This is a genomic window from Pseudoalteromonas sp. NZS11, assembly GCF_015864765.1.
GTDB classification, from domain to species: Bacteria; Pseudomonadota; Gammaproteobacteria; order Enterobacterales; family Alteromonadaceae; genus Pseudoalteromonas; species Pseudoalteromonas arctica.
The window spans coordinates 57,672-173,014 of sequence record NZ_JADYWP010000005.1 but is presented as its reverse complement, the minus strand read 5'-3'; the positions used below and the strand labels follow the sequence as shown (position 1 = coordinate 173,014).

Sequence of the window (115,343 nt, the reverse complement as noted above, 5' to 3'; positions counted from 1 at the left end):
CCGATGCAGGGCTAAAGTGGTTAAAAGCCGGATGGCTTATTTTTAAAACCCAGCCAGCAACCTTTATTTTTATGCATTTATTTATTGGTATTGTAGGGCTGCTGTCTTTATTTTTACCGCTGCTGCAAGTAGTAGCAGCACTAGCTACGCCATTTTTAACCGCAGGGTTTTACCAAGCGGTGCTTAGTAAGCAGCAGGGCGGAAAAATTATGCTAGCCGATATTCTCAAGCCATTTACGGCTAAGGGAAATCGTTTAGGGTTATTGCGTTTAGCACTTTATCAGATGGGTGCGGGCATTTTAATGGCGTTACTTGCTAATGGCTTATTTGCCGATGCAGTGGCTGTTATGAGCCAACCAGGACTAGATCCAAATGTAGCACTTGAACAAATGCTTGAGAGTATTTCGGGCGCGAATGTCATTTTGTTTTTTATGGCAATGCTAATTTATTTAACGGCGTTTGCTTACGCTGTACCGCTTGTTTATTTTAGTAAAGAAACACGTATTTTAACGGCGCTTAAAAAATCGTTAATGGTGTTTTATCATAACATTTTGCCACTTGGCGTTTTTGGCCTTATTTGCGCATTATTTATGGCGCTTTCGATGTTCTTATCGTTCTTACCACTGTTGATTTTAATGCCGATTTGCTACATTAGCTTTTTTGTATCTTATCAAGCCATTTTTATGCCTGTTGTACCACCAAGTGACGACATTAATGTTAAGCCACTTAGTAGTGAAACAAGCGGGCGTTTTGACGCTTAATGGATGATAAATTAAAGCAAAAACTAAAAAACTATGTACTTTGGTTACTAGGGCGCCAAGAATATTCGCGTCGTGAGTTAACGCTCAAATTACAGCAAAAAGAAGCCACAGAAGAGTTTATTGAAACGCTGCTTGATTGGTGCGAAAAGCATAATTTTATTAACGAGCAGCGATACTGTGAAGGCTTTGTAAGAAAACACATATTTAAATGCCACGGGCTTAAGCGAATACAAAGCGAAGCTATGGGCAAAGGGATTGATCGTTCGCTACTTGAATTGGTAGTTGAAGAGCTTGAAGTAGATTGGTTTGAGCTTGCGCAGGATGCGTACAATAAAAAATATTCAAATACACCGCCAGATCTCGATTACAAAGATAAAGCTAAGCGCGTGCGCTACTTAATGTATCGGGGTTTTAGCTACGATGAAATTAATTTTGCAATGCAAGCACAGTAAATACAGGTGAGACTTTCAAATGCAGCACATGACTACCGCACAAATTAGGCAACAGTTTTTAGACTTTTTTGCCAGCAAGCAACATCAAATAGTACCTTCTAGCTCGCTTATACCGGGTAACGATGCCACGTTGTTATTTAACAATGCCGGCATGGTGCAATTTAAAGATGTATTTTTAGGCGCAGAAAGCCGCCCTTATACACGTGCGACAAGCTCGCAGCGCTGTGTACGTGCTGGCGGTAAGCATAACGATTTAGAAAACGTAGGCTACACTGCTCGCCACCATACATTTTTTGAAATGTTAGGTAACTTCAGCTTTGGTGATTACTTTAAGCAAGACGCGATTAAGTTTGCATGGGAGTTTTTAACTGAGGTAGTAAGCCTACCTAAAGAAAAACTTTTAGTAACTATTTATCATGATGATGAAGAAGCGTTTGGTTACTGGGCTAACGAAATTGGCTTACCAGAGGATCGTATTATTCGTATTGCGACCTCAGACAACTTTTGGTCTATGGGCGATACTGGCCCGTGTGGTCCGTGTTCTGAAATATTTTATGATCACGGCGAGCATATTTGGGGCGGTCCTCCGGGCTCTCCTGAGGAAGACGGCGACCGTTTCATCGAAATTTGGAACCTTGTATTTATGCAATACAACCGTCAAAGCGACGGTACAATGTTGCCTCTACCTAAGCAATCTGTTGATACGGGAATGGGCCTTGAGCGTATTTCTGCTATTTTGCAGGGCGTGCATTCAAACTACGAAATCGATTTATTCCAAGGCTTAATTGCTGCTGCTGCAAGTGTTACTAATGCACAAGACATGGACGATAAGTCATTACGCGTAGTGGCCGATCACATTCGTTCGTGTGCGTTTTTAATCTCAGACGGTGTTATGCCATCTAACGAAGGCCGTGGTTATGTACTGCGCCGTATTATTCGTCGTGCTGTGCGCCACGGTAACAAATTAGGTGCACAAGGTTCGTTTTTCTATAAATTAGTTGCTGCGCTAATTGAGCAAATGGGTCAAGCGTACCCTGAGCTTGCTAAGCAACAAGAAATTATCGAAAAAGTATTACGCATTGAAGAAGAACAGTTTGGTAAAACACTTGAGCGTGGCTTAGCTATTTTAGAAGAAAGCTTAAGCGACCTTAAAGGCGATATTATACCGGGCGACTTAGTATTTAAACTTTATGATACGTATGGTTTCCCAGCTGATTTAACGGCCGATGTTGCGCGTGAGCGCCAGATGACAATTGATCATCAAGGCTTTGAAGAGTGTATGGCTGTACAACGTAAAACAGCGCAGCAAGCAGGTAAATTTGGTGCAGATTACAATGACCAATTAAAATCAGATAAACACACTGACTTTAAAGGTTACGACAGCACACATTACAGCGCGACCGTTATTGAAATTTTTGCCGGTGGCGAAGCTGTTCAGTTATTAGAAGATGGTCAACAAGGTATTGTAGTACTAGACCGCACACCGTTTTACGCTGAATCAGGCGGTCAAACGGGTGACACGGGTACTATTACAGTTGCTGGTGGCGAATTTAATGTTACTAATACCACTAAGCTTGGTAATGCTTTTGCTCACCACGGTACTGTACAAGGTCGTATTGGTGTTAATGACAAAGTTGACGCCACTATTGATGATACGCGCCGCGACAGCATTAAGAAAAACCACACAGCTACGCATATTTTACACGAAGCACTACGCCAACTATTAGGCGACCATGTAGGCCAAAAAGGCTCACTTGTTCAGCCAGATCGTTTACGTTTTGACTTTTCGCATTTTGAAGCAGTTACTAAAGATGAGCTACGTGAAATTGAGCGTGTAGTTAATGACGAGATTCGTCGTAACTTTGCACTTAATACTGAGCTTATGGCTATTGATGATGCTAAAGCGAAAGGTGCTATGGCATTGTTTGGCGAAAAGTACGATGACGAAGTACGTGTAGTTACTATTGGCGACTACTCTATTGAGCTTTGTGGTGGTACTCACGTTGAGCGCGCTGGCGATATTGGTTTATTCAAAATTGTATCTGAAAGTGGTATTGCCGCAGGTGTTCGCCGAATTGAAGCGGTAACCGGTGCAGATGCTGTAGCGTACGTTAGCGAGCAAGAGCAACAACTTAGCGATGTTGCAGCTTTAGTTAAAGGCGATAGCGCATCGGTACTTGAAAAAGTAACTGCGTTGCTTGAAAAATCTAAAGGCCTTGAAAAGCAAATTGCACAGCTTAGCGATAAGCTAGCAAGTGCAGCGGGCGCGTCTTTACTTGATTCGATTGTTGAAATTAATGGCGTTAAGCTACTTGTAGCAAACGTTGAAGGTACTGAATCTAAAGCGCTTCGCGGTATGGTTGATGACCTTAAAAACAAGATTGGCTCAGGTGTTATTGCACTGGGTGTTGCCAGTGGCGACAAAGTAAGCCTAATTGCCGGTGTAACGAAAGACTTAACAGGCAAGGTAAAAGCCGGTGAGTTAGTTAACCATATGGCAGGTCAAGTAGGTGGTAAAGGTGGCGGTCGTCCAGATATGGCACAAGCCGGTGGTAGTGAACCACAAAACCTTGCTGCTGCACTAGATAGCGTTACAGCTTGGTTAACTGAGCGTACTTAAGCCTAAGTGGCGCTTATTGTTCAAAAATTCGGTGGCACTTCGGTCGGCTCAATAGAGCGAATTGAAGCAGTCGCCGACCTTGTTGTTAAAACCAGGCAACAAGGACATCAAGTGGTTGTGGTGCTCTCGGCTATGTCGGGAGAAACCAACCGCTTAATTAACCTCGCCAAACAAATTGATACTCGCCCGAGTAGCCGTGAACTAGATGTACTTATTAGCACCGGAGAGCAGGTTTCTGTATCACTGCTTGCTATGGCTATTATCAAACGTGGTCATTCAGCTGTAAGCTTATTAGCCGATCAAGTCAATATTCTAACCGACAACATGTTTGGTAAAGCTCGTATTGCTGAGGTTGCTGCTACGCGCTTAAAGCATGAGCTTGAGCATAATCGTATTGCTATTATTGCTGGGTTTCAGGGACGTGATATTGAGGGCAATATTACAACGCTTGGACGCGGCGGCACCGATACATCGGCTGTAGAAATAGCAGCGGCTATAAAAGCCGACGAATGCCAGATCTATACAGACGTTGACGGCGTATATACTACAGATCCTCGTGTTGAACCTAACGCGCGCAGAATGAGCCAAGTTACTTTTGCCGAAATGCTAGAGCTGGCAAGTTTAGGCGCAAAAGTTTTGCATATTCGTTCAGTAGAAGCTGCAGGTAGACACAATGTGCCACTTAGGGTGCTTTCTAGTTTTAATCCTGATGAAGGCACATTAATAAGTTTTGAGGAGAACGATATGCCAAGCAAGGTGGTATCGGGGATTGCGTTTAATCGTGACGAATGTTTAATTAAAGTAGATGGTGTGCCAAGCGGTACGCAATATCTTTCAAAAATATTGAAACTTTTTGCTGATAATGGCATCGAAATAGATATGATTAATCAAGTTAATCATATCTTTGAAAAAATAGACTATGCTTTTACTGTGCACTCGAATGATTATCTGCAAGCACTTGAATTATTGAGCGAAGATCAAGCTCAACTCAGTGCTCAAAATATAAGCGGATTACCAACGGTAGCTAAAGTTTCTGCTGTTGGAATGGGTATGAAATCGCATTCTGGTGTAGCAAGTTTATTTTTTGATGCATTAGCGCAGGAAAATATTAATGTGGTTTTAGTCTCGACTTCTGAGATTAAAATTTCAGTTTTAATAGATGAAAAGTACCTAGAGTTGGCAGTTCGTGCATTACACAAAGCATTTTTAACAGAAAATGGATAGATTGAGAGTTTTTACTTACTTTTCAGTCTAATTTTCATTAGTATGTTTAAGCGGAATCTTATAATTTTTATTGGAACATGGGAGCAAGAGAATGCTAATACTAACTCGTAGAGTAGGTGAAACCCTAATGATTGGTGACGAAGTAACAGTTACTGTTCTAGGTGTTAAAGGAAATCAAGTTCGAATCGGTGTTAATGCACCAAAAGACGTATCAGTGCATCGTGAAGAGATTTACATGCGCATACAAGCTGAAAAGTCGAACCCTAATCCGGGCAATGCTTAATCAACACGTATACGTAGTTGAGTAATTAACTCAACTAGTCAAAAAGCCACTCACTGAGTGGCTTTTTTGTTTATAAAAGCGAGTGTTTCTGGGGTTAGTATTTGTTTTGAAATGTATTGCATGCCGCTTTTATTTTTAATAATAATACCTTGCTGAGTATCTATTACTTCGCTTATGTCTTGCCAAGTTAGCTGAAAGCTTTTGTAATGATTAGCCGATTTAATGCCTTCTTCATCAAAGGTAAGTGTTACCTCAGAGCCTGACGCTCTGCTGAGCATTTGTCTGGTTACCCACCAAGGTCTGCGATAGTAAAAAGCGACGCACTCTAGTACACCTAGCATGATCATAAACGATCCTAAGTAATGATCGTTTAAAACATAAATGCCAAATAAACCAAGCGCAACGAGGAGTACAAGTAAAAAGTACTTAGGTTTGGCGCGCTTACTGTAGGGGAGTGACTCGTCAAAGCACTCGTAAAAGTAAGGTTTATCTAGTGTGTAGGTTGTTGTAAATGCCATATTGCCTTGCTTTAAATATCGTTTTTTTTATTTTAACAAGCTAACCGCTAAATGAGCAGCTTTATAGTCAGTGATTTTATTACAGACACAAAAAAACGGCCCTAAGGCCGTTTTTTAGCGATACAAGAAGAATTAACAGTTAGTTTCTTCAGCGTTTACGCCTTCTTTAACATTTTCACATGCATCTTCTACTTTGTTTTGCACGTCAGTTACTGCTTCGTCAATACGTTCGCCTGCGTCTTCTGCATGATTATCTTCACAACCCATGATGAAGAAACTTGCGAATAGACCGATTAGTGCTGCTTTTACAGTTGTTGAATTCATAATGTAATTCCTTGTAAGTATTAATTAAATTTTAGTGTTTGTTAGTTGAATGCTTTATCTACCTGGGTGATTTACCACGTAGTGCACCTGAAACTAATGAGATCACTAAAAGTACTAAAAATATAAAAAATATAATTTTTGCTATACCAGCTGCGGCACCTGCGATGCCACCAAAACCTAACACTGCAGCGATTAAAGCAATAACTAAAAATGTAATTGTCCAGCGTAACATTGTTTTCTCCTTGGTTATCAAATTTGCTCACAATAACTAATGCCAGTTATATGCCAAAGTTTATTTTTGTTTTATATCAGATAGTTATGGTTTTTAACTGAGTTTTTAGTTATTAGTTAGTTAGTAATTTTTACGCTTTGTTATGTAAGTTATTCACACTGTTACAAGTTACCGGTAAATATTCACTAAAAACAATGCTTTTGGTAAGACCAATTAACAATTGATGTGTGTTTTTGTACTTATTATAAAATTTGGCAGTTATTTTTATTAAGTTGAATAGTTAATTAACAACTTCCATATAACTATTAGCTATAGTCGTTATTTTCTGTATGTATTGTAGGGCGCATGATTGCTGGGTTATGGCATGTAAATTTGTTGAGTGTTATGTTGTTTATAGTTTAATTGGTTTTACCAATTTACAAGATGTAGACAAAGCGACTAGTTTTGTTATTATCCAGTGAATAAATATTTAATTAAATCGATTTTTTATTTTCGATATGGGTTTCAAGGGGGAGAAAAATGGATATAGGTGCTCTACTCACAACGGCTGGTAGCTTAATGCTAACTGGTATGGTTGGGGTGTTTGTATTTCTGTCGATATTAATTGGTGCAGTAACGCTTATGTCTAATTTGGTGACGCGCTATAGCGAACCAGAGGCATCACCAGCTAAATCACCGTCTTTTAAATCTCAAGGTGTGCCTAATGAGCACATCGCTGCTATTAGTGCTGCCATTGCTCAGTACAAATCAAATAATAAATAAGGGGCACACACATGGCTAAATTAAAATTAACAGAATTGGTATTACGCGATGCGCACCAATCATTGCTCGCAACACGTATGCGCCTAGACGATATGCTACCTATTGCTAGCAAGCTAGATGATGCAGGTTATTGGTCTATTGAATCGTGGGGCGGTGCTACATTTGATTCGTGTATTCGTTATTTAGGCGAAGATCCTTGGGAGCGTATTCGTGCGCTTAAAAAAGCGATGCCTAATACTAAACAGCAAATGCTATTACGCGGTCAAAACCTATTAGGCTACCGCCATTACGCTGATGATGTAGTTGAAAAGTTTGTAGAACGCGCACATAAAAATGGCGTTGACGTATTTCGTATATTTGATGCAATGAACGATGTACGTAACCTAGAAACAGCGATTAAAGCGGCTATAAAAGTAGGCGCGCATGCTCAAGGTACTATTTCGTACACGGTAAGTCCTGTTCATACGCTTGATATGTGGCTGACTCTTGCTAAGCAATTAGAAGATTTAGGCTGTCACTCAATTTGTATTAAAGATATGGCGGGTTTATTAAAGCCGTACGATGCTGAAAAACTAATTAAAGCTCTTAAAGAAACCGTATCGGTTCCTATTGCTATGCAGTGCCACGCTACAACAGGTTTAAGTACTGCGACTTATCAAAAAGCGATTGATGCAGGCATTGATATGCTTGATACCGCTATTTCATCTATGAGTATGACTTACGGACACACAGCAACTGAAACTATTGTATCGATAGTTGAAGGAACTGAGCGCGATACTGACCTTGACTTAAACCATCTAGAAGAAATTGCTGCTTACTTTAGAGATGTACGTAAAAAATATGCGGCATTTGAAGGTAGCTTAAAAGGGGTTGATGGTCGTATTTTACTAGCTCAAGTACCTGGTGGCATGCTTACAAACATGGAAAACCAACTTAAAGAGCAAGGCGCGGCAGATAAGCTTAATGAAGTTTTGCTTGAGATCCCACGTGTACGTGAAGATCTTGGCTTTTTACCTTTAGTAACACCTACGTCGCAAATCGTAGGTACTCAAGCAGTACTTAACGTGCTAACCGGTGAGCGTTATAAAACAATTACTAAAGAAACTGCTGGCGTATTAAAAGGTGAATATGGCTTAACACCAGCACCAATGAATAAAGAGCTACAAGAGCGTGTGCTTGATGGAGCAGAGGTTATTACTTGTCGCCCTGCAGATAACATTGCACCAGAGCTTGCAACGCTTGAAGCTGAGTTATTAAAAGAAGCGCAAGAGCAAGGTTTAACACTTGCTGATGAGCAAATTGATGACGTACTAACTTATGCATTGTTTCCGCAGGTTGGTTTGAAATTTATTAAAAATCGTAATAACCCTGATGCATTTGAGCCTATTCCTACCGTTGAAGATAAGAGCAATAAGGCAGCACCAAAATCGGGATCAAATAATAGTAGCGTTAAAGCTGAGCAATACAGCGTAAAAGTAGATGGTAAAGTTTACGACGTAGTAGTGGCGCAAGGTGGTGAGCTAAAAGAAGTAACATTAAAAGACTCTGAGCACATTCCTCAGTCTGCTTCAGTTGCATCAGGTGAAACACTTAATGCCCCTTTAGCCGGTAATATTTTTAAGATTAAGGTAAAAGCTGGGCAAGTTGTTAACGAAGGTGATGTAGTGATTATTATGGAAGCCATGAAAATGGAAACTGAAATACGCGCTACGCATACCGGAACAATTGCTGAAGTGTTAGTTGGTGAAGGCGATGCTGTAACCACCGGCGACGCTATGATTGCATTAGCTTAGGAGTAAATAGAGGATGGAAGGTATTTTAAACCTCTGGAATGCTACTGGCATTGCTAACTTTACAATCCCATCGTTAATTATGATTGCGGTAGGGTGTTTATTACTGTTTTTAGCGATAGCTAAAGGCTTTGAACCACTATTATTACTACCTATTGGTTTTGGTGCAATTTTAACAAATGTACCAGTGGCAGGTTTGTCAGACCCAGGTGGGCTTTTGTATTACGTTTATTACGTGGGTATTGATACGGGGATTTTTCCGTTATTAATATTTATGGGAGTAGGGGCGCTGACCGACTTTAGCGCGCTTATTGCAAACCCACGTATGTTGTTATTAGGTGCGGCTGCACAGTTTGGTATTTTTGCTACACTGTTTGGCGCAATATTACTTAACTATGTGCCAGGCTTTGAGTTTACTCTACAGGACGCATCGGCTATTGCAATTATTGGTGGTGCAGATGGACCGACTGCAATATTTTTAGCGTCAAAACTGGCTCCTGATTTACTTGGTGCAATAGCGGTAGCAGCATACTCATATATGGCATTAGTACCAATTATTCAACCGCCAATTATGCGTGCGTTAACAACCCCAGAAGAACGTAAAATTAAGATGCCAGAGCTTCGCAAAGTATCTAAAAAGGAAAAGATTATTTTCCCTCTTATGGTGCTTAGTTTAACGGCTATGTTTTTACCGGCTGCTATACCGCTTGTAGGTATGTTTTGTTTAGGTAACTTAATGCGAGAGTCGGGTGTTGTTGATAGATTAAGTAACAGTGCTCAAAACGAAATCATCAATGTTACAACTATATTTTTAGGTTTAGCTGTAGGTTCAAAGCTTGCTGCAGATAAGTTTTTAACTGTTGAGACGATTGGTATTTTAGTGCTTGGCGCACTGGCTTTTGCAATTGGTACGGCATCTGGCGTATTTATGGCAAAAGGACTTAACCGCATATCTAAAACACCTATAAACCCATTAATTGGGGCTGCAGGTGTATCGGCTGTGCCAATGGCGGCACGAGTAGTTAATAAAGTTGGCCTTGAAAGCAACCCACATAACTTTTTACTTATGCATGCTATGGGACCCAACGTAGCGGGTGTACTTGGTAGTGCAGTTGCTGCGGGTATTTTATTAGCACTTGTTGGCTAATAATGTAATTTAAAATAGATTAACCATTAAGCGCAGTTTACTGCGCTTTTTTTTGTTCTTAATTTGTTCACCGCTAAATAGTTTCTTGTTCAGCGCTTTTTGTTTACAGTAACAGCTCTTCAAAATTTTAAGGATAGTTATCATGCTTCACACACCTTTAGCAAAGCACTTACCTCATGTTAGTAAACTTGTATTCGGATGCATGGGTCTGGGCGGCGGTTGGAATAAAGACGCAATCACTGATGCACATGTTAAGCAAACTCATGAATGCATAGATAACGCTATTGAAGGTGGCATTAACTTTTTTGACCATGCTGATATTTATACTTTTGGTAAAGCGGAGCAGGTTTTTGGTAAAGCATTAAGCGAGCGACCAGAGCTTAGAGAGCACATGTATATTCAATCTAAGTGTGGGATTCGTTTTGAAGATGACTTAGGGCCAAAGCGCTATGATTTTTCATCAAAGTGGATTGAGCAATCAGTTGAAGCATCATTAAAACGATTAAATACAGACTATTTAGACGTACTTATGCTACATCGTCCTGATCCACTCATGGAAGTTAACGAAATTGCTCGTATATTTAGTTGCTTAAAAGAAAGCGGTAAAGTGCGCAATTTTGCAGTATCTAATATGCAGCAGCACCAAATGAATTTTTTACAGCATGCACTTGATATGCCGATTGTGGCTAATCAAATTGAGGCTAGTTTACAAAAACATCAGTTTGTTGATGAGGGTGTATATGCCGGTAATAGTGACGGTAAGGATCTTAATTTTACGCCCGGTAGTATTGAGTATTGTCGCCATTTTGAAATTCAAATTCAAAGCTGGGGCAGTTTATGCCAAGGATTATACAGCGGCAGTGATTTATCAAACGCATCTCAGGCAGATATCAACACCAGTCTTTTAGTTAATAAGCTGGCTGCACTTTATGATACTTCTGCTGAGGCTATAGTCATTGCATGGTTACTGCGTCATCCCGCATCTATTCAGCCTATTATTGGAACAACTAATGCCAAGCGTATTAAAGCCTCTTGTGATGCTGTAAACGTACAACTAACTCGTGAGCATTGGTATGCACTTTATGTAAGCGCTAAAGGCCATGAGCTACCATAAGAAGGGCATTGATATGAATATATTCGTTATTTTAATTGGTTTGTTTGTCGCGCTAGCGATATTTATTCCATTGCTTGAAAAATATCAAAGTAAAATAGGGCTCAACGGTGCAACCAAATACAGCAAATATATTTGGCCATTAGTGATGGTGTCTTTAGTGATTCAGCTCATTTATGTATTAATGTATTAATGGTTTTTAGCGTATACAAAAAAGCCTTTGCAGGTTTAACCTGCAAAGGCTTTTTTAATGTTTATTAATAAACTTTATTTAAGTGCTAACTGTAGCTCGCGATTGCGCTCAAGTTGGGCAATAAAGTTATCTGCAATCGGTTTAAACTTAGCAAGTTCTGAGCGAGGTAGTGGCTCTGACTTAGGAAGTTTTACTGTTTTAGGATTACGGTGAACGCCATTTACTAAAAATTCATAGTGTAAATGCGCGCCAGTAACACGACCCGTAGAACCTACAGTACCAATTTGTTGGCCCTGTTTAACTTTTTGGCCCGTTTTAACTAGTTTCTTATTTAGGTGTAAGTACTTAGTTACATATTGTGTGCCATGGCTAATAAATACGTAGTTACCGTTGTACTTGCTGTAACCCGCTTTAACTACCTTACCGTTACCTGATGCAACCACCGGTGTGCCAGTGCGTGCCGCAAAGTCGATACCACGGTGTGCTCTAACTTGCCCAGTAACTGGGTGTAAGCGACGAGGATTAAAGCTCGAACTAATATACTTAAAGCTTACAGGTGCACGTAAAAATGCTTTTTTCATGCTACGCCCTTCAGGCGTATAAAAATTGCCGTCGGTATGGCGAATCGCTGCAAAGCGCTGACCTTGGTTTACAAATTCAGCGGCAATAATTTTACCGGTACCAATAAACTCGCCATCAACATAATGAGACTCGTAAATTAAGCCAAACACATCGCCTTTACGAATGTCGTTTGCAAAATCAACATCCCAACCAAATATGTCAGCAAAGTTCATTATTTGACGTTCGCTTAAACCTGCCGCTATTGCTGAAGTCCAAAAGTTGTTAGATATTTCGCCGCCAGCGGTTTTGGTTAGCGTTTCAATTTCTTTACTATCAATAGCTGTATCGTAGTTACCTTCTTCATTTAAGGTAACAAATAAAGTATCGGTTTTTGAAATCACATAGCGCAGTTGAGCCAAAGAGCCATCTTCAGCTGTCGCAAAGCTAAGTATTTCACCAGGGTGAATTTTAGTTAGCTTGCGCGTTTCTGCGTTAGTGTTAATTAGTTTATGGAGCGTTTGAGCTGAAAAACCAGCACGTTTGAAGATAATTGCTAAATTGTCGCCATTTTTAACTTTATGATCGACAAAGTCGTATTCTGGTAACTTTTCTGCTGCTTGCTCTGAATTTAACTCAGTTAATTTTTCGTTGTCATCAACTTTAACTTGTAACTCATAGCGCTTGCCTATCTCTAATGCATCTGCATTATTGTCTTTAGAAGCAGTCGCTTTTTCAGAAGGAAGAAATGCCAAGCCGGCAATAGCAGAAACTAAACCTAAAATAAGCAATTTGTGTTTTTTTGGGAGAGTGTTAACCACGTGAACCATAACGTGCCTTTTTCTGCTGTCAAGATAATAAATACATAATATTGCAGGATATACTTAATAATGTACGAATACTAGTGCTTTGTAGATTTAAACTAACCTTAAACTACGCTAAAATCAGGGTTAGGAAGCCTTTTTTAACGTCCTATCTAACTAAGACTCAATTCATTTTGTTTAGTTGCATTAATAACTTAAAAAGTTATTTTAATTAGGTAGAAATTTGTTATGTTAGCTACATATATATATTCGGTTTAAACCTATATTAAACCGTGATTACAAGTAACTAGTCCGCCCCTTCGTAGGCAGAATTTTGGAGTAACACAAAGTGGATTTACAAACCGCTCTAGCAGAGATAAAACGCGGTGCAGAAGAAATATTAATTGAAGACGAACTAGTTGAGAAACTAAAGTCGGGCAAAAAGCTAAAAATAAAAGCTGGCTTTGATCCTACAGCCCCTGATTTACATTTAGGGCACACTGTACTAATTAATAAAATGAAAACCTTTCAGGATTTAGGTCATGAGGTTATTTTCTTAATTGGTGACTTTACTGGCATGATTGGTGACCCAACAGGTAAAAACGTAACGCGTAAACCACTTACTCGCGAAGACGTACTAGCCAATGCCGAAACATATAAAGAACAAGTATTCAAAATTCTAGATCCTGCTAAAACCACTGTTGCATTTAACTCTACTTGGATGGAAAAGTTAGGCGCTGCAGGTATGATAAAACTTGCTGCTAACCAAACAGTAGCGCGCATGCTTGAACGTGATGACTTTAAAAAGCGTTACGGCAGCGGTCAACCAATTGCAATTCACGAGTTTTTATATCCACTGGTACAAGGTTGGGATTCGGTTGCACTAGAGTCAGATGTTGAACTGGGCGGTACAGATCAGCGCTTTAACTTGCTCATGGGTCGTGAGCTACAAAAAGTTGAAGGCCAAAAGCCGCAAACAGTATTAATGATGCCATTACTTGAAGGTACTGACGGCGTTCAAAAAATGTCTAAGTCGCTTGGTAACTACATTGGTATTACTGATGCGCCAAACGATATGTTTGGTAAAATAATGTCAATTAGTGATGTGCTAATGTGGCGTTATTACGATTTATTAAGCGCGCTTTCTATTGAAGAAATTGCAGATCAAAAAGAACGTGTTGAGCAAGGTACTAACCCGCGCGATATTAAAATAGAACTAGCTAAAGAGTTAATTGCTCGTTTTCATAGTGAAGCTGATGCACAAGGTGCACATGATGATTTTATTCAGCGTTTTCAGAAAAAAGCGTTACCAGATGAAATCCCAGAGCTGACAATCACTATTGCAGAAGATACTATTTTAATTGCTAACTTGCTTAAAGAAGCAAATTTAGTAGTAAGTACATCAGAAGCAATGCGTATGATTAAGCAAGGTGCAGTTAAACTTAACGGTGAAGATAAAATCACTGACACCAAACTTGAAATAGCAAAAGGCACAACAGCTATTTACCAAGTAGGTAAACGTAAGTTTGCAAACATCACTGTAGCTTAAATACCGTTTGAAAACTAAAAAACCAGCCTAGGCTGGTTTTTTTGTGCTCGTATTTTGGCTGAAAAATTAGTTACGAGGTAGTCACTAAATAGTCACTAAATCACTTTTAATATTTCAATACTTACAATTACTAACAACCAAAATACACGCGCCTGATTTAATCTATTAATTATTACAGGTACATCCTCGGGTGTAGGTAGTCTATCAGTACCAATACGCATTTTATTAAAGCGAGTACCTAAATAAACTGCAGGCCCGCCCAGCTGCACACCAAGTGATGCAGAGCATGTGCTTAGTAGCCAACCTGTATTTGTTTGGTAAAAATGTCTGCCATAATGCTTTATGTAGTGCATGCTTTGTTTGCTCGCTCTACTTGCTGCAATAGTTAAAGCGAGTAAGCGCATTGGAATATACTCAATAATAAACAAGAGAGTTTTAAGCGGTTTTAAAAAGTAGCTATTTGGGGATATATCACTACGCCAGGCTTGTTGTATTAAAGTAAGCAATCGATAGGCGAGGGCAGCAATAGGGCCAAAGGCTAAAAATATAAATATAACTACGAAATAGTATCGAGCAGTGCGCAGTATTAAGCTTTCAATTAATGCTTTAATAATACCAGGAGATGAAAGCCTATTAACTTCACGGGCAAGCAGTGGTTTTAGTAATTCGCGTGCTGTCGATTTTTGATTTTGTTTAGTTAGCTTTGCAATGCGAAGTGCTTTTTTATCAATACTCTTACTTTCTAAGCATAAGTATAAAATAAGACCTGCGAGTAATTCAGGGTAAAAAGCAAACTCGAGTAGTAGCACTACAATAATGAGAATGACACTTAAAATGAGCGTGCTTGCGAGTATAGCTGCCAAATATTGATAGCTTTTAGGTTCTTTGCTTTTGTATATGCGCTTGCCAATAGCACTAAAAACAGCATTTAACGCTGTATTAGGATGATACCAGCTAATAAGGGGAATAAAGCGCTCAGCAAGGAGCGCTAGTATGAAGGCAATAAAGTCCAAGTGGTTTTGAACAATATTGCTAAGCATTTACAGAGACACTGCAGTTAGCTTTTCTAAAAGTGCGACAACCATTTTAGATGAGTTGATTGATGCTGTTTCTAGGTATTCTTCAAACGATTGTGGTGACTCTTTACCTGCTATATCAGACATTGAGCGAATTACAACAAATGGTGTGTTAAGCGTAAAACACGTTTGTGCAATTGAAGCGCCTTCCATTTCAACGGCAAGCATTGTAGGAAAATCACTGCGTGCTTTATCGATACGCACAGGGTCACACATAAATGTGTCACCAGTACAAATTAAGCCAACAAGTGTTTTAACATCACTGATTTGTTCGATTGTTTGTTGTGCTGCTTCAACTAATTTAGGGTGAGCTGCAAAGCCTGCTGGCATTTGTGGTACTTGGCCAATTTGGTAGCCAAAAGCAGTAACATCTACATCGTGATGACGTACTTCTGACGAAATTACTACGTCGCCAACACTTAGAGAAGGATCGAATCCACCGGCAGAGCCTGTGTTAATTACGCAATCAGGTTTGAAGTTATCAATCAGTAAGGTAGTTGCAATTGTTGATGCTACTTTACCAATACCAGATTGTACAAGTGTTACTGTGTTACCAGCCAATTCACCAGTATAAAAAGTGAAACCTGCTTTAGTTAAAATTTGTGGGTTTTGCATCGCTTCACGTAAAATTTTAACTTCTGGCTCCATTGCGCCAATAATACCAACATTCATAATGTTTAATTCCTGAGTTTGAATCACTTGATTATACGTGAAGTTAGCAATAAAAAACAAAAAAGCGAGCTTGTTTATGAGCTCGCTTTAAATACTTTTTAGGAGAGTATTTAATTTGGTTTTTAAATTTCAGCTAAAGCAGTTGTTTGTGCTTTGGCTTGAGAAGGTGAAAGTACCGCTGGCTTATGTGAGCGATTACGAACAGGGCGCTGCGTTTGTGTTGCTGCAGGCTTACCAAGTTTAAACATAATTGCATCGCGTACTTCTGATGGACGGTAGCCCGATTTAACTTTCATACGAATATGTGGAATGCCCGCAGACTCTAGTGCACCGTTTACAAACCAGTCACGTTGAGCTTTGTGGCCATCTTTATTGGCATTGTTAACTAGGTCAACGGCCGCAACAATAGTTAGTTTTTCTTTATCGATTAATACAAAGTCGAGTTGCTTATTTTTAGCTTTAGCTAAAGCAGCACGTTTAGATTTAATAGAAAGACCTTGCTTACAGTCAATAACGTCAATTAGCTTAACGCGACTAACAATTTTATATTGATCGCCTACAGCACGCTCGAGAAGATTTAAAAAAGCGCCTTCAACCTGCGTAAAAACAGTTTGCTTGCGGGTAAAAGGATACGGGTTTCCGCCATCGTCATTAAATTTTGACGCAACAACAGAAGCCCCGACAACTAATACTAGAATTAATAATAAAGCGAATTCCATACGGTAACTCCATAACAACAAATTGACACTGCTCAAATAAAGCAATTTACGTGCCTAAAAAGTATGAGTTATAAAATAATTACCAACTGTTTGTAAAAGCTAAAACGATGTAGCTATTAAGCTTTGTATCCACCTTCAATACCTTTAACCGCAATAGCTACAGCATCGTGTGCATGGAGTGATTCATAGTGGTTTATTTGTAGCCAGTAATCGCTGTAATTATCTGTTTCTAATAAAGCTTTAATTTTACGCGCTGCATCTTCACAAAACATAAGATTTTGACCATTTAAACGGGCAAATTCTTGCTCGTCTTCGCGTTTTACTGCCGCTTGTACAGGCGTTTTAAGTTCAGCTTCGAGGGTGTTTATTAGAGTCACTACGTCAAATTGTTGAATATTGCTATCAAGCTTTACTTTTACGTTGGCAATAGAGCGCTGCGAGTGAGGTGTAGCAACTATGCCTTGTGTAGTGCCTAGCCATTCGTGCACATCTTTTTGGCTTAAGGTTTCTTGGTTAAACTTTTCGTTAAACGCGTTTTGTATAAGCTGGCGCGCAAGTGCTGCAGAACAAGGGCATGTTGAAGAATAGGTAACATCTACGGTTAGCTCGTAGCTAATAATGTTATTTTCAATTGTACTGGTAAGTACAACTGGGTAGCTTTTCCAGCCTGCTTTACCACTTAATAGTGATTTACGGCGTAGCGGTAATTCAAATTTAAATTCAATTTGTGCTTTATCGCTCAGCCCTTCGTGGCTAGTTATAAAGGTATCGAGTGCTTGCGCTATTGTTTGCGGATTGACTTGCTGCTCAGTCGAAAGCAGGTCAAGTGCTAAAAATAGACGTGACATATGAATGCCTTTGGCATCTTCTTTATGCAAATTTACAAATGCACGAGCTTTGGCATTTACTGTAACTGGAGATAAGTCTCGTGACTCAAAAATAAATGGCAGTTCGATTTCGCCCATGCCAACCCAGTCTAATTTACCTGTTTGTAAAGCGGGTGCAGTGTCTGCTATATCTGGCATATTGGTTTGCATGTGCGCTACTCGTATTTTGGAGATAATAAAGCGGGGCATTTTACACTAAATAATTTATTGCTGAAATGATGAGTTTAAGAGATGAGCAAAATCAAACATGAAAAATTCTGTTTTTATCGCACAACATGGGTAGTGGTAGGAGAAAAATGCTAAAATCTGGGAAAATGGTATGTTTATACATGCGCATTGCCTTCTTTATATTTAAGCACACAGCTAAGAGATAAAATTACGTATGACCGATTATTCTTTGAGCCCTTGGGCTCGGGTACTTTCCAGCTCAATAACGCGATTTGGTGAATTTAAAACCGCAGCTATTTGTTACACTTTATTTTTAACTGTATCTCTTATTTTATCGAGCATGTTTTATTATGTTGCGATAGGCGAATTACACCTTGTTGATATTTTGGCTGTGGTATTTTTTACGGCTGTAGTTTCTCCTTTAATTATAAGTGTATTACTTAATTCAATTCGTCAATTAGATGCCTCGTATGCTTATTTAGATAGCGCAACCAAGCAGGAGAAGCTCTTAAACCAAACCCTAAAAGACAACATTAGTCGTTTAAATATTGAAATTGATGAGCGTAAAATGGCATTTCATGCCAAGCATCGCGCTATTGAAGAGCTGCGCCGAGAAATTGCTGAGCGTAAAAAAACACAACAAGAACTTGCCCAACAAAGTATGTTGCAACGCTCAATCGTTGATTCATCTCCCGATCTATTTTATTACCGCGATAACAACGGTGTATTTGCCGGCTGTAATAAAATGTTTGAAGAGGTAATGGGAAAATCAAGTAGTGAGTTAATAGGAAAAACGGTTGAGCAGATATTCCCGAGTCATTTTTTAGCTGAAGTTTTGGCAACCGATAAAGAAGTAGAGCAAAGCCATAAAGCACTAACTATAGATGTAGGCTATGAAGTAAATGGTGAAACACGTTGGTTTGAGCTGCGTAAATTACCTTTTATAAATGATGACGGTGACTACATTGGTTTACTGGGCTTTGGTCGTGATATCACTAGCCGTAAAGAAGCAGCACAAGCACTCGAAACTGCCTATAAAGACAAAGGTAAGTTTATTGCTACGCTGAGCCATGAACTACGTACTCCTTTAAATGGCATTGTTGGTTTAACGCGTATGTTATTAGACACAGAGCTTAATAAGCAGCAGCGTAGTTGGGGCAATACTATTTTTTCGAGTGCTGAAACACTCGGTAATATTTTTAACGATATTATAGATTTAGATAAAATAGATAGAGATCAGCTCGATATAGCAACCAATTCTATTAATGTGTCAGACTTTATAAACGATGTAGTTAATTTTGCAGGCTTAATAGCAGAGCAAAAAGAGCTTGAGTTTGATATTAAGCGCAATGGCATACTTGATGTTTACGCGCAGCTCGATCCGACTCGATTACGCCAAGTTGTTTGGAACTTAATTAACAACGCCGTTAAGTTTACTCAGCAAGGCAAAGTAACACTCGAATGCAGCAGAGAAAATCGCGTAGAAGGCCCATGGTTAGTTATTAAGGTACTAGATACCGGTCAAGGTATTCCACCAGAGCAACTTGCCCATATATTTGATATGTATTACAAAGCGCCGGATTTAAAAGGCACTAACGCGATAGGCTCCGGTATTGGTTTAGCTGTAACTAAAGCACTTGTAAGTGCAATGAAAGGGATAATTACGGTAAATAGTACTGAAGGCGAAGGAAGTTGTTTTACAGTGCAAATACCGCTTAGTTTATGTGTTGCACCAACAGAGCAAAGTTATGTTGGCCGTGGTTTGTATATTCTGCTAGTAGAAGATGTGCCTCTGAACGCCGAAATTGCTACAAACCTATTAGAGCAACGCGGGCATGAAGTGTTATGGGCTGAAACCGGTGAAGATGCGCTCTCGTTTGTCGAAACCGAAGATGACTTAGATTTAGTACTACTCGATATGCAATTGCCAGATATAAACGGTGACGTGGTTGCTAAGCAAATACGCTCAGATAGCCACTTCGATAAATTACCTATTGTTGCTTTAACTGCCAATGTACGCAGTGCTGAAAAAGAGCTTGAAGGTATATCAATACAAGGTGCGTTGGCTAAACCAATTAACACAGTTAAGCTTGATAAAATGCTGGCTGACTTATTTGGCATTAAGCAAAGTGAATGCACAGAGCCACAGCTAAAAGTAAGTGAAGAAGCGCTAGAGGGCATTGATGCACACTTATTAGATATTGAAACAATAGAAGACTTTGTAAATTCGATGGGCTTAGTTGTATTTAGACGCAGTAGTCAGTTATTCGAAAAGCTAAGTCCACAATATCAGCAAGAATTACTTACCTCATTAAATACCGGCGATAGAGAAGAGTATGAATCAGTAGCGCATAAACTTAAAGGTGCGGCTGGATCGGTAGGTTTAAATGATGTGCAGCTTCATGCCAAAATAATGGAGCATGGTGCGATTGATGAATCTGATGAAATGTTGAAGCAGTGGTTAGATGTTTTAGCAGATAAAATAAATGAAGGACAAAAAGCCCTTCATTTATTTTTACAGCAATTAGAGTAAAACTAATTAGCTCTAATTAAGCGTCAATTTTACCAATGAAACGGTAACCTTCACCATGGATGGTGCTGATTAACTCTGACGTTGAGTTATCACTTTCAAAATGCTTACGAATGCGACGAATAGTAACATCAACAGTACGGTCATTTGCGCGAAGCTCACGGCCTGTCATGTGCTTGATTAATTGCTCACGACTAAAAATACGACCTGGAGAATCAAGCATTAAACGAAGTGCTCTGTACTCACCTTTTGGTAAACGTTTAGCATCGCCATTTGGAGAAGTAAGACAGCGGCTATTTTCATCAAGTTCCCAACCGTTAAACGTAATAACACCATTTGTTTCTAGTGCTGACTCTTCACCGCCTAAAGCAGTACGAGTAATAAGGTTGCGAGCTCTAATAGTTAATTCACGCGGGTTGAATGGCTTAGTAACGTAGTCATCTGCGCCAATTTCAAGACCTAAAATACGGTCAACATCGTTGTCACGACCCGTTAGGAATATAAGACCTACTTTACGCTTTTGGCGTAATTCACGGGCTAAAATAAGACCGTTTTTACCAGGAAGGTTGATATCCATAACTACAAGATTAACGTCATCGTTATTTGTAAGCTTGTCATGCATATCATCGCCATCAATGGCTTCAATAACTTTGTACCCTTCAGCTTCAAATAAACTAACTAGGTTCAGTCGAGTTACGTCTTCATCTTCTACGATTAGAATGACTGGCGTTTGCATTATTAATTAACCTTTTGGAATATTTTATTTATAAAAAAACCGGTGACGAATTTATAACCGATTACTAGAGATTATAGGATTATACCCATTTGTTAACAAGGAAAAAACAAATTGGATAAAAATAAAACAGTAGGGTGTCCAAAGTCTACTAAAAAGGGCAGTGCAAAAACTACTGTTTAATTGATATATACGTGGATGTAGCTATTTGAATCATAAAGTCGAAGCCATTTTCCTTTAATAATTGATACATCATTCAATCAAACAAGGTACTTAAAATAATCAGACTAATTCAAAGCAAAACTATATCACTTTCTAACCTTTCATCAATGTATGTGATACAGCAAAGATAAAAAAGTTCATAAATCGCTTGGTAATATTTATTTAATGCAATTAAATAATGTTACGCGCTTATCACATGCCTCATTAATGAGGTCATTAAATGCTAATTCAAGGATAAATTTTAAATATATGCACTTTTTAGTGATCTTTATTTAAGGAATAGTAATTATAAAGCGAGCACCGTGTTTTTCTTCAAGATCAAACATAACTCTTCCGCCAAGTGCTTGTGTTACTAGGTTGTAGACCAAGTGCATGCCTAAGCCGCTTGCGCCTTGTCCGCGCTTTGAAGTTACAAACGGGTCAAAAATTCTATTTTTAATGTTTTTATCAACGCCTTGACCATTGTCAGAATAAACTATTGTTAATTTTTTCCCTACCAGTTCTACGTCAAAGCGAATTTCATTATTTTCTTTACCTATAAATCCATGAATCACAGAGTTCATGAGCAACTGCTGAAACACTTGTTGCAGAGGTTCAGACTTACTATGAATAGCCAAGTCGGTCGGACAGTTAATAATAACGACAGGCTTTTTAGGCAGTAGTTCAGATTGAATCGATGTTAAAACATCACTTATTAATTTATGTACATTAATATGGGTATTAACACCGTCATCTTGAATAACGGCCACTTTTTTAAAGTTAGATATCAGGTCTGCGGCACGATTTAGATTACGATAAATTAAGTCTAAGTTTTCAATACCTTCATCTATAAAGCGTTTTAGATGGCTTGAGGTAAGTTTTTTATCGTCAAAGCTTTGCTGTATATCTGCCAGTTTATCTCGAAGTAATGTAGAGCCTGTAATACCTAGCCCTATTGGTGTATTCACTTCATGAGCAACCCCAGCAACCATTTGCCCAAGCGATGCCATTTTTTCGTTTTCAACAATTTGCGTTTGGTACTGATGCATTCTCTCAAGGGTTGATAAAAGCTCTTGATTTGCTTCTCTGAGAGCGATTGTTCGCTGGTTTACTTTTTCTTCAAGGCTCTGGTTTAGTTGTTTTATTTCTTGTTTATCTTTTTCGTGGCGCTCAAGTTGCTTTTTGGTACGTGTAAGCATGATATTTAAACTATTTGAAAGAGCGGTTATTTCTTTTACATCGGTTATTGGCGCGCGTGCATCATAGTTATGATTTTTAGATACATCCTGCAATAGCATGCTTAACTGCTCTATTGGCTTGGCTATACGTCGTTGAACTTTTATAGCAATAAAGTAAACAACGATTAAAATTAATAGAGTTAATAGCACGTCTATTAATATTTTTCTCTCAATATAAGTCTCTAAACTTTCGAGGCTCCCTCGCATATATACATAACCTACCAACTTTTCGTTATCGTAAATAGGGCGGGTTAGTTCAATATTATCGCTCGTAATTCGTGGCGTTTTTAGCTCATCAACACTGTCTATTCTTAACGGCACCGGAGGCGTTTTTTTTGCATTAAAGCTAATAAAAAAAACAGGTTTTTGAGATGCTTTTTCTATTGAATAAATATGTATGTTTTTTACAAGGGGGATATTTTCAAATGACTTGAGGCGTTTTTCTTCTGTTTTTCTATCATCTTCAACTACTGATTTACCAGCATCAAAAGCTACAATTTCAGAAAGTATGACGAGTTTATTAATGATTAATTGCTTTTGCTCTTTTACGCTTAAATAAGTAGATATCGAAATAGATAGCGACAAGCAAATAGCTGTAATAAGCATAATTAAATTTATGAGTGCTTTGCGAATGCTACTTTGATGAACTTTTTTAGGCATTATTTCGTTATCGCCTGAATTAATTTTGATTATTTAGAGTTTTAGTTTAGCAAAGACGGGAGAAAATGAAGGAAAAAAGCTAAATTAATTCTTATATTTATGCGAAGGTTAGCTTGAGCGCGTTTGCACTCAAGCATTTTTAAAAATAATACTAGCTGCTATATACGGCAAACTTGTTATTTTTAAATACCGTTTGGTAGCTTTCAAATTGCGTTTCTAAAATAGGCGGGTATTTTAAAAAGCTGTTAGCAACAATATTCAGCTTTCCTACTTTAGTTAAATGCTGTTTTGCATTTGCTAAAAATGTTTCTGCTACTGTGTAGTCGGTTGCAATACCTGTATGAAAAGGTGGATTGCTAATAATTAAATCAAACTTACCGGTAATGCTTTTAAGGCCGTCACTTAATATCGCTTCGCCTTTGATGCTGTTAAGCTTTAGAGTTTGCTGTGTTGCGTAAGTTGCCAGTGCACTTACATCACTACACACAAACTCAAGTGCTGGATTATGCAGCCCTAAAAAGGTTGCTATTAAACCTGCGCCACAGCCAAAGTCGAGAACCCTACCTTGCTTAATTGTCGGTGCGTTTTCGAGTAGAACTTTCGTTCCCATATCTAAACTACCGTGATTAAACACCCCTGGGACACTAATAGCTGTAAACTCGGTGTCGGCAACATTAACAACAAACTTTTTATGGTAGGTCGTAATATCAAAGTCAGGATGCTGGGTAATCTCAGCAAATGAGTAAAGAACGCAGTGCTTAGCTGAATCAATTTTGTTACTAAACTCAGCTTTACCAGCTAATTGCTTTTCAATTGATTTAACACCACTTTTGTTTTCACCTACCACCAATAGTTCGGCATCGTCAGTAATAGCAGATCTAATATTATCAAGCGCCATTAATAACTCAGGTTTTGATTTAGGATAGTAAAGAATAACTAAATCGTAGCCGTTACCAGGTATTGTGTGATTTACACAAACCTCAACGTCTTTGGTGTTTTTAGCAAACTCACCGTTAGCATGGTTGTAGCTAAATGCAGTTACCTTGCTTTGCGGGTTAAGTTTTTTAAGCTCTGTTAAAAAGCCATCTTGAACAAAGTTGACCACCAAGATAGATTTGCCCGTTAGTGCCTCGCTATTACGAAGTAACAGTAAACTTGGGTTGGTTAGTACGCTCATAAATGGCTTTGCCTTACAGTATGTTTAGTTTTATTAAAAATAAAAGTGAGTGCTTAAAGTTACAAATTACTCAGTACGTTCAAACATTAAATCCCACACGCCATGACCTAGGCGATGTCCGCGCTGCTCAAACTTAGTAAGCGGGCGCAAATCTGGACGTGGAACATAATCGTTTGTTTCTGATTGGTTTTTAAAACCAGGAGCTACATTCATTACTTCGAGCATATGCTCTGCATAGTTTTCCCAATCTGTTGCCATATGAAAAACGCCACCCATTTTCAGTTGGGCTCTTAGTTTTTCAACAAACTCAGTTTGTACAATACGGCGTTTATGATGACGCTTTTTATGCCAAGGATCAGGGAAAAACAACTGTAGTGTTGTTAAGCTTTCATTAGGTATACAGTCTGCAAGTACTTCAACTGCATCGTGTTCAAAAATACGTAAGTTAGTAATGCCTGCTTCATCGGCATCCATTAAACAAGCACCAACGCCTGGGCGGTGTACTTCAATACCAATAAAGTTTAGGTGAGGGGCATTTGTTGCCATTTCGACAAGCGATTTACCCATACCAAAACCAATTTCTACTACTACATCGTTGTTGTTGCCAAAAACTTCGCTTAAATCAAGCATACCGTTTTTATGCTCTAGGCCCATTGTTGGCCAGCATTTTTCGATTGCAGCGGCTTGGCCTTTGGTTAATCGACCTTCGCGTTTTACAAAACTGCGAATGGTGCGGATGTATTTACCTTCTTGCTTAGCTTGCTCAAGGTTAGTGTTGCTTGATTCACTCATATTATTGGCCTGACAAAAACAATGTGTTTAAAAATGGTTGCATATTATCCCTGACCGAGCCCGCAATCACAAGTATTAGCTGGTTTTACACGCCCTATAGCTTGATCTTTTTATTAACTACAATAGACTGAGCCGCCATTGAGCATCAGTAAAAGTACAATATGTTGGATTTAAATAAAGAACAGTCTAATTCGTTTTCTAATCAAGTCGTTGATTGGTATCACCTTCATGGGCGTAAAACACTTCCATGGCAGTTGGGTAAAACACCTTATAAAGTTTGGGTGTCTGAGGTGATGCTCCAGCAAACTCAAGTTATTACTGTTATCCCATATTTTGAAAAATTTATGCAAAGCTTTCCAGATATTATTGCTTTAGCCGATGCTGATGAAGATTTAGTACTGCATCACTGGACCGGCTTAGGGTATTACGCTCGTGCGCGTAACTTACATAAAACAGCTAAAATAGTACGTGACAAGTACCAAGGCGAATTTCCGCAAACGCTTGATGAAGTAATGGATTTACCGGGAATAGGACGCTCTACTGCCGGGGCTGTTTTATCATTGTCGCTTGGGCAGCATCATCCAATTTTAGATGGGAATGTTAAGCGAGTCTTAGCGCGCTACTTTATGATAGAAGGTTGGTACGGTGTTAAAAAAGTCGAAAACCAGCTTTGGCACTTATCAGAGCAATTAACACCTAAAAATAATGTCACCGAATTTAATCAAGCTATGATGGATTTAGGTGCGAGTGTTTGCTCACGCAGTCGTTTTGATTGTGAGGCTTGCCCATTAAATTCAGGTTGTGGTGCTTTTAATGCAGGTAAAGTAAAAGAGTTTCCACATTCTAAACCTAAAAAAGCAGTGCCGAAGAAGAGTTGTCATCAGTTAATTATTCAGTGCGGCGATAAAGTGCTTATGGAAAAACGCCCTAACAGCGGTATTTGGGGAGGACTATTTGGCTTTTTTGAATTTAATGAGTACGAGGAGCTTCAAATGTTTTTAGCTCAGCAAGGATTAGAAGCCGACTTAGTAGAGCTTGAAGCGTTTATTCATGTGTTTTCACATTTTGAGCTGAAGATTAATCCGCATGTGCTCAATGTTAAGAACATTCCTGATGTAGTAAATGACAAACAATTAGTGTGGTATCCGCTTGATCAATCAATAGAGGTTGGCCTAGCAGCGCCAACTAAAAAGTTGGTTAAACAAATTACAGCAATAGTATAGAATAGCCCCATATTTAGCGTTAGAGAGAATCAATCATGGCACGTACAGTATTTTGTCAAAAGTTACAAAAAGAAGCCGAAGGGCTTGGCTTTCAGTTATACCCTGGTGAAGTTGGTGAAAAGATTTTTAATAACATCTCTAAAGAAGCGTGGGGTCAGTGGCAGCATAAGCAAACAATGCTTATTAACGAAAAGCATTTAAATATGATGGACCCAGAGCACCGCACATTTTTAGAAGAGCAAATGGTTGGCTTTTTGTTTGAAAACAAAGATGTGGAAATTGAAGGTTATCGACCGCCTGAAAAATAATATTTTGAACATAAAAAAAGGGCTAAATAGCCCTTTTTTTGTGTGCGATTATTTAATCACTTAACTCATCTTCTTGCTCAGAGATTTTAATTTGTTCTTTTAAAAATTGAGCTGCCTTAGAGTATTCAATTTCTAACTTATCTCTTAAGTCTATTAATTCATCGGTAGTGAGTTCACCTTTTTTACATTTATCTTCAAATGCACTTGAAAGTTCAGCCACCGTTAGGGCACCAATTGTTTTAGAGATCGATTTTAATTGATGACACCCTTCAATAATCTCATCTAAATCGTTAACCATAACGCCTGAATTAATCCCCTTAATTAGCCCTTGGCTTTGTTCTAAATACATTTTGAAAAAGCGTAACTGTTTAGCTTCGTCACCATTTACATATTTAGCAACTGCTTCCATATCAATAGGTAGCGCCATGGTTTGATGGATAACTACATTTGGGTTTTGGCTTTGCTTATCGCTCCAGCGTTTTAAAGTGTCCTCTAACGCGTTTAGCTCTATAGGTTTGGTAATGAAGTCGTTTATACCTACGGCTAAGCAACGCTCTTTTTCGCCTTTAAGTGCGTTTGCTGTTACAGCAATAATATAAGGCTGTGCATCAATTGATTCTAATAGCTCTGCTTCGTTACGGATTTTTTCGACCATATCGTAACCCGACATTTTAGGCATGTGTAAGTCGGTTAAAATAAGTGAGTAATCACCTTTTCTCCACATATCTAAGCCTTCTTCACCGTTGTTTGCTATCTCAACGCCAAAACCTAGTATGTGTAATTGATCGGTGAGCACTTGTTGGTTTAGAAGGTTATCTTCAACAAGTAGAACCAATTTGTTTGATTTACGAGCTTGCTCAACATTTAAATAATTATTAAGTGTTTTGGTTTTTTTAATTTGTTTAGGTGTATGCAAACCTGCAGCGACTAAAATAGACAGCATAAAGTTAGACTTACATAGAGGAGAGGCATTAATATAAAAAATATTATTATGATTTATAGCCGCTTCATCAAGCTTACTTAGTACAACAACTTGTTGTTTATAATCCTCTAATGAATAAAATAAGCGTCTTAGCAGCGCGTTTGTTTTATCCATATTGTCTATGCCATCAGCCACCCAAATAATATCTTGCGAATGTTGATGCTCTTCAATTTCTTCTTCTGTGTGTGCATAAACTATTTTAGCGCCCATAAACGATAAATAACGGTACATTGTTTTTTCACGTTCTAGGTGATTACTAACTACAACAATTTGCTTACCATTTAATGCACCTTTGTGTGCGTACTTAATTCTACCCGATGTGCTAAACGGCAGTTCAACAGTAAACTCACTGCCAATTCCTGTATGGCTAGTTACATGAATAGTACCTAGCATAAGCTCAGTTAAGCTTTTACAAATAGAAAGACCTAAACCTGTCCCTCCATATTCTCGGGTAATCGAATTTTCGGCTTGAATAAACGGATTAAATATTTCGCGTAGTTGCGCCTGCGACATGCCTTTACCGTTATCAGTTACGCAAAAGCGTAAGGTAAAGTGATCAGTCGTATTATGTACCACCTCTACTGATATTTTTACATGGCCTTGGGTTTTTTCATCAGTGCTAGTGAATTTAATGGCGTTGCTACATAGGTTATAAAGAACCTGACGTACACGTACGCTATCACCGGTAAGATTTATAGGAATATCTGGTGCTATTGCTAGCTCTAAATCAAGCTCACGTTTTTTAGCAACAGATGAGAGCACACGAGCAACTTCTTCAATAGTATCGGTTACCGAAAATGGGATCGGGTCAATATTTAGCTTTCCAGCCTCAATTTTAGAAAAATCTAAAATATCATCCAAAATGCTCAATAACGAAAATGCAGATTCACGAATAATCGTACTTAAACGATGCTGAGCGCCATCAAGTTCGGTCTGGCGCAGTAAATCAATAGTACCTATAACACCATTCATCGGTGTTCTTATTTCGTGACTCATCGTTGCTAAGAATGTTGTTTTAGTTTCGCTTGCTCGCTCTGCTTTTAATGTGGCTTGCTCAAGCGCTAAGGTACGATTTTGCACTTCGGCTTCTAGGCCATTTTGTAATTTATAAAGCTCTTTTTGTGCAGAGTCATTCTCGCTCATTGCAGTTTGTACTTTTTGTAGCAATAAGTTGATGTTTTTTGCTACTACACCTAAACCAATATCAAGTTGCTCATCAACATTACTATTGTAATTAGCATCTTCAGTGATTGCCTGTAACTCTTGAGTAAGAGTGTCAGTACTTTTACGTAAGCGCGTATTAATGTACATATTAAACATTAAAGTAAGTATAAATAATGCAGCAACACTCGCTATCGCGATGGTGTAAGCGATAACTTGAGAGTCTTGAGCGCTTAAAGGCGTGGCTGGTATGTTTTGCTTAATAATAAGCTCGCCAATGGGCTGATCGTTTAACAATAGTAGGTGATGCAGGATACCTTCTTCTTTTAAGTGCTTTTCAGTTTTAACAGAAGCGATGGCTGGTTTACTGCTGCTATATACCAACTGAGTATCTGATGTAGCATTGAAGCGATATAGAGTATATTCAAAGTCACCGTCTAATAAGGAGGTTAAATCAAGTAACTGTTTTACTTTACCTTGACCATACATAGTTAATGCATCAACCATAGGTAAGTCTAATCTATCGGCAAGCGTTACAATATTAATAGATGATGCTGGTTGGGCTGTCTTAACTTCAGTTTGTGTATAAAATGAGTGGGCAACAATGGCGAGCGCTGTTACAGCAATATTAATGATTAAAAAAAGTGGCAGTAAGCCTTTAACTGGCGATGAGAATTTACTCTGCATTGATTGTTTCCAATTGATGTGTTTTTACTACGATAAGTCCCTATCGTACGTATCTAAGCTAATCGTAACATTTACAAAAAATAATTCACTACGGTTTTAGTCTGATTTAGTTATATTTATTTATAGTTATAGCCCGATTTGTGGTAAAAATGAACGTTATTAATAAAAAATGTACTGAGTTGTCTGAAAACCGTTCAAACAGTTATAAAGAAGAAAAAAAAAGTTGACTTGTAAGGGCAAAACTCGTTTAATACGCCGCACGCCCAGATAGCTCAGTCGCTAGAGATGAGTGGGAATTGCATTAAAAATCCTTTTAAGATTTTTAATTAGCACTGTTTAAGTGCCTCGATAGCTCAGTTGGTAGAGCAGAGGATTGAAAATCCTCGTGTCCCTGGTTCGATTCCGGGTCGAGGCACCATTTATTAAAGTAGTGGTGTTTAATCAACAGTNCGATTCCGGGTCGAGGCACCATTTATTAAAGTAGTGGTGTTTAATCAACAGTTTAAACATTATTACGCGTGCCTTAGCACACAGTTTTGTGTGCCGACTTAGCTCAGCTGGTAGAGCAACTGACTTGTAATCAGTAGGTCAACCGTTCGACTCGGTTAGTCGGCACCATTTATAAAGCTAAAAGTTAAATAATTATTTTACTTTTAGTTAGCACAGTTTATGTGCCTCGATAGCTCAGTCGGTAGAGCAGAGGATTGAAAATCCTCGTGTCCGTGGTTCGATTCCGCGTCGAGGCACCATTTACTTTAAGTTATCAATCTTTAAAATTGAACGTGCCTTAGCACACAGTTTTGTGTGCCGACTTAGCTCAGCTGGTAGAGCAACTGACTTGTAATCAGTAGGTCAACCGTTCGACTCGGTTAGTCGGCACCATTTATAAAGCTAAAAGTTAAATAATTATTTTACTTTTAGTTAGCACAGTTTATGTGCCTCGATAGCTCAGTCGGTAGAGCAGAGGATTGAAAATCCTCGTGTCCGTGGTTCGATTCCGCGTCGAGGCACCATTTACTTTAAGTTATCAATCTTTAAAATTGAACGTGCCTTAGCACACAGTTTTGTGTGCCGACTTAGCTCAGCTGGTAGAGCAACTGACTTGTAATCAGTAGGTCAACCGTTCGACTCGGTTAGTCGGCACCATTTATTTAAAGTTAATTGTAAAGTATAACAATTAATTAGCACATTTTATGTGCCTCGATAGCTCAGTCGGTAGAGCAGAGGATTGAAAATCCTCGTGTCCGTGGTTCGATTCCGCGTCGAGGCACCATTTATTGAGAAGCCTTGCTTATGCAAGGTTTTTTTATTTTAAGTGCTTTATAAAAGTTCTCAATCTTTAAAATTGAACGTGCCTTAGCACACAGTTTTGTGTGCCGACTTAGCTCAGCTGGTAGAGCAACTGACTTGTAATCAGTAGGTCAACCGTTCGACTCGGTTAGTCGGCACCATTTATTTAAAGTTAATTGTAAAGTATAACAATTAATTAGCACATTTTATGTGCCTCGATAGCTCAGTCGGTAGAGCAGAGGATTGAAAATCCTCGTGTCCGTGGTTCGATTCCGCGTCGAGGCACCATTTATTGAGAAGCCTTGCTTATGCAAGGTTTTTTTATTTTAAGTGCTTTATAAAAGTTCTCAATCTTTAAAATTGAACGTGCCTTAGCACACAGTTTTGTGTGCCGACTTAGCTCAGCTGGTAGAGCAACTGACTTGTAATCAGTAGGTCAACCGTTCGACTCGGTTAGTCGGCACCATTTATTCAAAAGCCTCGCTTATAGCGAGGCTTTTTTGTTTTCAACTTGAGAATTAAAAATACCCATAGTTAAGAGCAAAGCAACTGACTTGTAATCAGTAGTCTGTATAAGTTATCCGTTCGACTTAGTTAGTCGGCACCATTTATTCAAAAGCCTCGCTTATAGCGGGGCTTTTCTGTTTCTATATGTCTAATACCAATCCGCAATAATACTTAATCAATTTTAGGGATTAAACCTGACGCTAACTGCGTTAAAAATTTCTGATATAGAGCAACTAAATAACGAAATTTTTGCCTTGTTATCGACACGATTTTCTTACCTCAAAATAGATCACTTAATTAAGCGAATTGGTATAATCTCTTAGACACACTACAAAAAGTTAATTTTTTATTATTAAAAATTGCTGATCATTTGCTCATTTTTACCGTATAACTGGCTATTATGTTAGTTCATCGCTAGCTATGTAATGTTATGTAAAGTAGGTTGAGCAAAAGTTGCCAAAGTGCTTGAATTACGTTCATAAATAGCAGTAATTTAGGTTTAATTATGATTTGGCAATGCAAGCCAACCCTATTGGCAATTAGTGTGATGCTGCTTAGCGGCTGTGCGAGTGATTTTAACTCGTCGCAGCGCATGCAAGCGCCTAATAATATGCCACAGCAATGGCAGCAAGAAGCATCAAGCTCGGTATTAAAAGTACAAGAGCAATGGCTTACACAACTACAAAACCCTACGCTTAACAAATTTGTACAACAAGCACTTAAAAACAACCAACAGCTTTTACAAACTAGTTACGATGTAGAAATTCAAAAACAACAGCTTATAGTATCGGGCGCTGCGCTTTGGCCTAGCCTCGATTTATCAACGCGTACTAGCCGTAGTAAAGACAACCGCCCAGTGAGCTACGACAACGCAAGTTCAGTTAGTTTAAACTTAACTTACGAGGTTGATTTATGGGGTAAGCTTTCAGATTCAAAGCGCGAAGCTAATCTTAACTATTTAGCGCAACAGGCACGGTTTGAGCAAGCTAAACAGCAACTCGTTGCTGATGTGGTAACAGGCTGGTTTGATGTTGTTACATCACAACAATTACTCGATTTATTTAAACGCAGAGAAGCTAACGCACAGCAAAACCTAGATATTATCGAGTCTGGCTATCGCCAAGGTATAAACGAAGCACTCGATGTATATTTAGCTCGTAATGAGCTCAATACTGAACGCGCTCGCATTGCCACTCAAACGGCGAACCTATCGGCTTCAGCACGTGTACTTGAGCGTTTACTGGGTGAATACCCAAAAGGTGCCATTACTGCTAGTAGCGACTTACCCGTTATTAATACCGATATTCCACTAGGCTTACCTTCTGAACTTATAACACGTAAACCTACGCTGCGAGCAAGTTGGTATGATCTTTTAGCCACCGACGCTTCATTGGCGTATGCGCACAAACAACGCTTTCCAAGTTTAGATTTAACAGCTTCACTAAGTGATAGCACCGACAGAGTAAGCGACTTGTTTTCTCCATCAAGCCTTGCATGGTCGTTATTAGGTAGTATTTCAGCACCACTTTTTGAGGGCGGACGCTTAAAAGCGAATGAAGAAATAGCGCGCCTTAATACTCAAAAGCAAGAGCAACTTTATTTGCAAACGCTTTACGATGCATTTGGTGATGTAGAGAATGCGATTTCACAGCAGCAGTCTCTTAAATCACAATATAGCAGCACCCTTGAGGCGCAAGAAAACGCACTTGCAGCAGAGCAGTTGTCGTTTGAGCAATATCAAAGTGGCTTGGTAACTTACACTACGGTGCTTGACGCACAAGATAGGTCTTTCGATGCACAAAGCTCCTTAATCGACATTAAAAACCAATTAATAGCTAACAGAATTAACTTACACGTTGCCCTTGGTGGTGATTTTGCAAAGCCCTCAAGTGAACTAAAGAGCAATAATGATGAAAACTAAAACAGCAAAAATTATTATTCCAGCGGTGGTTATTATTGCCACTATTTTAATTGTTATGTTTATTAAAGGTAATCCGCCAGAGGCTAAACGCTTTGGCTCACCTCCTAAAGCATCAATAAGCGTGGCTGCGCTTGAGCTTAAACCACAAAATTACCAAGTGATGATTGATAGCTACGGTACGGTAAAACCACGTACACAAAGTTTATTAGTTGCTCAGGCATCTGGGCAAATAATTGAAGTAAGTGATGACTTTAGAGAAGGCGGCTTTTTTGAAAAGGGCGACGTACTTTTAAAGCTAGACGATAGAGATCATCAAGCTGAAGTTAAATCTGCTCAAGCCAATTTATTAACGGCAGAGCAAGGCTTATTAGAAGAAAAAGCGCGTGGACAACAAGCTATTACTGATTGGAAACGCCTTGGCGGCTCAAATCAGGCAAGCAGCTTAGTACTGCGTGAACCACAACTTGCAGCAGCCGAAGCAGAAGTTTTATCGGCGCAAGCAGTACTTGAAAAAGCCATGCTTGATTTAGAGCGCACTAAAGTAACCGCGCCATACGCCGGGCGTATACTCAGCCGTAGTGTTGATTTGGGGCAAGTTGTTACTAACAATACCCAGCTTGCCACTATTTACGCAATCGATAGCGTAGAGATTCGTTTACCGATTAAAAATAAAGATCTTCCGTTCGTAAATTTACCAGAGCAATATCGTGATGGCGCCAAAAATCAAGCAGGTTCAATTGTTAAATTTACCTCTGACTTAGTGGGTGAGCAAACGTGGCAAGGGCAGCTAGCGCGTACCGAAGGTGCTATAGATGAAGGTGCACAACAGCTTTACGTAGTTGCTAAAATTAACGACCCATATAAAGCAACGGCTAATAACCAGTACCCAATAAAAATAGGGCAATACATAAAGGCGCAAATTACCGGTAAAACAGTTCCTAACGCACTTATAATCCCTAACAGTACTATTTATCAAGGGACGTATGTTTATGTTGTTGAAGAGGGTGTACTTAAGCGTAAAGACATTACACTTGCTTGGCAAAATGCGACACAAGCGATGATAAAAACGGGATTAAATCCAAATGATAAACTGGTTATTACTCCACTAGGGCAAGTGAGTTCTGGAACTCAGGTAAGTATTTTAGGCGAACAAAGCACAGAGCAACCTAAAAGCCGAGGAGCTAATGGGCAAGGTAAAGGAAAGCGCCCGACGCCAGAGCAGCTTGAGCAAAAAGCAAAAGAGCAGGGTATTAGTGTTGAAGAGCTAAAAAAACGCCGCGCAGCAAAGCAAGGAGATAAGCCATGATCGCTTGGTTTGCCAAAAACCATGTTGCTGCTAACTTATTGCTAGTAACGCTGTTACTGTCGGGACTTTTTAGCTTATCAAGCAAAATACCGCTTGAGGTATTTCCTTCATTCGAAACTGACATGATAAGCGTAAATGTAAGTTTGCGTGGTTCAACACCAGAGGATGTAGAGCAAGGTGTAACTATACGAATAGAAGAAGCAGTACAAGATTTAGAGGGCATAAAGCAAATATTTAGTCGCTCTTCTGAAGGTTCAGGCTCTGTGACAATAGAAGTGGAAAGCGGTTACGACCCTCGTGAGCTTTTAGCTGATATAAAAAGTCGTGTAGACGCAATTAACACTTTTCCAGCCGATGCTGAAAAGCCGATAGTAGCGCTTGCTGAGCGAATTCGTGAAGTTATCGCGGTTACCGTATCGAGTGACTATGGCGAAAAAGAAACCCGCGAATACGCAGAAACAGTACGCGATCAAATCCTACGTTTACCTAATGTAACGCAGGTAGAGCTAAGTGGCGTTCGTGATTACGAAATAGCCATTGAAGTAAGCCAAGATATTCTTCGTCAGTACGATTTAAGCTTGGCACAAATATCGAGTGCTATTTCAAACTCAAGCTCAGATATTTCTGCTGGTAACTTAAAAACAGAAGGCGGGGACGTACTTATAAGCTCTAAAGGGCAAGCATATCGTAAAGATGAATTTGCCAGCATTGTTGTTAAAAACCAAGCCGATGGCACTATTATTCGCTTAGGTGATATAGCGACTATAAAAGATGATTTTGAAGAAACACCAGTACGTACTCGCTTTAATGGTAAGCAAGCTGCATTTATCGACGTATATCGAATTGGTCCACAAAGTGCGATTACAGTTGCTGACGATGTTAAAAACTACATAAAAGAGCAACAAAGCTCTCTCCCGCAAGGGTTTGAACTAAGTTACTGGGATGATGATTCGGAGCTGGTTAAAAGTCGTATTTCGACCCTTACTACCAATGCTTTACAAGGCGGTATTTTAGTACTGGCTTTACTTACTTTGTTTTTACGCCCTGCAATTGCATTTTGGGTATTTATTGGTATTCCGGTTTCGTTTATGGGCGCGTTTATAGCGATGCCTATTTTTGGCGTAACCCTTAATATTATGAGCTTATTTGGCTTTATATTGGTACTGGGGATTGTTGTTGATGACGCCATAGTTACCGGTGAAAACGTCTACACCCATTTAAAAACAGCTACGTCGGGCGAGCAGGCCGCAATTTTAGGTACTCAAGAAGTAGCAACACCAGTAACATTTGGTGTGTTGACTACCGTTGCTGCCTTTTTACCTTTGGCCTTTATTGAAGGGGCGCGTGGTGCCTTGTTTGCACAAATACCGGTAGTGGTTATTCCGGTATTATTGTTTTCATTGATTGAATCTAAATTTGTACTACCAGCACATTTAAAATATATAAAACTACGCCACGAAAAAGGCGAACCTTCAAAGTTTGATGTTATTCAACAGCGTTTTGCAGATGGATTTGAAAACGCGATTTTAAAATACTATCAACCCACTTTAAATTTAGCACTGCGCCATAAATTGGCTTCGGTAAGCTTGTTTATTGGTGTATTTGTTATAATTTTAACCATGATCACCAGCGGTTGGACTAAGTTTGTATTTTTCCCGCGCATACCAAGCGAAACAGTCCGCGTTAACTTAACACTACCAACAGGTACACCGTTTGAAGTAACTAATAAATACGTAATTGACATGTCGCAAAAGGCGCAGCAATTACAAGAAAAGTACCGCGATCCGGATACTGGCGAAAGCGTTATTTTAAATATATTAGCCACAACAGGCGGGCGTGGTGGTGTATCTAATTCAGGCTCTGTACGCTTTGAAATAACACCGGCTGAAAAGCGTGAATCAGACATAGGATCACGAGAACTTGCCAGCGAATGGCGCGATTTAATTGGTGTGATACCAGGCGCCGAAAGTTTAACGTTTAGAGCCGAAATTGGCCGAAGTTCAGACCCCATTGATGTTCAGCTTAGCGGCACTTCGTTGACTATTTTACAAGACGTGGCTGATCACATTAAAACCCGTTTATCGACCTATCCAACGGTATTTGATATTGCCGATAGTATGTCCGACGGTAAAGAAGAGTTACAAATAGAGCTTACGCAACAAGGTTTAGCGCTGGGCTTAAATAGAGTCAATGTAGCAGGACAAGTACGTAACTCGTTTTTTGGCTCGCAAGCACAACGTATTCAGCGAGGCAGGGATGACGTACGTGTAATGGTACGCTTACCTATAGATGAGCGCCGCTCTGTAGCTGACCTACAAAACATACTTATAAATACGCCTGATGGAGGCTCAGTGCCTTTATCGCACGTGGCAACACTTACTGCTGGGCAAAGTCCATCAACTATTAATCGAATAGACCGTTACCGCACATTAAACGTAACAGCCGATATCGAAAAAAATAATACCAACATGACCATACTGCAGGCTGACCTAACGGAGTATTTAGATGGGTTAATGCAGCAATATCCTGGAGTAGATTACAAACTAGAAGGTGAGGCTAAAGAGCAAAGAGAGTCGTTTGGGTCGTTGGCTTGGGCACTTGTGTTTGTATTTTTTATTATTTATGCGCTATTAGCAATACCGCTTAAATCTTACTTACAACCAATCATAGTAATGAGTGTAATCCCATTTGGCATGATAGGTGCTGTAGTAGGGCATTGGATCATGGGAATGGACTTAACTATTATGAGTTTACTCGGTATGCTTGCGCTAACCGGGGTGGTGGTAAATGATTCGCTTGTACTCGTTGATTTTATTAATAAAAAGCGCAGTGAAGGTGGTAAAGTTCTCGATGCTATAAAAATTGCAGGTGCATCACGTTTTCGCCCTGTAATGCTAACTAGTTTAACGACCTTTATTGGCTTAATGCCATTACTGTTTGAAAAAGCGACTCAGGCACAGTTTTTAATACCAATGGCGGTGAGCTTAGGGTTTGGGATTATTTTTGCTACCTTTATTACTTTATTGTTAGTACCAATAAACTACATGCTAATGGAGCGTTTTCAAGGTTGGTTTAAATAACTTCACTCTTAAATACGTGATTATTAAAGCTGTAGGTAAGCAATTACCTGCGGCTTTTTTATAAGCTAAAAAGTAATATTAGACAATAGAAGATAAGTGAATAAAAAATTTAGATAAATATAAGAATAAACAGGAAGGTTAATTTTTTTTGATAAAGCCTTTTAAAGGCGAGGGTTTGCTAAAAAGGTGTTCCCCAAGATACGGTACTCGGTTTCAGTCCTGAAACCAGAAGGTTTCAGGGCGGGAATCTGCGGTTTACCGTAGGCTTCTCGGTACATGCCGAGCCTGCACAATAGTAGACGAACAGAAACCCTGGTATAAAATTTATCGGCTCAGGGACTTAACTAAGCTCCGGTACCCCAGGGAACAATTTAAGTATATAAGACATAATCCAATCCTTAAACCCCAAACGTAAAAAATTAAACCGTTCGCTTAGTTTTTCCGCACCTTTAACTCATCATTTACTTTATCGCATGGTTTTTGAGCTTGATCATACAATTAATTGGAGTTGCTTTTTATCGAGTGGTAGCATTGCCTTAACTTGCAAAGCGAAGATTCGATTATGAACGATTTACCCGATTACGAAAAAGCTCAACTGCTTTTAGAAAAAAACGAAATATTTGTATCACCTGCTGAAGCGCATGGTGTGATTAGTGGTTTACTTGCGTGTGGTTTAACCATTGACGACAAAGAATACTTAGGCCTTTTGAGTGATGTGTTTAACGATGGTGAATCGTTTAGTAACGATTTAAAGCAGTTTTTTGGCACTATTTATAAGCAAGTAGTCGCGAGCTTTAATGATGATGAATTTCAGTTTGATTTATTTTTACCAAGCGACGACGAAACACTCATCGATCAGGCTAATGGCCTCGTATCATGGGTAGCGGGTTTTATGCTTGGTTTTGGTTTAAAGCAAAAAGACTACGGTAAACTATCGAGTGATGTTAAAGAGGTTATTACTGACTTTAGCGAAATCACTCGCCTAGATACTACTTTTGAAGAAACCGAAGAAGACAGCCAAGCGCTGCACGAAGTGATTGAATATGTGCGTGTATCAGCACTACTTTGTTTTGCAGAGCTTGGTAAAGAGCAAAGCACGCAAAGTACTAAAAAAACACTTCATTAACTTTTAAAAAGTAAAACGGGTTGGTTAATAATGGTTGAAGTACAAAAGTCAGAATTTAAAGCACGTCGCGAGCGCTTACTTGCTCAAATGGATGAAAATAGCGTTGCTATTATTCCCGCTGCGAGCGAAGTGACGCGCAGCCGCGATACCGAATATGCATTTAGACAAGATAGCGACTTTTTTTACTTAACTGGCTTTAACGAACCCGACGCCGTACTTGTACTCTGTAATAACAGCGATGCACCCAGTACTTTATTTTGCCTAGATAAAGACAAGCTTGCAGAAATTTGGCATGGCCGCAGAGTTGGCTTTGATAAAGCTAAAAGTGACTACCTGTTTGATGAAGCTTACCCGCTAAGTGAATTAAACGATAAAACACTCGATATGCTAAATGCAAAAAATGCGCTCTATTTTGCACAAGGTGCTTATCCCTCATTTGATACCAAAGTGTTTTCGTTACTAGGTACGCTTCGAAATGGCTCTCGAAAAGGCCTCAAAGCACCGAGTACTTTAAAAGAGATACGCGGCCTGATTCATGAAATGCGTTTGTTTAAATCGCCAAGCGAGATAGATGTTATGCGAGAAGGCTGTGAAATTAGTGCGCGAGGGCACATGCGCGCTATGCGTTATTCGCATGCGGGTGCCACAGAGTTTCAGCTAGAAGCAGAGCTACATCATCATTATGCAATGAACGGTGCGCCTCATCCTGCGTACGGCACAATTGTTGGTAGTGGCGACAACGCCAATATTTTACATTACACACAAAATAGCGATGTTTTAAAAAGTGGTGACCTAGTACTTATAGACTCCGGTTGTGAGTTACAAGGTTACGCTGCTGATATAACGCGTACATTTCCGGTAAATGGTCAATTTAGCGAAGAGCAAGCCGCGCTTTATAATATTGTACTTAAAGCGCAAGAAGTTGCTTTTGATGAGGTAAAACCCGGTGGTTATATGTCGCATGCTAATAAACTAGCAATGGAAGTAATGACCCAAGGTTTACTCGACTTAGGTATTTTAATTGGCGACTTTGACGAGCTAATGGCAAAAGGTGCGTGTAAAGAATATTACATGCACGGGCTTGGGCATTGGCTTGGTTTAGATGTACATGATGTTGGCGATTACAAAGTAAATAACGCTGAGCGTGCATTTGAGCCGGGTATGGTACTCACCATAGAGCCAGGGCTTTATATAAGCGAAGACTCAAGCGCACCGCAAAAATACAAAGGCATTGGCATTCGTATCGAAGATAACTTGCTAGTTACCGAAACCGGCCATGAAAACTTGACCCTAAGCGTACCTAAAAAAATTAGCGATATAGAAGCACTTATGCAAAGTGCTAAAAACGTATAAAGCTCGGAGAGTAAAGTGGCTAAGCAGTTTGATGTAGTTATTATTGGCGGTGGTTTAGCGGGAGCAAGCTGCGCATTAAGTGTGGCTAAAACTAATCCCGCGTTAAATATTGCCGTTGTAGAAGCTAATCAAGTAACCGGCGACTACCACCCAAGCTTTGACGACAGAAGCATTGCACTTGCTCAGCAATCGGTAGAGTATTTACAAAGCCTCAATTTATTTGAGCAAAATGCCCCTTACACCGCAGCAATCAAAAAAGTGAGCGTGTCTGATAGAGGCCACTTTGGCAAAGCGCACATTAATTGCGACGAATTTGCTAAGCCCTCACTTGGTTACGTAGTAGAAGTTAACCCTTTTGGCCGAGCGCTTCACCTGCGTTTAACGCAGTCAAATATTACGCTTTTGTGCCCCGATAGCGTAATTGCCATTGAGCAAACTTTGCATAGCAATACACTCACCTTACAAAGCGGCGAGCAATTAAACGCCAAGCTATTGGTTATTGCTGATGGCGCACAATCACCAACACGTAGTTTACTTGGGCTTGGTTTTAATACCCAGCCTTATGAACAAGGCGCAATTATTGCTAATGTAGAAGTGGCTGGTGGGCATAATAATCATGCCTTTGAGCGTTTTACACAAAACGGGCCTATGGCGTTATTACCCATGAGCAATAACCGTTATTCGTTAGTGTGGTGTATGCGCCAAGATCAGGTTGAACAGCACATGGCACTCAGTGAACAAGGCTTTTTAAGTGCCCTGCAAAGCGCGTTTGGTTATCGCGGTGGTCAATTTACTAAAGTAGGCATGCGCACGAGTTACCCGCTCGTTTACGGGCAAGTTGAGTCTTTAACTGCGCACCGTACAGTGGTTATTGGTAATGCTGCACATGCGATTCATCCTATCGCAGGGCAGGGTTTTAATTTAGGTCTTCGCGACGTACAAGTACTTAGTAATTTAATAGCAAATAGCCAACACGATTTAGGCAGCTATGCGTTTACACGTGAATATTCAAAAAAGCGCAGTGATGATATAAAAACCGTAATGAGTTTAACCGATGCACTTGTTAGGCTTTTTTCGAACTCATCGCGAGTGCTCGCATTGGGGCGCAGTATTGGGTTGTTTTCGATGGATTTATTTCCCGCATTAAAAGCGCCATTAGCTAAACAGTTAATGGGGCAAGTTAAACAAGGTAGGCGTTTATGAAGCAAGCACAGGTTTGTATTGTAGGTGGCGGCTGTGTAGGGCTAACACTAGCACTTGGATTGGCAAAAGCCGATATAAGCGTCGTTGTACTCGACGGCGCACCAACACAAGCGTTACCAACTGACGAATATGGTTTGCGTGTAAGTGCGTTAAGCATTGCAAGCCAAACCTTGCTTGAACAATTAAATGTATGGCCCGAAATTATCGCACAGCGAGCGTGCGCTTATACACATATGGATGTACGTGATGCCGACAGCTTTGGCAAAATAGCGTTTAATAACGAGCAACTTGAGCTTGAACATTTAGGCCATATTGTTGAAAACGACATTATCCGCTTTGCGCTTATAAAAGAGCTAGAGCAACAAAGCAGTGCAACACTAATGTTTGATACACAGTATCAGCAAATACATCAAAGCGAATCTGATGTATTTATAACACTTAAAAGCGGCGAGCCAATTATTGCAAAACTGCTGGTGGCGGCTGATGGTGCAAATTCAGCTATACGTAAACAATTTAATATGGCGCTTAGTTTTAAAGATTACGATCACCATGCGCTAGTCGCGACAGTTAAAACTAAAGAGCAACATGCAAACACCGCACGCCAAGTCTTTTTACCAACAGGGCCTTTAGCGTTTTTACCATTGAGCGATGAGCATACTCATTCAATAGTGTGGTCTACCAGCCCAAACCACTGCGATGAGCTCCTTGCTATGGATGATAACAGCTTTAATAAAGCCGTTATGGCTGCAATAGATGGTCAATGTGGCCTGTGTGAAGTGCAAAGTAAGCGCACTGCTTTCCCACTTAAAATGCGCTACGCCCAGCAATGGGTTTCAGGCAAAGTGGTACTCATTGGCGATGCTGCACATACAATCCATCCACTTGCAGGGCTTGGTATGAACCTAGGCCTAAAAGATGCGGCTTATTTAATTGAGCTTTTAACAAGCGATAGCAAGGAGTTTGCAAGCACTCGCACACTGCGCGATTACGAGCGCACTCGTAAGCTCGATGCACAAAAGCACATCGCTATGATGCAAGGGTTAAAAGAGTTATTTGAAGGTGCAAACCCAGTTAAAAAACTTATTCGTGGAGTAGGGCTATCATTAGTTGATAATCTTGGGCCAATCAAGCACCTGTTCGCCAAAGAAGCGATAGGAAAGTGATGTAGGTTGAGTGAAACAAAACCCAACGAGAAAAGCGGTTAGTTATTCGCTTTTAATAAAAAACCGATGTTTAATTTAAGCATCGGTTTTTTATTAAAATAAATTAAGTACTTACTTTGTATGTTTTTTCGGTAAACTTTGTTATTTTTACATTAAATATGATAAAAAGTTTTTACTAAATTTTAAGGAAGAAATAAATGTTAAAAATAACACTCTTATTTTTTTTATTAACTGCGTCTGTAGTTCATGCAAAAGATAAACCGTGGGAGTCTTACGCTAAACTTCCAATGGTAGAGCAACCACAAATATCGCCAAATGGAGAAATGATAGCAACACTTTATAATACTGCTGAAGGTCCTACTATCAGTTTAGCTAAATTTCCTAGTATCGAATTCAATATATTAGCAAGTCTCAAAAAAGATAAAGACAGAGTCGACTTTATTCGTTGGTCAGGTAATAAATATATCATTGTTTCTGCTAGTTACCCTGAATATGTCAATGGTCAATACATGAGAGTTTCAAGGTTATATTCGATCAATGTTGAAACCAATGAAAGTAAAATGCTAACTACGCGACGTTTTTCTGAATATAGGTGGTATAGATATCAGAGTTTCAGACTCGTTTCCTCACTTAAAAATGAGCCAGATTTCGCGCTAGTGTCAACGTTTGATGAAAAAGATAAAGCTTATTCTGTTTTTAAAGTTGAATTAGGTGATTCTAGTTTTGATAAAATTCAGAGGAATAAAGAAAATATTGGAAGTTGGTATGCAGACCCTAAGGGAGTTTTACGCTGGGGATCGCAATTGATAAAAAAGATGATAAGTTTATTGCTTCAATATGGTATCGAGCAAAGAAAGATGAAGCATTAAAAATGATTCATACCCATATTTTGGGTGAAGATAGTACTTTCTCCATCCAAGGCCTTAATGAAGATGGTACAAAAGCTTACGTCCTTTCTGATCGTGTATTACACAGACAAGCTTTATGGTCATATGATATCGAGTCAGGGGAGTTTGAAGAGCTTGTTTATAGTAATGATAAATACGATATAAATAATGCAATCGTTAATAGTGAGGGCGATTTTATAGGGGTTGGCTACTATGATGATTTCTACAAGAGCCATTATTTTTCAGAGGTAGACGGTAAGCAAGAGCTTATGGTTGCTAATTTATTTGGTGATAAGCAAGCTAGTATTGTTAGCCGTAGTAAAGATAGAACACGAATTCTTGTAAATGTAATAAGTGATTCAGTCAGCCCTACTTATTATTATTTTGATTTAAACACAAAGAAAGGCGGCGCTTGGTTATCTAAATTTCCTTATTTAGCACGTAATAAATTTGTACCAGTGCAAAACTATAGCTTTAAAGCGAGCGATGGAGCTGAAATCTCAGGCTATTTTACAAAACCAGAAGGGGTTAAAACTCCGCCGCTAATTGTAATGCCTCACGGAGGGCCTCATAGTCGAGACTACAAATACTTTAATCGAGAGCTTCAATATTTAGTTAGTTTAGGTTATGCGGTATTGCAAGTGAACTTCAGGGGCTCAGAAGGTTTTGGTAGTGCTTTTGAAACTGATGGTTATTATCAGTGGGGTAAACGTATGCAACAAGATGTATATGATGCAATGGATTGGGCTACTAGAACCGGATTAACATCAAAAAATAATGCATGTATTTATGGCGCAAGTTATGGTGGTTATGTTGCATTAACAGCTGCATGGCAAGAGCCCGATCGCTTTAAATGTATTATTAGTATTTCTGGAATATCGGATTTAAAAGGGTTAGTTGAAGATGAAGAGCGACAAGATGCCTACCTAGGTAATATTGTTGATATGACTGATAGTAAAGCCGTTGATGCATTATCTGAGGTTTCGGCAATCAATATGATTAACCGAATTAAAGCCCCACTTTTACTTATCCATGGGACAAAAGATACGAGAGTTGACTATCGACAATCAAAATATTTTTATGATAAAGCAAAGCGAAATTTAGATATAAAGTATGTTGAAATTGATGACGGAACACACTTTTTTGATGACCCAGAAAGCTTAAAAGTACAATACAAAGAGGTTACTGAGTTTCTTAAAAAACACTTGTAAATAAATGAGTGAGCGTTTTTTAACTCGAAACCTATTTTAAATTTACTAGTTATTATAAAAAACCGATGTTTAGTTTAAACATCGGTTTTTTGTTTTAAAATAGTTTTGAACATCTTTAAAGCCGCGCTTTTCACGCGAGCAAGTTCGGCGTCTACATGCAAAGTTTAACACTGAGCTTAATTTTACCTGTAGGCGTTTAGCTTGCTGACGCGACGAGCGTAGCTCGTAATTACTATCGTTAGTTAAAAAGCGCTTTGCGTTAAATCAGTTACAAATTCTTTTGTGCTTCATTCACCATATCTTTGAGCGCATCAATTAACAGCGGGTCTTTTTTGTTTTCTTTTGCAAGCTCGAGTGCGTGTTTCATGCTGGTAACGGCTTCTTTAAACTGTTTGTCTGCAGTGTACCCTTGCGATAAACGCATGTGAGAATAAGTTGCATTTGGGTAATGGGTAGTAAAGTGTTTAAGCGTGGTAATAGCTTTAGCTGTATTACCAAACTTTTGCTGGCTATGAGCAAACTCTACGTATACATCTTGTGGAATTTTAAGCTCAAACCCGTACTTATCACTAAGTGCTTGGTAATAACCTGTAATGAGCGATACATCAGCAAACTTTCCGTGCTCGTCAGTAACCTTAAATATTAGGTCGCTAAATAAGTGAATTAGGCTATCGCTAAGCGCTGGTAGTATAGTGCCCATATGAGTAAAAGCGGGATAATGTTTATATTCCCATTTAAGCTGCGAGGGCGTTTGTTGTTCTAAATTTACCAAAGTATTTAATACGCCTGTATAAAAGCGTGCTCCTTCGCTTGCTACACTAATAAATAACGACTGATCACCTTTAGGGTTTTTAGTGTATTTTATAATATTATTTTTTAATTCCTCATCACTCCACCAACTGTTTGGGCTTATAGCTATATAGTTATTAAATAACTCAGGCTGATTAACTAAAGTATAAAGCGCTAAAGTACCTGCATTAGAGTGGCCAATTAAGGTGTTGTAGCCGTTAGTTGAGTAATTACTGTTTATATAAGGCATGAGTTCATCAGACACAAACTTTAAAAACTTGTCGGTTTGTCCTGCGTCAGGCCATTTGTTTTTAACAAAAGTTTGAAACTCTGTTTTAGGCTCGCCTCCTACTTTTGGTAAATAATCGCGAACACGGTTAGTTGTATCAATACCAACGAGCATTGCGTTAGGTATCTGCTCGTAATCAACAAGGGATTTAATAACACCAGACACCGTATGAAAGTGCTCAACACCATCAAGTAAATAAATAACATAAAGCGGCTGATCGTCTTTTACAGTGTCAGGTATGAAAATTTTAATGGGTCTGTCTTCGTTAAGTATTTTTGACTGCAGAATGACTTTTTTACCAACGGTTATGTCAGTTGTATTGGTTTTTGCGTGGCTTAAAAATGGTGTACTAAAAGTAAGTATTAATACAAGCGATAGTAAGAGCTTCATAAATATCCTTATTTAATAATATATTGCTTAATAATTGCACGGCTTTAAGCTTGAGTAAATGTTTATATTTTCGGGGTAAACATACAGCTTAAGCAATTAAAAGCTATCGCTTTTCACGCGAGTAAGCTCGGCTTCTACAAGAGACATTGCACTCTGTGCTTAACTTTTTCGGTAGGCGAGCAGCTTGCTGACGCGACGAGCGAAGCTCGTAATAATTACCTTTTAACTCTTATCTATAAAAGCTTAAAAAACCTGCTTGCTTAATTATCCGTCTAAGCGTAAAATGCGCGCTCATTTCGGCTTTTAAACTATTAATTCCTTGCCTTAAACCGACCGGCCGAAACGGTAGAAGGCTCTATTAACCGTAAGGAATATCCATGCGTCATTACGAAATCGTATTCATGGTTCACCCAGATCAGAGTGAGCAAGTTGCTGGTATGATCGAACGTTATACTGGTTCTATCACTGAAGCTGGTGGTGTTATCCACCGTCTTGAAGATTGGGGCCGTCGTCAATTGGCTTACCCAATTAACAAGCTTCATAAAGCTCACTATGTTCTTATGAACGTTGAAGCACCAACTGAAGTAATCAGCGAGCTAGAAACTACTTTCCGCTACAACGATGCAGTGCTTCGTAACTTAGTTATCCGCACTAAAACTGCTGAAACTGAAGCGTCTCCTCTTGCAAGAGAAGAGAAGAAAGAAGCACCAGCTGCTTAATTGTTTTGAGTCCTAGCATGGCATGTAATCAGCAGTTACTATAATGGTTAGCCCATATATGAATCAGCTGGTTATATCTGGGGTAGTTTGTAAAACTCCCAAGTTTAGCCAAAGCCCTGCTGGCATCCCGCATTGTATTTTTGTTGTAGAACATAAATCGATGCAAACCGAAGCAGACCTTAACCGTAATAGTTACGTGAGGCTTCAGGTAGTTGCCAGTGGAAAGCAAATGCAACAACAGACTCAACATTTGCACGTTGGGCAGGCATTGCAAGTGAGTGGTTTTTTAAATCGCCACGAAGGTCGTAACGGCCTTAGCCAATTGGTTTTGCATGCTCAGCATATAGAAAGAATTATTTGAGGAATTAATCTCATGGCACGTTATTTCAGACGTCGTAAGTTCTGCCGCTTTAAAGCGGAAGGCGTAAAACAAATCGATTACAAAGATCTAGCTACTCTTAGAAACTATGTTACAGAAAGTGGCAAAATCGTACCTAGCCGTATCACAGGTACTAGCGCTAAATTTCAGCGCCAGCTAGCAACTGCTATTAAGCGTGCTCGCTACTTAGCCCTTCTTCCATACACTGACTTACATAAGTAAGCAGCGGATTAACAGTTTTTAAAAGGTGTAGAAACATGCAAGTTATTCTACTAGATAAGATCGCTAACCTAGGTAGCCTAGGTGAACAGGTTGTAGTTAAATCTGGTTTCGCACGTAACTTCCTTTTCCCTCAAGGTAAGGCAGTTCCTGCGACTAAAGCTAACATTGAAACGTTTGACGCTCGTCGTGCAGAACTTGAAGCGAAAATCGCTGAACAGTTAGTTGCTGCACAAGCACGCGCTGAAAAACTAGAAGCATTAGCAGAAGTTACATTAGTATCTAAAGCTGGTGACGAAGGTAAGTTATTCGGTTCAATCGGTACTCGTGACATCGCTGACGCTATCTCAGCTGTTGGTGTTGAAGTTGCTAAGTCAGAAGTTCGTTTGCCTCTAGGTACTATCCGTGAGACAGGTGAATTTGACGTATCAATTTCAGTTCACTCAGACGTAACGGCTACTATTAAAGTAATCGTAATCGCTGAAGCTTAATTTTTAATTAAGCGACAAAAGCCGTGCTATTAGCACGGCTTTTTTGTGTCTGTAATTTGGCTAATTTTAATTAGTTAAGGGCACAGTTAAATAATATCAATCCGCAATAATACTTAATCATTTTGCGGGGCTAAACGTGTCGCTACCTGTGTTAAAAAATTCTCATTTACGACTGCATGGATGCAGAAGGTAGAGCAATGCAGGAGCAATTGCCGAGAACAACTAAATGGCGAATTTTTTGTCTAGCTATCAACACGTTTTTCCATCCTCAAAATAGATCACTTAATTAAGCGAATTGGTATAAAGCCTCGTACAAGCCCCTTTTTTATTCAATTATTTTTTTATTCCCTTTAAACCTTTTCGAACTGTTATTACGTCTAACTTATCAATACACTAACTCAATAATAATAATTAAAAGGCGACATCACGGATGTTACACGTTAAACCCGAACAAACGCCTTTATGCGAAGCTACACTCATTGAGCGTGTTAAATCAGGTGATCAAGGCGCATACACAACGCTTTATGAGTTACATATAAAACGAGTCTACGGTTTATGTTTACGTTTATTAGCCGACCAAGCGCATGCTGAAGATGCAGCCCAAGAAGTGTTTGTACAGGTATGGCGTAAAATAGCATTGTTTGATGGGCGTTCGCAGTTTTCTACTTGGCTTTACAGTGTTGCAAGTAATGTAGCAATTGGTTACTTACGCAAGCAAAAAAATTGGCTGCAAAAAGTAGTGAGCATTGAACACTGCGGGATGGATGAGCAATCAGCTAATGACTGCAAAGGCTTAAATGGTCTCGATAAATTAATAGTAAGGCTTCCTGAGCGCGCACGTATGGTATTTGTGTTGTTTGCAATCGAAGGTTACAGGCACGAGGAAATAGCCGAGCAATTAGGTATGGCTGTTGGATCAAGTAAGTCGCAATATCATCGTGCTAGGCAGCTACTACAAGAGTGGTATGAAAATGAATAAACCAAATTTTGACGACTATTTGAATGAGTCATTAAACACGTTTGATAAAGACATTATGCCACAAAAAGACCTGTGGGCGGGAATTGAGCGAGCAATGGTTAGTAATAAGCAGGACCTAAAAGGCACTGCTATTTGGCCAAAACTAACAGCAATAGCTGCCTGCACATTAGCTGCTTTAATTGCTGTAAATCTATTTGTTATAGCGCCCGAGCCACAACCCGTAGTGGCTATAAGTGATTACTTTTCGGCGCAAAAAAACAGTTTGTTGGTTGAATATGAAAATAAAGAAGCATTGACCACTAACTGGCAAACGCAGCTACAAGAGCTTGAAAACGCAGAGCAAGCAATAAAGCAAGTTCTTAAAAATGAGCCACAAAACCAAGCGCTACTAACAATGTTAGCGCAAATATATCAACAACAACTTGATTTAATTAACAAGGTGCATGCGCCACGTTGGCAGCACATTTAGGAGTACGACATGAAAGCGATTTTATTAGGACTGAGCTTATTTCCGTTGGCGGTATTAGCGGGTGAAAAAATAGATAAGCAAATAGACGTACCAAGTGGCGGCACTATTTTTATTGAAAACCAACGCGGTGATATACATATTACAGGCTGGGATAAAAACGAATTTAAAGTATCTGGCGAGCTTGATGACAAAGCCGATGGTTATGAGCTTAAAACAAATGGCGATAAAACTCAGTTTATTGTAAAAATGCCACGTAAATCAAATTGGGGTAATAATGGCGATGGCTCAAGCTTAACCATATTTATGCCTAAAAGCAGTAGTTTAGAGTTTGCTGGCGTTAATGTATCGGTGACTGCAAAAGAGCTAAAAAATGGCGCTGAAGTTGATGTGGTTAATGGCGAAATTACGGTAGATGATATTGCCGGTAATATTAAGCTAACCACCGTTAATGGCGATGTAAATGCACAAAACTTAAATGGTAACATTCAATTTGAAACCGTAAATGGCGAAATTAACGATAGAGAATCAAGTGGTGAACTACGTTTTAGCGCTGTTAATGGTGATATTAAATCAACCTCAAGCGCCAATGATGTGCGCCTTGAAAATGTAAATGGCGATATAGACTTTACGCTATCGTCAATTAAAAGCCTACGTATTAACACGGTGAATGGCGAAGCCGAAGTGCATATTAAAGAGCTTTTAAAGGGCGCTGATGTACGTTTTGAATCGGTAAGTGGCGATGGTGATTTTTACTTTCCTGACAGCGTATCTGCAAATTTTGAAATTAAAGCGCACGCTAATGGCAAAATCATTAATAAAGTTACTAGCGATAAAGTTAATAAAGCTAAATACGGCCCAGCCAGTGATTTAGAATTTAGCATTAATGGCGGTAATGCTAATGTTGAAATGGATACAATTAGTGGACGCATAGAGCTTCGTATTAAATAACGCTCATTCACCTTCACGATTACAAAAAGCAGGAAAAGATTTCCTGCTTTTCTATTTGCACAGCCCCTTCAAGTCGATAGAATAGAGCCATTCAATTTTACTACTGTGAAGTTATGGCCAAACCAGATAAGCAAGTCGATACACTTAAAGTTCCTCCCCATTCAATAGAAGCTGAACAATCTGTTTTAGGTGGCTTAATGCTTGATAACCAAGCTTTTGACCGCGTAGCTGAACTTGTTGTATCACAGGATTTTTATACCCGCACGCACAAGTTAATTTTTGAGGCGATGACGGCACTTGCTGAGATTGGCGATCCGATAGATTTAATCACTATTTCGGAGAGTTTAGAAAAAAATAATAAACTGGCAGGAATTGGTGGCTTTGCTTATTTAGCAGAAATAGCTAAAAACACGCCAAGTGCTGCTAACATTGACGCTTACGCAAGTATTGTACGCGAACGTGCTGTTGTACGTGAAATGATTGGCGTAGCGAACGAAATTGCAGAAGCGGGTTTTAATACCGAAGGACGTACCAGTCACGACTTACTCGATTTTGCCGAAAGCAAAGTGTTTAAAATAGCTGAGCAACGAACAAAAAATAATGAAGGCCCGCAAAGCATTCATAGCATCCTTGAAAAAACCGTTGATAAAATAGAAGAGCTTTATCAATCACCACAAGATGGTGTTACGGGTGTAAGTACAGGTTATGCCGATCTTGATAAAATGACGACGGGCTTACAGCCTTCTGACTTAATTATTGTTGCAGCGCGTCCATCAATGGGTAAAACCACTTTTGCGATGAACCTTGCAGAACATGCTGCAATGACTCAAGACAAACCAGTATTAATTTACTCTCTAGAGATGCCTTCAGAACAAATTATGATGAGGATGTTAGCGTCTCTTGGCCGTATTAACCAAACTAAGGTACGTACTGGTCAATTAGATGATGACGATTGGGCACGACTTTCATCAACAATGGGCTTGTTGATGGAAAAAGGTAAAATGTACGTTGATGATGCATCGGGCTTAACACCTACCGATGTGCGTTCACGTGCAAGGCGTATAGCCCGCGACCACGGTGGCATTAGTATGATCATGGTCGATTACTTGCAGTTAATGCGTGTACCAAGCCTTGCTGATAACCGAACGCTCGAAATTGCTGAAATTTCACGTTCACTTAAAGCACTAGCAAAAGAGCTAAAATGTCCGGTTGTTGCGCTTTCGCAGCTTAACCGTACGCTAGAGCAACGTGCCGATAAACGTCCTATTAACTCAGATTTACGTGAGTCGGGGTCGATAGAGCAGGATGCCGATTTAATCATGTTTATTTACCGTGATGAAGTTTATAACGAAGACAGTACTGACAAAGGTATTGCCGAAATTATCATAGGTAAACAACGTAACGGCCCAATTGGTAAAGTGCGTTTAACATTCCAAGGTCAATTTTCTCGCTTTGATAATTACGCGGGACCAGCGGTAGATGACGATTACTAATGCGCCTAGCCACTGCTGAAATTAATTTAGCTGCACTTGCGCATAATTTAGCGCAAGTTAAGTGCTTTGCACCTAACAGCAAAGTAATGGCGGTGCTAAAAGCAAATGCTTACGGGCATGGTTTAGTAACGATTGCGCAGCATTTAAATAATGCTGACGCATTTGCTGTGGCGCGAATAGATGAAGGGCTTGCCCTTCGAGCTGGGGGCTTAACAAAGCCAATAGTTTTACTAGAAGGCTTTTTTAACAAAGCCGACTTACCTATTTTACTCGCTAATAACTTTCAAACTATTATTCATGACGAATACCAATTAGCCGCGCTTGAAAAAGCAAAGCTCGATGCGCCAATAACATGCTGGTTAAAAGTAAATACAGGTATGCATCGACTAGGTATTGCGCCAGAGCAGTTTGAAGAGTTTTATAACCGCTTACAAAAAACACCTAACGCCAAAAATACCGTTAATTTAATGACCCACTTTTCGTGTGCTGATGATGTTGATAATGCCAAAACGGTTCAACAAATCACGTTATTTGATAACTTAGTGAATGGCATTGACCAAGCACATTGTTTATCAAATTCTGCTGGTATTATTGCATGGCCGAGCGGCCATGGTGATTGGGTACGCCCTGGGCTTATGTTATATGGCGTATCGCCAATGGCAAATAGCATTGGGCAACAACACAAATTAAAACCAGTTATGCGCTTAACTACGCGCGTAATTGCAGTGCGTAATGTACCAGCCAATGAGGCGGTAGGGTATGGTGGTCGTTGGAAAAGCGATAAACCAACCAAATTAGCCGTTGTGGCTATGGGTTATGGCGATGGTTATCCTCGGCACGCTAAAGAGGGCACACCAGTAATAATTGGTAAGCAGCGTTATGGTATTGTTGGCAGTGTTGCTATGGATATGATTAGCGTAGATATAGGCGCTAATGAGCACAATATTAAAGTGGGCGACAGAGTCACTATGTGGGGCCCTGAGCTACCAGTTGAAGAAATAGCATTATGCGCTGATACTATTCCTTACGAGCTATTATGTAATATTACACCGCGCGTAAGTTATGAGTATCAGCGTTAATACAGCTATAAAGCGGTATTTACTCTTTTATAAAGTAAACGTCGCTAAAGCCCATACGGGCAAATTCTTGGTCGCGAAAGTTACGAACAGAAGCAGACCCTTTTGAGGTCATTTCTATTTGCTGTACCATGCTTAAGTAATTAGTCAGATCAATACCTTCGGCGGCAGCAATTGCTTGATACATGTCGTGGTATTTATCTTTAGCGAAATTAATCTCGCGCGGTTCGTTTTTATATTTGTAGGTTATTCTACGTGCCATATTAAGCTCATTTCAATTGAGTGTTGCAGCGATTTTACACTGTATTTAATAACGGCTCTAGCATTGAATGACTTGTTGTAATCGGTAATTAAAATAAAGAGTCAAAAATGAAATTATCAGTAGAGATCAGTAAATACCCACTTCACCAAGATTATATCCCGTTTATTCAGGGCTTTATTGACAGATTAAACGAATACGATGATTTAAAAGTGATTACTAACACGTTATCAACGCAAATTTTTGGTGATTACGATTTAGTAATGCAGGTGTTAAATACCGAAATTAAACGTTCATATGAAGAATTTGGTAAAGCTATTTTTGTATGTAAGTTTCTCTCTGGCGACTTATCGCCTGAATAACCTATAATACCAACCTGCATAAATCTTTGATCAATTTAACGAATTAAATTGCACTATAACGTCGTTAAAAATTTTTTATTTAGAGCAACTAGATACAAAAATTTTTGCTTAGTTCTAGCGTAATTTTCTTAACGTTAAATAGACCCCGTATATAAGCAGGTTGGTATAACAATCGGCACAACTAAACGGTAACTGCATAATATGGACTTTTTAACACAAACCTTAAGTGGTTTTACAGCAATGTCGCATTGGGAGTACATTGCGGTAGGGTTGTCGATGGCTTATTTATTATTAGCAATAAAAGAAAGCTTATGGTGTTGGCCTGCGGCGTTTTTTAGTACGCTCATTTATACAATAATGTACTGGAATGGTGCATTACTTATGGAGTCATTACTTAATTTTTATTATATGTATATGGCTGTATTTGGATGGGTTGTATGGCGTAAAGGCAAAGCTGCAAATTTAAATATTACATCGTGGTCGATGAACCGCCATGCTGTTTTAATTAGTTTAACAACTATAGCTGCAATAGCTATTGGTTACGTTATGCAAAACTATACACATGCTGATTTTGCTTATCTTGATAGCTTTACAACTTGCTTTGCAGTAGTAACTACTTACTTAGTTGCTAAAAAAGTCCTCGAAAACTGGCTGTACTGGATTGTTATAGATGCAGCTTCTATGTATTTATATTACGAAAAAGGTTATTACCCAACGCTAGCACTCTTTATATTTTATACCATTATGGCAGCGTGGGGCTTTAAAACCTGGTACGAAGAATACGAACAAAGCCAAGCTAAGCCTCTAGCACAGCTTTAATCAATGATTGCCCATACTCAGTTAGTAAAAATATGTAGTGCGTTTATAGAGCCTACAAGCATTGTTTCAAGCGAGCGATTACTTAATGGCTTTAGTAACGATAATTTTTTAATACGTACCGAGCAACAAGGGTATTTGTTAAAGTGTTATAAAAGCCATTGGCCAAGTGACGGCCTTGAAGCGCAGCGCTTTTTAAGTGACTTTAATATATGTCCAGCGCCTATTTGGCTTGATAAAAAAAACGGTCGTGCGGTATTTAATTATATTGAAGGCAAGAGCGCGCAATCGGATATAACGCTTAGCTTTATTAATAAACTTGCTCAAGTGCACAATTACACAGTGTCTACCGTGCCAATGGATATAGCTAAAGAGCTTCATTTTTATCAAAACACCGGCGTATATACGCAATATAAACTTCAAATAGAGCAGGCACTCAAAGCAGTTACAGCTATGTCATTTAATGCAGGTTTTTGTCATAACGACTTAGTAAAAGACAACATTATTGTAAATGCTTCAGGTATGTATTTAATTGATTTTGAATACGGACAAACTAACGATGTGTATTTTGATTTGGCAGCCCTTGCAGTGAGCTTTAATTTTAATGAGAGCAGTGAAAGTGCATTGTTAAATAACTATAAAAATAGCATCGATAAAACAAAAACGTTTGATCTTTCAATAGATAAGCTGAATTACTATAAGCTGTTTTTTTTAGTGTTATGTATTGGCTGGTACGAAGAGCGCGGCATAACTAATAAATCTGTAATGTTACGCGCGCAGCTAACTAAACTCGTTAATAATACTTTTTATAGATGTTAAAGGCCACCAAAGCGCTCGGCTAGCTCTTTGTATTTAGTTACTTCGGCTGTATCAAATTGTGGTTCGCCATTTTCATCTTCTGATTTAGCAATTAATAAACTCTCTCTAGAAAGACGTTTTACACGCTCTACTTTTACACCTAAAAACTCAGCAACTTGCTCAGTAGACATTAAACTCATCATTATTTCCTCGTATTAAATTAATCCGCACAGCGACAATCATAGTTTCAATGTTGCTAAACCGTTACTGTTTCTTATTCAATAAGAATAAATAGCGTGTTTTTAAGCCATTGTGAAGTGTTTTATTTAAAAGAGTTTAATTAATAAGCATATAAGCTGATGTTACTGGTATTTATTTAAAGATCTCTTTATCATTGCTGATGCTAAAGCACTGATATCGCGAGTTGGTGTGGAGGCAACAAATGTGCTCTCGTGGTGAAATGGATATCACGTGGCCCTCCGGAGGCTGAGTTGTAGGTTCGATCCCTACCGAGAGCGCCATTTGCTTTTACATCTACTAATATTCCCTCTATATTATCTAGCTTTTCATTAATTACTTTTGTATTTAAAAATGTATTACTGCATAAATTTTGAAATTTTATTGTAAGAACAGCTTTCTAGTTATTTATACAATGCAAAATTGCATTATTCAAAATGTTATCTAACGTTATGTATGCATATACGACGAAATTATAAATGAGGAAAACCGATTCAATGTTAAATAGTCAGTTAGAAATACTCGCTCAAGGACATGCTTATCTTGAAAGTGTAACTAAAGAGGATTATTCGCAAATCGTTGCTCCTAATTTCATTAGTTCAGCTGGGTCACATATGCGCCACATTATCGATCATTACCAATCTTTAATGACGGGCTTTGGTATAAATAATATTGATTATGATAGTCGCCTACGCGGCAGTAATATTGAAAGTAATCCCTGCGAAGCTATAAAAAAAATTGCCGAGATAGCATCGTGGATTGAACAGCTAAGTACAGATGATTTTAATAAACCGCTGTTACTTTCAAGCGAAGTATCAATTAAAAGTAAAAATGTACAAACTGTAACAACCTCATTAGCACGAGAGCTTATATTTGTAGGAAGCCATGCAGTACATCACTATGCGATGATTTCACAAATTACCTTTGCACAAAAAGCATCATTCGACCAGAACTTTGGGTTAGCACCAAGTACAGCCACTTTTTTGAGAGAAAAAAGCCAACAAAGCCAATTAAAATCACTGCAAAGTTAATATGTGCACTTTAAGTTACTTCTTAACTGATGATGGCTACGAGTTGTTTTTTAATCGTGATGAGCAAAAAACGCGAGAAATGGCAATCGCCCCGAGTAAGCACACAGGTAACGCAATTTACCCTATCGATCCGCAAGGGGGAGGTACTTGGCTTGGTGTATCGCATTGGGGGCAAACATTAGCTTTATTAAACGATTATCAAAGTGTATTTGATATAACTGCCGTAAAGCACAGTAGAGGTCTTTTAATCCCACATTTACTGAGCAACAAAACCCCTGCATTGTCTCAATTACAAAATATGGATTTATCGGGTTATGCGCCTTTTAAATTGTGTATTTTTCCGGATAAATTATCCCTAAATAATAGTCACATCGTTTTTGTTCGGTGGGACACAAAACAATTAATCGATTGCCAAGTTGAATCGCTTGCAACGTCATCTGGCGTTGAGCTAGAAACAGTTACACAAAAGCGTAAACAGCAATTTAAGCAACTTATTGACTTAAGATATCCTGCAAGTGAGCAGTTTTTAGCATTTCATTACAGCAAAGCCGAGCAAGGCCAATATGGTGTAAATATGCAAAGAGAAGATGCAATGACAGTCAGTATTAGCCATATTAAAGTTGGTAACACTATATGCTTTAATTATTTTGATAAGCAGTCTCAGCTCATTAGCAGCATTAGTTGTTTAAAAGTGGCTGCAGCTTAACTAAATATTTTTATAGCTGTTACATAACTAAAAAGTCGACGCAATTAATTGCGTCGACTTTTTTGTTGCTCTATTTTCATCTGCTGTATTAATACAGCAGATGAAAATTATGAGTGATTTATATAATCATCTTTTTTATCACCAAGGTAGAGCTTAAGTAGCTTTTCAGGCGCACTTGGTAGGTGCACACTTAAAAGTAATCCTGGGGTGTGATTAAAGTTACTGTCAATTCCCATACAATGAAATTGAGCGCCTAGCTTATGATATTGCTTTAATAAAATCGGTATGTCTTTTTTATCTTCTTCTATTCCCATAACCAATGTTGATACATGATCTATGTTTAACGTGTGATCACTAATAAAGTCTTCAAACTCTGGATGAATTTTATTATTAAAAGGCGTATTGGCGCTAACACCTTGTTTATTATTAACCATAGCATGGTCAATAATTGCGACAGAACGAGGGTCGTAAAGCTTACTTAATGAAACCGTGCCATATAAAGTCCTATAACGTGGGTTTTGCGCCATAAACGCACCGATCCCTTTAAATAGCAGTAATAAGCCATGGTAACTGCCTTGATGTTTTTGAACTATAAACGAGCGACCCATTTCCAAGCACGGCTGTTGTTGATTAATAAAAGAGGGTTCAAAATTAAACATTTGCGATAAATAAAGGGCGCTCACGTCGCTATTTTTTTGTAATAAATCAGTTTGTCCAATTCGATAAGCTCCAATAATCTCTTCATTTTTATGATCAAAAATAAATAAATGCATGTAGCTTGCGTCAAACTTATCGGTATCACATGGCTCGCCGCTTCCTTCGTTTAATGTACGAAAGGTTATTTCTCTAAGGCGTGTTATTTCAGCAACACAATTAGGTATTTGATCTTGATAACCGTAATAAACGGAGTAACTTTTAAAGTCTAATAAGTGCTGCTCGCTTGGTAAGCTAGCAAGTTCACTCGTCATTTTTGTTTTATCAACATCCTGCATAATCGCTTTTAGTTGCATTGACTGGGCATCGTCTTGCCAAGGTGTTACAAAGCGTTCATCGTTTAAATAGCAAAGCAGGCGCGCAATATCGTTAATGTCGTCAGTTTTCTCAAATTTATTTAATAACTTGGGTGTAAGTAAATTACCAGCACCTAAATTAATGGACCTTTTTTGAATTTTAAGTAATTCACGTATTAGCATTAATAATCTAAATCGGTAGTAAATACGTCCCAAATTGTAAAACATAGGGCTATTTTGACCACTAATAAACACAGGTAATAAAGGGGCTTGTGTTTTTAAGGCTAGTTGAGCCGCTAAGCGATTCCATTGACCGTCGGTTACACGTTGTTTTTTTGATTGAAAAAACGAAACCCTGCCAGCAGGAAAAACCACAAGTAAACCATCGTTATTTACATGTTTAAAACACTGTTTAATTGCACTGGTATTAATGGCTGCTTTTGGTTTTAGCGGATTGGCAAAAATAAAATAATCTTTAATTTCTGTAAATATTTTTAAACCAACGTTAGCCATTACTTTAGTATCGCTACGATAATGGGTGAGTAATTTGGCAATTATTACGCCCTCAATCATGCCATAAGGATGGTTACATACTACTATGCAAGGGCCTTGCTTAGGTATTTTGTTAATAACACTTTGTGCGCCAAGTACATTAATACCCAATACATTTAAAAGCTTTTCACTAAACTCCTGCTTACCTAAACCCGATAAATTATTAGAGAGGTATATATCACGCAGTTTATTTATACCTAATAAGCTATCGAGCAGTGGAGCGGCTACTTTTAATATATGACCCAAAGGCGAGGCTGTGTTTATTGCAGCCACACTTAGGTTTGATACGGGGTGGTTTAGTTTTGTCATATATTAGTACTCTTAAGAATTTAAAGCAGTTGTTATTAAGTGCTGTGTATATTGAGACCGAGGCAAAACAATATTATGTTCAAGAAAGGTTAATAAAGTTCGCTTTTTTATAATGATTAGATAAATTTTATAGCTAAATCACCTGCTTTTTAGTGATAAGCAATTTAGTGTAGTTGAGATGAAAGCGTTTAATTATTAAAAAGTAAAATAATCAGAATTACAATGCAGCTCAAATAAGGCTGTAAATAATGCTTTTAGTTATATATAACTACTTACAACTCAAAAACTAGACTTTTAGGCTTAATTAATGCTATTTAAGGTACATATTCCTTAATAGAAAAATCCCGCCTTTATGCTAATTACTTTGCCCGTATCTGAGCTTACTCCTGGTATGTATGTTGATAGCGTTACTAAGCAACATGAAGGGATCAATAGCATAAAAATTAAGACCAGTGGCTTAGTGCGCGATAGATCTATTATTAAGCGTTTAGTCTCTGAAGGGGTGCTTGAGCTGCTTATAGATTTTGCTAAAGGTGATGCCCCAGTTCCTGCCAAATATAAGCCTCAAAGCAAACCTAAAACATCTAATAGCCAGCAAAAAGCCGAAAAAACACCTATAGCAATCTCAATTGAACAAGAATTTGCTAAAGCGAGTGTCAATTACGATCAGCATGGCCGAAAGCTACAGTCGTTATACGGTGACTTAACATCTGGCCTGAGTGTTAATATAAAAGTGCTTGATGAAATAGCCAGCGAAATAGTCAGCTCAGTTTTTCGTAACGCCAACGCCATGACTATTCTTACTCGTATAAAAGATAAACACAGCTATAATTGGCGGCATATGATCAACTGCGCCATTTTTACCGCTGTATTTGCTAAATACTTAGGGTACAAAATGGCTGTTGTGCAAGAGCTTGCCATGGGCGCGTTACTTCATGATTTAGGCCAAGCTAAATTACCGCAGGGTATATTTTCAAAGCCAACTAAGGTTACTAATAATGAGCTCTTAGCGATTAAAAAGCATGTAGCGCAAGGTTTGGGTTTAGTTAAAGGCGAGAAGGGTATAACACCCCTTATGCTTGATATGATAGTGAATCATCATGAGCGCTTAGATGGCTCTGGTTATCCGCGAGGCCTACAGGCAGAGAAGTTAAGTCGTCCAGCGCGTATAATGGCAATTGTAGATGTGTACGATGCAATGACTGCCGATAGAATGCATCAAGATGGTGATGAACCTATTAATGCATTACGTTATTTATTAGCCAATAAACACTTGTTTGATGGTGAGTTAGTGCAGCGGTTTATAAAGTGTTTAGGGGTTCATCCGGTAGGAACTATTGTAAAATTAACGAATGAACGTTTAGCCTTAGTGCTTGAAGGGAACGTATTAAATCCTATTAAACCTAAAATTAAGCTATTTTATAATGCTAAGCACAATCATCATGTTACACCAAAAGACATTGATTTAAGTGAGCACACCCAAGAGCTTAAAATACTATCAAGTGTTAAGCCCTTAGATTATCAGATTAATTTGTCTCGCCTGCTAAAAGAGCATTTGTTGAATTAGCCTTACTACATTGCCTTTTTTTAGTTTGTTTTGCAGAAATAAACGCACCCAAAAAGCAATTTCCCATCAGTGTTAACCATAACAAAGTACCTAGCTCTACGTGCAATGCAAAACAACACAGCGCTAAAGAGATCAACGCATTTAACATTGCCCCTAGCCAATAATGGTTTACGGGGTTATCACATTGTCCTGCTTGAGTACATGCGCAGTAGTTTGCTTTGTAAAAGCAAAACACACTCGCCCCACAAAATATTAGCCCTGTAATAATAAATAAAATGATCACAGTTTTACTTCCATTGCGATTTTATAATGAGTGTAAGTTGCTACTAATTTCAAGTCAATCTAAATGATAATTAATTACGTTTAGAGTGTTTGCTCTAATAGCACACTTCTCATCCGATGAGTTTTAAATAGTTGTTAAAATGTCGTTAAAAAACATGTTTTTTACTGTCTTTTGACGTATTCATAGAGTTTTTTACAAAAAATTAAGGTAGTGTAATCACGTTTTAAATCCTAATAACAACACACATAGTACCCAGACAGTCAGTTTGGTTAAGGACTCAACAATGAAATTTTCTAAAACTCTTATTGCAGCTTCGCTTGCATTTGTTTCAGCTGATAGCTTTGCAGCTGCGTTTCAATTATCAGAGCAAAATGCATCGGGTTTAGGCCGTGCATACGCTGGTGAAGCTTCTATCGCAGACGACGCGTCTGTAGTTGCACGTAACCCTGCACTAATGACTTTATTTAAAGAAAAGCAACTAAGTGTTGCTGCTATTGGCGTAATCCCAGATGTAAGCTTAGAAGGTGAAGGCGCGCCAACTGGTATTGATCAATCTTCATTAGATGACGATAGTATTGCACCAAGTGCAGTGGTACCAGCAGCTTACTTTACTATGCCTTACAACGATAAAGTATCGCTTGGTTTTGGTGCATTTTCTAACTTTGGTTTATCAACAGACTTTGACGATGACTACTCAGCAGGACAGATTGCTGGTAAAACAGAAATCTTCACCGTTAACTTAAATGCAAGCGTTGCTTATAAAGTTACTGAAAAGTTTAGCTATGGTATTGGCTTAAACGTAATTTACGCTGATGCAACTATTGTGCGTCATGCTGGCTCTGGTTTACCATTTGCTTCAAGCACTGAAGTTGTGAACTTGGAAGGTGATGATACAGGTTACGCTTTAAATGTTGGTTTAATGTATCAGCTAGATGATAACAGCCGTTTTGGTTTTAATTATCGTACAGAAACAGATATTACATTCGAAGGTGATTACTCGAATCAAATACCAACAGCTTATCGTGGATTAAATGGAATTGAATTACCTGGTTCTGTTGAAATAACACTTCCTGCAATAGCTGAATTTTCAGGTTCTCATCAGTTAGATGAAAAACTTGGTCTTCATTACAGTATTTTATGGACAGGTTGGAGTAGCTTTGAGTCATTAGAAGCACAAGTTACATCGCCAACTGTCGGTAAGTTCAGCGCATTTAATAAAGATGAAAGCTTCTCTGATTCATACCGTTTCGCTGTGGGTTCAGATTACCAATATAACGAAGATTTATTACTTCGTGCTGGTGTAGCATTTGATCAGTCTCCAGTATCACAAGATCACCTGTCGATCTCTATCCCAGATACAGATCGTTTTTGGTTCTCATTCGGTGGTAACTACACAATTGATCAAAACTCTAACGTTGACCTTGGTGTAAGTATTATCCGTGGTAAAACTCAGAACTTTGAAGAAGATGGATTTGAGTTTGAATCAGAAGGTAATGCAGTACTTATTGGTGCTCAGTACAACTACAAATTCTAATAATTGTATAAATGCTTAGAGCTTAGGCTCTGAGCACAAAAAAGCCGCTCACTTTAATTAAAGTGAGCGGCTTTTTTAATGCCTATTAAATAGTGTTAATAGGCATTTTACGAAAGCTTATAAACTTTCTATTTTAGTTTTTTGCTCAAGTAGCTTAGTTTTAGCATCGCTAAATTCAGCCAGTTTTGCATTTTCTTTAGCAAGTACAGCTTCAGGTGCGTTGTTTACAAACTTTTCGTTAGCGAGTTTGTTCTGCACTTGTGCTAGGCCTTTTTCGGCTTTTTCGAGTTGCTTATTAATACGCGAAAGCTCGGCTTCTACATCAATTAAGCCTGCCATTGGGATCATGATCTCAAGGTTGCCAACATAAGATGTTGCACATGCTGGTGCGTCATCTTTGTTTTCAAGCATTGTAAACTCTTCAATTTTTGCAAGTGATGCTAAAAATGATTTGTTTTCTTCAATGCGTCGCATGTCGTCGCTCGATGCATTTGCAAGTAATACGTTAAGTGGCTTGCTTGGGCTAATATCCATTTCACCACGAATATTTCGAATAGCTAAAATGAACTGTTTAACCCACTCTAAATCGTCCATCGCTTTAGCATCAACGCTTGCTGCATTATAAACAGGGAACGGCTGAACCATAATACTGGTGTTCTCTGTTTCAAGGCCTGCAAGTGGTGCAACACGTTGCCAAATAGTTTCAGTTATGTATGGCATCATTGGGTGCATTAAGCGCAGTAAACTTTCAAGCACGGTGATTAGTGTATGGCGTGTACCACGTTGCTGTGCTTCATTACCTTTAAACAATACTGGTTTAGTTAGCTCTAAGTACCAATCACAAAATTGATTCCAAGTGAATTCGTAAAGCGTGTTAGCAGCTAAGTCAAAACGGTAGTTATCTAAGTGCTCTGTGTAGGTTTTAACGGTAGCTTCGTATTGACCTAAAATCCAACGGTCAGCTAATGAGAACTCTTTATCAGCATCGTTTGCAAAACCACAATCGAGCTCTTCTGTGTTCATTAGCACGTAACGGCTTGCGTTCCATAATTTATTACAGAAGTTGCGGTAACCTTCAAGGCGGTTCATGTCCCAGTTAATATCACGACCGGTAGATGCCATTGCCGCAAGGGTAAAGCGCAGGGCGTCGGTGCCGTGTGCTTCAATACCGCCTGCAAATACTTTACGCGTATCTTTTTCGATTTTAGCGGCAAGTTTTGGCTGCATCATGTTACCAGTACGTTTTTGTACTAGGTCTTCAAGTTCAATGCCGTCAATCATGTCTAGTGGGTCAAGTACGTTACCTTTTGACTTAGACATTTTATCGCCATTGTCGTCACGTATTAAGCCAGTTACATACACAGTTTTAAACGGGACTTGTGGTTTGCCATTTTCGTCTTTTACAAAGTGCAGCGTCATCATAATCATGCGCGCAACCCAGAAGAAAATAATATCAAAACCAGTTACCAACACGTCAGACGGGTGGAAGGTTTTTAAATCATCGGTATTTTCTGGCCAACCTTGTGTAGAGAAAGTCCAAAGCGCTGATGAGAACCACGTATCAAGTACGTCTTCGTCTTGGCTTAGCGTTACACTATCTGCAATGTTGTTTTCACGGCGTACTTCAGCTTCGTCGCGACCAACAAATACGTTACCTTCATTGTCGTACCAAGCTGGGATACGGTGACCCCACCAAAGCTGGCGTGAAATACACCAATCTTGTACGTCGTTCATCCACGAGAAGTACATGTTTTCGTATTGCTTAGGTACAAATTGAATATCGCCATTTTTAACAGCGTCTTTTGCAGGTTCAGCAAGTGGTGCAACACGTACATACCATTGGTCGGTAAGTAGTGGCTCAATTACCACGCCAGAGCGATCGCCGTAAGGAACCGTTAAACCATGGTCTTCAATTTTTTCAAGTAGGCCTAGTTCTTCAAATTCTGCCACAATTGCTTTACGCGCTGCAAAACGATCAAGCCCGCGCAAGCGCTCAGGAATTGGCGCATCAAACTCAAGCTCTTTACCGTCAAAGGTGTATGTTTCACCTTGGGTTAAAATAGCGGCGTCTTTATCGAAAATGTTGATCATCGGCATTTGATGACGCTTGCCCACTTCGTTATCGTTAAAGTCGTGCGCTGGGGTTATTTTTACACAGCCCGTGCCTTTATCTTTATCGGCATGTTCGTCAGCAACAATTTTAATACGACGATTAACGATAGGTAATAAAATCTCTTTACCGATTAAATCTATGTAGCGTTCGTCATCAGGGTTTACTGCAACACCTGAGTCGCCAAGCATGGTTTCTGGACGAGTTGTTGCTACTACTATGTAGTCTTTTCCGTCTTGCGTTGTAACGCCATCAGCCAGTGGGTAACGTAAGTTCCACATGTGGCCTTTTTTGTCTTTGTTTTCAACTTCAAGATCAGAAATAGCAGTGTGTAATTTAGGATCCCAGTTTACTAGGCGTTTACCACGGTAAATTAGGTTTTCTTTGTGAAGGCGTACAAACACTTCTTTAACGGCTTCAGATAGGCCATCGTCCATGGTAAAGCGTTCACGATCCCAATCAACCGATGCGCCAAGGCGACGAAGTTGTTTGGTAATAGTGCCGCCCGATTCTTTTTTCCATTCCCAGATTTTATTAATAAAATCTTCGCGGCCCAAATCGTGGCGTGTTTTGCCTTCTTCGGCATGCAGTTTGCGCTCAACTAACATTTGCGTTGCAATACCTGCGTGGTCAGTACCTACTTGCCATAATGTGTTGTTACCTTGCATACGTTTAAAACGCGTTAGGGTATCCATTATTGTATCTTGGAAGGCGTGGCCCATGTGTAAGCTACCAGTGACATTTGGCGGCGGGATCATAATTGAATATGGTACGCCTTTGCCAGATGGCTTAAAGTAGCCTTTTTGTTCCCAGTCTTGATATAGAGACTGTTCAATATCTTGCGGATTGTAGGTTTTATCCATTACACAGAACCTTAAATAAGTACTTAAATTAGTTGGTTAGTTTGCCTGATTGGCTAGCTATTAATATCTTGCGTGGTGAGATTGGCACCGAGTTGGCGTAGCTTTTTAAAACGCTCGCGGGCTGCTTGTTTAGCCGCTGCTTCTACGGGTACAAAATCAAAAACTTGGTTAAACCGACGAATGTAATCCGGTAACTGAGTAGCCAAGTTAATTAAAACTTTACGATTGCCAACAGGTGGCGTAATACCAATTTCTACAGGTGCGCCGCCTTTAGGGCCTTCACCTTGTAAATTATGTGGCACAAAACTATCTGGATCGAATGCCCAAATTATTTCATCAATGGCACAGGCTGCTTCGTTATCGTTAACACAAATAAACACACGCTGCCCATTTCGATACTGATCGGCCGCAATTTGAGCAGCCAAAGCAAAATGATCGTCAGCCTTCGCTTTAGACTCATCTTGTTGCTTTAGAACGAAAAATTTAGCGTTCATGTTCATTGTATCGGGGTTTCCCATGACATTGAATGTATACCAAATTGATATACATAAATTAAGAGGCAGATTTTGCCATATAACGGGGTTTGCTTCAATTAATACACAAATAAATAAGGCGCCAAATGGCGCCTTATAAGTAGTTAAACAGTGTGTTTAATCTTGAGCGGCTTCACTTACGCCAGCTCTATTTAATAAATACTGAGTAAGCATTGGAACAGGACGACCCGTTGCGCCTTTTTTAGCGCCGCTGCGCCACGCTGTACCGGCAACATCTAAATGCGCCCAATGATACTTTTTAGTAAATTTAGACAAGAAACATGCCGCAGTAATAGTACCCGCAGAGCGTCCGCCTAAGTTTGTAAAGTCAGCAAATGGGCTCTCTAGCTGATCTTGATAGTCATCCCATAACGGTAACTGCCATGCACGGTCGCCACTTTGCTCAGACGCTTTTAATAAATCGTGTGCAAGTGGGTTATGGTTTGATAGTAAACCAGTCGCATGCGCGCCAAGGGCTACAATACAAGCGCCAGTAAGTGTTGCTACGTCAATAACCGTATCCGGATTAAAGCGTTCAACGTACGTTAGTGCATCGCACAATACTAAACGACCTTCAGCGTCGGTGTTTAACACTTCAACTGTTTGCCCCGACATTGTTGTTAAAATATCACCCGGGCGATACGCGTTTGAGCCAGGCATGTTTTCACAACCAGCTAAAACACCAATAACGTTAATTGGCAATTGCATTTGTGCAAGTGCACGCATTGCGCCAATAACACCGGCAGCGCCACCCATGTCGTATTTCATTTCGTCCATGCCTTCGCCTGGTTTTAATGAAATACCGCCTGAGTCAAACGTTAAGCCTTTACCAACAAGTACAATAGGGGCTTGGTCGTCAGCGGCGCCTTTGTAGTTAATAATCGACATAATTGATTCGTTATCACTACCTCGGCCAACAGCTAGGTAAGAATTCATGCCTAGTTCTGCCATTTGCTTTTCGCCAATAATATCAACAGTGATGTTGTCAAAATTAGTTGCCAACTCTTGTGCTTGCTCGCCTAAGTACACTGGGTTACAAATATTTGGTGGCATATTAGCCACGTCTTTACACAGCTTACTACCTGCAGCAATGGCTAAACCATGCTCAATGGCACTTTCGCCAATCGTTAGTTCGCGTCGTGTTGGTACGTTAAACACCATTTTACGAAGTGGACGACGAGGGTCTACTTTTTTACTTTTTAATTGGTTAAACGTATATAAGCAATCTTGCGTTGTTTCTACTGCTTGACGAACTTTCCAGTAAGTGTCGCGACCTTTAACGTGTTGCTCTGTTAAAAAGCAGACTGCTTCCATAGAGCCTGTTTCGTTTAAAGTATTAATAGTTTTAGAAATAATTTGTTTATATTGCTTATCATCAAGCTCGCGCTCTTTACCACAACCTACAAGCAATATGCGCTCGCTTAATACATTGGGTACATGATGCAATAATAAAACTTGGCCTGGCTTACCTTCTAAGTCGCCACGGCGAAGTAAATTAGAGATATAGCCATCACTAATTTTATCGAGTTGTTCACCAATGGGGGATAACCTACGTGGCTCGTAAACGCCAACCACAATACATGCGCTGCGCTGTTTTTCTGGGCTACCACTTTTTACGTTAAATTCCATTGTCACTCCTGATTTTGAGTCATTTAAGTTAGTAAGTTGGGGCTAAAAAAGTATTTTCTAGTCTTATCTACGTAACTTATGTAAGGATAATTCTTATTTTAGCTGATTTTGTTAGGGCCTGTTGACCTTTCAGGATTAAAATTTGTTCAATCTAGGGGCTATTTAATCGCGGCGCGAGGTGTGTAACTTAGTGGGCTAAGTAAAAACCGAGCAACAAAGAGTAAATTGCCCCTAGGCAGAACCCTTCGGGCAGCGCATGTTTGGCATTTATGCTGCGTTATCGCCTATTTATGGGGAATAACCACACTACATAGGCTCTGCCTTACCTAAATACCAAACGTACTGCTGCAAATTTAACCTCGAAAGATAAACAGGCCCTAGACTCTTACTGTGTAATTGAACTTTATATGCTTAAGGGCTACTAATGCAACATTATATCGTGCACTTAGGTAGGATAATTAAATTTGATGGCTTATAATAATAGCCTATTTGCCGGTATTAATTGGGTAAAATAGCTATTTAACTATTCAATTCTCACTATCGTAGTGAAATTCCATGTTTAACAGGGGCGAGCATTGCTAATTTTCCGTTATTTGACCGCTGAGGTTTTAAAATCGCAGGTCGCCGTATTTTTAACTTTAATGACAATATTTTTGTCACAAAAGTTAGTTGGTATTTTAGGTGATGCCTCTGAGGGCAGCATTCCTGCTAAATTAGTGCTATCGATGATTGCACTAAAGCTTCCACAACTAGCCTCGCTAATACTTCCGCTGAGTATATTTTTAGGCATTATTTTGGCTTACAGCCGTATTTACGCCGATAGCGAAATGACCGTCCTTAAAGCCTGTGGCGTAAGTGAATGGTATGTTGTGCGCGTAACGCTTATATCAAGCGTTGGGCTTGCCATATTAGCCGCTGCATTGACTATGTATATAGCGCCGTGGGCAAGCGAGCAAGAGTATCAATTGAAAGAACAAGCCAAAGCCGATGCAGGGTTATCTGCACTCAGAGCTGGGCGGTTCCAAGAAACCGGTAACGAAAAAGCCGTGGTGTTTATTCATAATATTGAAAAAGGCGGCAAAGAGCTCAATAAGGTATTTGTTGCACAGTTACCTGATAGCGAAAAAGGCAATCTAGCGCGCTTAGTATATGCACAGCAAGGTGTTGTGGTTGAGGCCGTAAATGGTGAGCAACAGCTAGTACTAACAGACGGTAAACGTTACGAAACAGACGGCACAACGCCTGCACTTAATTTAACAGAATTTGACGGTTACAGCGTACAAATACGAGAACAAGAAATAGAGCATCAACGCCGTAAATTAGAGGCTGTGCCAACTAACCAATTATTGGCTATAAACACTCCTGAATCTATTGCTCAATGGCAATGGCGACTCGCTATTCCGTTATCAATCCCGCTACTTACCTTACTGGCAGTACCACTAAGTGTGGTTAATCCTCGCCAAGGTAAATTTGCAAAACTAGTGCCTGCTATTAGCTTGTACTTAGGCTACTTTATTTTACTAAATGCCGCTAAATTTGCAGTTGAAGATGGCAAAATCCCGCCTTCAATCGGCTTGTGGTGGATTCACCTAAGTGCCTTGTTTATAGGTGGGTTATTAATTATAAAAGGGCGACCACTGGGCGCTTGGCTTAAAGCCGTTGTAACTAAGCGGGAGTTAGGCTCATGATGAAAACGCTTGATTGGTATTTAGGCCGCAGTATTTTACAAACTACTGGCTTTGCATTGTTGGTACTTGTTGGTATTAGCACCTTAATTAAATTTATCGACCAGTTGAAGTCGGTAGGGCGCGGCAGTTACGACTTAATGACTGCAATGCTTTACACGCTTTACACAATACCTGGCGATTTAGTGGTGTTTTTTCCGATGGCCGCGCTAATTGGTGGCTTAACGGGTTTGGGGGCACTTGCCTCAAACAGTGAGCTGGTAGTGATGCAAGCCGCTGGTATGTCGCGCTTACAAATAATTGGTTCAGTGATGAAAACGGCCATATTTATGGCTGTATGCATGATGGCACTTGGCGAATGGGGTGCACCTGAAGCGCAATTACACGCTAAAGAAATGCGAAACCAAGCAATACATGGCGGCGATGTGTTTAATACACAAAAAGGTGTATGGGCTAAAGACGGCAATAATTTTATTAATATTGAAGATGTTGATGAAAACGGCAGGCTCAACGGGGTACACATGTACCACTTTGATAAATCGTTAGAGCTTACCCAAATTACTAAAGCAAGAGATGCACTGAGCCGAAAAGAAGGCTGGCTACTTCGTGACGTAAATAAGGTTATTATTACGAGCGAAAAAACCACAACAGAGCAATTACCAGAAGAGTTTTACCCTTCGCAACTCACAGCTGAAAAGTTAGGGGTTGTTTCGGTAAAACCGGAGTCACTTTCATTTACTGGGCTTTGGTCGTATTTAAGTTACTTAGAGCAAAACGAACAAGACACAAGTACCTACGAGCTTGCTCTATGGCGTAAGTTGATGCAGCCAGTATCTGTTGCGGTAATGCTGCTGGTGGCGCTCTCGTTTATATTTGGCCCGCTGCGTACCGTTACTATGGGCGCACGTATTATTATGGGTGTTGTAACGGGGATTGTGTTTCACTTAACTAATGAAATATTTGGCCCTGTAGTTATGGTTTACCAAATACCAGCCATTATAGGTGCGGTATTGCCCAGTATTATATTTATAGGCTTTGCGACGTATTTGATGAATAAACGGGTATAGAGTGCCTATTCAAAGCATTAAAAAGGGTGACCACTGGTCACCCTTTTTGCTTTTTAATTACCGCTTAACTACCGCTTAACTCACGATTTGAAAAGTTGGTATTAATCAAGCTCACTATAAATACGTCTGTTTTCTTCTTTAGTAAGTGCAATAACTTCTGTTTTAGAGATGTAATCTTGCAGTGCTTTTTTGTTTTTAAAATCTACTAACACCACCAAATTACCTAAACCGAGTAAAGCGCTAACGCTGCGGATAATTGATTGCGGCCAGCTAATTAAATTACCCTCAATAGTTTGTACTTTTAAACGCCATGCACGCATGCCAATGGTTTGCCCGCTTTTAGTCCAAAAGTAGCCAAAAAATACTAAGGTAACAATAATTAAAAGAGCGGTACGAATACCCGAAAGAAGATTTGAATTTTGAATAAAGGCAGATACATCCTCTGCGCCATTTAAACTAATTACATCGAGAGAAATAAGCCCTTGTACTGCAAATAAATACAGCACTACAGTTAACATCGCAAACGCAATAATGGCTAACGTATCGTAAACTAACGACGCAAAACGGCGCCAAAAACCAGCACGTGGAAACTCACCCGACATAAATACACTCTCACTATTAATATGCGAGCTAGTTTAGCAAAAAAGCTTACAAATACTAAGACATGTTAATGCTTAGAGAGGGAATTGATTTTATTGCTTTAAGTTATTACCTACAGGGGAAATGAAAAAGACCCTGCTATTGGTAGCAAGGTCTTTTAATTTATAGCGGATTTAACCTAGCTTTATAGCAAGGTATTTTATGTCGTCACCACTTATTTGCGGTAAAAAATAAATATCGCCGTATTTAAAATACTGCTGCGAGTTAATTATTACGGCCTGCGCTGCTTGAGGCAATGAATCGTAAGTTTGGCCCAAGCTATAATCATTCACATTCCCCACTTTTATTGCCTGATTAAGACGGGTTGGTGGCTCATCAACCACTGTATAACCGTCATTATTTGCGACGTAATACACGTTTTGATATGTGTAGTAGGTGGTATTGTGATGCTTAAAATGCCTGTAATTTCTTGGTAGCGTATTTATACGCAGGCCTCTAGGTGGCGTAACTACATGGTAGCCTCTTTTAGCTTTACGGTAGTAAAGGCCGTCGTTAAACGTAAACGAAATACCATTAAATCTAATCGATGCGCTATTGCGTGGTAAATGGTTTATAAATCGATTTTGTCTGTAAGCGACTGAATTATTATGGTTTGTTAAGTAGTTATATTTGCGCTGGTTGTAGCGGTATTGTTCACGCTTTTCCTGCTTGTACTTAGCAAGTTTACGTTTTTCTTGCTTACGGTCTTCTCGTTTTTCTTTTTTATGCTCAATACGCTGCTTTTTTTCATGGCGGCGCTCATCGCGTTTATATTCAACACGTTTGTCATGGTCACGTTTAAAGCTTTTATCACTCTCTCGCTCGTTTTGTGCTCCAAGCGCAGAGCCTGATACTGCGCCAATGGCGAGCAGTGCAGGTAGTAAAAAAGTAAGTTTCATAGTATTGCCTCGTTTATGTTTTTACATAACTGGGTTCAATACTAGCGGTTCAAACTGAATGTTAACTGACATACAACAGCAAACGGAGCTATGCTTACAGCTTTTTACATTTTACTGACGGTTCTTGACATAATATCTAGTTTTTGACGATTTTTAAGGGTAATTCTGTTCTTTTTAAGGGGGGTTATTACGAGAGATATTTTAATAATATTGCTATTAAATTATGTATTTGGACTTTTTTGTTGTGCTTAGAAAACGTTATTTCCGTGAATTTTTAGATGGAAAAATACCAATAATAGAGTTTAAATGGTGTAAAAAGCTAAGTTTGCGGCGCATTGTTTATTGCCGCAAACATGACTTTATATTTTAAAGTGCGCATTTATCTTTTAATAAATTTAAGGCTAGGGTGATACGTTATGACATTAACTTTAACAAATGCTGTGTTATTAACGTTTCTTTTAACAACTTTAACTGGAACATACTTGATTACCTTAGTCTGGTTAGTTTTTTTCAGTTCTCGTTTTAGCTGAACCTTTTTATATTCTTGCTTTGTATATCTATCATGTGGTGCTGCAAATGCAGAACTAGATAAAGTGCCAATAACTAATAGTGCAGGTAGTATAAATGTAAGTTTCATAATATTGCCTCGTTTGTGGTTAACATGGCTAGTATTGACGTTTGAAACTGAATGCCAACTGCATGCAGGGCAACTGTAGGGAGGCTTTACACCCTTTTACTTATCTTTACTATTCTTGACGCTAATACCAATCCGCAGTAATACTTAATCAATTTGAGAGATTCAATCTAACGCTCACTCTATTAAAAAATGACTGATATATGGCTGCATAAATGCAGAAGGTAGGGCAATGAAAGAGCAATTGTCGAGAACAACTAATAACAAATTCAGCAGTGTTATCAACACCGTTTTCTTACCTCAAAACAGGTAGCTTAATTAAGCTACCTGGTATAAAACCGTATCGGTTCTATACCAATACCAATCCTTATCCCATATATCGTTTAGAGTTTAGGTTGGCTACTTTTGATAAAAAGGATAATCGCTATAACCTACTTCAGTACCGCCATACATAGTGGCTGCATCGGCCTCGTTAAACGTCCAATTATTCGCTATACGCTCTGGTAAATCAGGGTTAGCTATAAATGGGCGACCAAATGCAAATAAGTCACCGTAACCTTCACCTAAAATACGCACCGCTTTTTCTACTGTGTATTTACCAGCATAAATAATGCGACCTGAAAATTCAGCTCGTACTGCTTTATAAAATTCTTGTGGTAAATCAGGAGCATTTTCCCAATCAGCTTCCGCTATTGATAAGTAAGCAATACCTGCTTGCTCAAGCACTTTAACGGCTTGTACATAAGTATGATGAGGGTTTGATTCAACAAGTCCTAGATACACTCGTGTTTCATCTGTGCTTTCAAATAAAGGAGCAAAGCGAACACCTAAACGATCAGAGCCTACAACGTCACTTACCGCTTCAACTATCTCTTTTAAAAAGCGCAGGCGATTACTAAGCGTTCCACCGTATTGATCGTCACGGTTATTAGTATGTTCAGAAATAAACTGATTAACTAAATACCCGTTAGCACAATGAAGCTCTACGCCATCAAAGCCTGCTTCTAGAGCATTACGTGCAGCTTGCGCATACATGTTTACCAGCTCGCCAACCTCAGTAGTACTTAGTGCACGGGGGGCACTTGGGTCAGCCAATGCGCCTTCACCAGGTGCGGTTTCAATAAATACTTTTACGTTGTCAGCAATAATATCTGAAGGGCCAACCGGTTTACCTGAATTTGGTTGTAGCGTGGTGTGCGATACGCGCCCTACATGCCAAAGCTGAGCAAAAATAACACCTCCTTTAGCGTGTACCGCGTGTGTTACTTTTTTCCAGCCTTCAATTTGTGCTTGCGAGTGAATACCTGGGGTCCAAGCGTAACCTTGTCCACGAGGTTCTATTTGTGTGCCTTCGGTAACCATAAAACCAGCCGATGCCCGCTGCGCATAATACTCAGCCATTAATTCATTAGGAATATTGCCAGGCTGAGTGCTACGAGAGCGAGTAAGAGGTGGCATCACAATACGGTTTTTAAGTGTAAAAGGGCCAAGCTCAATTGATGAGAATAAAGGGGCGGTATTAACTAATTCTGATTTCATTTTAAATTCTCTTATAAAGCAAACAAAGGCTTAAATAGTGGTTAAGCAACATTGGCAGCATAGAGATTTAAGGATACAATTTGAAACAACACTTTTTTGTGCAGCATACAATTATGAATGGTATTAGTCGGCTCGATATAAAACAGTTAAGAGTACTCAGTAGCTTATTAGAACTGCAAAATCTTTCGCAAGTAGCCAAAAAAATGGGGTTAACGCAACAAGCTATTAGTGAGCAACTACGAAAACTACGAGACTTATTTGACGATCGCTTGTTTATTCGCCAAGGTAATAACATGGTTGCTACTCCTAAAGCGCAAGGACTCAAGGCGCCTGTTAATCATATTTTAAAGCAATTAGAATCGTTACTAGAGCCCGAGCTGTTTAGTCCGCAAACTTATAAAGGTGTGTTTACCATAAGCGCAACCGACTACGCCACGCAGGCTTTATTGCCGCAATTATTTAATATTACCCGCCGCGAAGCGCCAGGTTTAAAGCTGATTGTGCGCGACTTTGCGTCTGACAACGTTAATCAACTTATAACGGCAGGCGAGCTTGATTTATTGATTAGCTTTCCAGAATTTATACCCGACAATCTTTCTTATATCACTTTGTTTGAAGAACAGCATTTGTGTATTACCGGTATAGGTAATACTACTTACACTGAACCTTTGAGTTTGGCGCAATTTGCAAAGCATTCACAGCTAGTGGTGTCGCCATCGCGCGCTAATTTGCGCGGATCGCACGATCGGTGGTTTGAAAGCCAAGGGCTAAAACGTAATATTGTAATGTCGGTACCGAGTTTTTCAGCAGTGCCCGATATTTTACATACTACTGATATGCTAGCGTTTTACCCATCAAGATTATTACCAAACAGCAAAGTTAAACAGCTAAAAATAGAAGCTCTGCCTCCTACATTTAAAGTAATAGCCGCATGGCATCCGCGTACCAGTAACAGCCCAATTCATAAATGGTTGATAGAACAGCTGCAAAACCTATAACAGTAAACTTTAATGCAAGTATTAATGTAAGTATTAAAGCAAATACTGTTACCATAATTAACGATGGTTATTAAAGATTGTCGTCAGCTAATTACAGTGTCCTTCAATTGTGTTTTAAGTGCGGTAAAGGAATTATAAAGCTAAATGTTTAAGTTATTTTTTGGTGTTTTTTGCTCTCTACTTTGTTTTAGTACCTTTGCTAACGCAGTAAAAGAAGATGTTGAAAAAATACTAAGTGGACATTTAACGAGTGGTCAAAGTCGTGAGCTTATGGATAAGTTAGAGCGCAATTTACCTTATTCTTCAGTGCTCGATACTGCTCGAGTTAAAACTGTAAAGTGTTGGTTTTATGACTCCCAAAATGACAAAAATCATATAGCATTAAATGATTTACTGACAGATGCTAATCAAGCAATCAAAAAAGCTGACTCGCCTAAATTAAAACTCGATTTAGAAACATGCCAAGCATTTCATTTATACCAACAAGGCAAAGTAAGTACAGCCACTTCAATGACTAAAAATGTTATTAGTGCATCCTCAAAAAATCCAGAGCTTTATTATCAACATGCGACAGCTAACTTAATTTTAGGAAGGATTTTTCGTTCGCAAGGCTCGTATCAGCAAGCTTTTTTAGCATTTCAACAAGCTTATAATTCCTTTGAACAAGGCGGCTTTTCTTACGACAAAGCGCTCATACTTAAAGAGATAGGGCTTATTCATGCCGACCTTCACAATTTTTTGCTGGCTGAAGAACAATTACAAAGAGCGATTAATGAGCTGACAAATTACAATGAGCAAGAGTGGTACATAGCCACAGATATCCTAGCCCAGGCTTATGAAGCCCAAGGTAATTACCAAAAAGCGATAATGCTGTACAACAGTATACTCCCAGCCGTTACTAAGTATGAAGACGATGAAGGGAGTGCTTACCTACTCTTTAAAATCGCACAAATAAATATTCAATTAAATGAGCTGCAAGAGGCTAAACAATACTTAAATCAAGCTAGGGATTTAACGCTAAATAGTGAGTGGATTAAATTTATTCAATCAATAACAACAGCTGAGTGGTTAATTAAAAAGGGCCGCCTAGATGAAGCGGAACTTCTTTATTTAGATTTTGAACAAAATAGTTCTCAAGTATGGTCAGTTGACTCTTTAACTCGTTTTTTAGAATTTAAGCGTGAATTAGCAGTGCAAAAAAGTAATTATCAGCAAGAAGCCTTAGCTCAAAGAGAGTTATTAAAAATAGCAGATAAAAAAGTGCAAGAAATTGCAGATAATACATTACTTTCTCAACGTTTAGCATTTGACTGGGATCAGCAAAAACGAGAAATAACAAGACTGAAAGAATCGTCAGAGGTAAAAGAGCAGTTATTAAATTTAGCTAATGAAAAAGCATTTTGGCAAATCGCATCGTTGCTATTTTCTATTGGGTTAATATTGATTTTAGCTTACATAACTTATAAACAAACTCAGCATAAACAGCGATTCAAAACACTTGCATTAAAAGACGAATTAACAGATATCGCTAATCGTAGAGCAATATTTGCATTTAAATACAACGCGATTAAAAAAAGTGAGTTTTTAGGGAGCGCGTGTTCATTAATTGTTATTGATATAGACCACTTTAAACAAGTAAACGATACATACGGACATGATATTGGCGATGAAGTTATTATCTCTACAGTTAAATTTATAGAAAAAAACATTCGTCAAACAGATTGCGCAGGTAGGGTTGGCGGAGAAGAGTTTTTAGTTGTTTTACCTAATACAGCACTTAGTTTTGCGCATGAAGTTGCCCAGCGTATACGCGAAAATATTGAGAATGTTACTCATACCTCACTCCATATAAAATCAACAGTAAGTATTGGTGTAGTAGAAGTTAAAGCGGGCGAAGCCCCAAAAGATGCATCTCGACGAGCTGATGAAAAATTATACGCAGCTAAAAATGCAGGTCGTAATAAAGTAATGGTTTAATAATTAAATAATTACTGAGCTGTTAAACGGCTAGTAATTTTTATTTATTATTGAAAAATATAGCAAGCTAATTCACTTAATGTAATGGTACGAATTAGGCATAATTAAATGGTTTATTTTAAAAAGCACTCAACCGGTTTTTTACTTGCACACTTGCTGCATGTAGCAGCCAGCCAAGCTATCAAGATAATGGCATATTGCACAGCGAGATCTCTATAAGTAAATACAGCGCACAAGCTGATATGCAACACGCGACTCATAACACAAACAGGCCTGCCAATATTGGCTGCGGTTTAGGGCTGGAGTTAAGCAAAAAAATAATAAAATGGCACGATGAGTATATCAAGTAAGCGACATGCTAGGGCATCATGAAGTGCTGGTCGATTTTAGTTAACGAGCTTTTTTAATACTTAGATTTGAAATATAAAAACCGCGCTAAGGCACTTTTAAAAAAGCTTTAGCGCGGTTTTTTTACATTCAAAAATATTTAATTTAACGCTGAGAATATAAAAACTTAGTGATTTACTTAGCAAAGTATCTGTTAGCGAGCCCTGCAATGCCAATGATCATCATGTTTAGTGCAGGCTTGTTTTGTGGGCTTGGCTTTTACGATCACAATGCTTGGAGAGTTGTGCTCAGTTACTAAAACAGGCGTAACTACTTTAACTGCTTTTTTATGTGGTTTATGCGCACTGGGACTATGTTGATATACAGTGCAGCCACTCATGGTAAATGCTATTGCTGCTACGCTAATAATTTTTAAAGATAAGTTCATAGGTATTTATCCTCTTTGGCTTTGTATAAGCTTTAAGATAAATCTTTTTTTGTATAGTGCTGTCAATAAACGTAAGTGGAGTGTAAATGTTGCTAATGTTCACTAAGGCAATAGCGCATTTAAAGCTAATGCCTTTGTATTTGAATATTAGATTTGCACAAAAAAGTAAGGCCTAAAAAACCTATAAATCGCTGCGCCAACCCATACCAGACTCTTCCCTTAAACGCTCGTACACGCCTTCTATGTTAAGTGGTAACCATGCACCAAACTGTTTAAAGTCACTAAATTGGTCTAACTTTACATTTTGTTTAATTTCGTCAAGCGTATTGCCTGCTAAAATGCCTGCTGTTACTTGGCTATATAAAAGCTCTATATAACTTAAGTAACGCGCTACATCAGCCTTGCTGCCAATATCGGCATGTCCACCTACAAAAGTATTAAAGTCGTATTTGAGTACCGCTTGGGTTGAGTTAATCATGCCCTGAATATCGTAACTCCAGAGTTTTTGCCACGGCATTCTGCCAATAACAATCCAATCAACTACAAACAACGTTTTTTGCTTTTCGAATAATATACTAACCGAACCCCGCCCATCGTTTGGACCATGGTAATTTAGCTTTACCGATGAACCACCTAAATTAAGAGTCAGCTCATCATCAAAGGTAAGAGTGGGCATGACCGTGTTCATTTGTGTGTTTTTAATATCTTGCGCGGTAAGTTTATGTGCTACAAACGTGGTGTGCGGGCTTTTAAATACCTCGGCGCCGTAAATATGATCGCTGTGATTATGGCTATAAATTACGTATTTTACCGGTACGTTAAAGCGAGTTTTAATTTGATTGTTTAACCAGGTGGCTGCTTTTTTATTAAGCGGGTCGGTAACAACTGCACCCTCAGGAGTGATTAAAAATACTGAGCGATGTCTGTCATCTATAAAGCGGTGGAGGCCATCGCCTAAGTCTTCAATTTCGTAACTTTGAGCCATAAAACCAATAAGTAATAGGCTGGTAGCGATTAGTGTTTGTAATAAGCGAGACATGCACATTCCTGTTTAACGTTTTTATAGGTTAGTTAAGTAAGAAAGTGCCAATAAGTAAAAAATTTCAATTTTTTATAGGAAAGATTGCGGGTTAAGACTAACTTAACCCGTTAATGGTTTTAACGAACTAGCTGATCGAGTAAATGTATTACTTGCTCACTGGCTGATTCCATTAAGTGTATATGTTTAACTGCTTCTACTTTTTTGCCTTGCTTAATTAGTTGTAGCGCTTGTACGCCGTTTTTATGTACTTCGCTATGCGGTTTATCTATTTGTTTGAATGCATTTAACGATTTGTATTCATTAGAGTCATCAGACTTATACCACTTACCTAAGCGGCACATAGTGTGATTGGTGAAATCGTCTACCGATTTATTGCTTTTGCCATTAGCAACCGCATAAACCTCACCTTTCCATACAATATGATCTAACTTAACGGTTTGAATAAATGAGCGAATAGAAGCCTGCGATATAGTGTTCTTCATGTTTGTGCAAAAACTAATAATGGATGCGTAATCGCTATTTAGTGATTCAAAATTACTTGAAAGCTGTGCATTGTTTTTTTGTATATCGTCGGCTGAATTAACGGTTACATCTGTTTTTTCTATTATTTCTTTAACAAGATCTGCAACCTCTTGAGCTGATTTATTGGTGTTAGTTGCCAGTACTCGTACTTCATCAGCTACCACGCTAAAGCCTCTACCAGCTTCGCCTGCTCGAGCTGCCTCAATGGCTGCATTTAATGCTAATAAATTTGTTTGATCAGATATTTTTGAAATGGTCGATACAAAGGTGTTTATACTACCTGCAAGGCTTGAAAGGCCAGATATATTTTCACTCATGCTACCCATTTTATGGGTCATAAGTTCCATCTCGCTGGCTATATGTATTAATGATTCGTTTGAGTTATTTAAAAGGTCATTTATTTTATAGCTAACTTGGCTTTCTTGCTCAATGGTTGAGTAAGACTCAAGCACAGTTTGGCGGACACCTTCAATTTGGCTTATGCAATCTATAGAACTTGAAAGTAAATTTTTGGTAAATTGTTCATCATTTTCGGTTTGAGTAAAGCTTAATTGTTGTTCTAAGTGTTTGTTTTCTTGTGCTAAGAGTTCGTTATGAGCAGTTAATTCTGCAATTTTTTTTGCAAGTTCTTCGTTATCATTTTTAGCCGATAGATACTTTTTACTTAAAACAAACATTCATAGTTCCTAAAATGTTATGGGTATATTTTTATTATAGTTGCTATTAATACTTTACTTTAAATATTTGTAATTATCTTATTTTTATACAAAAAAAAGCCATTTTTTAAAATGGCTTTACGAGAACTTGTTGGATCAACGCAGTGAAATTTGTTGGTTTATTTCTTCAAAAATACCTGCATCGTCTATGGTTGAAGGAATTTGCAGTTTGTCGCCATCAATTAGTTGGCGTAAATTTTTACGCAGTATTTTACCTGAGCGTGTTTTGGGTAATCGCTCTACGCTAATAATGGTTTTAAGGCACGCAATAGCGCCAATCTGATCACGAACACTTAAAACAAGCGCTTGTTCTACGTCGGTACTTGAGCCTATAAAATCATTTTTAAGCACGATCATTCCCATAGGGAGTTGCCCTTTTAGAGGATCGTTTACACCAAAAACAGCGCATTCGGCAACAGCAGGGTGCGCGGCTACTATCTCTTCCATTTCGCCAGTAGAAAGCCTATGCCCTGCTACATTTATAACGTCGTCGGTTCTGCCCATAATAAATAGGTAGCCGTCTTCATCAATATAACCGCCATCGCCAGATAAATAATAACCTTCGTATTCATTTAGGTAGCTTGCTTTAAAGCGCGGGGTATCTTGCCAAATTGTTGGTAGGCAACCCGGTGGAAGTGGTAGTTTAATTACCACGGCGCCTTGCTCGTTAGCTGCGCATTCATTGCCATCCATATCTAATATTCGCACGTCAAAACCTGGAGTAGGCACGGTAGAGCTGCCAGGTTTTGTTGCTAAGTACTCAAGCCCTACAGGGTTACAAGCAATAGCCCAGCCGGTTTCGGTTTGCCACCAATGATCGAGCACTGGCAGTTTGGTTTTTTCTTTAAGCCACTCGTAAGTGGGAGGATCTAACCGCTCGCCTGCTAAAAACAAACGTTTTAAGCTAGAGGTATCGTATTGATTAAAACCATCGGCATTTGGGTCTTCTTTTTTAATCGCTCTAAATGCAGTGGGGGCACTAAATAATGCATTTACTTTATATTCTTCAACCACGCGCCAAAATGCACTGGCATCGGGCGTTTTAACCGGTTTACCTTCATATAATACGGTCGCGCAGCGATACATTAGCGGCGCGTAAACTATATAAGAGTGCCCAACTACCCAGCCAATGTCAGACGCTGCCCAAAATACGTCGCCGGGCTTCATACCATAAACGGTTTCCATGCTGTATTGCATTGCCACTGCGTGACCACCATTTTCGCGCACTACGCCTTTGGGTTTGCCTGTCGTGCCTGAGGTATATAAAATATAAAGCGGATCACTACCATTTACAGGCACCGGATCTGCGCTTGCAGCCGTTTGCATTGCCTGAGTCCAATCTATGTCTCGTTTAGGCTTAAGAGTGGCCCTGACTTGTGGACGCTGATAAATAACGCAGTGTTCTACTTTGTGCGTAGCTAAGTCTATTGCGTTATCAATAAGTGGTTTGTATTCAATAATGCTGTTTACTTCAACACCGCATGAGGCGCTAAGTATAAGTTTGGGCTTGGCATCATCAATGCGTACTGCTAATTCGTGTGCAGCAAACCCACCAAATACCACCGAATGAATAGCACCAAGGCGAGCGCACGCCAACATACCAATAACCGCCTGTGGGATCATTGGCATATAAATAACAACGCGGTCGCCTTTTGTAACACCTAACGATTGTATTACGCCTGCAAATTTAGCAACTTCTTGTTGTAGTTGTGAGTAGCTATAAGTTTGCTTTGTATTAGTGACTGGGGAGTCGTAAATAAGTGCTGTTTGCTCGCCAAATCCGGCAATAACGTGTTGGTCTAGTGCTAAAAAACTGGTGTTTAATTGCCCGTCACTAAACCAATGATAAAGCCCGTCGTCGTCTTGTGTGTATGCTTTTGAGGGGGTTTTATACCACGGAATATTTTTACTTTGTTCGAGCCAAAATTGGGCTGGGTTTTGCTTAAAGGCATTATATTGCTGTTGATATTCGCCTGACATGTAAGGCTCCTAAAACTAAATTTGTGTGTGAGAGACCTTACAAAATGTAGGCTTTTTTTAGCAAGCAAGCTATTCGACCTTGGTCGGTTAAAAGTTAATCAACACACTGGTTTTAAAAATACAAAATTGACAATACAAAGCGTGTGGTTCAGCATGGCGGGCAGTAAAAATAAGAGAAAATACGATATGAGTAACGTAGTAAGAGTTGGTGTGGCGGTTATCATAAAGCATCAAAACACAATTTTACTAGGTGAGCGCATTGGCGCGCATGGTGCTAATACATGGGCAACACCTGGTGGACATTTAGAGTTTGGTGAAAGTGTTGAGCAATGTGCAATACGAGAAGTGTTTGAAGAAACTGGTTTAAAGGTAAGTAAAATTACTAAGCTTGATTTTACCAATGATATTTTTACAGCAGAGAACAAGCACTATATTACGCTGTATGTAAAAGCTGACTTTGAAGGCGGAGAGCCTGAGCTTAAAGAGCCTAATAAATGTTTAAAGTGGCGCTGGTGCGATATTAATAATCTACCAACGCCACTGTTTACATCACTAAAAAATTACTTATCTGAGGCTGTACTAGCCTAGTTATTTTGTTGGCGGTGTCGCTGGGCTTAACTCTAGTTTACTAAAGCTTACTTGAGCGTAATCGCCATTTTGTTTATCTGTAGACCAATCGCCAGTACCTAAACAACCTGGGTACCAAATACCTTTCGCGCTTTTAGTACTACATTGGTTATAAGCGCCTGCTTTAAAGTAATGCCAATCTGCTGCGTAGCCATGTGGATGATCTTTTTCGTCCACTTTGCCATAAGCATCTACGTTATTACCTAAGTTAATAGAGTAGTTAACGTCTTCTTTGCCTTGTGCGCTAAATGTAAGGTGCATAACATTTTTATACACATTTACCGTGTAGCTAAATTCTTCACCTAGTGCAATACCGGCACCGCCTGGCTCGTTAGGGTTTTCCCATGTATTACCCCAAACAGGGTAAGTAATGTCTGTACGGTCAGGATTCGTTTTAGCTAAGTTACGTTCGTAGTTCCAAAAAACTGAGCCTGTTTTATGTCCTGGCCATTTTTTGTAATATATTTTAAGTGGCTCATTGCCCCAGCCATAACCAAGCTTGGTATCAATAAGTGCTTGATCTTTACCTGCGTGAATTTGCCCTACAACAACCGAGTAAGCTGCTTTTTTATCAGGATCAGTCGCACGTAGCGCAACGTGATCTACTTTTAACGTTGCTTCCATTTTTCCACCAACGGAGCCAAATCGGTCAGATAGCGGGTGAACAGCCAAAGCAAAGTTGTTTTTAGAGTGTTTAGTTTTAATTTTAGTATTTGATCCACGGATCATTTGTCTAAGTTCACTACGGGTATTAGTAGAGTTAGCACTTGTAAGCGCTTTATTAGGGGAGGTAAATACCATGTAGCCTTTACCATCAAGATAGAAAAAATCAGGGTGTGCGTAAGTCTGAATTTCTTCTACATCTATTTCATCAATTTTACCGTCGTTGTTTAAATCTACTGGTACATTTATTTTCCAGTGTGATAAATCAAACTTTGTTGCAGGTACCGGCGCATCGCTTTGCTGATTAGTGCTTTGGGTACTTGAACAAGCGGTAAAAAGTAAAGGGGTGATAACGGCTAAAGCCGTAAGTTTAAATGTGGATGTATTTTTTATCATTATTGTCTCTGTGTGATGAAGTAAAAATTGTGCGGTACAGGCATCGCTTAATCTCAATCTAGCATACCAATTTAACAATTAAAACTTACCAATTAGTAAAATTAAATATTTTTTAAATGATTTTTTGTTATACCAATTTGGTTTAGGTGTTTTTTAACGGCTTTTATGGAAGTGTTTGCGGTATGTATTTTTTATGTGCTTGGCTCTTCATTTAGTGATGTTTAACGTAGATTTTGGCGCTAATGTGTAGTCTATTTTTTGGGGGGGAGGAGATTTTTAATTTTGTAGTTTGCTTTGCCGCGTTTAGCAAATAACTAAATAACCACTGCCAATAACTAATGTCGGGCTTTAACTATGGTTAGTGCTGCATGTTAGTCGTGTTTGGTAATAAAAGTTGCCACTTGTTTAAAATGGCATGGTATTCACCATTTTCTTTAATGTTACTTAATGCGTCAGAAAGTGCTTTAGCTGTTTTAGGATTAAGTTGATTACTTGCTGCAAAATTAAGTGAAGAGGGGAGATCGCTTAAATGAATTCGTTTTGTTATTAGGCTAGGATCGAGTCCTAGGCTTTTTAGCTCGTTATTAAGTGTAAGTGTATTAGTTACTACAAAGTCGATCCGGTTTTTATAAAGCATTTGCCAAAGTTGATTATAGTAACTGACCAGTATTAAATTGTTATTTTCGGTAAAGCCTTTTTGCTTTAAGTAGGCTTCGCTCAGGTAGCCACGAATGGTTGCTACTTTATACTCTTTAGCAAAATTTAAGTGAACAACTTCATCTACATGGCTTTTTAAGCTAATTAAATAAGCATCTGCAAAATACACTTCGCCTAACCATGTATATTTATTAATCCGCTCTGGGGTTTTTAACAAAGACAACATTATGGCGTTGGTATTTGTTTTATGCTCCTTAAAAACGCGGGCCATAGGCATTATTTCAAAATTAGCGGTTAAGTTTGTTTGCTTCACAACTGCTTTGGCAATGTCGACTAAAGCGCCGCTTACTTCACCTTGCTGATTTTTAAAGTGATAAGGAGGAAGGTCTTCAGCTATAAAAGTAACCGAATCGGCGTTACACAGGGGGCTATATAAAATAAATACAAAAGCACTTAATAAAACACGCAAAAACATAAAAAATCTTTTAAAGCAATAATACACCTAGTGTAGAGAGTATTAACTAAAACATATATATATTATGTTTATATAACGTAAATAATTTGCATTTACTTGGCTGTACTTGCTGTTTTGTATTTTATAAATTGTAATGGCGAGCATTTATGCCAGCGTAAAAAAGCTCGATTAAAAGAGCTTTGATCTTTAAATCCTAAAATATTAGATAAATCAGCAAGTGGCATGCTGGCTATTAATGTATCTGCACGTTTTTTACGTTCTTTTTCAAGTAGCTGAGCAAAGGTTAAGTCTTGTTGTTTTAAGCGTCGTTGTAGCGTTCGGGGTGTTAAATTAAGCGCATCAGCTATGCCTATTAGGTTGCAGTTTTGCAAGGTAGTTTTAGCTGTAAGTAACTGATTAACTTTATCGTCAATACACTGCTGGCTTTTAAAGTTAGAGAGTTGCTGCTCTGACAATTGCTTAAAAGTAGAATTAATAATGGCGTTATCGGTTTTAAAGGGCAGCGTCAAATAATCGCTCGGAAAGCTAATTTGATTATATTCAGCACTGCTTTTTACAGGGCATTTAAACCATGATTCAAGGGCGCGCCTTTGCGATGGCAACCAATTATAAGTGAAACTAATACTACTTGGCGAAAGCGTTAAATTTATTAACTGGCGAATTACACTTACCCACGCGGTCATGTTTCGTAAAACAACATGCTCATTACAACTTTGGTGAGCAATCCAACGAATAGTTGCTGTATCAGTATTTAGTTCAAACTTGGCTTTACCAATATCAGCCACCAAGCTGTCGTAGCTTAACAATGCTTTAATGGCACTGCTTAAGTTATCGCTTGATTCAATTAAGTAACCTAAAACGCCGTAGTCAGCAGTGCGAATTTGCTGACCTAGGGTAAAACCAAAAAGAGGATCGTTAAGTGTTTTCTTGCCATAAACTAATAAAGCATTGTAACTATTTAAACTAATACGCGGCGCTAATTGATGGGTACGCTGATTACTAAATTCGTCAAAGCTAATAGCGTGCAAAGCCGTTTTAGTATTAATGCCTTGCGCTTGTAAGTAATCAAGAATACTTGAAAAGTAATGATCAGCCAATGTGTGCATTTGTCATCTAAAGCTAAAAAATAGTCGTGTATTAGCAAGTTTGCCACGTTAAATTTTTATATGCTAGTTGAATGCCTAATAACCTCTTGCTGTAAAAATGATACTTATAACAATTAAACAAGCGCTTAATGCACAGCCACAGCAAATAATAAGCACACTATTGGATCATCAACAGTTGCATCGATTTTTTAATGCCAAATTTACGCTGCTACAAGCACAAGACGAAGGGCAAATAGAAGGCGGAAAAGGAGCTGTTAGGCAAGTGAAAATAGGTAAAATAACTTTTTCAGAGCAAATAATCAGTGCCGATCAAAATCAGATCAGTTACCAAATAGTAGGCGATAAACCAGTAGCTAATCATCGAGGCGACATATACCTCAGTGCAAATAAAGACATCAATACTTTAGTTACCGAACTTAACTATTGCATAAGCTGCTCAGCTCCATGGTGGATGCCAAATGCATTACTTAAATATGTTATTACAAAAGATATAACCCAAGCGTTAAACAATTTAAATAATTATTTTTTGGCGGGTAAAGTATGAACTCAGAAATTATTTTGCTCGCTCTTAGCCCGTTATTTTTGATATTTGTTTGCTGTGAGTTTATTAAGTTTAAGTGCTATTACGACATAAAAGATAGCCTAGCAAATACAGTGTTAGCGCTATTACACCAAGGCGCAGATGCTATTGCGTTACTGCTGTTAATGCCTTTATTTAATTGGTTGTATGACTATAGATTGTTTGATGTTGAAGTGAGTGTGTTAAGTATTGCATTTGCATTTTTACTACAAGATTTTTTGTATTATTGGTTTCATAAAGCATCGCATCATATTCATTGGTTGTGGGCTGCACATGTGGTGCACCATAGCTCAACTAAAATGAATTTCACCACCGCATTTAGGCAAAGCTTAATGTACCCCGTAGCCGGTATGTGGGTGTTTTGGCTACCTATGATTTTAATTGGATTTGAACCGCTAACAGTATTTAGCGTGGTTGCATTAAATTTGGCGTATCAATTTTTTGTACATACTCAAATAGTAGGTAAGTTAGGCTGGTTTGAAAAAGTATTTAATACGCCTTCGCATCATCGAGTTCATCACGCAATAAATGCAGGTTACCTTGATAAAAACTTTGCAGGTGTACTTATTATTTGGGATAAGTTATTTGGCACCTTTGTAGAAGAAGATAAATCAAAGCCTTGTAAATACGGCATTATAGGGCAACTTAATAGCAATAACCCAGTCGTTATTACGTTTCATCAGTGGGAGCACTTATTGAAAAGTGTTTATAAGGCATCGGGAATAAAAGCTAAATGTAGAGTGCTATTTGGCTACCCTACAAGTAGCATTAAATATAAATAATATTGAAAAAGTTAAAAGTAAAACTGCATAGCTAAACTCATTGATGAATTATGGCTATGCCATTGAGCATGCTGTACTTTGCTGCGCAGCGATACGTTGCGAGAAACAGCGTAATTCCATGTTATAGCTATTTCGCTGTGCTTACTTGCTGCGTTATCAGTTAGCCATAATATATTGCCAGTCAAAGCGAGTTTATGGTTATTGTTTATTTGCCAAATTACACCGGCTTCGCTGCCTATTCCAGTACTAAGTCGGTCGGTTATATCGCCTGTATTTAGCTCAAATTGACCAAGAATATAGCCGTGCAGATTATTAGGATCGCCATAAGATTTACCATAACCTCCTTTTGTAAAAAAGCGGCCTAAACGTTTATTGTCACTTGGTTGTCGGTCAAAGCCCATTTTAAAGTTCCACGACCAGCTATCAAATACGCGGTTATCGGGTGCAAGCGACATAGCATCTAATAAGTAAAAATGTTCAATATCTGCATTTCCTTCGTCAGTAATAGCTGCTTCCAAATCAAAAAAACTAATTTGTGCACCCGCTATAAAACCTTCAGGCCTATCTAGTAAGTCATGATACGCAAGCCTATAACCAAAATTTGTAAGGTTTGCTTGGTTATTATTTTGTACCCTACCTAGCGATACTTTAGAAGAACCATGACCTTGCTCTGGGGAAGCAATAGGGCGGCTTGGCTTAGTAAATGGCGAAGCTACATTATATTTGCTGCGCATGAGGAGTAGCTTAGTTAGTCGCGGGGCAATTTCTTCACGATTTAACGCTTTATCGTAAAATTCAAAATTTAACCATTCATACGCCATTTCTAATATAGCGACTAATTGCGACTGTGAGTAATTACGAGTATTGAGGGAGCCACCTTGCATTAACTCTCTTGCATCATCAAGTTGTTCGTCAGTCATTTGAGTAGAGTAATGGTAAAGCTTAGTTCCAAAAGCAGGGCGGTAATTAGGTGTTTGTAATAAGTTGTTATTTCTTAGTACTGCAACGGTATCTGATGGAATAGCTTGCATATTAAATGACGATGTTAAATCAAGGTCCTCTTGTGCAAGTTGTAATAATGCAAGTAATTGGTAAGAGCAGTTTTCATCAATAAAAAAGTAATCGAATGTAGCTAATTGTAGCTCCCACAAGTGCAATAAAATAAGCTCTACCTGTAGCTCTGATAAATTAAGTTTGTATTCCCAAATATCACGAGATTCTAAGTCATTATATTCGCGTACTTTTTTATAGTACGGCATAAGCGAAAACTTACCTGGGTAGCTGCCAATCAAGCCTTTTAGTGCATACATAGCTGCGTTATCTGAGCCGTCTGGCTCTGCTGCAAAATTAACGGCGAATGCGAGCAACTCTTTATGGCGAGTCTGATCTTTTGCATCAATACGAAGTAAAGTGTGGCCAAACATTGATGATGGGCTATTCATAAATGCAGTTGGAAAAACTAACGTAACCCCTTTAGGGTTTATTATTTTTTGCCACGCCTGTAGTTCTGGGCAATTAAGTTCGGGCCAGTTATTTTTAATTTTTGTTTTTAGCCATTTATAACGTGCAGGAAACCGACAACGATATTGTGTTGTTTTTGGGTCAGTATTTTTACCACTAAATGCAGCTATAGTGGCTTTAAGTTCGTCATATGGGCTTGTTTTACCTGTAGGAGATAAAAAAAACTCAGCACTGTCTACTTCACTTTTCCAATCACCTAATGTGGCCAAGCGGTAGTGACCTAATTTAAGCCAGTAAGGGTGTGTTGCTAATGTATTTGTTTCAATACTTTGAGCGTTTGAGTAAGTACTAAAAAGAGCGAGCAGTAAACCAAATAATATTTTTTTCATAATCACTAAATTACAAAAGCCGCTAGAGAAATACTCCAGCGGCTTTATTTATACGTATAAAACCGGCTAATTTAGCTGATTAAGAAAGAGTATAAGAAGCAAGTTGTGCGTTACTTGCAAGAACAGTGTTTAGGTTTTCTAAAACTGTTTGTGAAGTTACGTTCTCAGAAGTAAATACTGAAGAAAACTGTGCTTGAGCAAGCTTATTGAACGCTGCTTTATCTTGATCTGCAACACCCCAAGCTTCAGCTAGAGTAGCTAAAGTTTCGCCTTCACCTTTTGACATATCACGAGCAAGTTGCTCCATGTTACCGTCAATGAATAAAGCGATTTTTTCTGAAGAAGTTACTGTACCAGTACCATCACAACCAAGAGTACCAAAAGTGATACCAAAAGTTTGGTTACCAGATGTACCATTTGTTGTAGCGCCTAAAATTTTAACGCCTTTACCTTGCTGACCAGCAAATAACATAGAACCAAGACCACAACCAATATCTTGGTCAGCCATTGCGTTTGAGAAAGGAAGTAAAGATAGAGCTGCTACTGCGATTAGTTTTTTCATTTTCATAAATCCATATATGATTGTCTTTATTTAGGGTAAATAAAGTTCGCGGAAGATTCTAACAGACTTGCAGAAAAAAGGAACAGGCTAAAACATGAATATTTTACACTCTAATTTTTAAATATATTAAAGTTAATGTCAGGATAAAAATCAGCCTAGTTTCCACTTTTTATTGAACTGGTGGCGGTTTTTTACTTCTTGGGGCACCTAATAAAATACAAGTATGGCAAATACATACAGATAAAAATGCACTAATACCCAATGCACCGCCATAGCCGTCAAGTTTTGGTACAAGAAATTCAAATAAGATTGAAAATAAAATAGATGAGCTTGCTACAGTATAAATACCAAATCGATGTGGGGCGCTCATACCTATAAATGTGCCGCCAAAAAATACAATTGCGTATAAATCGGGGTTCAAATTTAAAGCGCTAAAAATTAAATAAGCAATAATAGAAAGTGAAGACGACGCTCTAACCCCGTCAAAGCGACTATGCTTAGCTAAATAAAATGTTAAAAAAGCCCCAAGCAGTACAAGTAATGGATATTCAATACTCATAATACAATTCCTTTGGCTAATACAAAAAGTGCCACGCTTGCAAAAGCTACGCTGCCAAGCTTGCCACCAAAACCTGTAAACATATTCATAGTAAGCACATACAAACTTGAGCCAATAAGCGAAATAATAGCAATTTCCCAGTAACTGGTAATTAAATGAGTTGAACACATACCTGCAAAGCTACCAGCATAAATTGCAGCATACGGATGGTTTTTATAAAGTGCAGGAAAAGGAATAAACGAGCCAATAAGCCCCGTTAGCGCAGCAGAAATCACTAAAGGTAATGCAAAAGTAGTGTGCATAGCAAAGCAAGCTACAAAGCCTAAAAAGAAAGTGATGAATTTTAAAAATAAGAATTTAATCATAGCGGCGCATTTTAAACTAATCCTTTTGCGCTTTCTAATACTCTCTAACAAATAAATGTTATAAGTAATTACAAACTTTAAAAGCGTGTTTTTTAAACGGCTTTTAGGTATTAAATATGCTTAATAGTGCCGCTGTTAATGTTCTATAAATCACAAGTTATGTATAATGGCGATAATTTAATGTATTAAAGTGTTAACCAAGGGTTATTTATGTCTAACTGTTTACATCTGGCTATTCCGGCTGGCGATTTAAAAGTGGCTAAAGCGTTTTATTGTGACGTACTAGGCTGTAAAACGGGTAACAGTGAAGAAGGTCGCTGGGTAGATATAGATTTTTGGGGTAATGAACTTACCTTGCACCAGAGTGTTGAGCGCTTACCAACAGTTCGCCATGATGTAGATATGGGAGCTGTGGCAGTACCTCACTTTGGGATTCACTTATCTGAAGATGAATTTAACGGGTTAAAAACACGTATTGAAGATGCGGGTATTGAATACTTAGATAAACCATACCGCCGATTTATTGGTGATGAGTTTGAGCAAGAAACGTTTTTTATTGAAGATCCAAATGGCAATGTGCTTGAAATGAAAACCATGGTAAACCCAGAGGTTTTATTTAAAAAAGTATAAATGCTGTTGTTTAAGTTAAGCTAAAAAAACCACTTTAATAAGTGGTTTTTTTATAACTATTAATCAGTGTTTTGATAAATTAGTTAATATTTACAGGTGAAAAAAATTACACTACATGCATGATTTTTATTCACTCTACAATGTAGGTATAGACACGTAGACTTAATTTCAATTCTCATACTTTATTGTTATTTATGCTGCTTAAACTCATAATTGCACCTTTGCTTATTTTACTAATAACATTCGCCCAAAAACGCTTTGGTAGTTTTGTTAGCGGCATAATTCCTGGCTTGCCTATTACCTCTGGGCCTATTTCTTATTTTATAGCATTAGAGCAAGGTAAATTATTTGCAGCTAACTCAGCGGTGGCCTCTCTTTATGGTATGAGCGGTATAGGCTTATTTTGTTTTAGTTACTTGGTTGTATCACGAAGATTTGGAATGCTTAAATCGCTTTTTACAGCGTTGAGTATTTGGTGCGTATTTAGCGTTATTACTTTATTTTTACCAGTGAATATTATTGTGGCGAGTGTGGTTTCACTTTGTATTTTACTCGGTTTAACTATTATCTCTACAAAGCTAAATATATCAGTTGATGCAAAACCATTAAATGCTCGCTGGGAGCTTCCGGTAAAAATGATATTAGTGACGAGCTTTATCGTGCTTGTTACGTTTATATCGCAGCATATAGGGTCTGCATGGAGCGGGTTAATATCTACCTTTCCGGTTATTTTAGCGGTAATGGGCAGTGTTGCCCATTTTAGTGACAAACAAGCCTCAACGTTTAAAATTCTTAATGGCGGTATTATTGGTTCATTAGGTGGGTGTGTATTTTTTGCGGTGATTGCGTTTATGTTAAAACATAACTTTATGATTTGGCAGGTGTATGCAACAGCTGCCATTTGCTCAACATTATTTACTATTATTTTTAGCCAACTTATTAATCGCCAATTGACTAAGCAAGCTATGCTAAACACCAAAAAAGCAGTGCTTAAAATTGACTCGCTCGGTTAATTTACATCTCTAAAACCATTACCTAGTTATGTAGTTGAATTAACATTTCACTGGGAGTTTTATTAAAATGGCGCTTAAATTCGCGGCTAAATTGAGATGGGCTGGTATAGCCAACCTTTAATGCGGCTTCGTTGGCTTTGCTTCCACTACTAGTTATTAGCTCTTTAGCCTTAGCTAAGCGTACTTTTTTTAAATACTGCAAAGGTGACTCAAACGTTACTTGCCTAAAAGCACGATGAAACGACGATACGCTCATGTTTACATCTTCAGCTAATCCTTCAACTGTAATTTGATTGGCATAACTACTGTGCATAGTTGAGAGCGTACGGGCGATACGCGCATAATGCCCATCATGCATAGCAAGGCCTATTAAAGTATGTCCTTGTGGGCCACAAAGTACACGATATACCAATTCTTTTACTATATCTTCGCCAAAAACGTCAGCCTCAATGGGGTTATTAAGCACGCTGAGTAAACGGTGGGTTACTTGCTCCATTGCGCCATCTATTTTAGCCGATTGAACGCCACTCATTTGCCCAGTAGTGAATGGCTTATGTGTACCAATTTGGTTTACTAATTTATGTAACATTACCGGGTTTATATCTATAACAATCCCCATAACAGGCAGGTTGTTATCGGTAAAAGCTTCGCATTCAAGTGGCACAGGTACACCTAAAACAAGGTAGTCGCCTTCACCATATTTTATTTGATGATCAGGGAAATGAATTATCTTATGTCCTTGCCCAACAATAATAATACCTGAGTTATATATAAGTGGTTGGCGCGGCGAGCTTTTACTTGCACGATGAAAATACACACCTGGAATAATGGTTTCCATGTTGCCTTCAAAGTTAAGTAAATTATTGTGCTCTGCAAATTTTTGCATCATGTTGGCTATTGAGGACATTAAAACTTCTACTATCGTACGAATTTTGCGTAAAATATCAATCTTGACAGTTTTAGGCAAGCTTTTGCGAGTTATTGGGCTTTTTTTATGTTTGTTTTGCCACTAATATGCACTCATTGAAGTTTAGCTTAGTTAGTAACTAAGCATTATATTTAGTATTTAATCGTCACCTAGGAGCAAAATAATGAAATTTAGCTACGTAAACCCAACACTTATCCAGTTCGGCCAAGAACAAATTGCCTCACTAACTGATTTGATCGCAAAGGATCAAAAGGTACTTGTAGTGTACGGCGGCGGTTCAATTAAAAAGAACGGCGTGTACGACCAAGTTGCAGCAGCACTTGAAGGCTTTGACTGGGTTGAGTTTTCGGGTGTTGGCGCTAACCCAACTATAGAAGTACTAGACCAAGCAGTAAAAATTTGTAAAGAACAAGGCATCGACTTTGTACTAGGTGTAGGCGGCGGTTCAGTAATCGACGGCGTTAAATACATTGCAGCATCTGCAGTTTATGATGGCGAAGGTTGGGATATTCCTACTGGTAAGCACACTATTACTAGCGCATTACCAATTGGTGCAATATTAACATTGCCTGCAACGGGTTCAGAGTCTAACCAAAACTCAGTTGTGAGCAAAGAAGCAACAAAGCAAAAACTACCGTTTGCATCACCAGAAGTACTTCCTAAATTTGCGATTATGGACCCTGATGTAATGAAAACATTACCACAGCGCCAACTTGTGAATGGATTAGTAGATGCATGGGTTCATACATGTGAGCAGTACCTAACATTCCCTGAAACGGCATTGGTTCAAGAAGGTTACGCAGAGGCACTTTTAAGAACGCTTAAAACATTAGGCGACAACTTTGAAAATCAAGACGATGCATGGCGTGCAAACCTTATGTGGGCAGCTAACCAAGCACTTAATGGTTTAATTGGTTCTGGTGTATCGCAAGATTGGGCAACACACATGATTGGCCACGAGCTTACAGCTGCTTACGGCGTTGATCATGCTCGTTCACTTGCTATTGTTCAGCCTTCTTTATTACGTAACCAGTTTGCAGTTAAAAAAGCAAAACTTGAGCAGATGGGTAAAAACGTATTTGGTCTTGAGCAATCTGACGACTTAGCTGAGAAAACAATTTTAGCAATCGAAGCGTTTTACCACAGCCTTGACGTAGCGACCCAGCTTACTGAACATGGCGATGATAAAGCAGCGGCGATTGACAATATTATTAATAAACTTGAAGCGCACGGCATGCTAGCTCTTGGTGAAAACCAAGCTATTACGCTAAAAGAAAGCCGCGAAATTTTAGAGCAAGCAGTTGCTTAATTTTCAAAGCTAAGCGCTTACTTAAATATACTAAGTAATACGTTAATAAAAAACCGTCAACCTTTAGGTTGGCGGTTTTTTTATGGTTTATTATAAATACTGCGTTGCTAATTAACCAATAAAGTCTGTATTAATGTTTTTGAATGATGATAGTAAACTGTGCTCAACGGTTAGGAAAAATCTAACGATTAAATAAATTAAAACAGGACTAAACTCATGAAATTACTAAACACATTACTTAGCTCAAAAGCAGGCGTAGCAGCATTAATTTTACGAGTACCAGTTGGCCTTATTTTAGCGGCGCATGGTGCACAAAAACTATTTGCTTGGTTTGGCGGTTACGGGCTTGAAGGTACAGGTCAATGGATGGCGAGTATTGGTTTAGAGCCTGGCTATTGGTTAGCAATGATGGCAGGTAGCGCTGAGTTTTTTGGTGGCATTGCATTAGCAATTGGTTTGTTAACTCGCCCAGCTCCTGTAGTTGCCGGCTTTACTTTGCTGATTGCTATTTTTAGCGTACATATTAGTAATGGCTTATTTATGGCAAACAATGGCTATGAATACGCATTAACGTTACTTGTAGTAACTGTAGTTTTAGCAATTCAAGGAGCGGGAAGCTTTTCGCTTGATAACGTATTAGTTAAAAAGCTAGCTAAAAAATAGAGTTTATTAATTGAAGAATAGCGGCCAATTTGGCCGCTGTTTTTGTAGGTTAACTACTAAATTATTTAGCTGAAAAAGTTAAAGAATAACTGTACTGCTTTTGCTCAAGTAAATACTCTTTATGAGTACTTGGGCTCCACGAATCATCGCCACCTACACCCATATGTTGATGATCAATGTGTACATGTACGCAATCATCAGCAATGAGTTCGTTAGTGTGTTTTGCTTGCGTTAGCGTACTTTGCGAATACTCGCTGGCTGCAAACAAAAACGCGCCAGTTACAGTTAAGTTATTAATACTCAGCAATTGGCAATCGCTACGCAGGCCATTATCAGTTGGAAATATATACGGTGTATGTAGCTCATTTAAGCTCAAGCTGTAATAACCTAAACGTGCCGCAGCTTTGCGATCTGGGTAGTTTTCAAAAGGACCTAAACCCAGCCAGTTTACTTTTGTATCGCTTTGCTTGTTAAGCGTTGTACTTAGCCCTATACGCGGCATTGGTGGCAGAGTATCGTTTAAGTGCACGTCAATATTTAAGCTAATATTGCCGGTATTATTTAGTGTATATAGCCACTGTGTTTGAGCCTGTAGCACGCCATTAAATTCGTAATTAAATACACAAGTAATACGTACATCAACGCTTGATTGCACTGCGTGAATTGAGCTGCATGTGCGTTGCCATTGCCCTATACCTGCACGCAACCAACGAGCCTCCCATGCATTGGGGTCTAGATTGTCTACTTCGCTTACACCAATGTCGTTATCAAGTGGGGCACGATAAAAGTTATCAACCAGTGGGCTACTAATAACCTGAGTATCGTTTTGTAACCACTGCTCTATAAGCCCTGATTGCTTGCTAAAAACAAGTTTAAATTTATCGTTTTCAATACTTAGGTGGGAGTCGGTTTCGCTAACACTTATAGCGCTTTGCTCAGATGATGATGCAAATGACTTACTGCTTAAATTGTTACTATTTATAAGCTTAAACTGCTCTGAATCCATAACGTGATTAGCGTTTGCAAAGTGTGAGTCGTTAACTAATGCTACATCTAAATTAAGATAATATTGCGCACCTTGCTCAAACGCTGTTTTAGTTTTAATAGTTAACGTGTGTGTACTTTGCGGAGCAATATTAAGTACATGCTCGCCTTGCTCAACACAGATGCCATTTTGCATTAACTGCCAAATAAGCTTTTCGTTATCGGTATGTCTAAATACGTAATCGCTAAATACATCAATGGTGTATTGGTTTTGATTTTGCTCACGCAATGTAAATTGTAAATGTTGCTGGCTGTATTTAGCTTCAAACAGGCTAGGGTGCGGCGTACGGTCTGGGAACAATAACCCGTTTATACAAAATTGACGGTCATTTAGTTCATCACCAAAGTCGCCGCCGTAAGCCCAATAATGCTTGCCGTTTTCGTCTGTTTTAGATAAACCTTGGTCTACCCAATCCCAAATAAAGCCGCCTTGTAGGCGTGGGTATTCTCTAAATGCTTGCCAGTAATCGTCAAAGCTACCTAGGCTGTTACCCATTGCATGGGCGTATTCACATAAAATAAGCGGGCGAGTTTCACCTGGTAGGCTTAGCCACTTTTTAATAGAGTATTTAGGTACCGCATCGTCTTTAATATCGGTATCTACACGGGCGTACATTGGACAAATAATGTCGGTAGCCGTTGTATTTGCGCCGCCGCCCTCGTATTGCACTGGGCGAGAGGGGTCAAAGCTTTTTGACCAGCCGTACATAGCATCATGATTTGCGCCGTGTCCGCATTCATTTCCTAGTGACCAAATAATAATTGAGGTGTGGTTTTTATCGCGCTCAACCATTTGTGTATAACGCGACATAAATGCACCAGCCCACTGCGGATCGCTAGCTAAACGCCCCATAGGAAACATGCCATGGGTTTCTATATTTGCTTCATCAACTACGTATAAACCTAGCTGGTCACATAGTTCGTAAAAACGAGGGTGGTTAGGGTAGTGAGCAGTACGCACGGCATTAAAGTTATTTTGCTTCATCAGCTTAATATCTTCAATCATATCGGCGGTAGTAACTGTATGGCCGTTTTCTGGGTGGTGTTCGTGGCGGTTAACACCGCGAATAAGTAGCGGTTTGCCGTTTAAGCAAAGCTGCCCGTTAAGCATTTCTACTTTTCTAAAGCCAATGTTATAAGCTTCAACGTCGATGGTATTGCCTTGATCATCAAGCAGACTCACAACGCAGCGGTATAAGTAAGGGGTTTCGGCGGTCCATTTTTTAGGGCTTTGTATATCAATTGCTTGAAATACTACATCGCTCCAGCCACCTTTTTCATCAACACGTTTATTGTTAGTACTTTGAATTTGTGGCTCACATAGCGCCTGTTCGCCATCAAAAACTTGCACTGCTATTTGATAGTCATTTGGCGCATTAATCGCCGTTTTTATATGTAGCGTTGCATCGCGATAGCAAGCGTCTAAATCGGGGGTTATAAACACATCACGTATTTGGTTTTGTGGTTTTGTAAGTAAGTTAACATCGCGAAAAATACCGCTTAGCCACCACATGTCCTGATCTTCTAAATAACTGCCATCGCTCCAACGAATAACCATAACGGCAATGCGGTTAGTGCCTGCAACTAACAGTTCGCTTAAATCAAACTCGCTCGGTAAACGGCTATCTTGTGAATAACCCACCCATTGCCCGTTACACCACAGGTGAAACGCCGAGTTAACGCCTTCAAAAATAATATGATTACGCTGAGCTAATTTCTCCGGCGTAATAGTAAACTCAGTGCGGTAACAGCCCGTAGGGTTATCGCTTGGAACAAATGGCGGGTTAACTGCAAACGGGTATTTAACATTACAGTAAATAGGTTTATCAAAGCCGTGTAATTGCCAGTTAGAAGGCACTGTAATACTTTGCCAGTTGCTGTTTAGTGTTTCACTTAGCAACGATTCATCAACCGCTTCGGGTTTATCAAATAATTTAAAGTCCCACTGATCGTTTAAACTTTGTTTTTGCGATTGCGTGTTAGTACGGGCATGGTCAACGCTTTTAAATCCATTGAGTGGGCTGTGCGCTTTTACTTGATTAACTTGTACTGAAATTGGGTTTTCCCAATCTCGGCGATTAATTATGTGCTGTAAAGAGGTCATGTTTATCCTATTGCATAAGCGGGCAATTATAATGCGCTAAATATAGCTAAAAATAATCGCAGGGGTTATGCTTAAAGCTCTCCTTTATTTGTCCAAAACTATCATTGTAATTATGCGCTATAACATTAAAGACATACTCGATATTGGTCCGCGTTGTATAGAACGCTTTATTGATTCACAAACGCTCGCGCAAATGCCAAACCTTGAAATAGCACTTGCGGGTTGCTCAAACCTATCGGGTCGTTATTGCGTAGCACGCTCAGCACCGCTAGAACATACACTTTTTTATACACTTGCAGGGCAGGGTAAATTAACAACACATAATGAGCAGTACACACTTAATGCCAATACACTTATTGTGCTACCAGCAAAGCAAAGCTTTGAAGTGAAAATTGATGCTGAACATTGGGATGTTATTTGGTTAAACCTTGCAAATACTAAACGTTGGCAGCATTTAAACTTAGCGCAAGCATTGGTATTAACCGAGCAAAAACTTGAACCGTTACACCTTGCTATGGAGCTTTTATACAGCGAGCCCAATGCTAATTTACGCGAAAGCGTAACGCCTATTTTAAGTCATTACTTAAATGCTACGCTGCAAAATAACTCTCAGGGTGCGGCGCATAATCGTTTAATTAGTCTGTTTGAAGAGGTAGATAAGCGCTTGCAGTTTGATTGGACAATAGAGGCAATGTGCGAACATGTGCATTACTCATCGCCGCATTTGCATCGTTTATGCCAAGCGCAATTTGGTAAAAGCCCAATACAACAACTTATTTATTTACGCATTGAGCGAGCTAAAAACTTACTGTTAAACACGGCTTGGCCAATTTCGCATGTGGCAAGTTATGTGGGGTACTCTAATATTTTTAATTTTTCCAAACGTTTTAAGAAGTCGGTAGGTGTGTCGCCAAGCGAATTTAGAAAATAACGTTAGGGGCTCTCTACATTTGAATAAATTTAAGGTATTGTGCGATTTCTTAAATTGCATTTTAGAGTTTTAGGTAGGTAATGCGCTCAAACCGTTTTTTAATAGTGATATTATTAGTGCTTGTACACAGCTTTATTAGCTGTGATGGTGCTGCGTATCATTTGCAAGAAGACGTTGATCACGTAACCAGTTCGTTATCGCAAGGCGACTCCACAGCCGATGATAACCAAAGCGATAAGACATCAACTACCGAGATTCATGCCCACCAACATTGCCATTGTGGCTACAACAGCACCTCTAGCCATTCAATAAGTCCAGAGCAAAGTAAAGCAACTTCGCCTGCGTGCTATAACGGGTTAAATTACCCGCCAGATGTACCGCCACCAAATTTTTATAGCTAGCTTTTAATTTTAAATACTTTGTAAAAACTGCCTGCGCTTGTGCGCTATTAGGCTAGTTATTTACATATTTAGGTTGCTTGATCGCGCTTGTTTTTAAAATAGGCGTAGTGATTAAGTTAACTCTGTTTGTTAAAAAACGGACACGCTATATGAATAAAAAACCAATTATGCTGGTGGCGCTAATGTGCGCGCTACCTGCTTTTAGTACTTTGGCGAATGTTAAAACATTAACCCTTAAGCAGGCACTGAGTAATACCGAACAACAAAATCTGGTATTAAAACGCTACCCGTATCATCAAAAAATATTGAGTGCGCTTAAATCACAAGCTGCACTTTCGCCTAATCCTGTATTGAATGTTGAAGCTGAAAACTTACTGGGTACAAACAAGGCGCGTGGCATTCAAGGCGCTGAAATAACACTTGGGCTTAGCCAACTAATAGAGCTGGGCGATAAGCGCCAAAGCCGTATTAATTACGCAACCGCCAATATTAAAGCTCAAGCAATACAGTATCAAAATACCCGTTTAGCCTTATTAGCAACCACTGCTGAGCGATACTACCAAGGGCTTAAATTTCAAACATTATTAAGTTTAAACAACGAGCGTAAACAGGTCGTTATCCAAGCGCTTAAAGCGATTGAACAAAGAGCCAATGCGGGTGCTGCGTCGCAAGCTGATGTAACGCGCATGCGTTATGCACTTAGCCAAGTAGAGCTTAATAAAGCCATGCTTAATAGTGAATTTGAGCGAGCAAGTTTATCGCTTAACGAGCTGTGGAGTGAGGAGCAACCCTACGATACTTTTGCTGGCAATATTAATGTAATTACTGCGCTTAAATCAGCGCAAGCACTTTTAGATGCGGTTAACCAAGCCCCTGAATTTGCATTATTACAACAGCAATATTTACAGCAAACAGCTAATTTAACACTGCAAAAAGCAAACGGACAAAGCGATATTAATGTAGGGGGAGGCGTGCGCTATAACCAACAAAGCGACTCCAGCTCATTAGTGTTTTCGTTTTCTATGCCACTGCAATTAAGTAATTCAAATAGCGGAAATATTGCAGCTGCAAATAGTCAGCTCATGCTTTTAAATGAGCAGCAAGGGCAATTGCGCATCCAGCTACGCCAGCAAGTACGTACTTTGTACGCTTATTATCAAGGTCGAGCTAATCAGGCAAAGCTATTATCTGATCAAATTATTCCTCAGGCACAAACATTGATCGAGCAAAGCTTAAAAAGTTATCAACGCGGACAAATATCGGTGTTGCAATTGCTTGATGCTCAACAAGCACTTTTTGATTCTAAACGCACACTTATTACCACTCACGCAGAGCTGTACCAAGTGCTACTTACTCTTGAGCGTTTAACAGGCCAATCTTTAATTGAGACTCATCAATCATGAATAAAAATATAATCGCATTATTAGTATCACTTTCGTTTGCCAGCAGCTTTGTAAGCACAGGTGTATTTGCCTCTGCTGAGCATGGCGAGTCAGGTCATAAAGAAACAGAGCAACACGAGAAAAAACAAGGTCCACACGGCGGCTTTTTATTAACTGACCCTAAATTAACCCTTGAGCTTAAATTGCAAGAATTTGCAGGTAATGTTGAGCTACGTGTATACGGCTATAAGCAAAATAAATCGATTAATATAAACGACTTAAACATAACAATGAGTTTAAAGCGCTTAGTTGAAGGGTCGCAAAATATACAGTTTGCAGCTGAGGGCGACTACCTTGTTAGCACGCAATCAATTAACGAACCGCATTCGTTTGCACTTACCGTTACTGCTAATTATAAAGGCGAGAGCATTAGCTATGAATACGACCAACACGAAGGCCGTACCACGTTAACAGAGCGAGCTATTGAGCGCGCAGGCATTAAAACCGAGATAGCGCAAAGTGGTGAAGTGGATATTACCGATACGCTTTTTGGCGTTATTGCACCAACACAACATGGCACGGTAGAAGTAATGGCGCCGTATGCCGGATTGATCAGTGATATTTTTGTAAGCATTGGTCAAAACGTTAAAAAAGGCGAAGTACTTGCCAATGTAACCAACCGCGAAACACTGCAAAACTACCCTATTAAAAGCCCAATTAGCGGCGTTGTAACCGAGCAATACTTAAAACGTGGCGAGCTTGCAAGCACCAGCGCACTAATGCAGGTAGTTAACCTTGATAAAGTATGGGTTGAGTTATCGGCTTTTCCTGAAAACATTGAAAAGCTAGCCATTGGTCAAAGCGCTAAAGTGTACGACTTGCATCATCATTTAAATACGCAAGGAAAAGTGTTTTTTATAGCCCCAATGATGACTGGCGGGCACATAGCGCGCGCCCGTATAGAGCTTAATAATCCAGACGGGCATTGGCGCCCAGGCATGCATATAAATAGCGATGTAAGTGTGGCTAAAATAAATGCCAGCGTGCGTGTAAAGCCACAAGCAATTCAAGAGTTTAACGGTCAACCCAGTGTGTTTGTTCGTAACAATAATGTATTTGAAGTGCGCCCCGTTACCTTAGGTGCAAAAAATAGCGAGTGGGTAGAAGTACTTACAGGCTTAAACGCAGGTAGCGAATACGTAACAGACAATAGTTATGTCATTAAAGCTGATATTTTAAAAAGCGGCGCAAGCCACGCTCACTAGGAGGCACCATGATTAATTGGATAGTTTCTTTTGCGGTTAAACGCCGCATGCTGGTGCTTGCGCTTACATTTTTATTTGCTGGATTTGGTGTATACAACATTCAAAATTTAGCAGTAGACGCAGTACCCGATATAACAAACGTACAAGTGCAAATTAATACCAAAGCGCAGGGTTTTACGCCATTAGAGGTAGAGCAACGCATTACCTATTTGGTAGAAACCGCCATGGCGGGCATACCTAAGCTTGATTACACCCGTTCGCTTTCGCGTTATGGGCTTTCGCAAGTAACGGTTATTTTTAATGAAGGCACCGATATTTATTGGGCGCGTCAGCAAATTGGTGAGCGTATTCAAAGTATTCGATCCGACTTACCTAATAACGTAGAGCCAAACTTGGGTCCTATTGCCAGTGGTTTAGGCGAAATATTTACTTATAGTGTGCACGCCGCGCCTAATGCGTTAAAAGAAGATGGCACTGCCTACAACGCCGAAGACTTACGTACTTTGCAAGATTGGGTTATTCGTCCGCAGCTTTTAAAAGTAAAAGGCGTAACCGAAATAAACAGCCAAGGTGGCTTTGAGCGCCAATACCAAGTAGCGCCAGTGCCCGAAAAACTCATTGCCTATAAGCTTACTATTAGCGATGTAATTAGTGCACTTGAGGTTAATAACAGTAACCGAGGCGCAGGCTATATAGAGCGCTTTGACGGGCAATATTTAGTACGCTCGCCTGGGCAGCTTAAAACCATTGATGACATAGCCAATACCGTTATAGCTAAGCGCGACGATGCACCTGTACGCATTAAAGATGTGGCTAACGTGCTTTTAGGCAAAGAGCTTAGAACCGGCGCGGCCACTTATAACGGCGAAGAAACCGTGCTCGGCACCGCCATGATGCTAATTGGCGAAAACAGCCGCGTAGTGGCAAAAGCCATGGCTGATAAGTTAGTTGATGTGCAAAAAAGCTTACCCGCTGGCGTTATTGTTGAGGCAGTTTACGACCGCACAACTCTTGTTGATAAAACCATAGCAACCGTGCAAACCAACTTATTTGAAGGTGCCGTTTTAGTGATAGTGATTTTGCTATTACTGCTGGGTAATGTAACGGGCGCGCTTATTACGGCAATGGTTATTCCGTTGAGTATGTTGTTTGCCGTTACAGGTATGGTAGGTAATCGCGTATCGGGTAACCTAATGAGTTTAGGCGCAATCGATTTTGGTTTAATTGTTGATGGTGCTGTAATTGTAGTTGAAAACTGCCTGCGCCAACTCGGTGTAGCTCAGCATAAACATGGCAGGCTACTTACTTTAAACGAGCGTTTAAATGTAGTGACCGCAGCCACCAAAGAAGTATTTACACCGGCTGTATTTGGCATTGTTATTATTATGCTGGTTTACTTACCTTTATTTGCACTAAGCGGCGTTGAAGGCAAAATGTTTCAGCCAATGGCGTTTACTGTAGTTGCGGCGTTAATTGGCGCGCTTATATTTGGCGTTACATTTGTACCGGCTGCTATTGCAGTGTTTGTTCGCGGTAAGGTTGATGAAACCGAAAACGCAGTCATGCGCGGCGTTAAAAAAGTGTATAAGCCATTACTTGGTATATCGCTTAAATTACCGTGGCTGATGGTGGGTATTGCCACGGCATTAGTATTGGTGCTTGGTTTTAAAGTTAAAAACATGGGCGCAGAATTTTTACCGAAACTTGATGAGGGCGATATTGCTATGCACGCGCTGCGCATTACTGGCACCGGTATTGAGCAATCTGTGCAAATGCAAAAAGAGCTTGAGCAAGCCATATTAGATCAGCCTGAGGTTGCTAACGTATTTTCAAAAATTGGTACTGCCGATGTAGCAAGCGATCCTATGCCGCCTAATGTTGCCGACACCTTTTTAATACTCAAACCGCAAGATGTGTGGCCTAATCCAGCACTTACTAAAGCAGAATTGGTTCAGCAAATTCGTACCCGTGTTAACGATGTCCCTGGTAATAATTACGAATTTACACAACCAATAGAAATGCGCTTTAACGAGTTAATTGCTGGCGTGCGCGCCGATGTGGCACTGCGTATTTATGGTGACGACTTAAGCGTACTTAAAGAGTTTGGCGAAAAAGCCACAGGGCTAATGCGTAATATTGCAGGCGCTACCGATGTACGTTTGGAGCAAATGGAAGGATTGCCAACACTTTCGGTAACACCAATGCGCGACCACATGGCGTTATTGGGTTTAAGCGTAAACGACATTCAACAAACACTTGCCGCCGCTGTTGGTGGTGTGCAAACCGGACTAATTTACGAAGGCGATAAACGCTTTTCGTTATTAGTGCGCCTTGATAAGCGTTGGTCTAGCGATGTATCAGCACTTGCTCGTTTGCCAGTTGCTTTACCTAAAGATAGTAACCCAGAACTTGCATTTGTACCGCTTGGCGAAGTAGCAACAATCAGCATTGAAAAAGGGCCTAATCAAATAAACCGCGAAAGTGGTAAGCGCAATGTAGTAGTAACTGCCAATGTAGAGGGGCGCGATTTAGCAAGCTTTGTAAGTGATGCGCAAGCGAGCATGAATGAATCACTTAATTTACCAAGTGGCTATTGGCTTGAATACGGCGGCACGTTTGAGCAGCTACAATCTGCAAGTAAGCGATTGTCGTTGGTTGTGCCGGTCACTTTACTGCTTATATTTGGCTTACTGTATAGCGCCTTTGGATCGCTTCGTGATTCATTGATTATATTTAGTGGTGTGCCACTGGCATTAACGGGTGGTGTGCTTGCGTTATTGCTGCGCGATATGCCGCTTTCAATCTCAGCAGGTGTCGGCTTTATTGCCCTAAGCGGTGTCGCGGTATTAAACGGCGTGGTTATGCTGTCGTTTATTAAGCAGTTACGAAGCGATGGTTTAAGTTTGTTTGATGCAATTCACAGCGGTGCACTACAGCGCTTGCGCCCGGTACTGATGACGGCGCTGGTGGCAAGTTTAGGCTTTATACCTATGGCGCTTAATTCGGGAACGGGTTCTGAAATGCAAAAACCTCTCGCGACAGTAGTGGTTGGCGGGATTATTTCATCAACTTTACTGACACTATTAATATTGCCTGCGCTTTATAAGTTAGTACATTCTAAATTTACTAAAAAAGCAGAAGCTGAATTAGCTTAAATACTAGCTATTGATAATGTAATAAAAAAAGCAGCTGTACTTACAGCTGCTTTTTTATTTGGGTATTATTTAGCAAAAATACTACATTAATTATATTGAAACAGATTATCCCAACGCTCATCTAATATCGTTTTTGCGTGTTCTAAATTTATTGCGCTATACACATCACTAGTGCACGTTACCAAACGCATACGTACCAGCTTTTCAAGTGCGTCGCTAATTTCAAAATCAAGATCGCACTGGTATTTGCTTTTAAACCAATGCTCTATTTGTTCATCAAGCGTTTGGGCGGTTAAGCCGCTTTCTGATTTTAGTAAAAAGGTATACGCAAGCAGGGCTTCTTTTATGTCTTCTTCTTCGGCAGCGTCAATAAGCGTGTGAAAAACACCCGCGTTATTATCAAGGTTTTTAAAGTAGAGGTTATCGCTAAGCGCTTTCATAAATTTAATTTTACGGTTTTTAAACTTACTCCATTCTTTAAAAATAAAGCTGCCAAATACTCCCATGCCAATAGCAAAGGTAATAAAATGTTGTTGGGTCATTTCTACAGCTTCACTTCTAAAACCACCCCAAAAAGCAAACAGAGCAAGCAATAATACGATTGATGCGCCAAGTTTAGTTATAAGTACCACTGCACCGCCAACTAAAGCCGATGAGCCAATAATTGCTTTATCAATTGGGCGCATGCGTACTTCGCTATTAGGAAATAGCATTTCGAGATCGGCCTTTGGCACATTTTGAAACAGCTTTACTATGGTTGAACTTGGCTCAAATCCCATTGGCGTTTTATTTTTAGCTTCAAAATAAGCGCTATCTTTAAAGCGAATAAACACCGCAACTCGGTCGTAATTAGTAAAGTGCAGCGGCTTTTTACGCAAGCCCCAAAAGCTGGTAATAGTTTCAGTGAGTTGCGACTCGCCACGGCGATAAAAAACCACTTCTTCAAAGTCGTCAAATTCAACTTCAAGGCGCACCTTAAATAATGACTCTTCATTTAATGCATCTTGTAAGTCTTCATTGGTTATCACTTCAAAATTAGCGGCATTAAGCACCTTAGCAAAATCTTTAGCAAACTCATGTTGGCACTGCGCTTTTTGATCCGCCGATACTGGCGCTAACGATCGCGTGTCACTGTTGGGATCAAAAGGGGCGTAGTTGTTTTTAAGTGACTCAAGTGTTGAGTGGTAATCGTAATGAATAAGGCTTGCTAGTAAATCGCAAAATTGTTTAAACGATGTTTTTTGTGTACTGCTTTTAAGCTCTTCGCTACACATATCAACAATATCTTGCTTTCTAAAGGGAATAAAACGCGCACTTTGCATAAATTAATAACTACTGTGATAGGGAATCTAACTGCATGGGCACATAATAAAATATTATTATGGATATTACTAATTTGTTAATGTATTAGGACCTGATAAATTTAGTACACTGTTTTCAGCGTGTATTAACCTAAATGTGTAATTATTGGCTTATTGAATACTCTTGTTCTTATTTATAAGTGAAAAGGATTTACTATGGCCATTCAAAAAAAGCTAAAAGAAAAAACGCGTAATTTTATTGACTCTAAGCATATGCTTAGCGGTATTACAGTGGCGTCGTTTTTAGAGTCAACCATAGTTCCTATTCCACTTGAAGCTGTATTAGTACCGCTAATGCAAGCTCGCCGTGAAAAGCTATGGCTTATAGCATTAATGGCGACCTTGGGCTGCATAGTGGGCGCATTGTTTGGTTATGCGTTGGGTTATTATTTATTTGATGCGGTTGGCGATTGGATTATTAATACGTTTTCGAGCCCTGAGCAATTTGAAAACGTTAAACAGCAAATGCAAGATCAAGGTTTTTGGTTTGTAATAACACTAGGCATAGTGCCTATTCCGTTTCAAATAGCGATGCTTGCAGCTGGCGCGACTAAGTACTCTATTTGGCTGTTTTTGTTGGCCTCGGGTATTGCGCGTTCTATTCGTTACTTTGGTCTGGCTATTATTGTTTATTATGCAGGTAATGAAGCTGAGCGAATCATTAGTAAACACAAAACTAAGGCAATGGTTTTAATAACGTTACTTGTGTTAGGAGTTTGGGGATTAAGCTTGGTGATTTAAGCTCATTATTAAAGGTTATTAACCACCTTATTCTAATAAGCCTTTTTGGTAATGTGCTATAGTTTTTTAATATAGTATCGAAAAGCTTAGGGTTAATATGATTGAAACTGTAAAACTCACTATCAGGCTTTCTAATTTTTTTAAAATGAGCTGGAAAAATAAAACTGTAAGCCTATTTTTATTAGCTTATATTGTTATTTTTTCAGCCTACTCCCTAACTAACTTTCCTCCCCTACAAGTTCAAAATAATGTTTACGGTTTTACAACTGATTTTATTAATTTAATTGTTCTTATTTTTTTATTTTGGATGGTTCAGTGCTCCAAACTTTCAAAGCTTGCATATACATTTTCGACTCTCGGATTAATGCTCTGGTCCATGGGTAATACAGCTGATTTAATCGATGAGATAGTGATACAGCCTTACTGGGTAAGTATTTATTTTGAAGATTTATGCAGAACCAGCGGCATGCTTTTAACTTCCTATGGTTTATTTAAAACGATGCGCTTTATACAAAGTATTAATAATCGATTAGCGCGTGAGCTAATTATTGACGATTTAACCAAGGTACATAATAGACGTTATTTTTATCAGCACGCTAAAGATGCTCAGCACTCACCTTACGTTATTTTAATTGTAGATATAGACCACTTTAAAGCAATTAATGATGAATTTGGTCATGATGTTGGTGATGTGGTGCTTAAAGAACTAGCAACTAAATACGACAATGCTTTTACGCACCAAAACAAATTTGCTCGCCTCGGTGGTGAAGAATTTGGTGGCTACTTGCCTATAAATAATATGACGCAAGCGTGTGATTTTTCGCAGCAATTAATTGATCTTGCACACACCATAAATGTTCAAAATTCTCGCCACTTAACAGTAAGTATAGGTGTTGCAATGCAAACGCCTAATGAGCCTTTAGATAAAGTAATGAAGCGCGCTGATCAAGCTTTATATTTAGCTAAGAAGAGTGGCCGAGATCGTTTTGAAATTGCCCCGTAAGCGTTTTTAACTATATAAAAACACGTCCTTATTGTTTGCACATTTACTACACTTTTTAACGTTTTCGTAAGGAAATGTCAGTGAGGGTAATGCTTTGTAAATCATGAAATTAAAATAGAATGTTTAGGTCATAATGGGGATATTAATAATAAGGAATAACCTTAATGACCAACTCCCTTTTAAAAGCTGCATTACCCTTAAGTCTAATTACTATTTTGTCGGGCTGTGGCTCTGACGATAGCTCAAGCTCTACAGGTTACATCCAATTGTATAACGGCTCTTACAATAGCCCATATACGCGTTTGTTTGTTGAAGAAACAGAACGTTCAGGCGCTGATTTTGCCGATGTAACTACTCGCCATAACTACAGCACAGGCACTTATGATGTAAGTTTTGAATACCTAGATGCTAACGACAGCTATATAACAATTAGCGACCAAGAAATTTCTATTAAAGGCGACAAAACACAGTTAGTAGTAATGAGCGGCAACTTTGATGAGCCTACATTTACAGAGCTTAGCGTACCTATCACAAGCGATACGGGTGAGTTTAACTTAGGATTTTATAATATTGCAGGGGAGGATACTAACTACGATATTTACTTAGCAACTGATGATGGCGTATTTGAAAGCGCGACACTTTTTTCATCGGCTCAATATTTAAGTGAGTTAGATCTACAAAGCGTTGATGAAGGTTATTACACTATTTACATAACCGAAGCGGGCAGCAGTGATGTTGTGTACGAGTCGTCATCTGTTTATTTATACGATGAAGCAAGCTATGTAGCAATGATCCGTCCAAGTTACGCTACAGAAGAAGGCGGTATTACGCTTGATGTAGTAACCGATAATAACTACGTTACTGAGCTTAAACATCAATCTGCACTGGGGCAATTACGTTTTATAAATACGGTTGATGACTACTCGCCAGTAAGCTTTTCTGCTACACGCGGTACAACTGTAAACACAACAAATACAGTTGCTAGTGACTCTTATACCGATTATGTTGAACTTTCGCCTAATAGTTACAGCGTAGCGATGTACGACGAAGAAGGTACAAAACTAGCTGATAACTTTTTAATGACGCTAGAGCGTGAGCAAAGTGCGGTGGGTATTTTTTATAACGACGTTGATAACGGTTTACGTATGATGAGCGTTGAAGAAAACCTAACACCAAGTAGTTACAGCCATACGGTATCGGTTGTAAACCTAATTGAAAGCTACGCAGGGCAGTCGGTTTCAGATGTTGATGTGTACTTTACACTTAACGGCGAAACGGTAGACGACACCAGTAACGTAGTCGATGGCCTAGATAAGTATGACCAAGAAGAGCAGGTTGTAGATAACGAAATTTACACGGTTTATGTTGTATATGAAGATAATGGCCAGCAAATTGTGCTTATTCAGCAAAGCGATATGGACTTTACACAAGAGGGTAACTACATATTGATTTTAGAGCATGATGAAACAACAAGCTCAGGTTATAAAATGACCCTAGAGCGCACTATTACCGATAGTGTTGAATAAATCTAAACATATTAAGTAGCATAAAGCCTAAGCACTTTAAGTACTTAGGCTTTTTTATTGAACAAAATTTACCTACTCATTAATAATTAGGTACACTCTGGGCATAATAATTAATAAGAGTGTGCCATGGATGATTTAGTTGGGTTAGCCGTCATAGTAATACTGGTTGTAGTTGCCGGTGCTATTTGCGGCTTAATAGCGCTAGTGCAGTTAAATGGATTAAAACAAGAAGTTGCTGTTTTAAGAGCCAAAATAACACATCTACAAACACATAAATCGATATCGCAAAGAGAACCTCAAAGTGAAGCATCTACTGCTCAGGCAGCGCTTTCAAGGTCTGAGCCAATTGCTCATAAAACACAGCCAAACTTAACGTCCCAAAGCGTGTCGCCACCTGTAATAAATCAGCCATCAGCGCCTCCTAAAAAAGCCAAACCAGCTGAAGCATCAGCCATAGAATTACTATTTAATAAATTACGCGCAGGGTTTGAGCAAAACTGGATGACCTGGATAGGCGCAATAGCGCTTGCGTTTGGTGGCATATTTTTAGCTAAATACAGCCTAGAAGCTGGATTATTATCGCCTGTAATGAGGCTGAGCTTAGGCGGCTTATTTGGGCTTGGCTTAATTGCAGCTGCGGCTTATTTACACCATAAACGTATTATATTTGAAGGCTTTAATAATTACATACCCGCAGCGCTTGCAAGCGGCGGGTTTATTACCTGTTTTGCTTTAACGCTTTTAGCCTACAGTAGCTACGATATGCTTAGCCCTACCGTGGCATTTTTTACACTGGCAGTTATTGCAATTAGCGCAAGTGCTATGGCGCTTAGGTTAGGCCCATTATTAGCGGTATTAGGTATTATTGGCGCTTATAGTGTACCAATATGGGTTAGCACTGGCAGTGGTAACTTGTTTGCATTATTTATGTATGTTGGCTTTGTAAGTTTGTCAGCCGCGTTAGTTGCACATAAAGTACAGCGAGCTTGGTTGTGGTATTTATTATGGGCAGGGCATATTGGTTGGTATTTAGTTGGTTTTACATTACTTAAAATTAATACCGTTTGGTTAATGGGAACGTTTGCTCTACTGAGTATTATTGGGTTAATTGCTATACCGCGATTGGGTCTAAAACTGAATGTTATTGAACATCGCCCGCACAGTTTAAAACGCTTAATTAAAGTGCTTCCAGATCATGCATTATTACTCGCCTTTATGGCGCCCTTAATATTTACCATGCTAATAAGTCACTTTGATATGCAGTGGCAAACAATCGGCGTGTTGAGTATTGTTTTGGTGTTGTTTTTAGTCCTTAAAAATAGCCGTTGGGATATTTGGCAGGGTGTAGCGTTAGTTATTTCAACGCTATTGGTGATAGGCGCTGAACGCACGCATCTTTCGCCAAACCTATTTGATGACGCACTCTTTATATTCAAAAATGAGTATGGTTTGGGTTTATTTCTCGGATTGTTACTTACCGCTTTTGGGCTTTATTACGGTAAAAAACAGATTAAGCGTTTAGCGTTTCATATTACGGGGGCATTTAGTGTATTTGTAATGATAGCGACTTTATATACGCTTATTCCTAATTTTGCGTTAAGTACTGCATATCCACTTTGGGCCGTTGTATTGTTTGTAGTGGCAGCTATTTTAATAAAGCTCGCGCAACATAATACAACGCTATTTCAGCGTTTTACTTGTTGGGTAGGCGCTAATGCCAATATTACGTTAGCAATTACCATGCTACTAAGTGACAGCGGCCTAACCATTGCTCTTGCTGTACAAGTATTACTTATAAGCGTACTTATTAAACGCTATAGCGTGCCTATGCCACATTGGCCTATAAAAGCCTTGGTTGCTGCGTTATTACTGCGCCTTACGCTTTCACCTTGGACGCCAAGTTACGATGCACTCACGGTATTTGGTTTGCATTGGAGCATTGTGGTTTATCCGTTATGTATTGCGTTATTTTTTGCCGCAGCTAAGTGCTTTGACTCATCAAAACTGAAAATATGGCTCGAAGGTGCAGCGCTTCATTGTTTAGCACTTTTTATTACCACCGAAACAAGTTATCAGTTAGTAGGGCATTATCCGCAATTTGATTCACTTAACTTTTACGAACAAATACTCCTTACCTGTAACTGGCTGGCATTAGGGTGTGTGTATTTACACAGAGCAAAACTTGCCGGTACTTTAGCTAAGTTATACCAAGTGGCGGGCTTTGCACTTGTAGGGTTAGCAGGGCTTTTTGCTATTAAAACACTGCTTGACGACAACCCATTATTTGAATCACTTTACATAGGTGAGCTGCCAATATTTAACTGGTTATTACTATTGTGGTTAGTACCTGCAGGATTAACGCTTTGGCTGGCCAAGCTTGTAAAACCAATAAACGCTAAAGCTACGCCATTTATATTGGCTGTTGCGGGTGGGTTTATATTATTGGCAATAAACAGCTTTATTCGCCAATACTGGCAAGGGCCTTATATTTACTTATCAAAAGGTGCAAGTAATGCAGAGCTTTATAGCTACTCTGTTATTTGGTTAGTAATGGGGGCGGGTACTGTTATTTTTGGTCATTTAAAAAACCAGTTATTAATACAAAAAGTAGGCTTAGGCTTACTAGCTGCAGTTATTGTTAAAGTGTTTTTAATTGATATGGCTAACTTGGAGGGCTTACTTAAAGCGCTTTCGTTTATTGGATTAGGACTTTCGTTGGTGGGATTAAGTTGGTTGTTCCAAAAGCTTAGAAGCCGAGTAAATCCAGTTTAACTTTATAAACACTTTATAAAGCAAAGCCCAGTGAAGATACTGGGCTTTTTGTTTTACGCTATTACTTGATAGCTTTTAACTAGAATACTTTTAACTAGATCACTTTTTACTAGAACACTTTTTGCTCGCTTATTATGTACTGTGATTAAGCAGTGCCTTTAGTTTGCCCGGTTTAATTGGTTTACTTAAATAATGAATATTAGCAGCTTTGGTTTCTTGTTTAAGTTCTGTGTCGCGCACTGCGGTAATTAAAATAGCGGGTACCTGGCTTTGCCAAATTTCGCGCAGGGTTTTAATTAGCGTTATGCCATCGCAGTCATTGCCTAATTGGTAGTCCATTAAAATAACATCGGGTGCACCGTTTTGCTTAGCGTGCGCCAGTACATTATTTACATTATCAAATAGCGTGTAATTAGCTTGCCACTTTTTAAGTAAGCTTGCCATTGCAGCTAGGTTTTCAGGGTCGTCGTCTACGGCAACAATATTAATTGCTGCACGGTTTTCTATTAGGCTGTTTGTCGTACTTTTTTGTTGCACAAACTGCTCGTCGCCATAAGGTACTTCAATGCTAAAACGGCTACCTTTATTAGGCTCAGAATGCACATCAAGCGGCAAACTTAATAAGTCAGCCATACGTTTTACAACACCTAAGCCTAAGCCTACGCCTTTGTTATCGCCCGACTCAACACGGTAAAAGTCGTTAAATATTTTAGCTTGCTCTACTTCGCTAATACCAGGGCCTGTATCCCATACTTCTATTCGTAAATTGTGCTTTCGGTTCCTACAGGCAATTAATACACGGCCATTATCGGTGTATTTAACTGCATTAGAGACCAAGTTTTGAATAATTCGGCGCAAATAGGTTATATCGCTATGCACAATTTGCTGGTGTGAACGCACACTAAGCTTAAGGCCTTTATCACTTGATAAAATAGCGTATTCACTTTGCAATGGCGCTAAAATATCTTCAATATAAAAGTGGCGAGGAGTTGGGGTCATAGCGCCTTGTTCTAGCTTGGCTATTTCAAGTAGTGCCGACATTAAATGCACGGTTGAATCGAGACTGTCGCCTAATTTTTCAAAACTGTTTTGGTTAGTGCTGTCGAGTTGCTTTTCGTCAATCGCAGCAAGGTATAAACGTGCTGCGTTTAACGGCTGTAAAATGTCGTGGCTCGCCAGTGCTAGAAAGCGCGTTTTACTGTCGTTGGCTTGCTCTGCTTCTCGTTTGGCTAAAGTAAGTGCTTGCTCGGTTTGTACACGGCTATCTATTTGAGCTTGTAAGTCTCTATTAATGGTTTGCACTTCTTGAGTTCGCGCTTCTATGCGGTTTTCAAGATCCATGTTTACTTCTTCAAGCGCATTTTGCGTACTTATGTGATTGGTAATATCCGAAAAGCTGGTAACAAATCCGCCATCGGGCAGCGGATTACCAATCATTTCGTATACTTGGCCATTACGACGGTGGCGAATAAAGTGATGCGAGCTACCGTATTTTAAATGCTGCACACGTTTTTCTACTTGGCGTTCTATTTCGCCAGGGCCACATTCACCACGGTTAGCGTTGTATCTAATAATATCTTCTATGGGTTGGCCTACTTCTAAAAATCCTTCAGGGTAGCCGAACATTTCGCTGTAGCGTTTATTCCAAGCTACTAGCTTTAAATCTTTATCGACAACCGAAATACCATGGCTTAAATTTTCGAGTGAGGTAAATAACAGATTTTGATTAAATTGCAGCGCTTGTGTGGTTTCGTCAAAAAAGTTTACAACTTCTTCAAACGCCATACGCTTACCCGACGATACCGTATGTATTAACGCTTGTGCGGAAGATGCGCCCAGCACGCCTGTTAACGCGCGTTCGCAGTAGGCTATAAATTCAGGCTCTGGGTGTGCGTTGTTATCGCTCAAGTGATGGGCGAGCGCGTAATGCGCCAATACTTGTTGGCTGCGCTGAATACCTAAAAAGGTTTGCAGTAGTATTTTAAAGTCGTAAACAGTGGCTTTTACGTCTTTATTTAAGCGCCTTGATAAAATAGCCTGATCTTTAGGGTTAACAAAAGCAGCTGCCTGAATCTTATCAATTAAGCGCTCCTCAGCCCCAAGTGAAAAACTAATATAACACCCAATATTGGCAAACAAAGCTATCAAGGTTCCGCGTGTTATAAGCGTTTGTTGTAGCTCGCTATCAAGCGTTGCTCCGGCATCGAGTATTGGCAGCATTAAAAATAGTACCCAGCAAATAAAGCCCGCTACTAAACCTGCATAAACCCCATAAGCATGGCCTTTTCGCCAGTATAAACCGCCCACAATAGCGGGTAATAATTGAGTAACAAGTGAAAAAGCAACTAAGCCCATACTTGCCAGTGCGCTGCTATGGCCAAACCATTGCTGATAGAAATAGGCCAAAATTAATATGCCTGCAATAGCAAAGCGCCTTACAAGTAAAATTCGAGACTTATAACTGGTAGTAATTAAGTTGCGTTTAAATTTACGACGTAGCATTAGGGGTAATACCACATCGTTTGAAATCATCGTGCTTAATGTAAGCGTTGCTACCACTATCATTGCGGTGGCGGCCGATAAACCACCTAT

At 39.2% G+C, this 115,343-nt stretch carries 99 protein-coding genes, 11 tRNA genes and 1 other RNA gene (2 of these 111 cut by a window edge); 70 read left to right on the top strand and 41 right to left on the bottom strand.

All coding sequences use genetic code 11. From position 1 onward, the window contains the following. The 5 genes from I6E82_RS12835 to csrA form a co-directional block, all read left to right on the top strand. Positions 1-761 carry the 3' portion of a BPSS1780 family membrane protein gene (locus I6E82_RS12835; RefSeq protein ID WP_007378958.1) on the top strand. The gene continues 28 nt to the left of window position 1, outside the view, so 761 of the gene's 789 nt are visible here — the last part of the coding sequence; its start codon lies off the left edge, out of view; it ends in the stop codon at positions 759-761. Continuing rightward, positions 761-1,213 (top strand): regulatory protein RecX, encoded by a 453-nt coding sequence (locus tag I6E82_RS12830; protein WP_121954069.1) that lies wholly within the window; start codon positions 761-763, stop codon positions 1,211-1,213. The genes I6E82_RS12835 and I6E82_RS12830 overlap by 1 nt, the downstream gene beginning before the upstream one ends. A gap of 19 nt (positions 1,214-1,232) precedes the next feature. Beyond that, positions 1,233-3,833 carry an alanine--tRNA ligase gene (alaS, locus tag I6E82_RS12825; protein WP_121954070.1) on the top strand — a complete coding sequence of 867 codons (2,601 nt, stop codon included), beginning with the start codon at positions 1,233-1,235 and terminating at the stop codon, positions 3,831-3,833. 6 nt (positions 3,834-3,839) lie between these two features. Further along, a complete protein-coding gene (locus tag I6E82_RS12820) occupies positions 3,840-5,057 on the top strand; it encodes an aspartate kinase (RefSeq protein WP_007583808.1) in 1,218 nt (405 codons plus the stop codon). Between the two features lie 91 nt (positions 5,058-5,148). After that, positions 5,149-5,340, top strand: a complete 192-nt coding sequence (gene csrA, locus I6E82_RS12815) for a carbon storage regulator CsrA (RefSeq protein ID WP_004587515.1) — start codon at positions 5,149-5,151, stop codon at positions 5,338-5,340. 50 nt (positions 5,341-5,390) lie between these two features. On the opposite strand, the gene I6E82_RS12810 is transcribed toward csrA, so the two are convergent. The 3 genes from I6E82_RS12810 to I6E82_RS12800 all read right to left on the bottom strand — a co-directional run bounded on the left by I6E82_RS12810 (position 5,391) and on the right by I6E82_RS12800 (position 6,414). Beyond that, positions 5,391-5,858, bottom strand: coding sequence for a YcxB family protein (locus I6E82_RS12810; protein WP_007583811.1), 468 nt, complete (start codon positions 5,856-5,858; stop codon positions 5,391-5,393). 132 nt (positions 5,859-5,990) lie between these two features. Further along, positions 5,991-6,182 (bottom strand): hypothetical protein, encoded by a 192-nt coding sequence (locus I6E82_RS12805; protein WP_007378921.1) that lies wholly within the window; start codon positions 6,180-6,182, stop codon positions 5,991-5,993. Between the two features lie 58 nt (positions 6,183-6,240). After that, a complete protein-coding gene (locus tag I6E82_RS12800; RefSeq protein WP_002961939.1) occupies positions 6,241-6,414 on the bottom strand; it encodes a DUF1328 domain-containing protein in 174 nt (57 codons plus the stop codon). 519 nt (positions 6,415-6,933) lie between these two features. On the opposite strand from I6E82_RS12800, the gene I6E82_RS12795 reads away from it, so the two are divergent. From I6E82_RS12795 to I6E82_RS12775, 5 genes are all read left to right on the top strand, one after another. Next, positions 6,934-7,176, top strand: a complete 243-nt coding sequence (locus I6E82_RS12795; RefSeq protein WP_007583814.1) for an OadG family protein — start codon at positions 6,934-6,936, stop codon at positions 7,174-7,176. 11 nt (positions 7,177-7,187) lie between these two features. Beyond that, positions 7,188-8,969 (top strand): sodium-extruding oxaloacetate decarboxylase subunit alpha, encoded by a 1,782-nt coding sequence (gene oadA, locus I6E82_RS12790; protein WP_007583817.1) that lies wholly within the window; start codon positions 7,188-7,190, stop codon positions 8,967-8,969. A gap of 13 nt (positions 8,970-8,982) precedes the next feature. Beyond that, positions 8,983-10,113 (top strand): sodium ion-translocating decarboxylase subunit beta, encoded by a 1,131-nt coding sequence (locus I6E82_RS12785; protein WP_002961942.1) that lies wholly within the window; start codon positions 8,983-8,985, stop codon positions 10,111-10,113. Between the two features lie 142 nt (positions 10,114-10,255). After that, the gene (locus tag I6E82_RS12780) at positions 10,256-11,227 is read left to right on the top strand and encodes an aldo/keto reductase (RefSeq protein WP_007583820.1); all 972 of its coding nucleotides are present in this window, start codon (positions 10,256-10,258) and stop codon (positions 11,225-11,227) included. Positions 11,228-11,240: 13 nt separating this feature from the next. Beyond that, positions 11,241-11,417 carry a hypothetical protein gene (locus tag I6E82_RS12775; protein WP_197118050.1) on the top strand — a complete coding sequence of 59 codons (177 nt, stop codon included), beginning with the start codon at positions 11,241-11,243 and terminating at the stop codon, positions 11,415-11,417. Positions 11,418-11,491: 74 nt separating this feature from the next. On the opposite strand, the gene I6E82_RS12770 is transcribed toward I6E82_RS12775, so the two are convergent. After that, positions 11,492-12,805, bottom strand: coding sequence for a peptidoglycan DD-metalloendopeptidase family protein (locus I6E82_RS12770; protein WP_007585425.1), 1,314 nt, complete (start codon positions 12,803-12,805; stop codon positions 11,492-11,494). 322 nt (positions 12,806-13,127) lie between these two features. On the opposite strand from I6E82_RS12770, the gene tyrS reads away from it, so the two are divergent. Continuing rightward, complete coding sequence (gene tyrS, locus I6E82_RS12765) at positions 13,128-14,327, top strand: tyrosine--tRNA ligase (protein WP_197118049.1); 1,200 nt, start codon at positions 13,128-13,130, stop codon at positions 14,325-14,327. 95 nt (positions 14,328-14,422) lie between these two features. On the opposite strand, the gene I6E82_RS12760 is transcribed toward tyrS, so the two are convergent. The 4 genes from I6E82_RS12760 to folE2 form a co-directional block, all read right to left on the bottom strand. Next, positions 14,423-15,367 (bottom strand): cobalamin biosynthesis protein CobD/CbiB, encoded by a 945-nt coding sequence (locus tag I6E82_RS12760; protein WP_024594516.1) that lies wholly within the window; start codon positions 15,365-15,367, stop codon positions 14,423-14,425. Beyond that, positions 15,368-16,075 (bottom strand): 5'-methylthioadenosine/S-adenosylhomocysteine nucleosidase, encoded by a 708-nt coding sequence (mtnN, locus tag I6E82_RS12755; RefSeq protein WP_197118048.1) that lies wholly within the window; start codon positions 16,073-16,075, stop codon positions 15,368-15,370. It abuts the gene before it with no gap. A 122-nt stretch (positions 16,076-16,197) separates the two neighbouring features. Beyond that, positions 16,198-16,794 (bottom strand): DUF2726 domain-containing protein, encoded by a 597-nt coding sequence (locus I6E82_RS12750; RefSeq protein ID WP_007582968.1) that lies wholly within the window; start codon positions 16,792-16,794, stop codon positions 16,198-16,200. A 116-nt stretch (positions 16,795-16,910) separates the two neighbouring features. Then, positions 16,911-17,831 carry a GTP cyclohydrolase FolE2 gene (gene folE2 / locus I6E82_RS12745; RefSeq protein WP_197118047.1) on the bottom strand — a complete coding sequence of 307 codons (921 nt, stop codon included), beginning with the start codon at positions 17,829-17,831 and terminating at the stop codon, positions 16,911-16,913. 232 nt (positions 17,832-18,063) lie between these two features. On the opposite strand from folE2, the gene arcB reads away from it, so the two are divergent. After that, complete coding sequence (gene arcB / locus I6E82_RS12740; RefSeq protein WP_165722089.1) at positions 18,064-20,382, top strand: aerobic respiration two-component sensor histidine kinase ArcB; 2,319 nt, start codon at positions 18,064-18,066, stop codon at positions 20,380-20,382. 16 nt (positions 20,383-20,398) lie between these two features. Here the strand turns inward: arcB and arcA are convergent, their stop codons facing one another. The 4 genes from arcA to trmB form a co-directional block, all read right to left on the bottom strand. Further along, complete coding sequence (gene arcA / locus I6E82_RS12735; RefSeq protein WP_002962549.1) at positions 20,399-21,115, bottom strand: two-component system response regulator ArcA; 717 nt, start codon at positions 21,113-21,115, stop codon at positions 20,399-20,401. 491 nt (positions 21,116-21,606) lie between these two features. After that, positions 21,607-23,211: a sensor histidine kinase gene (locus I6E82_RS12730; RefSeq protein ID WP_197118046.1), complete on the bottom strand. Its 1,605-nt coding sequence runs from the start codon at positions 23,209-23,211 to the stop codon at positions 21,607-21,609. Positions 23,212-23,362: 151 nt separating this feature from the next. After that, positions 23,363-24,388, bottom strand: coding sequence for a methyltransferase (locus I6E82_RS12725; protein WP_197102761.1), 1,026 nt, complete (start codon positions 24,386-24,388; stop codon positions 23,363-23,365). Between the two features lie 66 nt (positions 24,389-24,454). Further along, positions 24,455-25,180 carry a tRNA (guanosine(46)-N7)-methyltransferase TrmB gene (gene trmB / locus I6E82_RS12720; protein ID WP_007582957.1) on the bottom strand — a complete coding sequence of 242 codons (726 nt, stop codon included), beginning with the start codon at positions 25,178-25,180 and terminating at the stop codon, positions 24,455-24,457. Between the two features lie 161 nt (positions 25,181-25,341). On the opposite strand from trmB, the gene mutY reads away from it, so the two are divergent. After that, complete coding sequence (gene mutY / locus I6E82_RS12715) at positions 25,342-26,403, top strand: A/G-specific adenine glycosylase (protein WP_197102762.1); 1,062 nt, start codon at positions 25,342-25,344, stop codon at positions 26,401-26,403. Between the two features lie 35 nt (positions 26,404-26,438). Then, positions 26,439-26,711 carry an oxidative damage protection protein gene (locus I6E82_RS12710; RefSeq protein ID WP_007582954.1) on the top strand — a complete coding sequence of 91 codons (273 nt, stop codon included), beginning with the start codon at positions 26,439-26,441 and terminating at the stop codon, positions 26,709-26,711. A gap of 52 nt (positions 26,712-26,763) precedes the next feature. On the opposite strand, the gene I6E82_RS12705 is transcribed toward I6E82_RS12710, so the two are convergent. After that, on the bottom strand, positions 26,764-29,541 hold the full coding sequence (locus tag I6E82_RS12705) for an ATP-binding protein (protein WP_197118045.1): 2,778 nt from the start codon (positions 29,539-29,541) through the stop codon (positions 26,764-26,766). Positions 29,542-29,883: 342 nt separating this feature from the next. Here I6E82_RS12705 and I6E82_RS12700 point away from each other — a divergent pair. The 13 genes from I6E82_RS12700 (at position 29,884) to I6E82_RS12640 (ending at position 37,645) form a co-directional block, all read left to right on the top strand. Further along, positions 29,884-29,959, top strand: a tRNA-Phe gene (locus I6E82_RS12700). A 124-nt stretch (positions 29,960-30,083) separates the two neighbouring features. Further along, a tRNA-Thr gene (locus tag I6E82_RS12695) sits at positions 30,084-30,159 on the top strand. Positions 30,160-30,214: 55 nt separating this feature from the next. After that, positions 30,215-30,290 (top strand) — tRNA-Phe (locus I6E82_RS12690). Positions 30,291-30,347: 57 nt separating this feature from the next. Then, a tRNA-Thr gene (locus I6E82_RS12685) sits at positions 30,348-30,423 on the top strand. A 55-nt stretch (positions 30,424-30,478) separates the two neighbouring features. Continuing rightward, positions 30,479-30,554: transfer RNA gene (locus tag I6E82_RS12680), tRNA-Phe, on the top strand. A 57-nt stretch (positions 30,555-30,611) separates the two neighbouring features. Beyond that, positions 30,612-30,687, top strand: a tRNA-Thr gene (locus tag I6E82_RS12675). 51 nt (positions 30,688-30,738) lie between these two features. Continuing rightward, a tRNA-Phe gene (locus tag I6E82_RS12670) sits at positions 30,739-30,814 on the top strand. Between the two features lie 102 nt (positions 30,815-30,916). Next, positions 30,917-30,992 (top strand) — tRNA-Thr (locus I6E82_RS12665). 51 nt (positions 30,993-31,043) lie between these two features. Next, a tRNA-Phe gene (locus I6E82_RS12660) sits at positions 31,044-31,119 on the top strand. 102 nt (positions 31,120-31,221) lie between these two features. Continuing rightward, a tRNA-Thr gene (locus I6E82_RS12655) sits at positions 31,222-31,297 on the top strand. 546 nt (positions 31,298-31,843) lie between these two features. Continuing rightward, positions 31,844-33,259, top strand: coding sequence for an efflux transporter outer membrane subunit (locus tag I6E82_RS12650; protein ID WP_165722085.1), 1,416 nt, complete (start codon positions 31,844-31,846; stop codon positions 33,257-33,259). Further along, positions 33,249-34,565 carry an efflux RND transporter periplasmic adaptor subunit gene (locus tag I6E82_RS12645; protein WP_010554901.1) on the top strand — a complete coding sequence of 439 codons (1,317 nt, stop codon included), beginning with the start codon at positions 33,249-33,251 and terminating at the stop codon, positions 34,563-34,565. The genes I6E82_RS12650 and I6E82_RS12645 overlap by 11 nt, the downstream gene beginning before the upstream one ends. Continuing rightward, on the top strand, positions 34,562-37,645 hold the full coding sequence (locus I6E82_RS12640) for an efflux RND transporter permease subunit (protein WP_007587324.1): 3,084 nt from the start codon (positions 34,562-34,564) through the stop codon (positions 37,643-37,645). Before I6E82_RS12645 ends, I6E82_RS12640 begins: the two co-directional genes overlap by 4 nt. A 186-nt stretch (positions 37,646-37,831) precedes the next feature. Here I6E82_RS12640 and ssrS read toward each other — a convergent pair. Beyond that, positions 37,832-38,014, bottom strand: a non-coding RNA gene (gene ssrS, locus I6E82_RS12635) — 6S RNA. A gap of 193 nt (positions 38,015-38,207) precedes the next feature. On the opposite strand from ssrS, the gene I6E82_RS12630 reads away from it, so the two are divergent. The 6 genes from I6E82_RS12630 (at position 38,208) to I6E82_RS12605 (ending at position 44,588) form a co-directional block, all read left to right on the top strand. After that, complete coding sequence (locus tag I6E82_RS12630; protein WP_007587323.1) at positions 38,208-38,771, top strand: UPF0149 family protein; 564 nt, start codon at positions 38,208-38,210, stop codon at positions 38,769-38,771. Between the two features lie 30 nt (positions 38,772-38,801). Beyond that, positions 38,802-40,124 (top strand): Xaa-Pro aminopeptidase, encoded by a 1,323-nt coding sequence (gene pepP, locus I6E82_RS12625; RefSeq protein ID WP_165735840.1) that lies wholly within the window; start codon positions 38,802-38,804, stop codon positions 40,122-40,124. 15 nt (positions 40,125-40,139) lie between these two features. Beyond that, positions 40,140-41,327, top strand: coding sequence for a 2-octaprenyl-6-methoxyphenyl hydroxylase (gene ubiH / locus I6E82_RS12620; RefSeq protein ID WP_101216070.1), 1,188 nt, complete (start codon positions 40,140-40,142; stop codon positions 41,325-41,327). Next, complete coding sequence (locus I6E82_RS12615) at positions 41,324-42,490, top strand: FAD-dependent monooxygenase (protein ID WP_197118044.1); 1,167 nt, start codon at positions 41,324-41,326, stop codon at positions 42,488-42,490. The genes ubiH and I6E82_RS12615 overlap by 4 nt, the downstream gene beginning before the upstream one ends. 197 nt (positions 42,491-42,687) lie before the next feature. After that, positions 42,688-43,359, top strand: coding sequence for a hypothetical protein (locus I6E82_RS12610; RefSeq protein WP_197118043.1), 672 nt, complete (start codon positions 42,688-42,690; stop codon positions 43,357-43,359). Positions 43,360-43,361: 2 nt separating this feature from the next. Then, entirely contained in the window at positions 43,362-44,588 is a 1,227-nt protein-coding gene (locus I6E82_RS12605; protein WP_197118042.1) for an alpha/beta hydrolase family protein, read from the top strand. Positions 44,589-44,856: 268 nt separating this feature from the next. Here the strand turns inward: I6E82_RS12605 and I6E82_RS12600 are convergent, their stop codons facing one another. Continuing rightward, positions 44,857-46,056: an alpha/beta hydrolase-fold protein gene (locus I6E82_RS12600; RefSeq protein ID WP_197118041.1), complete on the bottom strand. Its 1,200-nt coding sequence runs from the start codon at positions 46,054-46,056 to the stop codon at positions 44,857-44,859. A gap of 377 nt (positions 46,057-46,433) precedes the next feature. On the opposite strand from I6E82_RS12600, the gene rpsF reads away from it, so the two are divergent. The 9 genes from rpsF to alr all read left to right on the top strand — a co-directional run bounded on the left by rpsF (position 46,434) and on the right by alr (position 52,832). Continuing rightward, a complete protein-coding gene (gene rpsF / locus I6E82_RS12595) occupies positions 46,434-46,775 on the top strand; it encodes a 30S ribosomal protein S6 (protein ID WP_007378473.1) in 342 nt (113 codons plus the stop codon). Positions 46,776-46,818: 43 nt separating this feature from the next. Next, positions 46,819-47,136 carry a primosomal replication protein N gene (gene priB, locus I6E82_RS12590; RefSeq protein ID WP_004588456.1) on the top strand — a complete coding sequence of 106 codons (318 nt, stop codon included), beginning with the start codon at positions 46,819-46,821 and terminating at the stop codon, positions 47,134-47,136. Between the two features lie 12 nt (positions 47,137-47,148). Then, a complete protein-coding gene (gene rpsR / locus I6E82_RS12585) occupies positions 47,149-47,376 on the top strand; it encodes a 30S ribosomal protein S18 (RefSeq protein ID WP_007378475.1) in 228 nt (75 codons plus the stop codon). 35 nt (positions 47,377-47,411) lie between these two features. Continuing rightward, positions 47,412-47,864: a 50S ribosomal protein L9 gene (gene rplI / locus I6E82_RS12580; protein ID WP_002962755.1), complete on the top strand. Its 453-nt coding sequence runs from the start codon at positions 47,412-47,414 to the stop codon at positions 47,862-47,864. Positions 47,865-48,294: 430 nt separating this feature from the next. Further along, positions 48,295-48,843 (top strand): RNA polymerase sigma factor, encoded by a 549-nt coding sequence (locus tag I6E82_RS12575; RefSeq protein WP_197118040.1) that lies wholly within the window; start codon positions 48,295-48,297, stop codon positions 48,841-48,843. Beyond that, positions 48,830-49,312, top strand: coding sequence for a hypothetical protein (locus I6E82_RS12570; RefSeq protein WP_197118039.1), 483 nt, complete (start codon positions 48,830-48,832; stop codon positions 49,310-49,312). The genes I6E82_RS12575 and I6E82_RS12570 overlap by 14 nt, the downstream gene beginning before the upstream one ends. Before the next feature lie 9 nt (positions 49,313-49,321). Then, positions 49,322-50,260: a DUF4097 family beta strand repeat-containing protein gene (locus tag I6E82_RS12565; protein ID WP_197118038.1), complete on the top strand. Its 939-nt coding sequence runs from the start codon at positions 49,322-49,324 to the stop codon at positions 50,258-50,260. Between the two features lie 113 nt (positions 50,261-50,373). Then, a complete protein-coding gene (gene dnaB / locus I6E82_RS12560; protein WP_007587308.1) occupies positions 50,374-51,753 on the top strand; it encodes a replicative DNA helicase in 1,380 nt (459 codons plus the stop codon). Continuing rightward, positions 51,753-52,832: an alanine racemase gene (gene alr / locus I6E82_RS12555; RefSeq protein WP_007587306.1), complete on the top strand. Its 1,080-nt coding sequence runs from the start codon at positions 51,753-51,755 to the stop codon at positions 52,830-52,832. The genes dnaB and alr overlap by 1 nt, the downstream gene beginning before the upstream one ends. A gap of 19 nt (positions 52,833-52,851) precedes the next feature. Here alr and I6E82_RS12550 read toward each other — a convergent pair whose 3' ends face one another. Beyond that, the gene (locus tag I6E82_RS12550; protein ID WP_007587305.1) at positions 52,852-53,091 is read right to left on the bottom strand and encodes a DUF2960 domain-containing protein; all 240 of its coding nucleotides are present in this window, start codon (positions 53,089-53,091) and stop codon (positions 52,852-52,854) included. Between the two features lie 107 nt (positions 53,092-53,198). On the opposite strand from I6E82_RS12550, the gene I6E82_RS12545 reads away from it, so the two are divergent. From I6E82_RS12545 to I6E82_RS12535, 3 genes are all read left to right on the top strand, one after another. Then, the gene (locus tag I6E82_RS12545) at positions 53,199-53,450 is read left to right on the top strand and encodes a hypothetical protein (protein ID WP_007587304.1); all 252 of its coding nucleotides are present in this window, start codon (positions 53,199-53,201) and stop codon (positions 53,448-53,450) included. A 201-nt stretch (positions 53,451-53,651) separates the two neighbouring features. Then, positions 53,652-54,269, top strand: a complete 618-nt coding sequence (pnuC, locus tag I6E82_RS12540) for a nicotinamide riboside transporter PnuC (protein ID WP_182195042.1) — start codon at positions 53,652-53,654, stop codon at positions 54,267-54,269. A 3-nt stretch (positions 54,270-54,272) separates the two neighbouring features. Beyond that, entirely contained in the window at positions 54,273-55,085 is an 813-nt protein-coding gene (locus I6E82_RS12535) for a phosphotransferase (protein ID WP_197118037.1), read from the top strand. Here I6E82_RS12535 and I6E82_RS12530 read toward each other — a convergent pair. Beyond that, positions 55,082-55,264, bottom strand: a complete 183-nt coding sequence (locus I6E82_RS12530) for a hypothetical protein (protein WP_007587299.1) — start codon at positions 55,262-55,264, stop codon at positions 55,082-55,084. The two genes, I6E82_RS12535 and I6E82_RS12530, sit on opposite strands and share 4 nt — an antisense overlap. A 246-nt stretch (positions 55,265-55,510) precedes the next feature. Between I6E82_RS12530 and I6E82_RS12525 the strand changes: the two genes are divergently transcribed. From I6E82_RS12525 to I6E82_RS12515, 3 genes are all read left to right on the top strand, one after another. Continuing rightward, positions 55,511-55,585 (top strand) — tRNA-Arg (locus I6E82_RS12525). Positions 55,586-55,798: 213 nt separating this feature from the next. Next, positions 55,799-56,332, top strand: a complete 534-nt coding sequence (locus tag I6E82_RS12520; protein ID WP_024589710.1) for a hypothetical protein — start codon at positions 55,799-55,801, stop codon at positions 56,330-56,332. 1 nt (position 56,333) lies between these two features. Then, positions 56,334-57,038 carry an NRDE family protein gene (locus I6E82_RS12515; protein ID WP_197118036.1) on the top strand — a complete coding sequence of 235 codons (705 nt, stop codon included), beginning with the start codon at positions 56,334-56,336 and terminating at the stop codon, positions 57,036-57,038. Between the two features lie 107 nt (positions 57,039-57,145). On the opposite strand, the gene I6E82_RS12510 is transcribed toward I6E82_RS12515, so the two are convergent. Then, a complete protein-coding gene (locus I6E82_RS12510; protein WP_197118035.1) occupies positions 57,146-58,909 on the bottom strand; it encodes a lysophospholipid acyltransferase family protein in 1,764 nt (587 codons plus the stop codon). Between the two features lie 352 nt (positions 58,910-59,261). Between I6E82_RS12510 and I6E82_RS12505 the strand changes: the two genes are divergently transcribed. Further along, complete coding sequence (locus tag I6E82_RS12505) at positions 59,262-60,476, top strand: HD-GYP domain-containing protein (RefSeq protein ID WP_197118034.1); 1,215 nt, start codon at positions 59,262-59,264, stop codon at positions 60,474-60,476. On the opposite strand, the gene I6E82_RS19865 is transcribed toward I6E82_RS12505, so the two are convergent. Continuing rightward, on the bottom strand, positions 60,436-60,759 hold the full coding sequence (locus tag I6E82_RS19865; RefSeq protein WP_165725768.1) for a hypothetical protein: 324 nt from the start codon (positions 60,757-60,759) through the stop codon (positions 60,436-60,438). The genes I6E82_RS12505 and I6E82_RS19865 overlap by 41 nt on opposite strands. A 283-nt stretch (positions 60,760-61,042) precedes the next feature. Here I6E82_RS19865 and I6E82_RS12500 point away from each other — a divergent pair, with 283 nt between their 5' ends. Next, positions 61,043-62,293 carry an outer membrane protein transport protein gene (locus tag I6E82_RS12500; RefSeq protein ID WP_197118033.1) on the top strand — a complete coding sequence of 417 codons (1,251 nt, stop codon included), beginning with the start codon at positions 61,043-61,045 and terminating at the stop codon, positions 62,291-62,293. A gap of 117 nt (positions 62,294-62,410) precedes the next feature. Here I6E82_RS12500 and I6E82_RS12495 read toward each other — a convergent pair whose 3' ends face one another. The 3 genes from I6E82_RS12495 to pepA form a co-directional block, all read right to left on the bottom strand. Next, positions 62,411-65,266 carry a valine--tRNA ligase gene (locus tag I6E82_RS12495; RefSeq protein WP_197118032.1) on the bottom strand — a complete coding sequence of 952 codons (2,856 nt, stop codon included), beginning with the start codon at positions 65,264-65,266 and terminating at the stop codon, positions 62,411-62,413. Positions 65,267-65,319: 53 nt separating this feature from the next. Continuing rightward, complete coding sequence (locus I6E82_RS12490; protein ID WP_007587285.1) at positions 65,320-65,766, bottom strand: DNA polymerase III subunit chi; 447 nt, start codon at positions 65,764-65,766, stop codon at positions 65,320-65,322. A gap of 150 nt (positions 65,767-65,916) precedes the next feature. Further along, entirely contained in the window at positions 65,917-67,428 is a 1,512-nt protein-coding gene (gene pepA, locus I6E82_RS12485; protein WP_007587283.1) for a leucyl aminopeptidase, read from the bottom strand. A 575-nt stretch (positions 67,429-68,003) separates the two neighbouring features. Between pepA and lptF the strand changes: the two genes are divergently transcribed. Then, positions 68,004-69,116 carry an LPS export ABC transporter permease LptF gene (gene lptF / locus I6E82_RS12480; RefSeq protein ID WP_007587281.1) on the top strand — a complete coding sequence of 371 codons (1,113 nt, stop codon included), beginning with the start codon at positions 68,004-68,006 and terminating at the stop codon, positions 69,114-69,116. Beyond that, a complete protein-coding gene (lptG, locus tag I6E82_RS12475) occupies positions 69,113-70,180 on the top strand; it encodes an LPS export ABC transporter permease LptG (protein WP_007587278.1) in 1,068 nt (355 codons plus the stop codon). The genes lptF and lptG overlap by 4 nt, the downstream gene beginning before the upstream one ends. Before the next feature lie 101 nt (positions 70,181-70,281). Here lptG and I6E82_RS12470 read toward each other — a convergent pair whose 3' ends face one another. The 4 genes from I6E82_RS12470 to I6E82_RS12455 form a co-directional block, all read right to left on the bottom strand. Beyond that, positions 70,282-70,782 (bottom strand): RDD family protein, encoded by a 501-nt coding sequence (locus I6E82_RS12470; protein WP_024589715.1) that lies wholly within the window; start codon positions 70,780-70,782, stop codon positions 70,282-70,284. Positions 70,783-70,953: 171 nt separating this feature from the next. Continuing rightward, positions 70,954-71,718: a DUF6515 family protein gene (locus tag I6E82_RS12465; protein ID WP_121955082.1), complete on the bottom strand. Its 765-nt coding sequence runs from the start codon at positions 71,716-71,718 to the stop codon at positions 70,954-70,956. Between the two features lie 379 nt (positions 71,719-72,097). Continuing rightward, positions 72,098-72,355 carry a hypothetical protein gene (locus I6E82_RS12460; protein ID WP_169045101.1) on the bottom strand — a complete coding sequence of 86 codons (258 nt, stop codon included), beginning with the start codon at positions 72,353-72,355 and terminating at the stop codon, positions 72,098-72,100. 396 nt (positions 72,356-72,751) lie between these two features. Next, entirely contained in the window at positions 72,752-73,891 is a 1,140-nt protein-coding gene (locus I6E82_RS12455) for an alkene reductase (protein ID WP_197118031.1), read from the bottom strand. A gap of 80 nt (positions 73,892-73,971) precedes the next feature. Between I6E82_RS12455 and I6E82_RS12450 the strand changes: the two genes are divergently transcribed. Continuing rightward, a complete protein-coding gene (locus tag I6E82_RS12450) occupies positions 73,972-74,889 on the top strand; it encodes a LysR family transcriptional regulator (protein WP_197118030.1) in 918 nt (305 codons plus the stop codon). A 144-nt stretch (positions 74,890-75,033) separates the two neighbouring features. Continuing rightward, positions 75,034-76,866: a tetratricopeptide repeat-containing diguanylate cyclase gene (locus I6E82_RS12445; RefSeq protein WP_197118029.1), complete on the top strand. Its 1,833-nt coding sequence runs from the start codon at positions 75,034-75,036 to the stop codon at positions 76,864-76,866. Positions 76,867-77,407: 541 nt separating this feature from the next. Here I6E82_RS12445 and I6E82_RS12440 read toward each other — a convergent pair. The 4 genes from I6E82_RS12440 to I6E82_RS12425 all read right to left on the bottom strand — a co-directional run bounded on the left by I6E82_RS12440 (position 77,408) and on the right by I6E82_RS12425 (position 81,901). Further along, the gene (locus tag I6E82_RS12440; protein ID WP_121955078.1) at positions 77,408-77,641 is read right to left on the bottom strand and encodes a hypothetical protein; all 234 of its coding nucleotides are present in this window, start codon (positions 77,639-77,641) and stop codon (positions 77,408-77,410) included. 181 nt (positions 77,642-77,822) lie between these two features. Then, positions 77,823-78,680 (bottom strand): MBL fold metallo-hydrolase, encoded by an 858-nt coding sequence (locus tag I6E82_RS12435; RefSeq protein ID WP_197118028.1) that lies wholly within the window; start codon positions 78,678-78,680, stop codon positions 77,823-77,825. A 119-nt stretch (positions 78,681-78,799) separates the two neighbouring features. Further along, on the bottom strand, positions 78,800-79,882 hold the full coding sequence (locus tag I6E82_RS12430; RefSeq protein WP_197118027.1) for a methyl-accepting chemotaxis protein: 1,083 nt from the start codon (positions 79,880-79,882) through the stop codon (positions 78,800-78,802). 135 nt (positions 79,883-80,017) lie between these two features. Then, the gene (locus tag I6E82_RS12425) at positions 80,018-81,901 is read right to left on the bottom strand and encodes a propionyl-CoA synthetase (protein ID WP_197118026.1); all 1,884 of its coding nucleotides are present in this window, start codon (positions 81,899-81,901) and stop codon (positions 80,018-80,020) included. Positions 81,902-82,087: 186 nt separating this feature from the next. Between I6E82_RS12425 and I6E82_RS12420 the strand changes: the two genes are divergently transcribed. Continuing rightward, complete coding sequence (locus tag I6E82_RS12420; RefSeq protein ID WP_024589726.1) at positions 82,088-82,489, top strand: nucleotide triphosphate diphosphatase NUDT15; 402 nt, start codon at positions 82,088-82,090, stop codon at positions 82,487-82,489. Here the strand turns inward: I6E82_RS12420 and I6E82_RS12415 are convergent, their stop codons facing one another. The 3 genes from I6E82_RS12415 to I6E82_RS12405 form a co-directional block, all read right to left on the bottom strand. Then, positions 82,490-83,587: a polysaccharide lyase family 7 protein gene (locus tag I6E82_RS12415; protein WP_121955074.1), complete on the bottom strand. Its 1,098-nt coding sequence runs from the start codon at positions 83,585-83,587 to the stop codon at positions 82,490-82,492. Positions 83,588-83,945: 358 nt separating this feature from the next. After that, the gene (locus I6E82_RS12410) at positions 83,946-84,719 is read right to left on the bottom strand and encodes a substrate-binding periplasmic protein (protein ID WP_007587234.1); all 774 of its coding nucleotides are present in this window, start codon (positions 84,717-84,719) and stop codon (positions 83,946-83,948) included. 92 nt (positions 84,720-84,811) lie between these two features. Further along, a complete protein-coding gene (locus I6E82_RS12405; protein WP_197118025.1) occupies positions 84,812-85,825 on the bottom strand; it encodes an AraC family transcriptional regulator in 1,014 nt (337 codons plus the stop codon). Between the two features lie 97 nt (positions 85,826-85,922). Here I6E82_RS12405 and I6E82_RS12400 point away from each other — a divergent pair, with 97 nt between their 5' ends. Next, positions 85,923-86,369 carry an SRPBCC family protein gene (locus tag I6E82_RS12400; RefSeq protein WP_024589730.1) on the top strand — a complete coding sequence of 149 codons (447 nt, stop codon included), beginning with the start codon at positions 85,923-85,925 and terminating at the stop codon, positions 86,367-86,369. Continuing rightward, complete coding sequence (locus tag I6E82_RS12395; protein WP_197118024.1) at positions 86,366-87,187, top strand: sterol desaturase family protein; 822 nt, start codon at positions 86,366-86,368, stop codon at positions 87,185-87,187. The genes I6E82_RS12400 and I6E82_RS12395 overlap by 4 nt, the downstream gene beginning before the upstream one ends. Positions 87,188-87,198: 11 nt before the next feature. Here the strand turns inward: I6E82_RS12395 and I6E82_RS12390 are convergent, their stop codons facing one another. From I6E82_RS12390 to I6E82_RS12375, 4 genes are all read right to left on the bottom strand, one after another. Beyond that, positions 87,199-89,037 carry an Lnb N-terminal periplasmic domain-containing protein gene (locus tag I6E82_RS12390; protein WP_197118023.1) on the bottom strand — a complete coding sequence of 613 codons (1,839 nt, stop codon included), beginning with the start codon at positions 89,035-89,037 and terminating at the stop codon, positions 87,199-87,201. Between the two features lie 79 nt (positions 89,038-89,116). Continuing rightward, complete coding sequence (locus tag I6E82_RS12385; RefSeq protein ID WP_024589733.1) at positions 89,117-89,599, bottom strand: DUF3015 domain-containing protein; 483 nt, start codon at positions 89,597-89,599, stop codon at positions 89,117-89,119. 169 nt (positions 89,600-89,768) lie between these two features. Further along, entirely contained in the window at positions 89,769-90,158 is a 390-nt protein-coding gene (locus I6E82_RS12380) for a hypothetical protein (RefSeq protein WP_007587227.1), read from the bottom strand. Then, positions 90,155-90,460 carry a hypothetical protein gene (locus I6E82_RS12375; protein WP_024594103.1) on the bottom strand — a complete coding sequence of 102 codons (306 nt, stop codon included), beginning with the start codon at positions 90,458-90,460 and terminating at the stop codon, positions 90,155-90,157. The genes I6E82_RS12380 and I6E82_RS12375 overlap by 4 nt, the downstream gene beginning before the upstream one ends. A gap of 273 nt (positions 90,461-90,733) precedes the next feature. On the opposite strand from I6E82_RS12375, the gene I6E82_RS12370 reads away from it, so the two are divergent. Both I6E82_RS12370 and I6E82_RS12365 read left to right on the top strand, forming a co-directional pair. Then, on the top strand, positions 90,734-91,153 hold the full coding sequence (locus I6E82_RS12370) for a VOC family protein (RefSeq protein ID WP_010554617.1): 420 nt from the start codon (positions 90,734-90,736) through the stop codon (positions 91,151-91,153). Between the two features lie 194 nt (positions 91,154-91,347). Next, positions 91,348-92,166 (top strand): hypothetical protein, encoded by an 819-nt coding sequence (locus tag I6E82_RS12365; RefSeq protein ID WP_169061203.1) that lies wholly within the window; start codon positions 91,348-91,350, stop codon positions 92,164-92,166. A gap of 22 nt (positions 92,167-92,188) precedes the next feature. On the opposite strand, the gene I6E82_RS12360 is transcribed toward I6E82_RS12365, so the two are convergent. Next, complete coding sequence (locus I6E82_RS12360; protein WP_024589735.1) at positions 92,189-93,073, bottom strand: AraC family transcriptional regulator; 885 nt, start codon at positions 93,071-93,073, stop codon at positions 92,189-92,191. Positions 93,074-93,257: 184 nt separating this feature from the next. Between I6E82_RS12360 and I6E82_RS12355 the strand changes: the two genes are divergently transcribed. Both I6E82_RS12355 and I6E82_RS12350 read left to right on the top strand, forming a co-directional pair. Continuing rightward, positions 93,258-94,403, top strand: coding sequence for an iron-containing alcohol dehydrogenase (locus I6E82_RS12355; RefSeq protein WP_165725737.1), 1,146 nt, complete (start codon positions 93,258-93,260; stop codon positions 94,401-94,403). Between the two features lie 216 nt (positions 94,404-94,619). Beyond that, a complete protein-coding gene (locus I6E82_RS12350; protein WP_197118022.1) occupies positions 94,620-95,066 on the top strand; it encodes a DoxX family protein in 447 nt (148 codons plus the stop codon). A gap of 61 nt (positions 95,067-95,127) precedes the next feature. Here the strand turns inward: I6E82_RS12350 and I6E82_RS12345 are convergent, their stop codons facing one another. Further along, a complete protein-coding gene (locus I6E82_RS12345; RefSeq protein WP_197118021.1) occupies positions 95,128-98,214 on the bottom strand; it encodes a beta-galactosidase in 3,087 nt (1,028 codons plus the stop codon). Positions 98,215-98,326: 112 nt separating this feature from the next. On the opposite strand from I6E82_RS12345, the gene I6E82_RS12340 reads away from it, so the two are divergent. The 5 genes from I6E82_RS12340 (at position 98,327) to I6E82_RS12320 (ending at position 105,348) form a co-directional block, all read left to right on the top strand. Then, a complete protein-coding gene (locus tag I6E82_RS12340; protein ID WP_197118020.1) occupies positions 98,327-99,145 on the top strand; it encodes an AraC family transcriptional regulator in 819 nt (272 codons plus the stop codon). An 80-nt stretch (positions 99,146-99,225) separates the two neighbouring features. Beyond that, positions 99,226-99,546 carry a hypothetical protein gene (locus I6E82_RS12335; protein ID WP_008135125.1) on the top strand — a complete coding sequence of 107 codons (321 nt, stop codon included), beginning with the start codon at positions 99,226-99,228 and terminating at the stop codon, positions 99,544-99,546. A 149-nt stretch (positions 99,547-99,695) separates the two neighbouring features. Then, positions 99,696-100,949 carry a TolC family protein gene (locus I6E82_RS12330; RefSeq protein WP_197118019.1) on the top strand — a complete coding sequence of 418 codons (1,254 nt, stop codon included), beginning with the start codon at positions 99,696-99,698 and terminating at the stop codon, positions 100,947-100,949. Continuing rightward, a complete protein-coding gene (locus I6E82_RS12325; protein WP_197118018.1) occupies positions 100,946-102,193 on the top strand; it encodes an efflux RND transporter periplasmic adaptor subunit in 1,248 nt (415 codons plus the stop codon). Before I6E82_RS12330 ends, I6E82_RS12325 begins: the two co-directional genes overlap by 4 nt. 8 nt (positions 102,194-102,201) lie before the next feature. Next, positions 102,202-105,348 carry an efflux RND transporter permease subunit gene (locus tag I6E82_RS12320; protein WP_197118017.1) on the top strand — a complete coding sequence of 1,049 codons (3,147 nt, stop codon included), beginning with the start codon at positions 102,202-102,204 and terminating at the stop codon, positions 105,346-105,348. Positions 105,349-105,434: 86 nt separating this feature from the next. Here the strand turns inward: I6E82_RS12320 and I6E82_RS12315 are convergent, their stop codons facing one another. Then, positions 105,435-106,670, bottom strand: a complete 1,236-nt coding sequence (locus I6E82_RS12315) for a TMEM143 family protein (protein ID WP_010554605.1) — start codon at positions 106,668-106,670, stop codon at positions 105,435-105,437. Between the two features lie 195 nt (positions 106,671-106,865). Between I6E82_RS12315 and I6E82_RS12310 the strand changes: the two genes are divergently transcribed. From I6E82_RS12310 to I6E82_RS12295, 4 genes are all read left to right on the top strand, one after another. Next, positions 106,866-107,450: a YqaA family protein gene (locus I6E82_RS12310; protein WP_010554604.1), complete on the top strand. Its 585-nt coding sequence runs from the start codon at positions 106,866-106,868 to the stop codon at positions 107,448-107,450. Positions 107,451-107,547: 97 nt separating this feature from the next. Then, positions 107,548-108,453, top strand: a complete 906-nt coding sequence (locus I6E82_RS12305) for a GGDEF domain-containing protein (protein WP_101163476.1) — start codon at positions 107,548-107,550, stop codon at positions 108,451-108,453. A 164-nt stretch (positions 108,454-108,617) separates the two neighbouring features. Then, positions 108,618-109,979: a hypothetical protein gene (locus I6E82_RS12300; protein ID WP_121954641.1), complete on the top strand. Its 1,362-nt coding sequence runs from the start codon at positions 108,618-108,620 to the stop codon at positions 109,977-109,979. Between the two features lie 126 nt (positions 109,980-110,105). Then, positions 110,106-112,751 (top strand): DUF2339 domain-containing protein, encoded by a 2,646-nt coding sequence (locus I6E82_RS12295; RefSeq protein WP_197118016.1) that lies wholly within the window; start codon positions 110,106-110,108, stop codon positions 112,749-112,751. Positions 112,752-112,883: 132 nt separating this feature from the next. On the opposite strand, the gene I6E82_RS12290 is transcribed toward I6E82_RS12295, so the two are convergent. Then, positions 112,884-115,343, bottom strand: partial view of a PAS domain-containing hybrid sensor histidine kinase/response regulator gene (locus tag I6E82_RS12290; protein WP_197118015.1) — the 3' portion only. 981 nt of this gene lie beyond the right edge of the window; the window shows 2,460 of its 3,441 coding nt (coding positions 982-3,441); the start codon falls outside the window, past its right edge; its stop codon occupies positions 112,884-112,886.

Bases quoted from the DNA above. Each gene is read 5' to 3' on its own strand.
- I6E82_RS12465 (WP_121955082.1), bottom strand. From the start codon at position 71,718: ATGAAACTTACTTTTTTACTACCTGCACTGCTCGCCATTGGCGCAGTA.
- I6E82_RS12435 (WP_197118028.1), bottom strand. From the start codon at position 78,680: ATGTCTCGCTTATTACAAACACTAATCGCTACCAGCCTATTACTTATT.
- I6E82_RS12415 (WP_121955074.1), bottom strand. From the start codon at position 83,587: ATGATAAAAAATACATCCACATTTAAACTTACGGCTTTAGCCGTTATC.
- I6E82_RS12535 (WP_197118037.1), top strand. From the start codon at position 54,273: ATGATTGCCCATACTCAGTTAGTAAAAATATGTAGTGCGTTTATAGAG.
- I6E82_RS12460 (WP_169045101.1), bottom strand. From the start codon at position 72,355: ATGAAACTTACATTTATACTACCTGCACTATTAGTTATTGGCACTTTA.
- I6E82_RS12795 (WP_007583814.1), top strand. From the start codon at position 6,934: ATGGATATAGGTGCTCTACTCACAACGGCTGGTAGCTTAATGCTAACT.
- I6E82_RS12830 (WP_121954069.1), top strand. From the start codon at position 761: ATGGATGATAAATTAAAGCAAAAACTAAAAAACTATGTACTTTGGTTA.
- I6E82_RS12630 (WP_007587323.1), top strand. From the start codon at position 38,208: ATGAACGATTTACCCGATTACGAAAAAGCTCAACTGCTTTTAGAAAAA.
- I6E82_RS12650 (WP_165722085.1), top strand. From the start codon at position 31,844: ATGATTTGGCAATGCAAGCCAACCCTATTGGCAATTAGTGTGATGCTG.
- I6E82_RS12575 (WP_197118040.1), top strand. From the start codon at position 48,295: ATGTTACACGTTAAACCCGAACAAACGCCTTTATGCGAAGCTACACTC.
- I6E82_RS12320 (WP_197118017.1), top strand. From the start codon at position 102,202: ATGATTAATTGGATAGTTTCTTTTGCGGTTAAACGCCGCATGCTGGTG.
- I6E82_RS12495 (WP_197118032.1), bottom strand. From the start codon at position 65,266: ATGGATAAAACCTACAATCCGCAAGATATTGAACAGTCTCTATATCAA.
- I6E82_RS12605 (WP_197118042.1), top strand. From the start codon at position 43,362: ATGATTCATACCCATATTTTGGGTGAAGATAGTACTTTCTCCATCCAA.
- I6E82_RS12770 (WP_007585425.1), bottom strand. From the start codon at position 12,805: ATGGTTCACGTGGTTAACACTCTCCCAAAAAAACACAAATTGCTTATT.
- I6E82_RS12510 (WP_197118035.1), bottom strand. From the start codon at position 58,909: ATGACAAAACTAAACCACCCCGTATCAAACCTAAGTGTGGCTGCAATA.
- I6E82_RS12500 (WP_197118033.1), top strand. From the start codon at position 61,043: ATGAAATTTTCTAAAACTCTTATTGCAGCTTCGCTTGCATTTGTTTCA.
- pnuC (WP_182195042.1), top strand. From the start codon at position 53,652: ATGGACTTTTTAACACAAACCTTAAGTGGTTTTACAGCAATGTCGCAT.
- pepP (WP_165735840.1), top strand. From the start codon at position 38,802: ATGGTTGAAGTACAAAAGTCAGAATTTAAAGCACGTCGCGAGCGCTTA.
- folE2 (WP_197118047.1), bottom strand. From the start codon at position 17,831: ATGCAAACCAATATGCCAGATATAGCAGACACTGCACCCGCTTTACAA.
- I6E82_RS12355 (WP_165725737.1), top strand. From the start codon at position 93,258: ATGAAATTTAGCTACGTAAACCCAACACTTATCCAGTTCGGCCAAGAA.
- I6E82_RS12515 (WP_197118036.1), top strand. From the start codon at position 56,334: ATGTGCACTTTAAGTTACTTCTTAACTGATGATGGCTACGAGTTGTTT.
- I6E82_RS12310 (WP_010554604.1), top strand. From the start codon at position 106,866: ATGGCCATTCAAAAAAAGCTAAAAGAAAAAACGCGTAATTTTATTGAC.
- mtnN (WP_197118048.1), bottom strand. From the start codon at position 16,075: ATGAATGTTGGTATTATTGGCGCAATGGAGCCAGAAGTTAAAATTTTA.
- I6E82_RS12565 (WP_197118038.1), top strand. From the start codon at position 49,322: ATGAAAGCGATTTTATTAGGACTGAGCTTATTTCCGTTGGCGGTATTA.
- I6E82_RS12440 (WP_121955078.1), bottom strand. From the start codon at position 77,641: ATGAACTTATCTTTAAAAATTATTAGCGTAGCAGCAATAGCATTTACC.
- I6E82_RS12710 (WP_007582954.1), top strand. From the start codon at position 26,439: ATGGCACGTACAGTATTTTGTCAAAAGTTACAAAAAGAAGCCGAAGGG.
- I6E82_RS12420 (WP_024589726.1), top strand. From the start codon at position 82,088: ATGAGTAACGTAGTAAGAGTTGGTGTGGCGGTTATCATAAAGCATCAA.
- I6E82_RS12315 (WP_010554605.1), bottom strand. From the start codon at position 106,670: ATGCAAAGTGCGCGTTTTATTCCCTTTAGAAAGCAAGATATTGTTGAT.
- I6E82_RS12505 (WP_197118034.1), top strand. From the start codon at position 59,262: ATGCTAATTACTTTGCCCGTATCTGAGCTTACTCCTGGTATGTATGTT.
- I6E82_RS12410 (WP_007587234.1), bottom strand. From the start codon at position 84,719: ATGTTTTTGCGTGTTTTATTAAGTGCTTTTGTATTTATTTTATATAGC.
- I6E82_RS12345 (WP_197118021.1), bottom strand. From the start codon at position 98,214: ATGACCTCTTTACAGCACATAATTAATCGCCGAGATTGGGAAAACCCA.
- I6E82_RS12600 (WP_197118041.1), bottom strand. From the start codon at position 46,056: ATGAAGCTCTTACTATCGCTTGTATTAATACTTACTTTTAGTACACCA.
- I6E82_RS12725 (WP_197102761.1), bottom strand. From the start codon at position 24,388: ATGAGCGTACTAACCAACCCAAGTTTACTGTTACTTCGTAATAGCGAG.
- I6E82_RS12405 (WP_197118025.1), bottom strand. From the start codon at position 85,825: ATGCACACATTGGCTGATCATTACTTTTCAAGTATTCTTGATTACTTA.
- I6E82_RS12775 (WP_197118050.1), top strand. From the start codon at position 11,241: ATGAATATATTCGTTATTTTAATTGGTTTGTTTGTCGCGCTAGCGATA.
- I6E82_RS12750 (WP_007582968.1), bottom strand. From the start codon at position 16,794: ATGGAATTCGCTTTATTATTAATTCTAGTATTAGTTGTCGGGGCTTCT.
- I6E82_RS12305 (WP_101163476.1), top strand. From the start codon at position 107,548: ATGATTGAAACTGTAAAACTCACTATCAGGCTTTCTAATTTTTTTAAA.
- I6E82_RS12330 (WP_197118019.1), top strand. From the start codon at position 99,696: ATGAATAAAAAACCAATTATGCTGGTGGCGCTAATGTGCGCGCTACCT.
- I6E82_RS12470 (WP_024589715.1), bottom strand. From the start codon at position 70,782: ATGTCGGGTGAGTTTCCACGTGCTGGTTTTTGGCGCCGTTTTGCGTCG.
- oadA (WP_007583817.1), top strand. From the start codon at position 7,188: ATGGCTAAATTAAAATTAACAGAATTGGTATTACGCGATGCGCACCAA.
- I6E82_RS12390 (WP_197118023.1), bottom strand. From the start codon at position 89,037: ATGAAAAAAATATTATTTGGTTTACTGCTCGCTCTTTTTAGTACTTAC.
- rpsR (WP_007378475.1), top strand. From the start codon at position 47,149: ATGGCACGTTATTTCAGACGTCGTAAGTTCTGCCGCTTTAAAGCGGAA.
- I6E82_RS12545 (WP_007587304.1), top strand. From the start codon at position 53,199: ATGAAATTATCAGTAGAGATCAGTAAATACCCACTTCACCAAGATTAT.
- I6E82_RS12445 (WP_197118029.1), top strand. From the start codon at position 75,034: ATGTTTAAGTTATTTTTTGGTGTTTTTTGCTCTCTACTTTGTTTTAGT.
- I6E82_RS12430 (WP_197118027.1), bottom strand. From the start codon at position 79,882: ATGTTTGTTTTAAGTAAAAAGTATCTATCGGCTAAAAATGATAACGAA.
- I6E82_RS12780 (WP_007583820.1), top strand. From the start codon at position 10,256: ATGCTTCACACACCTTTAGCAAAGCACTTACCTCATGTTAGTAAACTT.
- I6E82_RS12385 (WP_024589733.1), bottom strand. From the start codon at position 89,599: ATGAAAAAACTAATCGCAGTAGCAGCTCTATCTTTACTTCCTTTCTCA.
- I6E82_RS12380 (WP_007587227.1), bottom strand. From the start codon at position 90,158: ATGAGTATTGAATATCCATTACTTGTACTGCTTGGGGCTTTTTTAACA.
- I6E82_RS12530 (WP_007587299.1), bottom strand. From the start codon at position 55,264: ATGAGTTTAATGTCTACTGAGCAAGTTGCTGAGTTTTTAGGTGTAAAA.
- I6E82_RS12615 (WP_197118044.1), top strand. From the start codon at position 41,324: ATGAAGCAAGCACAGGTTTGTATTGTAGGTGGCGGCTGTGTAGGGCTA.
- I6E82_RS12570 (WP_197118039.1), top strand. From the start codon at position 48,830: ATGAAAATGAATAAACCAAATTTTGACGACTATTTGAATGAGTCATTA.
- csrA (WP_004587515.1), top strand. From the start codon at position 5,149: ATGCTAATACTAACTCGTAGAGTAGGTGAAACCCTAATGATTGGTGAC.
- alr (WP_007587306.1), top strand. From the start codon at position 51,753: ATGCGCCTAGCCACTGCTGAAATTAATTTAGCTGCACTTGCGCATAAT.
- I6E82_RS12375 (WP_024594103.1), bottom strand. From the start codon at position 90,460: ATGCACACTACTTTTGCATTACCTTTAGTGATTTCTGCTGCGCTAACG.
- I6E82_RS12645 (WP_010554901.1), top strand. From the start codon at position 33,249: ATGAAAACTAAAACAGCAAAAATTATTATTCCAGCGGTGGTTATTATT.
- mutY (WP_197102762.1), top strand. From the start codon at position 25,342: ATGTTGGATTTAAATAAAGAACAGTCTAATTCGTTTTCTAATCAAGTC.
- I6E82_RS12360 (WP_024589735.1), bottom strand. From the start codon at position 93,073: ATGTCCTCAATAGCCAACATGATGCAAAAATTTGCAGAGCACAATAAT.
- I6E82_RS12805 (WP_007378921.1), bottom strand. From the start codon at position 6,182: ATGAATTCAACAACTGTAAAAGCAGCACTAATCGGTCTATTCGCAAGT.
- I6E82_RS12490 (WP_007587285.1), bottom strand. From the start codon at position 65,766: ATGAACATGAACGCTAAATTTTTCGTTCTAAAGCAACAAGATGAGTCT.
- I6E82_RS12340 (WP_197118020.1), top strand. From the start codon at position 98,327: ATGCGCTATAACATTAAAGACATACTCGATATTGGTCCGCGTTGTATA.
- I6E82_RS12640 (WP_007587324.1), top strand. From the start codon at position 34,562: ATGATCGCTTGGTTTGCCAAAAACCATGTTGCTGCTAACTTATTGCTA.
- I6E82_RS12425 (WP_197118026.1), bottom strand. From the start codon at position 81,901: ATGTCAGGCGAATATCAACAGCAATATAATGCCTTTAAGCAAAACCCA.
- I6E82_RS12295 (WP_197118016.1), top strand. From the start codon at position 110,106: ATGGATGATTTAGTTGGGTTAGCCGTCATAGTAATACTGGTTGTAGTT.
- pepA (WP_007587283.1), bottom strand. From the start codon at position 67,428: ATGGAATTTAACGTAAAAAGTGGTAGCCCAGAAAAACAGCGCAGCGCA.
- I6E82_RS12810 (WP_007583811.1), bottom strand. From the start codon at position 5,858: ATGGCATTTACAACAACCTACACACTAGATAAACCTTACTTTTACGAG.
- I6E82_RS12455 (WP_197118031.1), bottom strand. From the start codon at position 73,891: ATGAAATCAGAATTAGTTAATACCGCCCCTTTATTCTCATCAATTGAG.
- I6E82_RS12610 (WP_197118043.1), top strand. From the start codon at position 42,688: ATGTTAAAAATAACACTCTTATTTTTTTTATTAACTGCGTCTGTAGTT.
- I6E82_RS12730 (WP_197118046.1), bottom strand. From the start codon at position 23,211: ATGCCTAAAAAAGTTCATCAAAGTAGCATTCGCAAAGCACTCATAAAT.
- I6E82_RS12705 (WP_197118045.1), bottom strand. From the start codon at position 29,541: ATGCAGAGTAAATTCTCATCGCCAGTTAAAGGCTTACTGCCACTTTTT.
- dnaB (WP_007587308.1), top strand. From the start codon at position 50,374: ATGGCCAAACCAGATAAGCAAGTCGATACACTTAAAGTTCCTCCCCAT.
- lptG (WP_007587278.1), top strand. From the start codon at position 69,113: ATGATGAAAACGCTTGATTGGTATTTAGGCCGCAGTATTTTACAAACT.
- priB (WP_004588456.1), top strand. From the start codon at position 46,819: ATGGTTAGCCCATATATGAATCAGCTGGTTATATCTGGGGTAGTTTGT.
- I6E82_RS12520 (WP_024589710.1), top strand. From the start codon at position 55,799: ATGTTAAATAGTCAGTTAGAAATACTCGCTCAAGGACATGCTTATCTT.
- I6E82_RS12800 (WP_002961939.1), bottom strand. From the start codon at position 6,414: ATGTTACGCTGGACAATTACATTTTTAGTTATTGCTTTAATCGCTGCA.
- I6E82_RS12550 (WP_007587305.1), bottom strand. From the start codon at position 53,091: ATGGCACGTAGAATAACCTACAAATATAAAAACGAACCGCGCGAGATT.
- I6E82_RS12760 (WP_024594516.1), bottom strand. From the start codon at position 15,367: ATGCTTAGCAATATTGTTCAAAACCACTTGGACTTTATTGCCTTCATA.
- I6E82_RS12785 (WP_002961942.1), top strand. From the start codon at position 8,983: ATGGAAGGTATTTTAAACCTCTGGAATGCTACTGGCATTGCTAACTTT.
- alaS (WP_121954070.1), top strand. From the start codon at position 1,233: ATGCAGCACATGACTACCGCACAAATTAGGCAACAGTTTTTAGACTTT.
- rplI (WP_002962755.1), top strand. From the start codon at position 47,412: ATGCAAGTTATTCTACTAGATAAGATCGCTAACCTAGGTAGCCTAGGT.
- rpsF (WP_007378473.1), top strand. From the start codon at position 46,434: ATGCGTCATTACGAAATCGTATTCATGGTTCACCCAGATCAGAGTGAG.
- I6E82_RS12350 (WP_197118022.1), top strand. From the start codon at position 94,620: ATGAAATTACTAAACACATTACTTAGCTCAAAAGCAGGCGTAGCAGCA.
- I6E82_RS12400 (WP_024589730.1), top strand. From the start codon at position 85,923: ATGATACTTATAACAATTAAACAAGCGCTTAATGCACAGCCACAGCAA.
- I6E82_RS12370 (WP_010554617.1), top strand. From the start codon at position 90,734: ATGTCTAACTGTTTACATCTGGCTATTCCGGCTGGCGATTTAAAAGTG.
- I6E82_RS12395 (WP_197118024.1), top strand. From the start codon at position 86,366: ATGAACTCAGAAATTATTTTGCTCGCTCTTAGCCCGTTATTTTTGATA.
- I6E82_RS12325 (WP_197118018.1), top strand. From the start codon at position 100,946: ATGAATAAAAATATAATCGCATTATTAGTATCACTTTCGTTTGCCAGC.
- trmB (WP_007582957.1), bottom strand. From the start codon at position 25,180: ATGAGTGAATCAAGCAACACTAACCTTGAGCAAGCTAAGCAAGAAGGT.
- I6E82_RS12365 (WP_169061203.1), top strand. From the start codon at position 91,348: ATGCTGCTTAAACTCATAATTGCACCTTTGCTTATTTTACTAATAACA.
- I6E82_RS12300 (WP_121954641.1), top strand. From the start codon at position 108,618: ATGACCAACTCCCTTTTAAAAGCTGCATTACCCTTAAGTCTAATTACT.
- I6E82_RS12335 (WP_008135125.1), top strand. From the start codon at position 99,226: ATGCGCTCAAACCGTTTTTTAATAGTGATATTATTAGTGCTTGTACAC.
- arcA (WP_002962549.1), bottom strand. From the start codon at position 21,115: ATGCAAACGCCAGTCATTCTAATCGTAGAAGATGAAGACGTAACTCGA.
- arcB (WP_165722089.1), top strand. From the start codon at position 18,064: ATGACCGATTATTCTTTGAGCCCTTGGGCTCGGGTACTTTCCAGCTCA.